The sequence below is a fragment of the Lysobacter capsici genome (assembly GCF_018732085.1).
Lineage (GTDB): Bacteria > Pseudomonadota > Gammaproteobacteria > Xanthomonadales > Xanthomonadaceae > Lysobacter > Lysobacter capsici_A.
The window spans coordinates 4,763,027-4,878,369 of the sequence record NZ_CP076103.1 but is presented as its reverse complement, the minus strand read 5'-3'; the positions used below and the strand labels follow the sequence as shown (position 1 = coordinate 4,878,369).

96 protein-coding genes, 1 other RNA gene, 1 pseudogene and 2 riboswitches (2 of these 100 running past the window's edge) are annotated in these 115,343 nt (G+C 66.9%); of the genes and pseudogenes, 66 read left to right on the top strand and 32 right to left on the bottom strand.

Features of this window, described 5'->3' with window-relative positions:
• The 9 genes from KME82_RS20300 to KME82_RS20260 all read left to right on the top strand — a co-directional run.
• On the top strand, nt 1-623 hold the 3' portion of the coding sequence (locus KME82_RS20300) for a hypothetical protein (protein ID WP_215495614.1). Its footprint begins 199 nt before the window's first position; only the last 623 of its 822 coding nucleotides appear in the window; its start codon lies off the left edge, out of view; its stop codon occupies nt 621-623.
• The gene (ribD, locus tag KME82_RS20295) at nt 620-1,720 is read left to right on the top strand and encodes a bifunctional diaminohydroxyphosphoribosylaminopyrimidine deaminase/5-amino-6-(5-phosphoribosylamino)uracil reductase RibD (RefSeq protein ID WP_215495613.1); all 1,101 of its coding nucleotides are present in this window, start codon (nt 620-622) and stop codon (nt 1,718-1,720) included. The genes KME82_RS20300 and ribD overlap by 4 nt, the downstream gene beginning before the upstream one ends.
• 210 nt (nt 1,721-1,930) lie before the next feature.
• Complete coding sequence (locus KME82_RS20290) at nt 1,931-2,707, top strand: class I SAM-dependent methyltransferase (RefSeq protein WP_215495612.1); 777 nt, start codon at nt 1,931-1,933, stop codon at nt 2,705-2,707.
• Nucleotides 2,708-3,392: 685 nt separating this feature from the next.
• A riboswitch (FMN riboswitch) is annotated at nt 3,393-3,564 on the top strand.
• Nucleotides 3,565-3,747: 183 nt separating this feature from the next.
• Complete coding sequence (locus tag KME82_RS20285) at nt 3,748-4,359, top strand: riboflavin synthase (protein ID WP_215495611.1); 612 nt, start codon at nt 3,748-3,750, stop codon at nt 4,357-4,359.
• The gene (gene ribB, locus KME82_RS20280; protein ID WP_215495610.1) at nt 4,356-5,558 is read left to right on the top strand and encodes a 3,4-dihydroxy-2-butanone-4-phosphate synthase; all 1,203 of its coding nucleotides are present in this window, start codon (nt 4,356-4,358) and stop codon (nt 5,556-5,558) included. The genes KME82_RS20285 and ribB overlap by 4 nt, the downstream gene beginning before the upstream one ends.
• A 642-nt stretch (nt 5,559-6,200) precedes the next feature.
• The gene (ribH, locus tag KME82_RS20275) at nt 6,201-6,668 is read left to right on the top strand and encodes a 6,7-dimethyl-8-ribityllumazine synthase (protein ID WP_215495609.1); all 468 of its coding nucleotides are present in this window, start codon (nt 6,201-6,203) and stop codon (nt 6,666-6,668) included.
• Entirely contained in the window at nt 6,665-7,126 is a 462-nt protein-coding gene (nusB, locus tag KME82_RS20270; protein WP_215495608.1) for a transcription antitermination factor NusB, read from the top strand. The genes ribH and nusB overlap by 4 nt, the downstream gene beginning before the upstream one ends.
• A 75-nt stretch (nt 7,127-7,201) precedes the next feature.
• Complete coding sequence (gene thiL / locus KME82_RS20265) at nt 7,202-8,209, top strand: thiamine-phosphate kinase (protein WP_215495607.1); 1,008 nt, start codon at nt 7,202-7,204, stop codon at nt 8,207-8,209.
• Between the two features lie 323 nt (nt 8,210-8,532).
• The gene (locus KME82_RS20260) at nt 8,533-9,711 is read left to right on the top strand and encodes a hypothetical protein (protein WP_215495606.1); all 1,179 of its coding nucleotides are present in this window, start codon (nt 8,533-8,535) and stop codon (nt 9,709-9,711) included.
• A gap of 345 nt (nt 9,712-10,056) precedes the next feature.
• Here KME82_RS20260 and KME82_RS20255 read toward each other — a convergent pair whose 3' ends face one another.
• The 5 genes from KME82_RS20255 to KME82_RS20240 form a co-directional block, all read right to left on the bottom strand.
• A complete protein-coding gene (locus KME82_RS20255) occupies nt 10,057-11,457 on the bottom strand; it encodes an FAD-binding oxidoreductase (protein ID WP_215495605.1) in 1,401 nt (466 codons plus the stop codon).
• Nucleotides 11,458-11,463: 6 nt separating this feature from the next.
• A complete protein-coding gene (locus tag KME82_RS20250) occupies nt 11,464-12,009 on the bottom strand; it encodes a metal-dependent hydrolase (protein WP_215495604.1) in 546 nt (181 codons plus the stop codon).
• Entirely contained in the window at nt 11,997-12,194 is a 198-nt protein-coding gene (locus KME82_RS27220) for a DUF6053 domain-containing protein (protein ID WP_430538745.1), read from the bottom strand. The genes KME82_RS20250 and KME82_RS27220 overlap by 13 nt, the downstream gene beginning before the upstream one ends.
• 156 nt (nt 12,195-12,350) lie before the next feature.
• Nucleotides 12,351-12,764, bottom strand: coding sequence for a YraN family protein (locus tag KME82_RS20245; RefSeq protein ID WP_215495603.1), 414 nt, complete (start codon nt 12,762-12,764; stop codon nt 12,351-12,353).
• On the bottom strand, nt 12,748-14,142 hold the full coding sequence (locus tag KME82_RS20240) for a penicillin-binding protein activator (protein WP_215495602.1): 1,395 nt from the start codon (nt 14,140-14,142) through the stop codon (nt 12,748-12,750). The genes KME82_RS20245 and KME82_RS20240 overlap by 17 nt, the downstream gene beginning before the upstream one ends.
• Nucleotides 14,143-14,217: 75 nt before the next feature.
• Between KME82_RS20240 and rsmI the strand changes: the two genes are divergently transcribed.
• Nucleotides 14,218-15,045, top strand: coding sequence for a 16S rRNA (cytidine(1402)-2'-O)-methyltransferase (rsmI, locus tag KME82_RS20235; protein WP_215495601.1), 828 nt, complete (start codon nt 14,218-14,220; stop codon nt 15,043-15,045).
• Here the strand turns inward: rsmI and KME82_RS20230 are convergent.
• Entirely contained in the window at nt 15,042-15,383 is a 342-nt protein-coding gene (locus tag KME82_RS20230; protein WP_215495600.1) for a hypothetical protein, read from the bottom strand. The two genes, rsmI and KME82_RS20230, sit on opposite strands and share 4 nt — an antisense overlap.
• A 98-nt stretch (nt 15,384-15,481) precedes the next feature.
• Here KME82_RS20230 and rnpB point away from each other — a divergent pair.
• Nucleotides 15,482-15,841, top strand: an RNA gene (gene rnpB, locus KME82_RS20225) — RNase P RNA component class A.
• Nucleotides 15,842-16,156: 315 nt separating this feature from the next.
• Here the strand turns inward: rnpB and KME82_RS20220 are convergent.
• Nucleotides 16,157-16,756: an ester cyclase gene (locus tag KME82_RS20220; protein ID WP_215495599.1), complete on the bottom strand. Its 600-nt coding sequence runs from the start codon at nt 16,754-16,756 to the stop codon at nt 16,157-16,159.
• 468 nt (nt 16,757-17,224) lie between these two features.
• Between KME82_RS20220 and mraZ the strand changes: the two genes are divergently transcribed.
• The 15 genes and pseudogenes from mraZ (at nt 17,225) to lpxC (ending at nt 34,606) form a co-directional block, all read left to right on the top strand.
• On the top strand, nt 17,225-17,671 hold the full coding sequence (gene mraZ, locus KME82_RS20215) for a division/cell wall cluster transcriptional repressor MraZ (RefSeq protein ID WP_036104630.1): 447 nt from the start codon (nt 17,225-17,227) through the stop codon (nt 17,669-17,671).
• An 11-nt stretch (nt 17,672-17,682) separates the two neighbouring features.
• Nucleotides 17,683-18,753 (top strand): 16S rRNA (cytosine(1402)-N(4))-methyltransferase RsmH, encoded by a 1,071-nt coding sequence (gene rsmH / locus KME82_RS20210; RefSeq protein ID WP_252255440.1) that lies wholly within the window; start codon nt 17,683-17,685, stop codon nt 18,751-18,753.
• Nucleotides 18,750-19,013, top strand: coding sequence for a cell division protein FtsL (gene ftsL / locus KME82_RS20205; RefSeq protein WP_031371593.1), 264 nt, complete (start codon nt 18,750-18,752; stop codon nt 19,011-19,013). Before rsmH ends, ftsL begins: the two co-directional genes overlap by 4 nt.
• Nucleotides 19,010-20,995 carry a peptidoglycan D,D-transpeptidase FtsI family protein gene (locus KME82_RS20200; RefSeq protein WP_215495597.1) on the top strand — a complete coding sequence of 662 codons (1,986 nt, stop codon included), beginning with the start codon at nt 19,010-19,012 and terminating at the stop codon, nt 20,993-20,995. The genes ftsL and KME82_RS20200 overlap by 4 nt, the downstream gene beginning before the upstream one ends.
• 8 nt (nt 20,996-21,003) lie before the next feature.
• Entirely contained in the window at nt 21,004-22,464 is a 1,461-nt protein-coding gene (locus KME82_RS20195; protein WP_215499149.1) for a UDP-N-acetylmuramoyl-L-alanyl-D-glutamate--2,6-diaminopimelate ligase, read from the top strand.
• Nucleotides 22,461-23,855: a UDP-N-acetylmuramoyl-tripeptide--D-alanyl-D-alanine ligase gene (locus KME82_RS20190; protein WP_215495596.1), complete on the top strand. Its 1,395-nt coding sequence runs from the start codon at nt 22,461-22,463 to the stop codon at nt 23,853-23,855. The genes KME82_RS20195 and KME82_RS20190 overlap by 4 nt, the downstream gene beginning before the upstream one ends.
• Nucleotides 23,845-24,933 (top strand): phospho-N-acetylmuramoyl-pentapeptide-transferase, encoded by a 1,089-nt coding sequence (gene mraY / locus KME82_RS20185; RefSeq protein ID WP_036104620.1) that lies wholly within the window; start codon nt 23,845-23,847, stop codon nt 24,931-24,933. Before KME82_RS20190 ends, mraY begins: the two co-directional genes overlap by 11 nt.
• Nucleotides 24,933-26,255 carry a putative lipid II flippase FtsW gene (ftsW, locus tag KME82_RS20180; protein WP_215495595.1) on the top strand — a complete coding sequence of 441 codons (1,323 nt, stop codon included), beginning with the start codon at nt 24,933-24,935 and terminating at the stop codon, nt 26,253-26,255. Before mraY ends, ftsW begins: the two co-directional genes overlap by 1 nt.
• Nucleotides 26,252-27,343, top strand: a complete 1,092-nt coding sequence (murG, locus tag KME82_RS20175) for an undecaprenyldiphospho-muramoylpentapeptide beta-N-acetylglucosaminyltransferase (RefSeq protein WP_252255438.1) — start codon at nt 26,252-26,254, stop codon at nt 27,341-27,343. Before ftsW ends, murG begins: the two co-directional genes overlap by 4 nt.
• Before the next feature lie 151 nt (nt 27,344-27,494).
• Complete coding sequence (murC, locus tag KME82_RS20170) at nt 27,495-28,940, top strand: UDP-N-acetylmuramate--L-alanine ligase (protein WP_215495594.1); 1,446 nt, start codon at nt 27,495-27,497, stop codon at nt 28,938-28,940.
• Nucleotides 28,937-29,914: a D-alanine--D-alanine ligase gene (locus tag KME82_RS20165; RefSeq protein WP_215495593.1), complete on the top strand. Its 978-nt coding sequence runs from the start codon at nt 28,937-28,939 to the stop codon at nt 29,912-29,914. The genes murC and KME82_RS20165 overlap by 4 nt, the downstream gene beginning before the upstream one ends.
• A pseudogene (locus KME82_RS20160) lies at nt 29,911-30,591 on the top strand (cell division protein FtsQ/DivIB); the annotation flags it as partial. The gene KME82_RS20165 and the pseudogene KME82_RS20160, both read left to right, overlap by 4 nt.
• 56 nt (nt 30,592-30,647) lie before the next feature.
• A complete protein-coding gene (gene ftsA, locus KME82_RS20155; protein ID WP_215495591.1) occupies nt 30,648-31,883 on the top strand; it encodes a cell division protein FtsA in 1,236 nt (411 codons plus the stop codon).
• 213 nt (nt 31,884-32,096) lie between these two features.
• Nucleotides 32,097-33,317 (top strand): cell division protein FtsZ, encoded by a 1,221-nt coding sequence (gene ftsZ / locus KME82_RS20150; RefSeq protein ID WP_036104606.1) that lies wholly within the window; start codon nt 32,097-32,099, stop codon nt 33,315-33,317.
• A gap of 380 nt (nt 33,318-33,697) precedes the next feature.
• On the top strand, nt 33,698-34,606 hold the full coding sequence (gene lpxC / locus KME82_RS20145; RefSeq protein ID WP_215495590.1) for a UDP-3-O-acyl-N-acetylglucosamine deacetylase: 909 nt from the start codon (nt 33,698-33,700) through the stop codon (nt 34,604-34,606).
• A 284-nt stretch (nt 34,607-34,890) separates the two neighbouring features.
• On the opposite strand, the gene KME82_RS20140 is transcribed toward lpxC, so the two are convergent.
• Complete coding sequence (locus KME82_RS20140; protein WP_096415560.1) at nt 34,891-35,346, bottom strand: DUF721 domain-containing protein; 456 nt, start codon at nt 35,344-35,346, stop codon at nt 34,891-34,893.
• Between the two features lie 7 nt (nt 35,347-35,353).
• On the opposite strand from KME82_RS20140, the gene KME82_RS20135 reads away from it, so the two are divergent.
• The 3 genes from KME82_RS20135 (at nt 35,354) to KME82_RS20125 (ending at nt 40,611) form a co-directional block, all read left to right on the top strand.
• Complete coding sequence (locus KME82_RS20135) at nt 35,354-36,265, top strand: M23 family metallopeptidase (protein WP_215495589.1); 912 nt, start codon at nt 35,354-35,356, stop codon at nt 36,263-36,265.
• Between the two features lie 541 nt (nt 36,266-36,806).
• Nucleotides 36,807-39,527 (top strand): preprotein translocase subunit SecA, encoded by a 2,721-nt coding sequence (gene secA, locus KME82_RS20130; RefSeq protein WP_215495588.1) that lies wholly within the window; start codon nt 36,807-36,809, stop codon nt 39,525-39,527.
• Nucleotides 39,528-39,627: 100 nt separating this feature from the next.
• Nucleotides 39,628-40,611: a Nudix family hydrolase gene (locus KME82_RS20125; RefSeq protein WP_252255846.1), complete on the top strand. Its 984-nt coding sequence runs from the start codon at nt 39,628-39,630 to the stop codon at nt 40,609-40,611.
• A gap of 101 nt (nt 40,612-40,712) precedes the next feature.
• On the opposite strand, the gene coaE is transcribed toward KME82_RS20125, so the two are convergent.
• Genes coaE through pilB form a run of 4 tightly spaced genes read right to left on the bottom strand, consistent with a single transcriptional unit; the run spans nt 40,713 to nt 45,233 of the window.
• The gene (coaE, locus tag KME82_RS20120) at nt 40,713-41,333 is read right to left on the bottom strand and encodes a dephospho-CoA kinase (RefSeq protein ID WP_215495587.1); all 621 of its coding nucleotides are present in this window, start codon (nt 41,331-41,333) and stop codon (nt 40,713-40,715) included.
• 3 nt (nt 41,334-41,336) lie between these two features.
• A complete protein-coding gene (locus KME82_RS20115; protein ID WP_215495586.1) occupies nt 41,337-42,224 on the bottom strand; it encodes a prepilin peptidase in 888 nt (295 codons plus the stop codon).
• 21 nt (nt 42,225-42,245) lie between these two features.
• On the bottom strand, nt 42,246-43,502 hold the full coding sequence (locus KME82_RS20110; RefSeq protein ID WP_215495585.1) for a type II secretion system F family protein: 1,257 nt from the start codon (nt 43,500-43,502) through the stop codon (nt 42,246-42,248).
• A 3-nt stretch (nt 43,503-43,505) separates the two neighbouring features.
• Nucleotides 43,506-45,233: a type IV-A pilus assembly ATPase PilB gene (gene pilB / locus KME82_RS20105; protein WP_215495584.1), complete on the bottom strand. Its 1,728-nt coding sequence runs from the start codon at nt 45,231-45,233 to the stop codon at nt 43,506-43,508.
• A 135-nt stretch (nt 45,234-45,368) separates the two neighbouring features.
• Between pilB and KME82_RS20100 the strand changes: the two genes are divergently transcribed.
• From KME82_RS20100 to KME82_RS20075, 6 genes are all read left to right on the top strand, one after another.
• Nucleotides 45,369-46,220, top strand: a complete 852-nt coding sequence (locus KME82_RS20100) for a glycosyltransferase family 2 protein (RefSeq protein ID WP_215495583.1) — start codon at nt 45,369-45,371, stop codon at nt 46,218-46,220.
• Nucleotides 46,221-46,272: 52 nt separating this feature from the next.
• Nucleotides 46,273-47,325 (top strand): UDP-N-acetylglucosamine 2-epimerase, encoded by a 1,053-nt coding sequence (locus KME82_RS20095; RefSeq protein ID WP_215495582.1) that lies wholly within the window; start codon nt 46,273-46,275, stop codon nt 47,323-47,325.
• The gene (locus tag KME82_RS20090; protein WP_215495581.1) at nt 47,322-48,167 is read left to right on the top strand and encodes a hypothetical protein; all 846 of its coding nucleotides are present in this window, start codon (nt 47,322-47,324) and stop codon (nt 48,165-48,167) included. The genes KME82_RS20095 and KME82_RS20090 overlap by 4 nt, the downstream gene beginning before the upstream one ends.
• Nucleotides 48,164-48,844: a class I SAM-dependent methyltransferase gene (locus tag KME82_RS20085; RefSeq protein ID WP_215495580.1), complete on the top strand. Its 681-nt coding sequence runs from the start codon at nt 48,164-48,166 to the stop codon at nt 48,842-48,844. The genes KME82_RS20090 and KME82_RS20085 overlap by 4 nt, the downstream gene beginning before the upstream one ends.
• Before the next feature lie 176 nt (nt 48,845-49,020).
• Nucleotides 49,021-49,911: a hypothetical protein gene (locus KME82_RS20080; RefSeq protein ID WP_215495579.1), complete on the top strand. Its 891-nt coding sequence runs from the start codon at nt 49,021-49,023 to the stop codon at nt 49,909-49,911.
• Nucleotides 49,904-50,830, top strand: coding sequence for a lysylphosphatidylglycerol synthase transmembrane domain-containing protein (locus tag KME82_RS20075; RefSeq protein WP_215495578.1), 927 nt, complete (start codon nt 49,904-49,906; stop codon nt 50,828-50,830). The genes KME82_RS20080 and KME82_RS20075 overlap by 8 nt, the downstream gene beginning before the upstream one ends.
• A 155-nt stretch (nt 50,831-50,985) precedes the next feature.
• On the opposite strand, the gene KME82_RS20070 is transcribed toward KME82_RS20075, so the two are convergent.
• The 5 genes from KME82_RS20070 to KME82_RS20050 form a co-directional block, all read right to left on the bottom strand.
• Nucleotides 50,986-52,878, bottom strand: coding sequence for a hypothetical protein (locus KME82_RS20070; RefSeq protein WP_215495577.1), 1,893 nt, complete (start codon nt 52,876-52,878; stop codon nt 50,986-50,988).
• 109 nt (nt 52,879-52,987) lie between these two features.
• A complete protein-coding gene (locus tag KME82_RS20065) occupies nt 52,988-53,401 on the bottom strand; it encodes a pilin (RefSeq protein WP_215495576.1) in 414 nt (137 codons plus the stop codon).
• Nucleotides 53,402-53,970: 569 nt separating this feature from the next.
• Nucleotides 53,971-54,402, bottom strand: a complete 432-nt coding sequence (locus KME82_RS20060; RefSeq protein ID WP_215495575.1) for a pilin — start codon at nt 54,400-54,402, stop codon at nt 53,971-53,973.
• 547 nt (nt 54,403-54,949) lie between these two features.
• Nucleotides 54,950-56,359: a sigma-54-dependent transcriptional regulator gene (locus tag KME82_RS20055; protein ID WP_215495574.1), complete on the bottom strand. Its 1,410-nt coding sequence runs from the start codon at nt 56,357-56,359 to the stop codon at nt 54,950-54,952.
• Nucleotides 56,360-56,444: 85 nt separating this feature from the next.
• Nucleotides 56,445-58,070 (bottom strand): sensor histidine kinase, encoded by a 1,626-nt coding sequence (locus KME82_RS20050; protein ID WP_215495573.1) that lies wholly within the window; start codon nt 58,068-58,070, stop codon nt 56,445-56,447.
• A 320-nt stretch (nt 58,071-58,390) separates the two neighbouring features.
• Between KME82_RS20050 and sucC the strand changes: the two genes are divergently transcribed.
• The 5 genes from sucC to KME82_RS20025 all read left to right on the top strand — a co-directional run bounded on the left by sucC (nt 58,391) and on the right by KME82_RS20025 (nt 62,850).
• Entirely contained in the window at nt 58,391-59,557 is a 1,167-nt protein-coding gene (sucC, locus tag KME82_RS20045; RefSeq protein ID WP_036104548.1) for an ADP-forming succinate--CoA ligase subunit beta, read from the top strand.
• Nucleotides 59,558-59,569: 12 nt separating this feature from the next.
• Nucleotides 59,570-60,445 carry a succinate--CoA ligase subunit alpha gene (gene sucD, locus KME82_RS20040; protein WP_036104545.1) on the top strand — a complete coding sequence of 292 codons (876 nt, stop codon included), beginning with the start codon at nt 59,570-59,572 and terminating at the stop codon, nt 60,443-60,445.
• Between the two features lie 141 nt (nt 60,446-60,586).
• Nucleotides 60,587-60,877 carry a ribbon-helix-helix domain-containing protein gene (locus tag KME82_RS20035; RefSeq protein ID WP_215495572.1) on the top strand — a complete coding sequence of 97 codons (291 nt, stop codon included), beginning with the start codon at nt 60,587-60,589 and terminating at the stop codon, nt 60,875-60,877.
• Nucleotides 60,874-61,170, top strand: coding sequence for a type II toxin-antitoxin system RelE/ParE family toxin (locus KME82_RS20030; protein ID WP_215495571.1), 297 nt, complete (start codon nt 60,874-60,876; stop codon nt 61,168-61,170). Before KME82_RS20035 ends, KME82_RS20030 begins: the two co-directional genes overlap by 4 nt.
• Before the next feature lie 24 nt (nt 61,171-61,194).
• Complete coding sequence (locus tag KME82_RS20025) at nt 61,195-62,850, top strand: NAD+ synthase (RefSeq protein ID WP_215495570.1); 1,656 nt, start codon at nt 61,195-61,197, stop codon at nt 62,848-62,850.
• Nucleotides 62,851-63,068: 218 nt separating this feature from the next.
• Here the strand turns inward: KME82_RS20025 and KME82_RS20020 are convergent, their stop codons facing one another.
• Nucleotides 63,069-63,974 carry an outer membrane protein assembly factor BamD gene (locus tag KME82_RS20020; RefSeq protein ID WP_215495569.1) on the bottom strand — a complete coding sequence of 302 codons (906 nt, stop codon included), beginning with the start codon at nt 63,972-63,974 and terminating at the stop codon, nt 63,069-63,071.
• A 179-nt stretch (nt 63,975-64,153) separates the two neighbouring features.
• On the opposite strand from KME82_RS20020, the gene rluD reads away from it, so the two are divergent.
• The 6 genes from rluD to gloA all read left to right on the top strand — a co-directional run bounded on the left by rluD (nt 64,154) and on the right by gloA (nt 70,190).
• Nucleotides 64,154-65,128 carry a 23S rRNA pseudouridine(1911/1915/1917) synthase RluD gene (gene rluD / locus KME82_RS20015; RefSeq protein ID WP_215495568.1) on the top strand — a complete coding sequence of 325 codons (975 nt, stop codon included), beginning with the start codon at nt 64,154-64,156 and terminating at the stop codon, nt 65,126-65,128.
• A complete protein-coding gene (gene pgeF / locus KME82_RS20010) occupies nt 65,125-65,910 on the top strand; it encodes a peptidoglycan editing factor PgeF (RefSeq protein WP_215495567.1) in 786 nt (261 codons plus the stop codon). The genes rluD and pgeF overlap by 4 nt, the downstream gene beginning before the upstream one ends.
• A complete protein-coding gene (locus tag KME82_RS20005) occupies nt 65,910-66,767 on the top strand; it encodes a hypothetical protein (protein ID WP_215495566.1) in 858 nt (285 codons plus the stop codon). The genes pgeF and KME82_RS20005 overlap by 1 nt, the downstream gene beginning before the upstream one ends.
• A 12-nt stretch (nt 66,768-66,779) precedes the next feature.
• Nucleotides 66,780-67,358 carry a DUF4166 domain-containing protein gene (locus KME82_RS20000; RefSeq protein ID WP_215495565.1) on the top strand — a complete coding sequence of 193 codons (579 nt, stop codon included), beginning with the start codon at nt 66,780-66,782 and terminating at the stop codon, nt 67,356-67,358.
• Nucleotides 67,359-67,996: 638 nt separating this feature from the next.
• Complete coding sequence (locus KME82_RS19995) at nt 67,997-69,604, top strand: hypothetical protein (protein WP_215495564.1); 1,608 nt, start codon at nt 67,997-67,999, stop codon at nt 69,602-69,604.
• 55 nt (nt 69,605-69,659) lie between these two features.
• Complete coding sequence (gene gloA / locus KME82_RS19990; RefSeq protein ID WP_215495563.1) at nt 69,660-70,190, top strand: lactoylglutathione lyase; 531 nt, start codon at nt 69,660-69,662, stop codon at nt 70,188-70,190.
• 106 nt (nt 70,191-70,296) lie between these two features.
• Here the strand turns inward: gloA and KME82_RS19985 are convergent, their stop codons facing one another.
• Entirely contained in the window at nt 70,297-71,643 is a 1,347-nt protein-coding gene (locus KME82_RS19985; protein ID WP_215495562.1) for an OmpA family protein, read from the bottom strand.
• Nucleotides 71,644-72,075: 432 nt separating this feature from the next.
• On the opposite strand from KME82_RS19985, the gene clpB reads away from it, so the two are divergent.
• Nucleotides 72,076-74,661, top strand: a complete 2,586-nt coding sequence (gene clpB / locus KME82_RS19980) for an ATP-dependent chaperone ClpB (protein ID WP_215495561.1) — start codon at nt 72,076-72,078, stop codon at nt 74,659-74,661.
• 90 nt (nt 74,662-74,751) lie between these two features.
• Here the strand turns inward: clpB and KME82_RS19975 are convergent, their stop codons facing one another.
• From KME82_RS19975 to KME82_RS19960, 4 genes are all read right to left on the bottom strand, one after another.
• Nucleotides 74,752-75,159, bottom strand: a complete 408-nt coding sequence (locus KME82_RS19975; protein WP_215495560.1) for a hypothetical protein — start codon at nt 75,157-75,159, stop codon at nt 74,752-74,754.
• 82 nt (nt 75,160-75,241) lie between these two features.
• Nucleotides 75,242-77,284 (bottom strand): amidohydrolase family protein, encoded by a 2,043-nt coding sequence (locus KME82_RS19970; RefSeq protein ID WP_215495559.1) that lies wholly within the window; start codon nt 77,282-77,284, stop codon nt 75,242-75,244.
• A 171-nt stretch (nt 77,285-77,455) separates the two neighbouring features.
• The gene (locus KME82_RS19965) at nt 77,456-79,837 is read right to left on the bottom strand and encodes a TonB-dependent receptor plug domain-containing protein (RefSeq protein WP_215495558.1); all 2,382 of its coding nucleotides are present in this window, start codon (nt 79,835-79,837) and stop codon (nt 77,456-77,458) included.
• A gap of 711 nt (nt 79,838-80,548) precedes the next feature.
• Complete coding sequence (locus KME82_RS19960) at nt 80,549-81,304, bottom strand: SDR family oxidoreductase (RefSeq protein ID WP_215495557.1); 756 nt, start codon at nt 81,302-81,304, stop codon at nt 80,549-80,551.
• A gap of 143 nt (nt 81,305-81,447) precedes the next feature.
• A riboswitch (cobalamin riboswitch) is annotated at nt 81,448-81,708 on the top strand.
• Nucleotides 81,709-81,860: 152 nt separating this feature from the next.
• On the opposite strand from KME82_RS19960, the gene btuB reads away from it, so the two are divergent.
• The 13 genes from btuB to KME82_RS19895 all read left to right on the top strand — a co-directional run bounded on the left by btuB (nt 81,861) and on the right by KME82_RS19895 (nt 94,923).
• Nucleotides 81,861-83,750, top strand: coding sequence for a TonB-dependent vitamin B12 receptor (gene btuB, locus KME82_RS19955; RefSeq protein WP_215499146.1), 1,890 nt, complete (start codon nt 81,861-81,863; stop codon nt 83,748-83,750).
• Between the two features lie 56 nt (nt 83,751-83,806).
• The gene (locus KME82_RS19950; protein WP_215495556.1) at nt 83,807-84,397 is read left to right on the top strand and encodes a hypothetical protein; all 591 of its coding nucleotides are present in this window, start codon (nt 83,807-83,809) and stop codon (nt 84,395-84,397) included.
• Nucleotides 84,398-84,467: 70 nt separating this feature from the next.
• Nucleotides 84,468-85,076, top strand: a complete 609-nt coding sequence (locus KME82_RS19945; protein ID WP_430538744.1) for a hypothetical protein — start codon at nt 84,468-84,470, stop codon at nt 85,074-85,076.
• The gene (gene cobO / locus KME82_RS19940) at nt 85,073-85,714 is read left to right on the top strand and encodes a cob(I)yrinic acid a,c-diamide adenosyltransferase (RefSeq protein ID WP_215495554.1); all 642 of its coding nucleotides are present in this window, start codon (nt 85,073-85,075) and stop codon (nt 85,712-85,714) included. Before KME82_RS19945 ends, cobO begins: the two co-directional genes overlap by 4 nt.
• Nucleotides 85,715-85,785: 71 nt before the next feature.
• Nucleotides 85,786-87,105 carry a cobyrinate a,c-diamide synthase gene (locus KME82_RS19935; RefSeq protein ID WP_430538857.1) on the top strand — a complete coding sequence of 440 codons (1,320 nt, stop codon included), beginning with the start codon at nt 85,786-85,788 and terminating at the stop codon, nt 87,103-87,105.
• The gene (gene cbiB, locus KME82_RS19930; protein ID WP_215495552.1) at nt 87,102-88,040 is read left to right on the top strand and encodes an adenosylcobinamide-phosphate synthase CbiB; all 939 of its coding nucleotides are present in this window, start codon (nt 87,102-87,104) and stop codon (nt 88,038-88,040) included. Before KME82_RS19935 ends, cbiB begins: the two co-directional genes overlap by 4 nt.
• Nucleotides 88,041-88,231: 191 nt before the next feature.
• Complete coding sequence (gene cobD, locus KME82_RS19925; protein ID WP_215495551.1) at nt 88,232-89,230, top strand: threonine-phosphate decarboxylase CobD; 999 nt, start codon at nt 88,232-88,234, stop codon at nt 89,228-89,230.
• Nucleotides 89,227-90,714 carry a cobyric acid synthase gene (locus KME82_RS19920; RefSeq protein WP_215495550.1) on the top strand — a complete coding sequence of 496 codons (1,488 nt, stop codon included), beginning with the start codon at nt 89,227-89,229 and terminating at the stop codon, nt 90,712-90,714. Before cobD ends, KME82_RS19920 begins: the two co-directional genes overlap by 4 nt.
• Nucleotides 90,702-91,220, top strand: a complete 519-nt coding sequence (gene cobU, locus KME82_RS19915) for a bifunctional adenosylcobinamide kinase/adenosylcobinamide-phosphate guanylyltransferase (RefSeq protein ID WP_215495549.1) — start codon at nt 90,702-90,704, stop codon at nt 91,218-91,220. The genes KME82_RS19920 and cobU overlap by 13 nt, the downstream gene beginning before the upstream one ends.
• A 35-nt stretch (nt 91,221-91,255) precedes the next feature.
• Nucleotides 91,256-92,350: a nicotinate-nucleotide--dimethylbenzimidazole phosphoribosyltransferase gene (gene cobT / locus KME82_RS19910; protein ID WP_430538743.1), complete on the top strand. Its 1,095-nt coding sequence runs from the start codon at nt 91,256-91,258 to the stop codon at nt 92,348-92,350.
• 60 nt (nt 92,351-92,410) lie between these two features.
• Entirely contained in the window at nt 92,411-93,052 is a 642-nt protein-coding gene (locus KME82_RS19905) for a histidine phosphatase family protein (RefSeq protein ID WP_215495548.1), read from the top strand.
• On the top strand, nt 93,049-93,792 hold the full coding sequence (locus KME82_RS19900; RefSeq protein WP_215499144.1) for an adenosylcobinamide-GDP ribazoletransferase: 744 nt from the start codon (nt 93,049-93,051) through the stop codon (nt 93,790-93,792). Before KME82_RS19905 ends, KME82_RS19900 begins: the two co-directional genes overlap by 4 nt.
• Before the next feature lie 117 nt (nt 93,793-93,909).
• Nucleotides 93,910-94,923, top strand: a complete 1,014-nt coding sequence (locus KME82_RS19895) for an AraC family transcriptional regulator (protein WP_215495547.1) — start codon at nt 93,910-93,912, stop codon at nt 94,921-94,923.
• Nucleotides 94,924-95,456: 533 nt separating this feature from the next.
• Here the strand turns inward: KME82_RS19895 and KME82_RS19890 are convergent.
• The 5 genes from KME82_RS19890 to KME82_RS19870 all read right to left on the bottom strand — a co-directional run bounded on the left by KME82_RS19890 (nt 95,457) and on the right by KME82_RS19870 (nt 102,045).
• A complete protein-coding gene (locus KME82_RS19890; protein ID WP_215495546.1) occupies nt 95,457-96,167 on the bottom strand; it encodes a YceH family protein in 711 nt (236 codons plus the stop codon).
• A 71-nt stretch (nt 96,168-96,238) separates the two neighbouring features.
• Nucleotides 96,239-97,930, bottom strand: coding sequence for a YbaL family putative K(+) efflux transporter (gene ybaL / locus KME82_RS19885; RefSeq protein ID WP_215495545.1), 1,692 nt, complete (start codon nt 97,928-97,930; stop codon nt 96,239-96,241).
• 194 nt (nt 97,931-98,124) lie between these two features.
• Complete coding sequence (locus tag KME82_RS19880; RefSeq protein ID WP_215495544.1) at nt 98,125-98,331, bottom strand: hypothetical protein; 207 nt, start codon at nt 98,329-98,331, stop codon at nt 98,125-98,127.
• A 57-nt stretch (nt 98,332-98,388) separates the two neighbouring features.
• Complete coding sequence (locus tag KME82_RS19875) at nt 98,389-99,063, bottom strand: DUF5565 family protein (RefSeq protein ID WP_215495543.1); 675 nt, start codon at nt 99,061-99,063, stop codon at nt 98,389-98,391.
• A gap of 576 nt (nt 99,064-99,639) precedes the next feature.
• Nucleotides 99,640-102,045, bottom strand: a complete 2,406-nt coding sequence (locus KME82_RS19870; RefSeq protein WP_215495542.1) for a TonB-dependent receptor plug domain-containing protein — start codon at nt 102,043-102,045, stop codon at nt 99,640-99,642.
• A gap of 204 nt (nt 102,046-102,249) precedes the next feature.
• On the opposite strand from KME82_RS19870, the gene KME82_RS19865 reads away from it, so the two are divergent.
• The 5 genes from KME82_RS19865 to KME82_RS19845 all read left to right on the top strand — a co-directional run bounded on the left by KME82_RS19865 (nt 102,250) and on the right by KME82_RS19845 (nt 109,193).
• A complete protein-coding gene (locus KME82_RS19865; RefSeq protein ID WP_215495541.1) occupies nt 102,250-104,121 on the top strand; it encodes an ABC-F family ATP-binding cassette domain-containing protein in 1,872 nt (623 codons plus the stop codon).
• Nucleotides 104,122-104,361: 240 nt separating this feature from the next.
• Nucleotides 104,362-105,618: a cation:proton antiporter gene (locus KME82_RS19860; protein ID WP_215495540.1), complete on the top strand. Its 1,257-nt coding sequence runs from the start codon at nt 104,362-104,364 to the stop codon at nt 105,616-105,618.
• Nucleotides 105,619-105,898: 280 nt separating this feature from the next.
• A complete protein-coding gene (locus KME82_RS19855; protein WP_215495539.1) occupies nt 105,899-106,261 on the top strand; it encodes an FmdB family zinc ribbon protein in 363 nt (120 codons plus the stop codon).
• A gap of 461 nt (nt 106,262-106,722) precedes the next feature.
• Nucleotides 106,723-108,492 carry an aspartate--tRNA ligase gene (gene aspS / locus KME82_RS19850; RefSeq protein ID WP_215495538.1) on the top strand — a complete coding sequence of 590 codons (1,770 nt, stop codon included), beginning with the start codon at nt 106,723-106,725 and terminating at the stop codon, nt 108,490-108,492.
• A 164-nt stretch (nt 108,493-108,656) separates the two neighbouring features.
• The gene (locus tag KME82_RS19845) at nt 108,657-109,193 is read left to right on the top strand and encodes a GNAT family N-acetyltransferase (RefSeq protein WP_215499143.1); all 537 of its coding nucleotides are present in this window, start codon (nt 108,657-108,659) and stop codon (nt 109,191-109,193) included.
• 530 nt (nt 109,194-109,723) lie between these two features.
• On the opposite strand, the gene KME82_RS19840 is transcribed toward KME82_RS19845, so the two are convergent.
• The 4 genes from KME82_RS19840 to KME82_RS19825 all read right to left on the bottom strand — a co-directional run bounded on the left by KME82_RS19840 (nt 109,724) and on the right by KME82_RS19825 (nt 114,419).
• On the bottom strand, nt 109,724-110,020 hold the full coding sequence (locus KME82_RS19840) for a hypothetical protein (protein WP_215495537.1): 297 nt from the start codon (nt 110,018-110,020) through the stop codon (nt 109,724-109,726).
• Nucleotides 110,021-110,252: 232 nt separating this feature from the next.
• Nucleotides 110,253-110,732: a hypothetical protein gene (locus tag KME82_RS19835; RefSeq protein WP_215495536.1), complete on the bottom strand. Its 480-nt coding sequence runs from the start codon at nt 110,730-110,732 to the stop codon at nt 110,253-110,255.
• Between the two features lie 52 nt (nt 110,733-110,784).
• Nucleotides 110,785-111,981 (bottom strand): LamG domain-containing protein, encoded by a 1,197-nt coding sequence (locus tag KME82_RS19830; RefSeq protein WP_215495535.1) that lies wholly within the window; start codon nt 111,979-111,981, stop codon nt 110,785-110,787.
• A gap of 938 nt (nt 111,982-112,919) precedes the next feature.
• Nucleotides 112,920-114,419, bottom strand: a complete 1,500-nt coding sequence (locus KME82_RS19825; protein ID WP_215495534.1) for a DUF4832 domain-containing protein — start codon at nt 114,417-114,419, stop codon at nt 112,920-112,922.
• Between the two features lie 551 nt (nt 114,420-114,970).
• On the opposite strand from KME82_RS19825, the gene KME82_RS19820 reads away from it, so the two are divergent.
• Nucleotides 114,971-115,343: the 5' portion of an alpha/beta fold hydrolase gene (locus KME82_RS19820; protein WP_215495533.1), read on the top strand. Its footprint extends 254 nt past the window's final position; the window shows 373 of its 627 coding nt (coding positions 1-373); its start codon is at nt 114,971-114,973; its stop codon lies off the right edge, out of view.

Genomic DNA, 115,343 nt, shown 5'->3' with positions numbered 1-115,343 from the left:
GTTTTCGCCTGCTCGGCGTGCCGGCGCCGGGCGCGGACTTCAGCGGCTGCTGGCAGCGCATCGGCGATGCCGTGGCGCTGGTGGAGGGCTTGGCGATCGGCGGCGAAGGCATCAAGCGCGCGTTGCCCGAGCCGCTGACCCAGGCCGACCTGGACAAAGTGCGCGGCGACGGCATCGACACGATCAAGCAGGCGGTGGACGCGGGCTTGCTGCCGCTCGCGCGCGCCTGGGCGAACCAGCCGCGGCGGGCCGGCGAAACGTTGCGGGTCAGCGTGTACGAGCCGCGGGTCGGTCTGGCGGTCGGCGATGCCAGGGCGATGCTGCGTCTGGCCGACGGCCAGGTGATCGAACAAGGCCCGGTGCCGGGCGACGACGGCCAGTTCGAATTCGCGGGCTTGCCCAAGCGCGCGGTGGTCAAGGCCATCGGCGTGCGTTTCCCCGAGCAGCCCGATCGCATCCGCTGGTTGACGGTGGAAGATTCGACCAAGGTGCTGTACCTGATCGAATTCGATGCCCGCGCGCTGGGCGCGGCCGAGGGCGGCGGCATGACCCTCACCCGTCAGGCCGACGGCAGCCTGATCTCCGATTACCCCGACGCCACTCACTTCAAGCGCACGCCATGACCAGCCCCTTCAGCGCCACCGATCACGCCCACATGGCCCGCGCGCTGCGCCTGGCCGAGAAGGGCGCGTACACGACCAAGCCCAATCCGCTGGTCGGCTGCGTGATCGCGCACGGCGACGACATCGTCGGCGAAGGCTGGCACGAACGCGCCGGCGAGCCGCACGCGGAAGTGCATGCGCTGCGCGCGGCCGGCGATCGCGCGCGCGGCGCCACCGCGTACGTGACCCTGGAGCCGTGCGCGCACACCGGCCGCACCGGGCCGTGCAGCGATGCGCTGATCGCCGCCGGCGTGGCGCGCGTGGTCGCGGCGATGCGCGATCCGTTTGCGCAGGTCGACGGCGCCGGTTTCGCGAAATTGCAGGCGGCCGGCATCGTGGTCGAAAGCGGGTTGATGCAAGCGCAGGCGCGCGCGCTCAATCGCGGTTTCCTGTCGCGGGTCGAACGCGGACGGCCGTGGCTGCGGGTCAAGCTGGCCGCGAGCCTGGACGGGCGCAGCGCGCTGGCGAGCGGCGAATCCAAATGGATCAGCGGCGAAGCCTCGCGCCTGGACGTGCAGCACTGGCGCGCGCGCAGCAGCGCGATCGTGACCGGCGCGGGCACCGTGCTCGCCGACGATCCCTCGCTGACCGTGCGCCTGGGCGATGACACCGCGTTCGTCGCGCCGCTGCGGGTGGTGCTCGATCCGGGCCTGGCCACGGTCGCGCGCGGCCGCGTGCGCGAAGGCGACGCGCCGACCTTGTACCTGCATGCGCCCGACGCCAAGCCGCCGCGCGATTTCGCCGCCGCGCACATGGCGGTTCCGATGGCCGAGGGCCGCATGGATCTGGGCGCGGTGCTCGGGCTGCTGGCCGAACGCGGCGTCAACGAGATCCAGCTCGAAGCCGGCGCGACCCTGGCCGGCGCATTCCTGGCGCAGGGACTGGTCGACGAAGTGCTGCTCTATGTCGCGCCGGTGTTGCTCGGCGAAAACGCGCGGCCCTTGTTCGGCGGCCTGGGCATCGAGGCGATGACCAGCAAGCTGCAGCTGGATGTGATCGATGTGCGCCGGCTCGGCGAGGATACGCGGGTGTTGTTGCAGCCTCGGAAGCAGGAGTGAGTGCACAGGAGTGAGTGGGGCGGGCGACGCTCGCACCCCTTCACGCTTTCGCTCACTCTTTCCACTCACGCCTCGCGATGAGCCACAACGCCTTCGAGGAGTGAGTAGTCGGGAGCATTCGACGGTTGCCATGATCTACTTGGCAACCCTCACGGCGCCTTCGCCGCCGCTCTTGCTCACTCCTTGCTGCTGTCCACTCATTCTTCGCCTATGAGCCAGAACGCCTTCAAGGACCACTTCTCCGCGATCGCCGGCGCCTATGCCGCCGCGCGTCCGGAGTATCCCGACGCGCTGTTCGACGCGATCGCCGAGCAGGTGCCGGCCGATGCGACGGTGTGGGAGCCCGGTTGCGGCAGCGGCCAGGCCACGCGCGGGCTCGCGGCGCGGTTCGCGCGGGTGCATGCGAGCGATCCCAGCGTCAAACAGCTCGAACAGCACTGGGCGCATGAGGCCTCGCTGCGCGGCGAAGGCCGGGTCGCCCTGAGCGTCGCGCCGGGCGAACGCACCGACCTGGCCGATGCCAGCGTGCAACTGGTCGCGGTCGCGCAGGCCCTGCACTGGTTCGAACGCGAGCGATTTTTCGCCGAATGCGAGCGCGTGCTCGCGCCCGGCGGGGTGCTGGCGGTATGGGCCTATGGCGATTTCCTGCCGCCGCCGGGGATGGAGGTCGCGGTGGCCGATTTCCGCGCCCGCATCGATCCTTTCTGGCAGCGCGAGAACGCCGAAGTCCGCGCCGGATACCCCGATTACGCATGGCCGTTCGAAGCGCTGCCGGCGCCGTCGCTGTGGTTGATGGCGCAATGGGGGCTGGGGCGTTTCCTGGGTTATCTGAACAGTCTGTCCGCGACCGACCGCTGCCGCGCTGCGACCGGCGACGACCCGGTCGCGCTGAACCGCCCGGCGTTGTCGCAGGCCTGGGGCATGGCCGAGGACGTGCGGACGATTCAATGGCCGTTGACGCTGCATTTGCGGCGCAAGGCGGGTTGATGGACGGTTTTTGGCGGTGAGTTGGATCGCGACGGTCGCGCCACTTCGTTGCCAGTCCATCCAGCAGTCACCCGGGATGTCACCTCAAGGATGTCATCCCCGTAAGGAGGGCTCTGCTTTACTTCAGCGAAGCCGAACGTCCAGAACCTTCAGCGCCATCCCACCAGACCGTCATTCCCGCGAAGGCGGGAATCCAGAGCCTTCAGCGCCATCCCACCAGAACGTCATTCCCGCGAAAGCGGGAATCCAGAGCCTTTAGCGCCATCCCACCAGACCGTCATTCCCGCGAAAGCGGGAATCCAGAGCCTTCAGCGCCATCCCTCCAGGCCGTCATTCCCGCGAACGCGGGAATCCAGTGACTTTCGTGCGAGAGCGCTTGAAGTCACTGGATTCCCGCGTTCGCGGGAATGACGTCTTGTAGATTGACCAGCGCTCGTAGGTCCAACGTGTCCGATACATCGCCGCAACGGCCGAAAGGGTCGCAACGGCCGAAAGGACCGCAAGAGCCGCAAAAGCCGCAAAGGCCGCAAAGGCCGCAAAGGCCGCAACAGCCGAGCAGCCCCTTTGAGAAAGTCTCGACCCCCACTCCCCCCGCCCGCAGAACAAACCATCCACCGCACCCCGTCCCAAGACCCCGGCCCCCCGGGTGGTAAACTGCGCCCCGCCGGTTCGCCGGTACCACCAGTAACGTCTTCAGGGCGGGGCGAAACTCCCCACCGGCGGTAGGCGCGGCAACGCGCGAGCCCGCGAGCGCCTTGCGCGTGGCAGCCGGATTTCGGCCGCCACGCGCGCAAGGGTCAGCAGATCCGGTCCAATGCCGGAGCCGACGGTCACAGTCCGGATGAAAGAAGACGGCTACGCGCGAGCCCTCCGCGAGGACGGGCGAGACGACTCCCGCGGCCCGGCCGCGCGTCGTGCGTTGTCTTCCAAGCCTTGAGGCGTTTTTCGCTCACTTCTTGCGGGAAACGTTTCATGACCCAGTTCAATCGCAACACCGGCGCGGCCTCGCGCCGTCGCGGTCTCCGTCCGGAGGTCCGCTGATGTTCACCGGCATCATCGAAGGCGTCGGCCGCATCGCCGACAAGCACGATCTCGGCGGCGACGTGCGGTTGCGCATCGCCACCGGCAGCCTCGATTTCACCGACCCCAAGCTCGGCGAAAGCATCGCGGTCAACGGCGTGTGCCTGACCGTGATCGAATTCGGCTCCGGGTGGTTCGACGCCGACGCGTCCAACGAAACCCTGTCGCTGACCACGCTCGGCGCGCTGGGGCCCGCCGCGCGGGTCAACCTGGAACGCGCGATGCGGCCGAGCGACCGGCTCGGCGGGCACCTGGTCAGCGGCCATGTCGACGGCGTCGGCGCGGTGCTGTCGATCCACGACGACGCGCGCGCGCAGCGCTGGCGCTTCAAGGCGCCGGCGCCGCTGCTGCGCTACATCGCCAAGAAAGGCTCGATCTGCGTCGACGGGGTCAGCCTCACCGTCAACGAGGTCGACGCGGAGGGTTTCGAGGTCGCGCTGATTCCGCACACCGTGCAGAACACCGCGTTCGCGCAGACCGGCATCGGCGATGCGATCAATCTGGAAATCGACTTGGTGGCCCGTTACGTCGAGCGCCTGCTCGGCGAGCGTCAGCCCGGAGGTGCGGCATGAGTTTCGCGAGCGTTCCCGAATTGCTGGAAGAAATCCGCGCCGGCCGCATGGTGGTGATCGTCGACGACGAAGACCGCGAGAACGAAGGCGACCTGATCATGGCCGCCGAGCTGGTGCGTCCGGCCGACATCAACTTCATGGTCACCCACGCGCGCGGCCTGGTGTGCCTGTCGCTGATGCGCGAGCGTTGTTTCCAGCTCGGCCTGGGGCCGATGGTGCGCGACAACACCTCGCCGCACCACACCAACTTCACCGTCAGCATCGAAGCGGCCGAAGGCGTCACCACCGGCATCTCGGCCTACGACCGCGCCCACACCGTGCGCACCGCGGTGCGGCCCGACGCCAAGCCCTCGGACCTGGCCCAGCCCGGCCACATCTTCCCGCTGATGTCGCAGCCCGGCGGCGTGCTCAGCCGCGCCGGCCACACCGAGGCGGCGAGCGATCTGGCCTTGTTGGCCGGCCTGGAACCGGCCGGCGTGCTGGTCGAGATCCTCAACGCCGACGGCAGCATGGCGCGGCGTCCCGAACTGGAAGCGTTCGCGGCCGAGCACGGCCTGAAGATCGGTTCGATCGAGGAATTGATCCGTTACCGCCTGGCCACCGAGCACACGGTCGAGCGGGTCGACGAACGCGAGATCCAGACCGAGCACGGCCCGTTCCGCCTGCTGAGCTACCGCGACCGGTTGACCCACGGCCTGCATTTCGCCCTGGTCCGCGGCCAGGCCGATGTGCAGGCCCCGACGCTGGTGCGGGTCCACGTGCAGAACCCGCTGGCCGACGCGCTGCATTGGCGCCGGCCGGACTTCGGCCCGGCGGTCGGCGACGTGCTGGCCGCGATCGCCCGCGAAGGCCGCGGCGCGCTGGTGCTGCTGGCCGACCACGCCGACGCCGATGCGCTGCTGGCGCGGGTGCGCGAACAGCCGTCGGCGCATGCGGACGGGCAGGGCGGGGCTGACGACGAGGGTCATGGCTCGGGCGAGCGTGCCGGTGAATTGGCCGGCGAGTCGGCCGAACCGACCGCGCCGCCGAGCCGCGGCCATGCCCTGGCCGAATGGCGGCGCAACGGCGCCGGCGGCCAGATCCTGGCCGACCTGGGCCTGGGCAAACTGCGCGTGCTCGGCACCCCGCGCCGCCAGATCGGCCTGGCCGGATTCGGGCTGGAAGTGGTGGAGTACGTGGATATCGCCGCGTTGATGTGAGGCTGGTGGGGCGGGCGGACCACGGGTTGGCGGCTTGGGTCGTCCGCCCGTTTGTCGGGCGCTTGGGCGTCATGAGCCTTCAGCGTTGTCTGTGCAGGTCGTCATTGGTGCTAAGGCAGGAATCCAGAGCCTTCAGCGCCATCCATCCAGGCCGTCATTCCCGCGAAAGCGGGAATCCAGTGACTTTGTGCTCTAAAACTTCAAGCGTTCTCGCACGAAAGGCCCTGGATTCCCGCCTTCGCGGGAATGACGAGCAAAAGCAAAGCCGGACAACGGGGCGGGTTGCGACTGAAGGCGGGAACCCAGGGCCTTCAGCGCAATCCCATCAGGCTGTCATTCCCGCGAAGGCGGGAATCCAGAGCCTTTAGCGCCATCCTTCCAGAACGTCATTCCCGCGAAAGCGGGAATCCAGCGACTTTGTGCCCCGAGACTTCAAGCGTTCTCGCACGAAAGGCCCTGGATTCCCGCCTTCGCGGGAATGACGGTAGGTGAGTACGCTCTTCCCGACTCCCGACTCCCGACTCCCGACTCCCGACTCCCGACTCCCGACTCCCGACTCCCGAATCCCGAATCCCGAATCCAAAGGCACCCACCGCCCCCACCCGTTAAACTACCCCCCTTCACCTTCCAGCCGACCCCACCATGCCCCATTACGAAGGCGACCTGCGCAGCCCCGAGGGCGCGCGCTACGCCATCATCGCCAGCCGCTGGAATCCGCGCATCACCGACACCCTGGTGGCCGGCGCGCGCAAGACCTTCGCCGAACACGGCGTTGCCGAGGACGCCATCGACGTGATCCGCGTCCCCGGCGCCTGGGAACTGCCGATCGTCGCCCGCCGCCTGGCCCTGGCCGGCCGTCACGCGGCGGTGGTCGCGCTGGGCTGCGTCGTGCGCGGCGACACCCGCCATTACGAACAAGTCGCCGACGGCTGCTCCGACGGGCTGATGCGCGTCTCGCTCGACCACGGCCTAGCGATCGCCAACGGCGTGCTCGCGGTCGAACGCCACGAAGACGCTGAGGCCCGCGCCGGCGGCAGCCACGGCAACAAGGGCGAGGAAGCCGCGCAGGCCGCCTTGGAAATGAGCCATCTGCTGGGACAACTGCCATGACCCGTCGCCGTCAGGATGGAATCGACCCGGTCGCGCGTTCGCGCGCGCGCCGCCGCGCGCTGCAGGCGGTGTACGCCTGGCAGATGTCCGGCTCCAAGGTCAACGACGTGATCGGCCAGTTCGCCCACGAACAGGCCCACGAAGTCGCCGACCTGGAGTACTTCGAGGACCTCGTGCGCGGGGTCGACAAGCACCAGGAAGAACTCGATACCGCGCTCGCGCCGTTCTTGGATCGCGATATCGAGCAGGTCGATCCGATCGAGCGCGCGACCCTGCGCATCGCCGCCTACGAACTGCGCCTGCGGCCCGACGTGCCGTACCGCGTGGTGATCAACGAGGCGATCGAGACGGTCAAGCGCTTCGGCGCCGAACACGGCCACACTTACGTCAACGGCGTGCTCGACCATGCCGCGGCGGAGTGGCGCGCGGTCGAATTCGGCGCGTCGAAGAAGAAGTGATCGGTTCGCGTCGCGCGCGACGCGACGCGGTCGCCGCCTGTTCCGCCGACACCCGTCACCGATGATGCCGCCGCGATGAGCGCCGCCGAATTCGATCTGATCGCGCGCATCCGCGCGCGCGTGGGCAGCCGCGACGACGTGGCGCTCGGCATCGGCGACGATGCCGCGCTGCTGCAACCGCCGGCGGGCATGCAGCTCGTCGTCGCCACCGACACGCTCAACGGCGGCGTGCATTTCTTCGAAGACGCCGCGCCGGCCGACATCGGCTGGAAATCGCTGGCGGTGAACCTGTCCGATCTCGCCGCGATGGGCGCGTTGCCCGCGTGGACCACCTTGTCCTTGTCGCTGCCGGCGCAGCCGGGCGCGGCGATGCAGGGCTTCGTCGACGGCTTTCTCGACGGCTTTCTGGAATTGGCCGCGCAACACCGCGTCGCCCTGGTCGGCGGCGATACCACGCGCGGGCCGTTGTCGGTGTGCGTGACCGCGATGGGTTTCGTCGAGCCCGGCGCGGCGTTGCGCCGCGATGCCGCGCAAGTCGGCGACGAGGTCTGGGTCACCGGCACGCTCGGCGATGCCGCCGGCGCGCTTGCCCTGGCCGGCGTCGCGCCCTACCGCGATGCGCAGGTGCGTCGTTGCGCCGGCGATCGGCTCACCGATCACACGCGGCTGTTCGAACGCCTGCAACGGCCGACGCCGCGCGTTGCCGCCGGCCGCGCGCTGGGGCCGCTCGCGCATGCCTGCATCGACGTGTCCGATGGCTTGCTCGCCGATCTGGGCCATGTCTGCGCGGCATCGAAGCTCGGTGCGCATATCGACGCGGCCGCGCTGCCGGTGTCGCCCGCGCTCGCGGCCGCCTGCGAAGGCGAATCGCGCTGGTCGCTGCAACTGGGTGGCGGCGACGATTACGAACTGTGCTTCACCGCCGCGCCGTCGCGGCGCGAGGCGATCGCGTCGGCCTTGCGCGCGGTCGACACGCCGGCCTGCGTGATCGGCCGGATCGAGGCCGAGCCGGGTGTATCAGTGCGCCTGGCCGATGGTTCGCAGTGGACGCCGCCGCGGCGTGGGTATCAGCATTTCGGCTGAGCATCGTGGTTTCGAATGCCACCCACGCAGACCTCCGCCGACATGGCCGGCCACCTGCGAATGAGGCGGGTTCCTTCCCGACACCGACGCGTCGGTCACGCTCTACAGCGGATGTCGTGATCACGACGCATCCGGCCGCAATCGCCCTGGCTCGCGGCCACCGGCACAATCGCCACGACCGCACCCTGCCATCAGTTGGGTCCGACAGCCGCAAAAAATTCAGACCGCTTTCATTGCGCCGATGCGAGCCTGATCCGACTTTCCCGCCGCCCACCGCCATGCGCCCAGCCGCGTCGATCCCCGCTTGCTTCCATCGGCGCCGCATGAGCCGCGTGGCCATCGCTTGTGTTGTCGCCGTTGGATTGAGCGGCTGCGGGCCGATGCGCTCGCTGGTCGGGATCAACACCGTGCATCTGGGCGAGGCGCAGGTCAGCGCGATGCAGGTCGACATCGGTCCGGGCATCACCACGATCTGCCCGCGCCAGCCGGTGCAGATGCATGCGACGGTCACCGCGCAACTGCCGCGCGAAGCGGCGCCGTCGACGTATGAAACCTGGCGCGGCGGCAACGGCACGCGCCGCAACGGCATGCTGGATTTTCGCAATTTCGCCTTCGCCAGCGCGCAGGGGCAGTTCGACGAACTGGGCTGGTTCGCGCCCGATCCGGATGTGCTGGCGACCGTCGACAGCGGTTTTGCGATCAGCGCGCAACTGCTGCATCCGCGCGCGCAACTGGCGCAGACCCTGCATTACGACCCGGACTATCGCTGCATCGTCAGCGCTGGCGCGCCCGGCGGGCCGGGCGCGGACGGACCCGATGGCGCCAGCGGATACAGCGGCCACGATGGCCGCAACGGTTTCGACGGCCAGGACGGCGGCGACGGTGCGCGCGGCGGCGATGGCGCGCCGGGCGGCAACGGCTTCAACGGCCCGCATCTGCGCGTGTATGCCACGTATGCGAGCACGCGGCTGTATCCGAAATTGATCGTGGTGCGGGTGCTCGGCGATATCGAAGACCTCGTGCTCGCGCCGGCCGATCGTCCACTGACCTTGATCGCCAGCGGCGGTCGCGGTGGCGCGGGCGGCGATGGCGGAAGCGGCGGCAGTGGCGGCGACGGTGGTCGCGGCGACGGCGACAAGGATCGCGCGGGGCACGGCGGCGATGGCGGTCACGGTGGCGACGGCGGCTTCGGCGGGCCGGGTGGCATCGGCGGCGACGGCGGCGTGATCGAACTGGTCTACGACCGGCGCTATCCGGAACTCGCGCAATTGCTGCGGTTCGACGTATCGGGCGGCAGTGCGGGAGCGGGCGGCGACGGCGGCAGCGCCGGTTCCTACGGCGATGGCGGCAATGGCGGCGCGGGGTCGGGGCGCGACGGCTACTCGGGCCACTACGGCGAACCGGCGCCCGACGGCGGCTTCGGCCGGCCCGGCGATACGCGGATGACGGCGGGCGAGGTGTCGGTGTATTTCCGCGATCTGCCGGGTGTGCGGATGCTTTGAGTCGCGCGGCGCGGTGTGCGTCGCGCGCTGACTGTTCGAGCGCGGACAGCCGATGTCGACGTGCTTCCCCTCGTTTAAAAGGGGGAATCACACTATCGGAACGAAAAGCGTCGGGGTTGAAACCCCTCCCACAAAAGTGGGGCGGGGGAGCGACTCTTGCTGCGCAATGCGCTGCATCGACGAAGGCAAAGTCAAAGGCTCAAATCCCCCGCGTCTGCTGCGCAGACGTCGCCTCCTTTTCTAAAGTGGGCAAAAGCAGACGCGCCGCCTTGTGGGGACGCGCGCGCCGCGGTGAGTTACGGCAATACGCTCGTCCGGCGGCCGTTCACGACAACTCGCCCTACCTCACTCGTCCGGCAGCAACTTGCCCGGGTTGAGGATGCCGTCGGGATCGAACACCGTCTTCAACTGACGCATGACCGCCAAGGTCTGCGCACCCACCGCCTGCGGCATGAAATCGCGCTTGGCCAGGCCGATGCCGTGTTCGCCCGACAAGGTGCCGCCCAATGACAGCGCCAGTTCGAACACGTGGCCCATCGCGGCATGCGCGCGTTCGCTCTGCGACGCGTCGGCGGGATCGTAGAGCAGGTTGACGTGCAGGTTGCCGTTGCCGGCATGGCCGAAGCACACGATCGGCAGGGCAACAGCGCGCGACAGCGCCTGCACGCCGTCGACCAGTTCGGGGATGCGCGATACCGGCACCACCACGTCTTCGTTGATCTTGCCCGGCGCCAGCGTGCGTAGCGACGGCGACAGCGCCTTGCGCGCGGCCCAGAGTTTTTCCCGCGCGGCTTCGTCAGCGGCATCGTCGAGCGAGAGCAGGCCGTCGCCGGAGGCGGCGCGTTTCAAGGCCTCGATCGCATACGGCAAGGTCTGCGCATCGCCGTCGGCTTCGATCATCAGCAAGGCGCCGGCCTCGTGCGGCAGATCGGCGCCGCCGACATCGCGCGCCAGCCGCACCGCGTCGCCGTCCATGAATTCCAGCATCGACGGCGTCACCGGTTGCGCCATCAACCGCGCGACCGCGAGCGCGGCGGTGGAGACATCGCGATAGGTCGCGCGCAGCGCTGCGCGCGCCGGTGCGGTCGGGGTCAGGCGCAGGCTCGCTTCGACGATCAGCGCCAGCGTGCCTTCGCTGCCGACCAAAAGCCGATGCAGGTCGTAGCCGGTCGAGCCCTTGGTCGTGGCCGTACCGCACACGATCAATTCGCCCGCGCCGGTCACCGCCGTCAACGCGAGCACGTTGTCGCGACTGGCGCCGTATTTCACCGCGCGCGGGCCGCCGGCGTTGCAGGCCAGGTTGCCGCCGACCGTGCTGAACGCGGCGCTGGTCGGATCGGGCGGCCAGAACAGACCGTGCGCTTTGAGCGCGGTCTGCAGATCGCCGTTGAGCACGCCGGGTTCGACGATCGCGCAACGATCGCCGGGGCGGATCTCGACGATCCGGTTCATGCGTTCGAACGAGACCACCACGCCGCCGGCGATCGGCACCGACGCGCCGGTGGTGTTGGTGCCGCGCCCGCGCGCGACCAGCGGCACGCGGTGGTGCCGACACGCGCGCACCAGCGCGAGCACCTGCTCGCGCGACTGCGGCAGCGCGACCGCGTCGGGCAGCGATTGCCGGCGCGAGTTGTCGTAGGCATAGGCGAGGCGTTCGCCCGGATCGGTCAGCCATCCGGCGCCGAACAGCGGCGCCATCGCCTGATCCAGCGCGGGCGGCAGGCCGACGGCGAACTCAGGGTGCATCGTGGCTCACCGCGCGCGCTCCGCGTCGCGCGTGCTCATGCGGCGCAGCAACGCGCCGACCGCGCCGAGCGCGAGCGCCGGCATCACCACCCAACGCGCCTCCGACAGCAGCACTTCGACTCCGCGCGCGCTGAAGAACCGCGCGCCGATCGGCGAGACCTCGATCGGCCGCCACGGCGCGAAGATGCGCGCGTCCGACCACGGCCAGTACAAGGCGACGCCGAGGCCGCCGTCGGTCAGGGCATCGAGCAAGGGATGCGAGGCGGCGCAGACGAACAGCCACAACGCCGCGCGCCACGGCGGCACGCGCAGCCAACGCGAACACACCGCGCCGAACATCGCGAGCACCGCGGCGAATACGAACGAATGGCTGGCGCCGCGATGGCCGAAGTCGTCGGCATAGGCGATGCCGAGCTTGAAGGCGACCACGTCGGCATCGGGCAGCATCGCGGCGAGCGCGCCGGCCACGAGCAGGCGCGGCGGAATCGTGCGCGATCCGAGCGCCCATCCCAGGGCGAGCGGAACCACGGCATGGGTCATTACGGTAGGCATGCGGCCATGGTATCGCTGTGGGCTGTCGGCCGCGCGTCGTGCTTGTGTGGGAGGAGCTTGAGCACGACGCTTTTCGGCGCTTTTGTGGGAGGGGCTTGAGCCCCGACGCTTTTCGATCCGATCGCCTGACTCGACGACAACACAGCGATCTGAGCGAAGAGCATCGGGGCTGAAGCCCCTCCCACAAGAGCGAACGTGGCTCGCCTCAATCGGGATGAGTGCGCTAGATTTCGATCCGATCGCCTGACTCGACGACAACACAGCGATCTGAGCGAAGAGCGTCGGGGCTCAAGCCCCTCCCACAAAAGCCAACGCGGCTCGCCGCAATCGGGATGAGCGCGCTAGACATCGTCGGCGCGAAACGCATCGCGCAACCAATTCAAGTCCGGCTGCTCCGGATCGCCATCGGCTTCGATCACATCGAAACGGCAGGGGCTGTCGGCATGACGCGGATGAGCGAGCAGAAAAGCCTGCGCGGCGAGCACCAGCTTGCGCCGCTTGCGCAGATCGACCGAAGCCGCGCCGCCGCCGAAGCGGTCGCTGCGCCGGTAGCGCACTTCGACGAAGACGACGGTCGCGCCGTCGCGCATCACCAGATCGAGTTCGCCGAAGCGGTAGCTGGCATTCGCGGCGATGCCGCGCAGGCCGTGTTCGAGCAGGTACGCGCGCGCGGCGGCTTCCACCGCCGCGCCGCGGCTGCGGCGGTCCGGCGCGCGCGGCGCCGGACCGGTGCGCGGATCAGCGTCGCGCGGCATCCGCCAGCGGCACCGGCACGCCGCTGCTGAAGGTCGACCACGCCGGGGTGCGCAGCACCGAGCCGCCGCCGTCGATGCGCAGCACGCCGGTGGCGCCGTTGATGAACGCGTCCGGGCGCGTGGCCAGGCGTTCCAGATAGGCCGACAGCTGCCAGGCGTCGTAGCCGAACGCGAACAGGCGCGCCGCGCCCGGGCCGCGCGCGGTCGGCAGGGTCTGGGCGACGCCGACCGCCGGCGGCAGGCCGCGAATGCCGCCGCTGGTCCACGATTCCGACGGGAACGCGAGGCCGTCGAGCACGCGGTCCTGCTCCGGCTTGCCGGTGCCCGACAGCAGTTGCGAGGTCGCCACCCGCGGCTTGTCGGACAGGCCGACGATCGCGAGCTTGGGAATCAGGGTGCGCGCCGCGCTGCCCTTGACCGCCAGGAACACCGCGTCGACGCCGCCGGGCTTGGCCACGAACGGGCCGAGGTCGGCGGTGCCTTCGCCGATGGTGTCGCTGATCTGCGCGCCGCGTCCGGCCAGGCGCTCCTTGAGCGCGGCGATCGCGCGGCGCTGGCCGTCGTCGCTGCCGCCGATCGCGAGCACGCGCTTGGCGCCGCGTTCGAGCAGGTAGTCGGCCGCGGCGATGCCTTCGTCCTCGGGCGTCAGCGAGAAGCTGACGTTGCCGCTGGGCGGGGCGACGTTGCCGCGGTTGAGCGCGAGCACCGGTACCGGCAGGGTGCCCTTGGCGAACACCGCGCTGACTTCGTCGCGGCCGAGCGGGCCGATCACGAAGTCGTTGCCGTCGGCGACCGCCTTGTCGTACGCGGCCACGGCGCCGGCGGCGTTGCTGCCGGTGTCGTAGAACAAAATGTCCGGGCGGCGGCGGCTTTCGCCGTAGTAGGCCGTGCTCAGGCCGTCGCGCACCGAGGCGCCGGCGACCGCGGAGGCGCCGGTGGCCGGCAGCAGCACCGCCAGCTTCATCGGCGGACGGTAGCCGTCGGCTTCGGCCGGCGGACGCTGGCCGGCGTTGAAATTCCAGTCGGAGGTGCGGTCGAACGGACGCGGCAGCGGCAGGCCGCGCTGCATCATCACCTTGCCGATGAAGTTGTAGAGCGGATCGCCGACCGGCAGCGCGGCGGCTTCGCGGCTCAGGCCGGCGTCGTCGAGCTGGCCGAGCAGGCGGTTGATCTGTTGTTCGTTGTCGCTGCGCGCCGCGCCGGACAGGCCGGCGTGTTCGCGCGCGAGGTGCCCGGCCTGGGCGATCAGCGGATTGGAGGCGTTGGTCGCCGCGGTCGGGCGGGTTTCGACGCTGGCGCAGCCGCCGAGCACCGCGGTCGCCGCCAACAGGCCGATGAACGTCCATGTCAAAGCGGGCCGGTTTTTCTTATGAGTCATCGGCTTGCATTCGCCGCGCAGCGGCGTTCCTGTGGGACCGGTTAGGATTCTACCCGGCCTTGAACCCTGAGCACGATGCAGACCTTCGGCACCCTTCATATTGTCGCCACCCCGATCGGCAACCTCGGCGACCTCTCGCCGCGCGCGCTGGAGACCTTGCGCACGGTCGCGGCGATCTGCGCCGAGGACACCCGGCATACCCGCCAGTTGCTGTCGCATTTCGGGCTGGAACGCCCGCTGTTGGCGCTGCATCAGCACAACGAGGAGCAGCAGGCGGCGCAGTTGGTGGCGCGTCTGCACGGCGGCGATTCGCTCGCATTGGTGTCCGATGCCGGCACGCCCTTGGTCAGCGATCCGGGCTATCGCTTGGTCCGCGCCGCGCGCGCGGCCGGCATCCGGGTCTCGCCGGTGCCCGGCGCCTGCGCCGCGATCGCCGCGCTCAGCGTCGCCGGGTTGGCCTCGGATCGGTTCAGTTTCGAAGGTTTCCTGCCGGCCAAGAGCTCGGCCCGGCGCGAACGCCTGACCCGGCTCGCGGCCGAGCCGCAGACCTTGTTGTTCTACGAGTCCTCGCACCGGATCGAGGAAACCCTCGACGACATGATCGGCGCGTTCGGCCCGTCGCGCCGCGCGGTACTTGCGCGCGAGCTGACCAAGCTGTTCGAAACCGTGCTCGACGGGTCGCTCGAAGCATTGGCGGCGCAGGTCAAGGCCGATCCGAATCAGCGCAAGGGCGAGTTCGTGGTCGTGGTCGAAGGCGCCGGCGACGATGCCGACGCCAAGGTGATCGAAGGCAAGCGCCTGTACGCCAAGCTCAGCGAACACCTGCCGCCGTCGACCGCGGCGAAGCTGGCGGCGGAGTTGAGCGGGGCGCCGCGCAAGGCCTTGTACGGCAGCGGCGACTAATCCGCCGGCGCCGCGCGTAGTTGTTCAAGCGCGGCGACCAGGCGATCCATCAGTTCCGCGCCCGCCATGACCTCGAAGTTCCAGCAGTCTTCGGACACGAAAATCGGCTGGCCGTTGAGGCGCATGACTTTCTCGCCGCCGTCGATGCCGACCGAGCGTTCCAGCTCGGTTTCGCTTTCGCGGATCGACGCGTAGGCATGCCAGAAGGCGTCGCGCAGTTGTTGTTCGCTCCAGTCGGGCAGGCGTTGGGCCAGATCCTGCGCGCCGACCAGGCCGTGACGGCGCAGCATTCCCAGTGGATACAGCGGGTAGTGATCTTCGGGGTCGTCGCTTGGCATGGCTTGGCCGGTGGTTGGCGCGGTTTGCGGCGCGTGGCGCGGATCAATTTAACCGCGCGGCGGCGGTTCGGGCCGCGCGCATGCGACAATGCCTGCGCGAAGTAGGCCAGGCAGTCGCGTCATCGGGTCGCAAGATCCGGTGCCGAGGAAAGTCCGGGCTCCACAGGGCACGGTGCCAGGTAACGCCTGGGCGGCGCGAGCCGACGGAAAGTGCAACAGAGAGCAGACCGCCGAACGGCCCGCAAGGGTGCGTGGTAAGGGTGAAACGGTGCGGTAAGAGCGCACCGCGAGTCTGGCAACAGACCGGCACGGCAAACCCCACCGGGAGCAAAACCAAATAGGGAGACTATGTCGCGGCCCGCGATGTCTCCGGGTAGGTTGCTTGAGCGTAACGGTGACGTTGCGCCTAGAGGAATGACTGTCCACGACAGAACCCGGCTTATCGGCCCACTTCGCGCTTTTTCTGGCTGCGCCAGAAAAAGCCCCAAAATTTGCGTTGCAAATTTCGGGCCCCGCTATGCGCTTCCAAAACCCCGCCCCTTCGGGGCGCCCCCTTTACTAAAGGGGGCTCTCGTACTGGTGGGGCGCGCTGGCGGGTGGTGGCGCAGCTTTATGCCTTTGCCTTGGCTTTAGCCCTCTCCCGCTTGCGGGAGAGGGTTGGGTGAGGGCACGCGACGCCGCTAAGGCCGACATGAGTCTGACCTCGCCCTCATCCGGCCCTTCGGGCCGCCTTCTCCCGCTTGCGGGAGAAGGGGCGATGCCTGCCTGCGCGCTTACGGCGTCGCGCCGATCTGCTTCATGAAGGCCTGGTTGTCCCAGAACAGCCACTCCTCGACCATCACCCCGTCCTTCCAGCGGCCGATCGTGGTCATCTCGAGCCTGAACGGTTTGTGGGTCGGGGCCAGGGTCTTGCCGTCGGCCAGCGGCATCGGCTGGCTGAAGGTGCCTTCCATCACCCCCATCACCGCGGTCAGGTCGCCCTGGGCGATCTTGATCGGGTGCTGGCGGATCTTGGTGTCGGGGGCGAACGCGAACTGCGGCTTGAGCTCGGCGATGTGCGCGTCCAGGCCGGTGCTGGTGTGGCCGTCGGGGTAGTGGACGACGATGTTCGGGGCATGGCTCTTGTGGAAGTCCTGCCACTGCTGGCCGCTGTAGTGGACGAAATCGAGTTCGTCGAAGGTCTGCAGGTTCTGGTCTTCGCGGGCCTGCTCGGTCTGCCAGCGCTTGAGCAGGTCGGCGTCGGCCGCCGCCGCGGTCAGGGGCGGCCGGTCGGGCTCGCCGCGGCCGCAACCGGCCAGCAGGGCGGCCGCCAGCAGGACCGACGGCAGGCCGGCGCGCAGGGCGGGGCGGCCGGGAAGGGCGGGTGGGGACATCAGTGGCTCCAGGGCGCAGGAAAACTTCACGCTAGGCGCGTCGGCGTGAACCGGGTGTCGGAATGCGTCGCGCGGGGCCGTGCCCGCTTCTTCCCATGGATATCGGCGATCGCGCCGTCTATTGCGATCTTCTGCGCGGATCGGCGATCCATGCTGCCGCGCAGCAATGGCGCGGCAACTGTGACGGAGTTCGCGCGAAGGTCACTTTGTGACGTTCAGAGTCTCAAAATATGAGACGAAACAAAGGCTAGTGGATAAGTCTTGAATAAGACTCTGAAGTTCGCCGCAAGCCATTGATGTGCCTAGCGAAATTTACCCCGGAAAGTTGTTGACAACCCTGAGCACCCTGCTAATGTGGGCTTCCGAGGGAAAACCTGGGTTTTTGTGGGTTTTCGAAGGACTACCGCCCAGCCGGGTGAACGAACGAGGTGACCCGTCCGGTAGAGACGGGAACCCCAAAGGTGCGCAATGTTCCAGGGCGAAACCGCCATCACGATCGACGACAAGGGACGGCTGGCGGTACCCACCGCTTACCGCGATCTTGTCGCGCGCGAATGCGACAACCGCCTGGTCATCACCTACAACCCGTTCGAGTCGGGCTCCCTTTACCTGTATCCGCTGTCGATCTGGGAACGCGTCCGCGACCAGGTCAACAAGCTGCCCAAGGTCAAGCAGGTCAATCGCAACATGCAGCTCAAGCTGGTCGGCGCGGCCGCGTTCGTCGAACTCGACGGCAACGGCCGCATCACCGTGCCGGCCAGCCACCGCGCCGCGGTGGGCATCGAGAAGAAGGCGGTGTTGCTGGGCATGGGCGACAAATTCGAACTTTGGAGCGAGCAGGCGCACCACGCGCAGATCCGTCAGACCATTTCCGACGACGATCTGAGCGACGAACTGCTCGACCTGCAGCTATGACGGGCGGTGGCATGGAACGCACGCTGACGCGCTCCGGCCACCTTCCCGTGATGTATCGGCAGGTGCTCGACGGCCTGCGGGTACACGGGAACGGAGCCTATCTGGACGGAACGTTCGGACGCGGCGGGCATGCCCGCGGCGTGCTCTCGCAATTGCAGGCTGGAGGCCGCTTGCTGGTGATGGACAAGGACCCTGAAGCGATCGCCGTGGCCGAACGCGAGTTCGGCGACGACGCGCGCGTGTCCATCTACCGCGGCAGCTTCGCCGACATGGCCCATTGGGACGCGGCCGCCGCCGGCCTGGACGGCGTGCTGCTCGATCTGGGCGTGTCCTCGCCGCAGCTCGACGTGGCCGAGCGCGGCTTCAGCTTCGGCAAGGACGGCCCGCTGGACATGCGCATGGACCCCGACAGCGGCCACAGCGCGGCGCAGTGGCTGGCGAGCGCCGGCGAGAAAGAAATCGCCGACGTGCTGTGGACCTACGGCGAAGAACGCCAGAGCCGCAAGATCGCCCGCGCCATCGTGGCCCGCCGCGACGCCCAGCCGCTGACCCGCACCGCCCAGCTCGCCGACCTGATCGCCTCGGTGATGCCGCGTGGCGACCAGAAGATCCATCCGGCGACCCGCAGCTTCCAGGCCATCCGCATCTTCATCAACCGCGAACTGGCCGATCTGGAACTCGGCCTGGACGCGGCGCTCGCGCGGCTCAAGCCCGGCGGCCGGCTGGCGGTGATCAGCTTCCATTCGCTGGAAGACCGCATCGTCAAGCAGTTCATCCTGCGTCACGCCAAGGCCCCGCCGGCCAACCGGCGCATGCCGGTCGAGGTCGCGTTCACCCCCGATCTGTTGATGATCGGCGGCGCGCAGAAGGCGCAGTGGGAAGAAACCTCCGAGAACCCGCGCGCGCGCAGCGCGGTGTTGCGGGTGGCTGAGAAGCTGGGAGAGCCGGGAGTCGGGAATCGGGAATTGGGAATCGCAACGGCAACAGCCGACGACGACCACGACCTGCCCGCGAACCTGCTTTCCCGATTCCCCATTCCCGATTCCCGATTCCCGGCGCCACCGCAAGGAGGCGCCCGGTGATGCGCCTGCTGCTGGCCCTGCTGATCGTCGCCAACGTCGTCTCGGCGCTGCTGGTGGTGTTCGCGCGCCATGAGCATCGGCAGTTGTTCGTGCAGCTCAACAAGCTGCAGCGCGAGCGCGACGAGCTCAATATCGAATTCGGCCGGTTGCAGCTGGAACAGGCGACCTGGGCCGAGAGCAACCGCATCGATCAGGTCGCCCGCGAGCGCATCGGGATGAAGTTCCCCGAGGGCGCCGAAACCGTGGTGATCCGGCCATGAGCGGGCGCAAGACCAAGCGGCCCGGCCGCAGCGGTCCGCTCGATCGCGTGCTCGGCGAGCGCGGCCAGCGCGGCGGCGGCTTCGATCGCCTGGTCGAAAACCTCGGCGAAGGCTTCGCGCGCCTGCGCGAGGACCGCGCGCGCGCCGGCAACAAGCCGCGCGGCCGCAGCGCCCAGTTCAACCTGCGCAACCGGCTGATCCTAGTCGGCGGCACGCTGGGCCTGTGCGCGGTCGCGCTGCTCGGCCGCGCGCTCGATCTGCAGGTGATCCATAACGATTTCTATCGCCAGCAGGGCGACGCGCGTTCGCTGCGCGAAATCCCGATCCCGACCTCGCGCGGCATGATCACCGACCGCAACGGCGAACCGCTGGCGGTGTCCACGCCGGTCGAATCGATCTGGGGCAACCCGAAGGAACTGGCCAAGAGCCCCGAGCGCCTGCCCGAGCTGGCCAAGGCCCTGGGCGTGGCGCCGGACGAACTGACCCGCAAGCTGTCGCAGCGGTCGGGCAAGGAGTTCATGTACCTCAAGCGCCGGATCAATCCGGACGAGGCCAAGCGGATCCTCGCCTACAAGATTCCCGGCGTGTTCTCGCAGCGCGAATTCCGTCGCTTCTACCCGCAGGGCGAGGCGATGTCGCACGTGTTGGGCTTCACCAACATCGACGACCGCGGCCAGGAAGGCCTGGAGCTCGCGTTCGACCACGAACTGCGCGGCAAGCCCGGGGTCAAGCGGGTGATCCGCGACGGCGCCGGGCGCATCGTCGAGAACGTCGATCTGGTCCAGACCGCCGAGCCGGGCAAGGACCTCACCCTGACGTTGGACCGCCGCATCCAGTACCTTACCTACCGCGAGCTGCGCCGCGCGCTGATCGACACCGGCGCGAGCAGCGCCTCGGCGGTGGTGCTCGACATCGAGACCGGCGAAGTGCTGGCGATGGCCAACCTGCCGACCTACAACCCGAACCTGCTCGGCGCCGGCAATCGCGACACCCACCGCAACCGCGCGATCACCGACGTGGTCGAGCCGGGCTCGACGATGAAGCCGATCACCGTCGCCGCCGCGCTCAACGCCGGCACGGTCAAGCCGACCACCCTGGTGCATACCGAGCCGGGCTGGATGCCCAATGGCCGGTATCGCATCACCGACACGCATAACAACGGCACCCTGACCGTCACCGGCGTGATCACCAAGAGTTCCAACGTCGGCGCGGCCAAGCTCGCGTTGCCGTTGCCGAACGACTACTACTACAAGTTCATCCAGGGCTTCGGCTACGGCCGCAAGCCCAACAGCGGCTTCCCCGGCGAGTCCTCGGGCCTGCTCGCGCCGCCGTCGCGCTGGAGCGGCACGACCAAGGCGACCATGTCCTACGGCTACGGTCTGTCGGCCACGCCGATGCAGATCGCGATGGCCTACGCGGCGATGGCCAACGGCGGCAAGCTGATCCAGCCGACCTTCGTCAAGGGCCAGCGCAACGAGCCGCAGCAGGTGCTCGACCCGGTCGTGGCCGGCGAAATCATGCACATGATGCAGACCGTGACCGAGCCCGGCGGTACCGCCAAGCAGGCCGCGATCCTGGGCTACCACGTCGCCGGCAAGACCGGCACCACGCGCAAGTTCAGCGCGAGCGGCGGGTATTCGAAGAAGTACGTGTCGCTGTTCGCCGGCGTCGTGCCGGTGGAGAAGCCGCGCTTTTCGATGGTGGTGGTGGTCAGCGAACCCGATCCGACCAAGAAGGGCTATTACGGCGGTTCGGTGTCCGGCCCGGTGTTCCGCAACGTCATGGACGGCGCGCTGCGCCTGATGGACGTGGCGCCCGACGACATCGAAACCTGGCTCGCGGTGCAGGCCGCGGCCGAGGCCAAGCGGCTAAAGCAGAACGGCGGCAAGCCGAGCGGGCCGGTGCTGCCGGCGGCAACGCATGAGGCCGCGCCGCCGCCGCCGATCGCGGCCGGCGCGCTGGCCCCGGGAGGCGTGCGATGAGCCGCCTGATGCCGTTGGCCGACCTGCTGCCCGACATCGCCGGCATCCCCGGCGATCTGCGCATTTCCGGTCTGGTGATGGACAGCCGCGCGGTGCGTCCGGGCGATGCCTTCGTGGCGATCGCCGGGTTCGGCGCGCATGGGTTGAAATTCATCGAGCAGGCGCGTGCGCAGGGCGCGGTCGCGATCCTGTTCGAACCGCCCGCGCCCGACGACCTGCCGGCGCCGGCCGATGCGATCGCGGTGCCGAGATTGCGTTCGCGCCTGGGCGAAATGGGCGATGCCTTCCATGGCCGCGCGAGCGAGGCGATGACCGTGGTCGGCGTCACCGGCACCAACGGCAAGACCTCGACCGTGCAGCTGATCGCGCAGGCCTGGACCTTGCGCGGCATCCGCTGCGGCAGCGTCGGCACGCTCGGCGCGGGCCTGTACGGCGCGGTCGTGCCGAACGGCTTCACCACCCCGCTGGTGCTGCCGTTGCACGAATTGCTCGCCGACATGCGCGATGCCGGCGCGACCGCGGTGGCGATGGAAGTCAGCTCGCACGCGCTCGACCAGGGCCGCGTCGCCGGCGTGCATTTCGATGTCGGCGTGTTCACCAATCTGACCCGCGATCACCTCGATTACCACGGCGACATGGCGAGCTACGGCGCGGCGAAAGCGCGATTGTTCGACTGGCCCGGCCTGCAGGCGGCGGCGATCAATCTCGACGACGAATTCGGCCGCGAACTGATCGCGCAGCTGCCCAAGGGCGTACGCGCGATCGGCCTGAGTTCGCGTGGCCGCGACGGCGCCAGCTTGCGCGCCGAGGCGATGAGTTTCGACAGCCGCGGCATCGGCTTCGATCTGGTCGTCGCCGGCAAGTCGCATCCGGTCGCCTCCAAGCTGCTGGGTCGTTTCAATGTCGACAACCTGCTCGCGGTGGCCGGCGCGCTGTACGCGCTCGACGAAGCGCCGGCGCAGATCGCCCAGACCCTGTCGCAACTCGAACCGATCCACGGCCGCATGAACCGCCTCGGCGGCGACGGCGTGCTGCCGCTGGTGGTGATCGACTACGCGCACACGCCCGACGCGCTCGAGCAGGCGCTGGCCTCGCTGCGCGCGCACGCCAACGCGCGGCTGATCTGCGTGTTCGGCTGCGGCGGCGAACGCGACCGCGGCAAGCGTCCGCAGATGGCGGCGATCGCCGAACACGGCGCCGATCTGGTGATCGTCACCGACGACAACCCGCGCGGCGAGGATGGCGATGTCATCGTCGCCGACATTCTCGAAGGCCTGCGCGCGCCGCAGCGCGCGGTGGTGCTGCGCGACCGTCGCGCCGCGATCGAACATGCGATCGGCGAAGCCGGTCCCGACGACATCGTGCTGGTGGCCGGCAAGGGCCACGAGCCTTACCAGGAAATCCACGGCGTGCGCCATGCGTTCGACGACACCCTGATCGCGCAGGCGGCACTGGAGGCGCGAGCATGAGGCGTCTGCTGCTGTCCGAAATCGCGCGCATGACCGGCGGCCGCCTGCACGGCGAGGACGCCGCAATCGACCTGCTGACCACCGACAGCCGCGCGCTGCCGGCCAGCGGCGCGGCGCTGTTCGTCGCGCTCAAGGGCGAGCGCTTCGACGGCCACGATCATGTCGCCAAGCTGCTCGGCACCACCGTGGCCGGCGCGCTGGTTTCGCGCGAGATCGACGCGGCGATGCCGCAGGTGATCGTCGCCGACACCGAGCGCGCGCTGGCCGATCTGGCCACCACCGTGCAGTCGACCCGCGACACCCGGGTGATCGCGATCACCGGCAGCAACGGCAAGACCAGCGTCAAGGCGCTGACCACCGCGATCCTGGAACAGGCCGCGCCGGGCCGGACCTATTCGACGCCGGGCAACCGCAACAACGAGATCGGGCTGCCGCTGGCGGTGCTCGATGCGCCGGAAGACGCGTTGTTCGCGATCTACGAGATGGGCGCGGGCAAGCCCGGCGATATCGACTACCTCGTGCGGGTCGCGCGTCCGCAGGTCGCGGTCGTCAACAACATCGCCCCGGCCCATCTGGAGCGCATGGGCAGCCTGCTCGGCATCGCCGACACCAAGGGCGCGATCTACGACGCGCTGCCGTCCTACGGCGTGGCGGTGATCAATGCCGACGATGCGTTCGCGCCGTACTTCGACAATCGCGCCTCGGGCCGGCGGATCATCCGCTACGGCATCGACGCCAGCGCGGATGTGACCGCGAAGGACGTTCGCGTCGGGCCGGAGGGTTCCAGCTTCGTGCTGGTCACGCCGCAGGGCGAGGCGCAGGTCGCGCTGAAACTCAGCGGCCGTCATAACGTGCGCAATGCGCTGGCCGCCGCGGCACTGGCGCTCGGCGCCGACGTATCGCTGGCGGCGATCGCCGCCGGCCTCAACGCCGCGCTGCCGGTCGACGGCCGCCTGATCACCCATCGTCTCGACAACGGCGCGGTGCTGATCGACGACAGCTACAACGCCAATCCCGGTTCGACCGCGGCGGCGATCGACACCCTGGCCGAGATGGGCGGCGAAAACTGGCTGGTGCTCGGCGCGATGCGCGAGATCGGCCACGAGGAAATCGCCATGCACGCCGACATCGGCCGTCGCGCCAGGGCCGCCGGGCTGCGTCGTTTGTTCGCGCTCGGCGAACTGCCGACCGCCGCGGCCCAGGCCTTCGGCGACGGCGCGCAGGTGTTCGACAGCCACGACGCGCTGGCGCGCGCGCTCAGCGAGCAGTTGCGCGACGGCGTGCGGGTGTTGGTGAAAGGTTCGCACAGCAGTGCGATGGACAAGATCGTGACGGCGTTGCTGTCCGCGCATAAGCCCGCACAGGGGAAGGGGACCACGCATGCTGCTTGAACTCACTCGTTGGCTGGAGCAGTTGCAGAGCCTGTTCGGGCTGTTCGGCTATCTGACCTTCCGCGGCATCCTCAGCGCGTTGACCGCGCTCGCCCTGTCGTTGTGGTGGGGCCCGGCGGTGATCCGCAAGCTCGCCCAGTACAAGGGCGGCCAGCCGATCCGCCAGGACGGCCCGCAGACGCATTTCTCCAAGGCCGGCACGCCGACCATGGGCGGCGCGCTGATCCTGATGACGGTGCTGGCCTCGGTGCTGCTGTGGGGCGACCTGCGCAACAGGTATGTGTGGCTGGTGCTCGGGGTGATGCTGTGCTTCGGCGCGATCGGCTGGTACGACGACTGGATCAAGATCGTGCGCCGCGATCCCAATGGCCTCAAATCGCGCTGGAAGTACCTGCTGCAGTCGATCTTCGGCCTGGCCGCGGGCGCGTTCTTGTACTTCACCGCCGATCCGGCGGTGGTCGCGAGCACGACCTTCTACGTGCCGCTGATCAAGGCGATCGCGATTCCGCTCGGCGCCGGCCTGATCGTGGTCGCGTACTTCTGGATCGTCGGCTTCTCCAACGCGGTCAACCTGACCGACGGCCTCGACGGTCTGGCGATCATGCCGACCGTGTTGGTCGCCTGCGCGCTGGGCGTGTTCGCCTACGCCTCGGGCCATGCCGAGTTCTCCAAGTACCTGCAGATCCCGCAGGTGCCGGGCGCGGGCGAGCTGGTGATCATCTGCGCGGCGATCGCCGGTGCGGGCCTGGGCTTTTTGTGGTTCAACACCTACCCGGCGATGGTATTCATGGGCGACATCGGCGCGCTGGCGCTGGGCGCGGTGCTCGGCACCATCGCGGTGATCGTGCGCCAGGAACTGGTGCTGGTGATCATGGGCGGCGTGTTCGTGATCGAAACGCTCTCGGTGATGATCCAGGTCGCTTCGTTCAAGCTGACCGGCAAGCGCGTGTTCCGCATGGCGCCGATCCATCACCACTTCGAACTCAAGGGCTGGCCCGAGCCGCGCGTGATCGTGCGCTTCTGGATCATCTCGGTCGTGCTCGTGCTGGTCGGTCTGGCCACTCTCAAGGTCCGTTGATGGAAAACTCCGCGCGCCAGGCAACCCGACTCGACGCCATCCACGGTCGCTACGACCCGTGGCTGCTGTTCGTGTCCATCGCCCTGGCCTGCACCGGCGTGGTCATGGTCGGCTCGGCGTCGCTCGGCGTCGCGGCGACCCACAACGTCGACGCGTTCTACTTCCTGACCCGCCACCTGATCTTCCTCGCCGTCGGCCTGGGCATGGCGTTCTGGTTGATGCGCACCGAGCTCAAGACCATCGAACAGCACAACCAGTGGCTGCTGCTGGTGTGCATCGTGTTGCTGCTGCTGGTGTTCGTGCCGGTGATCGGCCGGCAGGTCAACGGCGCCAAGCGCTGGATCAATCTCGGCCCGGTCGGCTTCCAGGCGGTCGAGGCGGTCAAGCTGCTCTATATCGTGTGGCTGGCGAGCTACCTCAAGCGATTCAGCGAAGACATCTCGGCGACCTGGGGCGCGATGCTCAAGCCGATCGGCGTGGCGATCGTGCTGGTCGGCCTGTTGCTGATGCAGCCCGACTTCGGTTCCTCGTCGCTGCTGCTGGCGATCACCGCCGGCATGCTGGTGCTCGGCGGCGTCAACATGCCGCGCATGTTCGGCCCGGTGCTGATCGGCCTGCCGATCCTGGCGGTGATCGCCATCGCCGAGCCGTACCGGGTGATCCGCCTGACCTCCTTCATGAATCCGTGGAGCGATCCGTTCGGCACCGGCTACCAGTTGACCAATGCCTTGATGGCGGTCGGTCGCGGCGAATGGCTCGGGGTCGGCCTGGGCGCGTCGGTGCAGAAGCTGTCGTACCTGCCCGAGGCGCATACCGACTTCATCATGGCGGTGATCGCCGAGGAATTCGGGTTCGCCGGCGTGTGCGCGGTGGTCGGCATGTACGCGCTGCTGACCGGCCGCGCGCTGTGGATCGGGCTCAAGTGCGTGGAGATGCGTCGCCACTTCTCCGGCTATGTCGCGTTCGGCATCGCCTTGTGGATGGGGCTGCAGAGTTTCGTGTCGATCGGGGTCAACCTGGGGTTGTTGCCGACCAAGGGCCTGACCCTGCCGATGATTTCCTCCGGCGGTTCCAGCGTGCTGATGAGCTGCGCGGCGCTGGCGGTGTTGCTGCGCGTGTCCTACGAACTCGACCGCGCCCAGCGCCAAGTCGCGCGTCTGCGCGGCGAAGCGGCGCAGACGGCCGCGCCGGCCGCGAGCGGCGCGCCTTCGACCGCGACTGCGACGCCTGCGGCCGCCGGCGCCACTCGCAGCAGCGACGCCGCGCGCGGCACCAGCCGTCTGCGCGAACGCGTCGAGCCTTCGTTCGGGAGGTCGGCATGAGCGAGCTTCGTTCGAGCGAACGGCCGGTGATGATTCTCGCCGGCGGCACCGGCGGACATATCTTCCCGGGTCTGGCGGTGGCCAAGGCTTTGCTGGCGCGCAACGTGCCGGTCTCGTGGCTCGGCGCCGACGGCGGCATGGAAACGCGGCTGGTGCCGCAGCACGGCATCGAGATCGACACCATCGCGATCAGCGGCGTGCGCGGCAAAGGGCTGGCGACGCTGTTGCGCGCGCCGTTCCGGCTGGCCGCGTCGGTGCGCGCCGCGCAGCGCGTGTTGCGCGCGCGCGAGCCGCGCGCAGTGATCAGCTTCGGCGGCTATGCGGCCGGTCCCGGCGGCTTGGCCGCGCGTCTGGCCGGCGTGCCGCTGATCGTGCACGAACAAAATCGCGCCCCGGGGATGACCAACCGCGTGCTGTCGCGTTTCGCGCGCCGCGTGCTGACCGGATTTCCGGACACCTTCCCCGGTGGTCAGGAAGAAGTGGTCGGCAATCCGGTGCGCGCGGAGATCGCCGCGGTCGCGCCGCCCGCGCAGCGTTTCGCCGAACGCAGCGGCCCGTTGCGGCTGCTGGTGCTCGGCGGCAGCCAGGGCGCGCGCGCCTTGAACCAGGCGGTGCCCGCCGCGATCGCCGGTCTGCGCGGCCGCGTGCCCTGCGAAGTGCGGCATCAAAGCGGCGAGAAGCTGCGCGCCGACGCCGAACTCGCGTATGCGAACGCCGGCGTGATCGCCTCGGTCGAACCGTTCATCGCCGACATGGCCGCCGCGTACGCGTGGGCCGATCTGGTGGTATGCCGCTCCGGCGCGCTGACCCTGGCCGAGCTGTGCGCGGTCGGCGTCGGCAGCGTGCTGGTGCCGTTCCCGCAGGCGGTCGACGACCACCAGACCAAGAACGCGCGTTTCCTGGTCGATCGCGGCGCCGCGCAGTTGCTGCCGCAGGCCGGCGACGACCTGGGCGCGCGCCTGTCGGCGACCATCGAGATCCTAGCCGAGCGCGGCGTGCTGCTGCAGATGGCCGACGCGGCGCGAAGCCTCGCCAGACCCGACGCGGCCGACCGCGTCGCGCAGATTGTGTTGGAGGTGGCGCGATGAAGGCCGGGAATCGGGAATGGGGAATCGGGAATCGGCAAGAGCCGAGTACCCAGCTATCCGCGCGTCCTGTCACTGACGAATTTTCAAATCGCGACAAAACCCGCTCCTCCCGATTCCCGATTCCCCATTCCCGACTCCCGGATTTCAAAGCATGAGCACCGCACTCCGCCGCCGCCTGCAGCACACCGGCGACCTGGCCAAGGCGTTTCCGCGCGTGCATTTCGTCGGCATCGGCGGCACCGGCATGAGCGGCATCGCCGAAGTGATGTGCACGCTCGGCTATCAGGTGTCGGGCTCGGATACGGCCGACAACGCGGTGACCCGTCGCTTGACCGCGATGGGCGCGAACGTGCATCGCGGCCACGCCGCGGCCAACGTGCTCGGCGCCGACTGCGTGGTGGTGTCCAGCGCGATCAAGCGCGACAACCCGGAACTGATGGAAGCGCGCGCCCAGCGCATCCCGGTGGTGCCGCGCGCGGAGATGCTGGCCGAGCTGATGCGCTTTCGCCGCGGCATCGCGGTGGCCGGTACCCATGGCAAGACCACGACCACCTCGCTGGCCGCGAGCGTGCTGGCCGAAGGCGGCATCGATCCGACCTTCGTGATCGGCGGCAAGCTGCTCGCGGCCGGCGCCAACGCCGGCCTGGGCGGCGGACAGTGGCTGGTGGCTGAGGCCGACGAAAGCGACGGCAGCTTCCTGCGCCTGAATCCGCAGATCGCCATCGTCACCAACATCGACGCCGATCACCTGGAAAACTACGGCGGCGATTTCGCCAAGGTCCAGGCCGCGTTCGAGGAATTCCTGCACCGGTTGCCGTTCTACGGGCTGGCGGTGCTGTGCATCGACGATCCGAACGTCGCCAAGCTCGCCGCGGAAACCCCGCGCCATGTGATGACCTACGGCTTCGACGAAACCGCCGACGTGCGCGCCGAAGACGTCAGCCAAACCGGCGGCGCGATGCATTTCACCCTGTGCCTGCCCGATGCGACCCGCACCGCGGTGACGCTGGCCTTGCCGGGCCGGCACAACGTGCAGAACGCGTTGGCGGCATGCGCGGTCGCCTGGCAGCTGGGCGTGCAGCCCGATGCGATCGCGCGCGCGCTGGAAAAATTCGAAGGCATCGGCCGTCGCTTCAATCTGCTCGCCGAGTTGCACACCGACAAGGGCGCGACCGTGCAACTGGTCGACGACTACGGCCATCACCCGAAAGAACTCGAGGCCGTGTTCGCCGCCGCGCGTGGCGGCTGGCCGGACAAGCGGCTGGTGGTCGCGTTCCAGCCGCATCGCTACAGCCGCACCCGCGATCTGTTCGACGATTTCGCCGCGGTGCTGTCGTCGGTGGATGCGCTGGTGCTGACCGAGGTCTATCCGGCCGGCGAAGCGCCGATCGCCGGTGCCGATGCCAAGTCGCTGGCGCGCGCGATCCGCGCGCGCGGCCGCATCGACCCGGTGGTGGTCGGCGGCGCGGGCGATCTGGCCGGCGTGTTGCCGGATGTATTGAACGACGGCGATCTGCTGTTGCTGATGGGCGCCGGCGATATCGGCGCGGCGGCGCAGCAGTTGGCCAGCCAGGGTTTCCAGGGAGAATCGAAGTGAGTCTGCAGTTTGCCCCGCTCCGCGTCACCGATCCGGCCGTGTTCGGCCGCGTCGCCGTGCTGATGGGCGGCACCAGCGCCGAGCGCGAGGTGTCGCTGGATTCCGGCCGCGGCGTGCTCGAGGCGCTGCGCTCGCGCGGCGTGGACGCGTTCGCGATCGACGGTATTCCGGCGCTGATCGAAGCCATTCGCGTGGGCGGCGTCGATCGCGTGTTCAACATCCTGCACGGCAACAAGGGCGGCGGCGAAGACGGCGTGCTGCAGGGCGTGCTCGAAGCGCTCGGCGTGCCGTACACCGGTTCGGACGTGCTCGGTTCGGCGCTGGCGATGGACAAGATCCGCACCAAGCAGGTGTGGATGGCGGCCGGCCTGCCGACCCCGCGCTATCGCCGCATCGCCAAGGGCGACGACGTGCACGCCGCGGCCCAGGCGATCGGCCTGCCGGTCATCATCAAGCCGTCCAGCGAAGGCTCCAGCGTCGGCGTGTCGCGCGTGCTCAAGGACGCCGACATCGACGAAGCGGTCGAACTGGCCGCGCGCTATCCCGGCGAAATGCTGATGGAGCAGATGGTGATCGGCGACGAGCTCACCGTCGCGGTGCTGATCAACGGCGACGGCTACACCGCGCTGCCGTCGATCCGGATCGTGCCGAAGGGCGAGTGGTACGACTATCACGCCAAGTACATCGCCGAGGACACCCAATACCTGTGTCCCGGCCTGGAAGGCGTCGAGGAAGCCGAAATCCGCCGCATGGCGATGGAGGCCTTCGTCGCCGCCGGCTGCAAGGGCTGGGGCCGGGTCGACGTGATGCGCGACCGCGACAGCGGCCAGCTGTATCTGATCGAGGTCAACACCGCGCCGGGCATGACCAGCCATTCGCTGGTGCCCAAGGCCGCGCGTCAGGTCGGGATCGAATACGACGAGCTGTGCTGGCGCGTGCTCGAGGCAACCGTGCAAGGAGGTGCGACGGCGTGAACGCCATGCTCCGCCTCGTCGGATGGTTGCTTGCGCTGGCCTTGGTCGCGCTGCCGGTCGTCGCCGTGCTCAACGGCTGGATCGGCGCGAACCAGTGGCCGCTCAAGCGCCTGCGCGTGACCGGCGAGTTCGAGCGGGTGGATGCGGCGGCGCTGCGCAAGACCTTGCTGCCGTACGCGCAGCGCGGTTTCTTCGCGGTCGATCTGGCCTCGGCGCAGGTCGCGGTCGCCAAGCTGCCGTGGGTCGGTCATGCCGAAGTGCGCAAGCGCTGGCCCGACGTGCTGGAAGTGACCGTGATCGAGCACAAGCCGTTCGCGCGCTGGGGCCAGGATCGTTTGTTGTCGGAGCAGGGACGTTTGTTTCCGACCGCCAACATCCAGGTGCCGGCCAACCTGCCGCAGTTCGCAGGGCCCGAAAGCCGGATCAAGGACGTGGTGGCGCTCTACAACGAATCGCGCGAGTTGTTCGCGCCGGTGGGGTTGGACGTGCGTCAGGTCGAAGTCGATCAGCGCGGCAGCTGGACCCTCGGCCTGGCCAACGGCGCGCAGATCGTGGTCGGCCGCAACGAGGCGCGCGCGCGCCTGAGCCGCTTCGTCAAGCTGCTGCCGCAGTTGATGGCGCAGCGGGTGCAGGTGCTGGCGCGCGCCGACCTTCGTTACACCAATGGTTTTTCGCTGTCGTGGGCGCCCGTGCAGGCGCCCGCGGCCGCACCGAAACAGCAGCAAGGACAGTCATGAACCGCAAAGGCGACAAGTCGCTGATCGTTGGCCTCGACATCGGCACCTCCAAGGTGGTGGCGCTGGTGGGCGAGTATTCGCCTGGCAACCCCATCGAGGTGATCGGCATCGGCTCGCACGAATCGCGCGGGCTCAAGCGCGGTGTGGTCGTGGATATCGAATCGACCGTGCAGTCGATCCAGCGCGCGATCGAGGAAGCCGAGCTGATGGCCGGCTGCGAGATCCGCTCGGTCTACGCGTCGATTTCCGGCAATCACATCCAGTGCCGCAACTCGCAGGGCATCGCCCCGATCCGCGACGGCGAGGTCACCTACGGCGATCTCGACCGGGTGCTGGACGCGGCCAAGGCGGTGGCGATCCCGGCCGACCAGAAGATCCTGCATGCGATCCCGCGCGACTACGTGCTCGACGATTCGCAGGAAGGCATCCGCAACCCGGTCGGCATGACCGGCGTGCGCCTGGAGGTGCATGCGCATCTGGTCGTGTGCGCGCAGTCGGCCGCGGCCAACATCAGCAAGTGCGTGCAGCGCTGCGGGTTGCAGGTCGACGATTTGATTCTCGGCGTGCTGGCTTCGAGCAACGCGGTGCTGACCAGCGACGAGCGCGAGCTCGGCGTGGTGCTGGTCGATATCGGCGCGGGCACCACCGACATCTCGGTGTTCGTGCAGGGCGCGATCGCGCACAGCGCGTCGTTGCCGATCGCCGGCGACAAGGTCACCGAAGACATCGCCCACATGCTGCGCACGCCGACGCCGGAAGCCGAGCAGATCAAGGTGCGTTACGCCTGCGCGCTGGCGCAGATGGCGACCGCCGAGGAATCGATCCAGGTGCCCAGCGTCGGCGATCGACCGCCGCGGCGCATGCCGCGTCACTCGCTGGCGCAGGCGGTGCAGGCGCGCTACGAGGAAATCTTCGAAATGATCCAGGCCGAACTGCGCCGCTCGGGTTTCGAACATCACGTCCGCGCCGGCATGGTCCTGACCGGCGGCGCGGCCAAGATGGAAGGTGTGGTCGAACTGGCCGAGGAAATGCTGCAGATGCCGGTGCGCGTGGGCATTCCGCAGCACGTGACCGGCCTGGGCGAAGTGGTCGGCAACCCGGTTCACGCCACCGGCGTGGGTTTGTTGCTGATGGGCAGCCAGATCGAAAACCCGCGTCGCCCGGTGATCTCCACCGGCCGCGCCGGCAGTTTCTTCAACAAGATCAAGAACTGGTATCGCGGCGAATTTTGACGGCCGGGAATCGGGAATCGGGAATTGGGAATCGTAAGAGCAACAGCAACAGCAACAGCAACATGCAACAGCACTGGCAGGTTGTGGCAGCGGTAGAAGCAACTAAAACTAAAACCAAAAACGTCGTAGAGGACGGCATCGAATTGAGGACGGAGCGCTTTTCCGATTCCCCATTCCCGATTCCCGACTCCCGGCACATAAGAGGACGAGAACATGGCACATTTCGAATTGGTTGAAAAAATGGCCCCGAACGCGGTCATCAAGGTCGTTGGCGTGGGCGGTGGCGGCGGCAACGCCGTGGCGCACATGGTCAGCGGCAACGTCGACGGCGTGGAATTCATCACCGCCAACACCGACGCGCAGGCGATCAAGAACTGCGGCGCCAAACTGCAGCTGCAGCTCGGCAGCAACGTCACCAAGGGCCTGGGCGCCGGCGCGAATCCGGAAGTCGGCCGCCAGGCGGCGCTGGAAGATCGCGAACGCATCATGGACGCGCTGACCGGCGCCGACATGGTCTTCATCACCGCCGGCATGGGCGGCGGCACCGGCACCGGCGCGGCGCCGGTGGTGGCCCAGCTCGCCAAGGAGATGGGCATCCTGACCGTCGCGGTCGTCACCAAGCCGTTCCCGTTCGAAGGCCGCCGCCGCATGCAGGTCGCGCTCAAGGGCATCGAGGAGCTGTCGCACCACTGCGATTCGCTGATCACGATCCCCAACGAGAAGCTGATCACCGTGCTCGGCCGCAACGCGACCATGATCCAGGCCTTCCGCGCCGCCAACGACGTGCTGCTCGGCGCGGTGCAGGGCATCGCCGACCTGATCGTGCGTCCGGGCCTGATCAACGTCGACTTCGCCGACGTGCGCACGGTCATGAGCGAGATGGGTCTGGCGATGATGGGCACCGGTGCCGCACGCGGCGACGATCGCGCCCAGGCCGCGGCCGAGTCGGCGATCCAGAACCCGCTGCTCGACGACGTCAACCTGGCCGGCGCCAACGGCATCCTGGTCAACATCACCGCCGGCCCGGACTTCACCATGGCCGAGTTCGACGAAGTGGGCCGCACCATCGAGGGCTTCGCTTCCGAAGACGCGACCGTGGTCATCGGCACCGTGCTCGACCCGGACATGCAGGACGAGGTCCGCGTCACCGTGGTCGCCACCGGCCTCAACCGCGTCGCCACCAAGCAGTCGGTGCGCGGTTCGGGGTACGAGCGCGAATCGCAGCGCGCGCCGATCCAACTGGTGCGCAACGCGACCACCGGTCAGCCCGAGTTCGGCGCGATGGACGACGTCGGCCATGCGCCGATGCCGAGCTTCGGCGGCAGCCTGCGCGGCAGCTCGCGCCAGGAACCGACCGGCCCGGCCGTGGCCGATTTCGGCAGCGACAACAGCTACCTGGATATCCCGGCGTTCCTGCGCCGCCAGGCCGATTGAGGTCAGGAATGAGCGCAAGGCCGTGAGAAAAGAGTAGGGCTGTCGCGCCTGCTTACCTCTCGCTCTTGTGAACTCGCTCCTGCTTCACGCACCACCCAAGGGCCGGACTCGTCCCCGGCCCGAGGCATCTTGCCCCGGCGTTACGCGCGGGGCCTTGGGCCGGTCGGCCCGACCCCGCAAAGGCGGGCCGACCGGTCAGTTTGACGAGCGCTGTTGACAACGGCGGGACGCTGTGTCCTTTTCGTTCAGGTTCAGCAACCCCCGTGCTAATCTTGCGCGGTTTCGTGCCAGTCCCCATTAGCTATCCGTCCGCCCGGACCTGTTCGGCCGTCGGCCGGCCAGCCAGCAGAACCAGAACACTCGCGGAAGTCCCCACGACCATGCTGCGTCAGCGCACTCTCAAGAACGTGATCCGCGCCACCGGCGTGGGCCTGCACAGCGGCGACAAGGTTTTCCTCACCCTGCGCCCGGCCCCGGTGGACACCGGCATCGTGTTTCGCCGCACCGACCTCGACCCCGTGGTCGAGATGCCCGCGCGCGCCGATTTGGTCACCGAAACCACCCTATGCACCGGTCTGACCTACGGCGTCGGCAAGGTCATGACGGTCGAGCACCTGCTCTCGGCCATGGCAGGCCTGGGCGTCGACAATTGCATTGTCGAACTGTCCGCGCCGGAAGTGCCGATCATGGACGGGTCGGCCGGTCCGTTCGTGTTCCTGCTGCAGTCCGCCGGCATCGCCGAGCAGGACGCGCCCAAGCGTTTCATCCGCATCAAGCACCCGGTGGAAGTGCGCGAAGGCGACAAGGTCGCGCGTTTCGAGCCGTTCGAAGGCTTCCGCCTGGGCTTCACCGTGGTCTTCGACCATCCGGCGATCCCGGCCTCGCAGTCGCGCGCGGAAGTGCAGTTCTCCACCGAAAACTACATCCGCGAAGTCAGCCGCGCCCGCACCTTCGGGTTCATGCGCGACCTGGAATACATGCGCGAACGCAACCTCGGCCTGGGCGGCTCGATGGACAACGCGATCGTGCTCGACGAGTTCCGCGTGCTCAACGACGACGGCCTGCGTTACGCCGACGAATTCGTCCGTCACAAGATCCTCGATGCGGTCGGCGACCTGTACCTCGCCGGCCACGCCATCATCGGCGCCTACGAGGGCTACAAGTCCGGCCACGCGCTCAACAACAAGCTGGTGCGCGCCCTGCTGGCCGAGCGTTCGGCCTGGGAGCTGGTCAGCTACAGCGGCTCCGAGCCGGTTCCGGTCGCTTACGGCGAACCCGCGCTGGCTTAGGGCCAGCTAGAAAGAGTGCAGGGCACTCTTTTCTCCAGGCCGCCCGCGTTCGCCAACCTGAACGCGCACCCCAAGCGGCCTGTGACGCCTGTCCGGGAAAGTCAGGAACGTTAACTCGATCACACTCGTGAACGGTGCGTGACGGCTTAACTAATTTCTAACGAAACTTTTCCGGAAAGCTAGTGAAGGCTTAACAAAACCCCCGGGTTGGGCCAGTAGGATGCCCCGACCCCGACACTCGGACCCCCGTCGGTACGCATCCCACCATGCGGCCCTACCGAGTGTCAGCCGGCATCGCTGGACCCCGACGGATCGGGTTTCTTCAACGATGCCAGCGCGGCCTGCAGCGACATGAGCGTCGCGGCCGACATGGGTTTGGCCTTCCGTACCGGTGCTGCCACCGGGTTCGGGATCGTCGTCTTGACGACGAATTCGGCCGCGTCCAGTCCGATGGATCGGGCTGCGTCGAGCAGTTCCGGAGCCGCGAGCCGCAACTTGGCCCGCCACACCGGGGCATCGACGACAAACACGAGCCTGCCGCGTTCGAAGTTGGCCAGCCGCGCATGCGCGGCGAGCGAAGGCGGCAGGTAGGGGCGTAACCGACGGTCCAGTCCTTCGAGCCACAGCGCTCGTCGGATCGGGTTGTTGCCGGCGGGGTCTTCGAGCAATGCATCCATGGCGATGCGCGGTGTCGAGGACTTTCGCGGCGGCGACTTCGGCTTGGGCTTGTAATCAGACATCGGACACATGACCTATCAATCCATCGTAAACAACACGCGCGTCAGGCTGGACCATCTGTTCCAGCAGGCCGGCCGGATCGGCGCCCGCCGTCCCGCCCTCGCCATGGCGCTGCTGCTCGGCACCGGTGTCGCCGTCGGTGCCGGCGCCGGCCTCGCCGACAACCGCATGCTACGCGCCGAACTGGCCCAGCAGCACGCGCAGATCGCCGCCACCCGGCTCGACGCGCAACGCGAGATCAACGCCCTGGCCGCGCGCATGGGCGAACTGCAGGCCGAGGCCAACCGCCTCAATGCGCTCGGCGAACGCCTGACCCGCATCGGCCAGCTGCAGGACGGCGAATTCGATTTCGACAAGCCGGTCGGCGTCGGTGGCGCCGGCCCGGTCCGCGACATGGCCAAGCCCGAGCTCAACGCCGGCATGGACAAGCTCGCCAGCCAGTTCAAGGCCTCCGGCGAGCAGCTCTCGGTGCTCGAGTCGCTGCTGTTCAACCGCCAGATCGACATGAACGCGGTGCCTTCGCGCGCCCCGATCGCCAACAGCTACATCACCTCCGGCTTCGGCGGCCGCGCCGATCCGTTCAACGGCGGCGCCGCGTTCCACAAGGGCATCGATTTCGAAGCCGACGTCGGCGACCCGGTGCTGGCCGTGGCCGACGGCGTGGTCAGCTACTCGGGCGTGCGCTCGGGCTACGGCAACGTGGTCGAGATCGATCACGGCAACGGCTACGTGACCCGCTACGCGCACAACTCGCGCCTGCTGATGAAGGTCGGCGAGCTGGTGCGCGCGGGCCAGGAGATCGCCAAGGCCGGCTCCAGCGGCCGTTCCACCGGCGCCCATGTGCATTTCGAGGTCTGGGAAAGCGGCCGGGTGGTCAATCCCGTCAAGTTCCTCAACCAGCAGTCGCCGCTCAAAGGGTGAAGCGGGCTTGCTTGCGAGCCACTGGCTCGCAGCCCGCTGAACGACCGCCGCACTGCGGCGGGCCGGAAGCGCACTCCCAAGCTCGCCGGTCGGCCGGCGATCCGACGCACACACACGCCGCAAATGCAGCAGCGGGCTAGAACGCCCGCTGCCCGGCAGTGCGCCGCGGCCGCGATCCCAAGCTAATCAGCAGCCGGTGCCCTAATCCGTAGGCCGGCAAGCAAGCGACCCCAACGCCCCGCCATCCGGCACCCCCAATCCCGAAAGTGTGGAATCGGGCAAAGTCCCACATTCGATCGGCGCACATCCCCCTTGATACCGTTCAGCACGCCCCCCACGCTAGAATGCGTGTGGCCAAAGACCAGGCTCGATCCGATCGGGGGCGCACGGCGCCCCTGATTTCGTTTTGCTGATTTCGTTTTGGGGCGGCGAAGCGGACGGATCGACCCGGTTGTCTGGATTCCCTGGGAACTTGCCGGCGCCGACGCGCTCTTAAGCGTCCCGCCTGTGCAATCCCCGTTCGCTTTACACGGACCCGTTCATGCTCAACAGCTTGCTTACCCGCGTTTTCGGCAGCCGCAACGATCGCCTGCTGCGTCAACTGCAACGATCCGTCGTCAAGATCAATGCGCTCGAGCCGGAGATGGAAAAACTCTCCGACGCGCAGCTGCAGGCCAAGACGCCGGAGTTCCAGCAGCGCATCGCCGCCGGCGAGTCGCTCGACAAGCTGCTGCCGGAGGCGTTCGCGGTCTGCCGCGAAGCGTCCAAGCGCGTGCTCGGCATGCGTCACTACGACGTGCAGCTGATCGGCGGCATGGTCCTGCACCTGGGCAAGATCGCCGAGATGCGCACCGGCGAGGGCAAGACGCTCGTCGGTACGCTGCCGGTGTACCTCAACGCGCTCGAATCCAAGGGCGTCCACGTGGTCACGGTCAACGACTACCTGGCCCGCCGCGACTCGGCGTGGATGGGCAAGCTGTACAACTGGCTCGGCCTGAGCGTCGGCGTGGTCTACCCGGGCATGCAGCACAGCGACAAGCACGCCGCCTACGCCAGCGACATCACCTACGGCACCAACAACGAATTCGGCTTCGACTACCTGCGCGACAACATGGCGCTGTCGAAAGACGACCGGTTCCAGCGCGGCCTGCATTACGCGATCGTCGACGAAGTCGACTCGATCCTGATCGACGAAGCGCGCACCCCGTTGATCATTTCCGGCCCGGCCGACGAGTCGCCGGAGCTGTACATCAAGGTCAACCGCATCGTTCCCTCGCTGAGCCGCCAGGAAAAGGAAGACGGCGACGGCGATTACTGGGTCGACGAGAAGGGCAAGCAGGTCTACCTGTCGGAAGCCGGCCAGGAACACGCCGAGGAACTGCTGCGCAAGGCCGGCATCCTGTCGGAAGACGACGATTCGCTGTACGCCGGCCACAACATCTCGGTGGTCCACCACCTCAATGCGGCGCTGCGCGCGCATGCGATCTACCAGCGCGATGTCGACTACATCGTGCGCGACGGCGAAGTGGTGATCGTCGACGAATTCACCGGCCGCACCCTGCAGGGTCGCCGCTGGTCCGACGGCCTGCACCAGGCGGTCGAGGCGAAGGAAGGCGTGCCGGTCCAGCGCGAGAACCAGACGCTGGCCTCGATCACCTTCCAGAACCTGTTCCGCATGTACAAGAAGCTGTCCGGCATGACCGGTACGGCCGACACCGAAGCCTACGAATTCCAGAGCATCTACGGCCTGGAAGTGATCGTGATCCCGACCAACCGGCCGATGCAGCGCAAGGATCACTCCGATCAGGTGTTCCTCAACCGCCCGGGCAAGTACCGCGCGGTGTTGGGCGAGATCAAGGCCGCGCACGAACGCGGCCAGCCGGTGCTGGTCGGCACGACCTCGATCGAAGTGTCCGAGATGCTCAGCCAGCAGCTCACCGAGGCCGGCGTCGCGCACGAAGTGCTCAACGCCAAGCAGCACGAGCGCGAGGCGAACATCATCGCCCAGGCCGGCCGTCCGGGCGCGATCACCATCGCCACCAACATGGCCGGCCGCGGTACCGACATCGTGCTGGGCGGTTCGCTGGAAAGCGAACTGGCCGAACTGTCCGCGCAGAACAACGGCGAGCCGGTGGACGAAGTCACCCACAAGCGCTTGAAGGCGGCGTGGCAGGAGCGTCACGACGCGGTCAAGGCGTCCGGCGGCCTGCACATCGTCGGCACCGAGCGTCACGAATCGCGCCGCATCGACAATCAGCTGCGCGGCCGTGCCGGCCGTCAGGGCGACCCGGGTTCCTCGCGCTTCTACCTGTCGCTCGAAGACAACCTGATGCGCATCTTCGCTGCCGACTGGGTGCAGCGCGTGATGGCGCGCATGGGGCTGAAGGAAGACGACATCATCGAAAGCCCGCTGGTGACCAAGCAGATCGCCAACGCGCAGCGCAAGGTCGAAGCGCACAACTTCGACATCCGCAAGAACCTGCTCGACTTCGACGACGTCAACAACGATCAGCGCAAGGTGATCTACGGCCAGCGCGACGAGTTGCTGGAAGCCGAAAGCGTCAACGAGAACGTCGAGGGCATCCGCGGCGACGTGGTCGCCGATATCGTCCAGCGCCACGTGCCGGCCAATTCGGTCGACGAGCAGTGGGACCTGCCGGGCCTGGAAGCGACCATCGCCCAGGAGTTCAACGTGCAGGTGCCGTTGGTCGAGACGGCGAGCAAGGCCGCCGAACTCGACGCCGAGTCGATCGCCGCCAAGGTCCAGGACGCGGTCGCCGAGCATTTCGCCGCGCGCGAGGTCCAGCTCGGCAGCGAAACCATGCGCATGCTCGAAAAGCACATCATGCTCAACGTGCTCGACCAGAACTGGAAGGAGCATCTGGCGCGCATGGATTACCTGCGCCAGGGCATCCACCTGCGCGGCTATGCGCAAAAGCAGCCCAAGCAGGAATACAAGAAGGAAGCCTTCGAGCTGTTCTCGGAGATGCTCGACAAGGTCAAGCGCGAAGTCGTGACCCTGCTGGCGCGCGTGCGCATCCAGAGCGAAGAGGAAGTCGCCGCCCTGGAAGCGCAGGAACGCGCACAGGCCGAGGCGCAGTTGCAGCAGATGCAGTTCCAGCACGCGAGCGCGGGCGGTTTCGGCGCCGACGAGGAGGCCGCGGAAGTGTCCGAGGAAGCCTTCGCCAATGTCGGCCGCAACGACGCCTGCCCGTGCGGCAGCGGCAAGAAGTACAAGCATTGCCATGGGCAGTTGGGCTGAAAGCGGCGGGAATCGGGAATCGGGAATCGGGAGTGGGAAAGCGAAAGCCGAGCCGACTCCCACGTCTGACGCGGCTCAGGCCGTGGCCCTCGAATCCCGAATCCCGAATCCCCAATCCCGAATAGTGCATGTCGTCGCGGGCGTGATCCGCGACGCGCGCGGGCGCATCCTGCTCGCGCGCCGCACCGAAGGACGCGATCTGGCCGGGCTGTGGGAATTTCCCGGCGGCAAGCGCGAGCCCGGCGAAACGCCGCAAGCGGCGTTGTCGCGCGAACTGCATGAAGAACTCGGCATCGAGGCCGAAGTAGGCACGCCGCTCATCTGCGTGCCGCAGGCCTATCCCGACAAACGACTGATCCTGGACGTGCGCGAGATCCGCGCCTGGCGCGGCAGCGCGCGCGGCCTGGAAGGCCAGGCCCTGGCCTGGGTGCCGCCGCACAAGCTCGCCAGCTATGCGATGCCGCCGGCCGATCGGCCGGTGGTGGCCGCGTTAGGACAGCCCGAGCACTACCTGGTCACGCCCGAACCCGGCGAGGGCGACGATGCGTGGCTGGCGGCGCTGTCGCGTTCGCTGACGGCCGGTGTGCGACGCGTGCAGTTGCGCGCGCCGGGCTTGAGCGAAGGCGGCGGACGCGACGCGCAGGGGGCGGATCGCTGGCAGCGTCTGGCCGCCGCCGCGGTCAAGCGTTGCCGGGCCGCCAAGGCCGAGGTGCTGGTCAACGGCGACCTGGCATTGGCGCGGCATCTGGGGGTCGGCCTGCACCTGCGCGCCGCGCAGCTGCGCGACTTGCGCGAACGCCCGATCGCCGCCGAACTGCCGCTGGCCGCGTCCTGTCACGACGCCGACGAGTTGCGCGCGGCGCAGCAGCTGGGCTGCGATTTTGTCGTGGTCGGTTCGATCAAGCCCACGCCCAGCCATCCGAGCGTGCTGGGGATCGGCTGGGAGGCTTTCGCTGCGCTGCGCGAGTCGGTGTCGCTGCCGATCTATGCGATCGGCGGGCTGACGCCGCAGGATCTGGGCGAGGCGCGCCGGCATGGCGCGCAGGGCATCGCAGCGATTCGCAGTCTGTGGGTCGAGGCTTGAGTGGAGCGGCCTGGGTAAGGCGGCTTGGCTCATGCGGACTGATAAAACCGATTCGGCGACGCCGGATCGAAAGACGCTCCTGGCTCAGTTCGCCAGGCACATCAGTCCTGTAATTGCCGCGCCAGCGCGCGATACCGCCGATCCAGCGCTTCGACTTGCGCCTGCAGCGCTTCCAGCGGCCCGTCGTTGACGATCACGTCGTCGGCGATCGCCAGCCGCGCATCGCGCGTGGCCTGCGCGGCGATCATGCGTTGGGCCAGCTCGGCGTCGATTCCGTCGCGATCCATCACCCGCGCCTGCTGCACCGCCACCGGCACGTCGACCACCAGACAACGGTCCAGCCACGGATAAGCCTCGCGTCCGCCGCCCTCGGCCAGCAGCGGAATCGCCGCGATCGCGTACGCACCGGGCGCGGCCGCGCATTGTTCGCGCAGCATGGCGCGCACCAGCGGATGGACGATGGCTTCCAGGCGCTTGCGGGCGGCGGGATCGGCGAACACGGTCCGGCGCATCGCGGCGCGATCGAGCGCGCCGTGCGGGTCGAGGATGTCGTTGCCGAACGCCGCGACCACCTCGGTCAGGCCCCGGCTGCCAGGGGCGACCGCGGTCCGCGCGGCGAGATCGGCATCGGCGACGACGACGCCCAGCGTTTCGAAACGCCGAGTGACCTCGCTCTTGCCCGAGGCGACACCGCCGGTGACGCCGACGCAGAACCCCGCCATGGCTCAGCCGAGCCCGGAAAACCGCAGATAGGCCTGGAGCAGGGATTCGCCCCAGAAAAACACGATCCAGCCGGCGATGGCGAGGTAGGGACCGAACGGAATCGGGATGCCCATGTCGCGGCCCTTCACGGCCAGCCAGATCGAACCGATCACGGCGCCGACCAGGGACGACATCAGGATCGTCGGCAACACGCCTTTGAGGCCGACCCAGGCGCCGATCGCCGCGAGCAACTTGAAGTCGCCCTGGCCCATGCCTTCCTGCGGGTCCTTGACCCGCCGCACCACCACTTGGTACTGCTTGTAGATCCAGTTGACCAGCCACAGGCTCATGTACCCGGCGATCGCGCCGAGCACCGCCGGTTTGACCAGGAAATACAGGTTGTCGCTGGCGGCGATGATGCCCAGCCACATCAACGGCAAGGTCAGAGTGTCCGGCAACAACTGCGTGCGCAGGTCGATGCCCGACAGGATGATCAGGAAGCTGGTGAACACCATCGCGCCGAAGCCCTGCCAGCCGAAGCCGAACCGGGCCACGCAGGCCAGCATCAGCAGCATGGTCAGCAGTTCGACCGCCGGGTACTGGATCGAGATCGGCGCCTTGCAGTGGCGGCACTTGCCGCCCAGCACCAGATAGCTGAACACCGGGATGTTCTCGTACCACGACAGCTGGTGCTTGCAGTGCGGGCAGTGCGAGCGCTCGACCGCGATCCCGGGCGGCGGCGGATCGTAGATTTCCGGCAGATCCAGCGCCTCGCGCGCGTCCTTTTTCCACTCCCACTCCAGCCGCTTGGGCAGGCGCAGGATCACCACGTTGTAGAAGCTGCCGAGCAACAAGCCGAGACCGGCCGCGAGCGGATACCCGAGGCCGGGGTTCTGATCTAGAAATGCCATTGGATGAGGATACTTCGCCGATCAGATGGTCGCAGCAAGTTTGAAGATCGGCAGATACATGGCGATGACCATGCCGCCGACGATGACGCCGAGGATGACCATGATCAGCGGTTCCAGCAGGCTCGACAGCGCGTCGACCGCGTTGTTGACTTCCTGTTCGTAGAACTCGGCCACCTTGACCAGCATGGTGTCGAGCGCGCCGGCCTCTTCGCCGATCGCGGTCATCTGCACCACCATGTGCGGGAACAGGTTGACCTGCTTCATCGCCATGTTGACCTGGTAGCCGACCGAGACGTCGTCGCGGATGCGGTAGACCGCCTTTTCGTAGACCACGTTGCCGGTCGCGCCGGCCACGGTGTCGAGCGCTTCCACCAGCGGCACGCCGGCGCGGAAGGTCACCGCCAGGGTGCGCGCGAAGCGGGCGATCGCGGCGTTGTGCAGGATCTGGCCGACCACCGGGATCTTGAGCATCGCCCGATCGAGGAAGTGGGCGAAGGCGGGCGAGCGGTTCTTGGCCATGATGAAGCCGACCGCGGCACCGACGACCAGGATCAGCACGGCCCACCACCACTTGATCATGAAGTCGCTCATGCCGATCACCATCAAGGTGAAGGCCGGCAGGTCGGCGCCGAAGCTCTTGAAGGTGGCCTGGAACTGCGGGACCACGAAGATCAGCAGGATGGCGCTCACCAGGATCGCCACGGCCACGACCGTGGCGGGGTAGAACAGCGCCTTCTTGATCTTGCCCTTGAGGGTTTCGATGTTTTCCTTGTAGCTGGCGACCGTGTCGAGCACGGTCTCGAGCACACCGGCCGATTCGCCGGCCTTGACCAGGTTGCGGTAGAGCTCGTCGAACTGCACCGGGTGCTTGGACATGGCCTCGTGCAGCGACGAGCCGCTTTCCAGGTCGGCGCGAACGGTGTTCAGCAGCTTCTTCATGCGCGGGTTCTTGTGCCCTTCGCCGATAATCTCCAGCGAGGTCACGATCGGCACGCCCGATTTCATCATCGTCGCGATCTGGCGACTGAAGATGGCGATTTCGCCGGGGGTGATGCGCTTGCCGGCGGCGCCGAACAGCGGCTTGCCCTTGGGCTTGACCACGGTCGGGGTGATGCCCTGGCGACGCAGTTCGGCGCGCAGCAGGTTGGCGTTCTTCGCCGCCTGCTCGCCCTTCATCGTGATGCCGCGCTTGTCGGTGCCTTGCCAGACGAAGACGTCCAGGGGATTGGCGCGGCGTACCGGGGTGGGGGTCTTGGTGGCGGATCGAGTCGCGGACATGGGTTAGTCCTTGGTTACGCGGTTGATTTCGGCCAGGCCGGTGACGCCGTTCATCACCTTGACCAGCGCGGAGCGACGCAGATCGGGCACGCCCGATCGGATCGCCGCGGCGGCGATCTGCATCGCATTGCCGCCTTCGAGCACGATGGCCTGGATTTCGTCGGTCATGGGCATGACCTGATAGATGCCGGTACGTCCCTTGTAGCCTTCGGTGCAGTCCGGACATCCGACCGGCTCGTACAACTTGAATCCCGAGGCGATCTCGTCGTGGGTGAACCCCTCGGCGAGCAGCGCGTGTTCGGGCAGATGCACCTCGCGCTTGCAGTCGTGCAGACGGCGGGCGAGGCGCTGCGCGATCACCAGGGTGACCGACGAGGTGATGTTGTACGGTGCCACGCCCATGTTCATCAGGCGGGCGATGGTCTGCGGCGCGTCGTTGGTGTGCAGGGTCGACAGCACCATGTGGCCGGTCTGCGCGGCCTTGATCGCGATCTCGGCGGTTTCCAGGTCGCGGATTTCGCCGACCATGATCACGTCCGGGTCCTGGCGCAGGAAGCTGCGCAGCGCGGCGGCGAAGGTCATGCCGCGCTTGACGTTCATCTGCACCTGGTTGATGCCCGGCACGCGGATTTCGACCGGGTCCTCGACCGTGGAGATGTTGCGCTGTTCGTCGTTGAGGATGTTGAGCGCGGTGTACAGCGACACCGTCTTGCCCGAACCGGTCGGGCCGGTGACCAGCACCATGCCGTAGGGCTTGACCACCGCGTTGACGAACAATTCCTTCTGGTAGTCCTCGTAACCGAGCTTTTCGATGCCCAGCCGCGCCGCGCTGCCGTCGAGGATACGCAGCACGATCTTCTCGCCGAACAGGGTCGGCAAGGTGCTCATGCGGAAGTCGATCTGCTTGGTCTTGGACAGGTTGAGCTTGATGCGTCCGTCCTGCGGCACCCGCTTCTCGGCGATGTCGAGCTGCGCCATGACCTTCAGGCGCGCGGCGATGCGCGGGTGCAGCTTGTTCGGGACCTTGGCGACCTGCTTGAGCAGGCCGTCGATGCGCAGGCGCACCCGGTAGTCGGTTTCGTAGGGTTCGAAGTGGATGTCGGACGCGCCGCGACGGATCGCGTCGACCAGCACCTTGTTGATGAACTTGACCACCGGAGTGTCGTCGCCCTTGGCGTCGATGCCGGTGTCGCTGGTGGTGCTGAGGTCGTCGTCCTTGCCGATCTCCAGGTTGTCCAGACCCTCGCCGTCGCCGACCGCGTCGCCGAGGGCGTCGGAGGTTTCCAGCCAGCGGTCCAGGGTGCGGCGGATCAGTTCCTCATCGACCAAGATCGCCTCGACCGCGGCGTTGGTCTGGAACTTGATCTCGTCCAGCGCCTTGGTGTTGGTCGGGTCGGCCAGGCCGATAAACAATTTGTTGCCGCGCTTGAACAGCGGCAAGGCGTTGTGCTTGCGGATCAGCTCTTCGCTGATCGCCCGGATCGGGGCCTGGCCCGGGTCCATGGTGGTCGGGTCGAACAGCGGCACGCCGAACTCGATCGAGTTGGCGGCGGCGAGCTGGGCCGAGGTGGCCAGGCGGTGTTCGGCCAGGTAGGAGGCCAGCGGCTTGCGTTCGGCGCTGGCGGCGGTCATGGCTTCGCGCGCCTTGACCTCGTCCAGAGCCCCATCCATGACCAAACGCCGGGCAATGCCGGTGATTCCCACCAAGTTGGCGGTCGCGACAGTGGACATTACATCCCTCAGTTTTCCCCACCCTGACTTTACCTCAATCTCAGCTCTTGGCGAGCTGACCGTTGTCGCTATTCCGCGGATGGGCGGTGTCGACTCGCGGGAGGACAGGCTATTCTGCGCTCCCGGGGAGGTGGCATGCACGTATCAATAGTTTTACCGGCCAAAAACGAGTCGGAGGGGCTCCGGCGCACGTTGCCGGCATTGCGTCAGGCGTTTCCGTCTGCCGAGGTCATCGTGGTCGACGACGGTTCGACCGACGACACCGCGGCGATCGCGGCTGAACTGGGCGCACGCGTGCTCTCGTCGCCGTACTCGATGGGCAACGGCGCGGCGATCAAGCGCGGTGCCCGTGCGGCGTCGGGCGAGGTCATCGTGTTCATGGACGCCGACGGCCAGCACGATCCGGCGCATATTTCCTTGCTGCTGGAACGACTCGACCATGGTTACGACATGGCCGTGGGCGCCCGCAACGCGGGCGGCCAGGCGAGTGTCGGCCGCGGCGCGGCCAACGCGCTCTACAACCGGCTGGCCAGTTGGATGACCGGGCACAAGGTCCAGGACCTGACCTCGGGCTTCCGCGCCGTGCGCGCGGCCAAGTTCCGCGAGTTCCTGCATTTGTTGCCGAATGGTTTCAGCTACCCCACGACCAGCACGATGGCGTTCTTCCGCAGTGCCTATCCGGTGACCTACGTACCGATCGAAGTCGCGCGCAGGGTCGGTACCAACAGTCATATCCGGCCCCTGCGCGATGGCGTGCGTTTTTTGTTGATCATCTTCAAGATCGCCACCCTGTATTCGCCGCTCAAGCTGTTCGCGCCGACCGCGGTGGGTTTTTTCCTGATCGGTCTCGGCTATTACGCGTGGACCTATTTTACCCACGGCCGATTTACAAACATGTCGGCGCTGCTGTTGAGTGCCGCGGTGATAATTTTTCTGATCGGACTCGTTTCCGAGCAGATCACCAGCCTCACCTATCGTAAAGATTGAGGGCGTTGGCGTGTTGGTATATGTTGTTGGGACTAAAGCGCAATACATAAAGATGGCCCCTGTCATCAAGGAAACCATCCGGCAACACGTTCCTTATTCGCTGATATTGACCGGGCAGCATCGAGAAACATTCGATGAGCTCCAGCGGAATTTCGATCTGCCGTCCCCTGATCTGGTTCTGGTGCCCGAGGAGGAGGTGAAGGACAGGATTTCGTTGTTGACTTGGGCGATGAAAGCCTGGCGTCGCGCCGGAAGCCAGGAGTTGCGCAAGATCTGGGGCCGGTCCAGCGCGCTGGTGGTGCATGGTGACACTGCGTCCACTTTACTGGGGGCCTTGATCGGCAGGAGATTTTCCCTGCCGGTGGCTCATGTCGAGGCGGGCTTGAGGTCGTTCGACATCTTTCATCCGTTCCCCGAGGAGCTGATACGCATCGCCGTGTCGAAAGTGTCGGCATTGCACCTGTGTCCCGATCCAATTGCCGTAAACAATCTCAGGGGCGCCAAGGGCACCAAGCTGATGACGGAAGGCAATACGATGCTCGATGCATTGCGTATCGCGGTCGGCGAGATCGCGGACATTGATGCAACGCCCGCGCAACCTTATGCGGTGTTTTCCATGCATCGGCACGAAAATCTATTCAATCGCCAGCGACTTGATCGTGCGCTGTATATTTTGCGCGAACTTGCCGAAATACTGCCGGTGAAGTTCGTACTACACCCAGTGACCCACAGCCGGCTGACGAAGCTGACTTTACTCGCCGACATCGAACGGTGGCAGGGGGTGTCGCTCGTCGAGCGGATGGACTTCGTGTCATTCGGCCGTTTGATCCGGCAATCGCGTTTTGTGGTGACCGACGGTGGAAGCAATCAGGAAGAATGCGCGGTACTGGGCATTCCCTGTGTGTTGCTCAGGCAGGCCACAGAGCGCTCTGATGGATTGAACGAAGGGGTCCTGCTTGCCGATCTGGACATAGACAAAATCAGGCCGTTCGCGCAGCGCGCGCTCGGCCATCCTTATCGGGCCAAGTCCTTGCCTGCGAATTCGCCAAGCCAGGTGATCGTCTCGGCCCTGCGCGAATACGTGACGGAGCGCGGGCCGGGATGAATCTTACGGTTCGGTTCGATGTCGATACATGGTCTTGCGCGCATCGCGGCATACCATTTCTACTCGACTACGCCGGTCAGATCGGCGCGCGTTTCTATTTCATGGTCAACATGGGCAGGGCGGTGTCGCGCGTGATGTTCTTGCGAAATATAATGCGCGGTTCGAATGCCGCCGAGACGACCAGCAAAAGGATCGAAAAGCTCGGTTCGCTGCGTCGGTTGGGCGTTGATGGCTACCTTCACACTGCGGTTCTCAATCCGCAGGTGGGGCGCACTGCAGGGCATATCTTGCGGCAAGCACAGCGCACCGGGCATGTGCTCGGATTGCATGGTGGGCGTAATCATGGCGAGTGGCAATGGGGAGCTCATGGCTGGAGCGCCGCTCGGCTACGCGCCGAAATAGGTTGGGGTCTGGCTGCGTTCGAACAGGCCGGCCTAGAACGTCCTTCGGGATTTTCATCGCCTGGTTGGAATTCGCCTGCGCAGCTGCCTGATGTATTGATTGAACAAGGCTTTGAGGCTTTGTACGACAGTCATCGATCAGATGAGCTGCTTGATGCCTCGCTGCGCCTGCGGGGACTGCACGATATCAACACGGCTTTTGCCGGAGAGCCGGGAGGCGTCGGATATTTCGAAAACTGCCTCGTCCGGGGCATCGATGCTGCTGCTGCTGCCGAGCACATAGTGTCGATATTGCGGTCCAGGCCCAATGCACACGGCGTGGTTTACGACCATCCGGTATTTTGCGAGGGGGTGGGGCAAGAGTTGTTCCGCGCGACGCTTGATGCGGTGAAGTTGCGTGGAGTGAATTTGATGGCACCGATATTCGGATCAGTCGCATGAAGTCGCACCAGTGGGGTCAGCTGTTTGACGCGAACATTGAAACCTACCGAGGCGCTCGCCCCAAGCGAGCGGAGTATGTGTTGGATTTCATTCGTTCGAGCGGATGCGATGTTCATTCGATCTTGGAGATGGGTGCTTTCAGTGGCAAGGACATTCGTTATCTTGCCAAGCGATTGAAGGAGTCTTTGTGCTGCAGTCTCGACAGGGAGCAAGCCGTGTTCGATCGGGCCGCGAGGGATGCGACCTCGTGCGTGGTCGCCGATGCGTTTCGCATGCCTTTTTGTGATAAGGCTTTCGGCATTACCTTCCACAGTGGTTTGATAGTCGTTTTTGACGATCGCCAATCGCGTGCGATCATCGAGGAGCAACTGCGGGTTACGTCAGGCTACGCGATCGTGTTTGCGCATAACCGGTGGAATTTCATCGACATTATGGTGTCGGCGATAAGGCGGGCGCGGGGCAACTCACTTTTTCGCTATCGGCGCTTCAGCAAGGGCTTGCTGCGGCAGCTAGTGCCGGCTCATGTGGACATAGTCAGGATCGACTATGTGGACAATATGCTTGTCAACGTCACGAGACGTCGGGCGCCATGGCTTTTGAAGCCAGTTTCCAGGATCGCGGGCCTGATGGACATGTTGCTTTGCAATGAAGTTGTCGTGATCGTCAGGGCGTCATGATGCATATCGTGTTGGGGGGGCGGGCAAACGGCTTGGCGATAGCCAGGGGGTTGCGGCGCGAGGGACTTGAATGCGACGTGTTGGATTTCGATCCGCGTGTTGTATGTAGCGTTTCCAGAGCCGTTACTCGCTTTCATCGGTCTGAAGCTGACGACACGAGTATCACCGAATTGCTAATGACGCTGCTGAAGGGCAAAGGCCCTGGCGGCGTGGTGTATTCGACGGACGATCGTTGGAACGCCTATATCACCAGAAACCGATCGGGTTTGCGGGGCGCCGGAGCGTTGTTTCCATTCTCCAGCGCCACCGCCATCAATCTGGTGGCCGACAAACTGGCTCTTCCGTCATTGGCCGATGGGATCGTCGACGTTCCCGAAACGCGGTTGTATGAGCAAATGGCGGTGCCTGTCGACTCAATCGTCAAACCGCGCTTCCCCTTCAATGGACTCGTCATTCGAAAAAAGGGCGCCAGCGTAGGTGAAATCGTTGAGGAGTACGGTAGAGGCGAAGCATTCGTGATACAGAAGCGGATCCTTGCCCCGCTGCGTTCGCATTTCTCGCTGTGCGGCCTTCGCACAAACAAGATACTCGGAGCGCTGGTTTATGCGAAGGCACTGGAGTACCCACATCCCGGAGGCACTTCGACCCTGTCGGTGATCGTGGATGATGCGCAGTTGCATGATCAGTTGCTTGGTCTATCCGAACAACTTCTGGATCGGCTTCGCTATCAAGGGCCGTTCGAGATCGAATTCATCCGGTGCGAAGGCAGCGGGAACTTATTTCTGATCGATGTCAATCTTAGATTCTGGCTGCAGCACGAACTCGGTCGTTTGCTCGGGATTGATTACGCGGCGTTATATCGGCGCTGGTTGTCGGGTGAAAGTGTGAGTGATCCGATTCGTTTACCCGGGCGCGTAGCATGGGTACATGAGGGTTTTCCTCTTTCACTCGTGCTCGACTATGCGAGTGCCCGGGTTGCGGTGCGGGAAATGCTGGGCAGGCGATGTTTGTTGGCGCATCTTCGGCGCGATGATCCAAGGCCGTTCTGGAGGTTTTTGGGTGTCTAGTCGCCTCTGGCTCAGGCTGATTTTGCTCGTCGCCGCCATCATCGGGCTAACCTTGTATGTGGCCTTCAATCCCGAGGTCGTGCAGCGCTCGCTTGCATTCGGCTGGTTGAATGTCGCGGTGCTGGCCGTCAGTTATGTGGTGGCTCAGTATCTGAATGCATGGATATTGAAGGCGGGTCTCGAGCCGCCCTATCGGGGGATCGCGGTCAATGATGCCATCGGGATCAACATGGTCTCGTCTTTGGCGGGTTATCTGACTCCGCTCCGGCTTGGCGGCATGGGCTCGCGCTTGATGATCCTGCGCATGAAGTATGGAGTGGAGCCCGGGTTCGCGGTCGGTCAGTTTCTGCTGGTCACCTTGATGACCATCGGATTGAGTGCAGCATTCTTTGCGTTTTCGGTGCTCGTGCATGGAGGTGAAGTCTCGCTCCGCTACGGAGTGGCGGCTGCGTTCATGGCGGCGATCGCAGCCGGCATGGTCGTCCTATGCGCACTGCTGGCCGACAAGCGCAGCTACTCCCTGTTGAGTCCGCGGTTGCCTCGGCTTCTGGTTGGCGTGCATGAGGCCATTGCACGACCATGGAAGAGTCAAGTCAAAATCACTCTGCTGCTGGTGGTTTCATTCGGGTTGCAGGTCTTGCAGACACAATGGCTTCTGCACGCGGTGGGTATGCCGGGTGACGTTTTCTTTTCCACGCTGGTTTGCGCGCTGGCGAACTTGATGCTGGTGCTCACGCTTACCCCTGGCAATCTGGGGATCAAGGAGGGCTTGCTCGGATCGCTGGCCTTCGTCTTCCTGATAGACGAAAAGGCTTTCGTGGGCGCGTTGTTGGTGGATCGGTTTGTGCAACTAGGCGTGTTGATGGTTGGAAGTGTGCTTTATTCATCTTGGGGCGATGGCAGCAATCGAAAGTACTGAACTTTCGATTTGCCGGTGATCGCCTATAGGTTTCTTAATGGCATCGCGCAGGGCCTTAGGCTTTTTTGCTGGGATGGCATAGTCGATACGAGCGAGGAGTCGCGACAGCGATTCGGTAAAGCGAATAGGTTGGCCACGTTGGCCTGCGTGCTCGACTATTGCCGATCCAGCAAGGCCTGCGCCTTGGCGATTTCGGTTTGACCGGCCTTGTCGTAGGGCTTGATCCGTTGTCGTAGGATGGCCAGCAAGCGTTCGGCTTCGGGCTTTTTGCCCCGACCGGCGTAGATGTTCGCCAACAGCGCGCCGACAGGCAGGTCACCACTGGCGTTCCAAGCCAGCTCTGCCTGCTTCTGCGCTTCGTCAATACGTCCCGCGTGCAAATACATCTCCGCCGCGAGAAAGCGGGTGAGCCATTTGGCGCGCGAACGATCGGGTTGCTTGCCCGCCCGGTTGAGCATGAAAGCGATGCCCTCGGCAATATCTGCATTGGTGACCTCGCCACAGCCTTGTTCGCGAACCACGCGAGCCAACAGGCGCAGTGCGGGCACTTCGACCATGCTCAGGCTCGGTCGCGCGTAGGACATCGCGAGCTTCATGTCCTCTTTGCTGACCGGCTTGCCCGACATGCAATCCAACGTGATCCAGCTCACACGGCCCACTGCTTGGGTGCGCGGATTCTTGCTGGCCAGCAGATCGGCGAAGGCGTCATAAGAACCTTTCAGGTTGCCTTGGCGCAGTGCGATCGTGGCCCGCGTCAGCTGAGCGCGCAGCGAGCCTGGGTGATGCTTGAGGCCTTGTTCGAGAATCGTGTCCTCTGCTTGCCAGACATTGGCCCGTCCCGCCGTACCCATTGTGAACACGATCGCAAAGCCGCCCACGATCAGAAAACCGAGTTGCTTGGGGCTGAACAAGTTTAGTGGCAGGTCTTTGGGTAAAAGCGCGGTAAGACCCACCAGCGCCAGGATCAGGCCTATGCCCGGAAGGTAATTGCGGTGTTCGAAGTACAGCTCCAACGGCAGGATGCCGGATTCGACCGAGTGCGCGGCGAGGAAAAAGAACCAGCCGGCGAAGAAGGTTGGCGCTCGCTTGCGCAATTTGATCGCTGCGAAGCTGATCAAGGCCAAGGCGAGTATCGACATCGCCGTGGTTGCCGGCGAAAACAGGCCGGTCGAGGGGGTGAAGTCGTCGGTATACAGGCCCAACAGCGGGGTGCGTGGGATCAGAATGGTGACGATGTAGTCCATCAGGGCGCGCGACTGCGACATCAGGCGTTCGATCAGGGTGAAATCCCGTTCCGAGTAACTGCCCAACAATTTCGCCGGCGCTAACGCAAGCGTCGCGATGACCACGAGCGCCGGCAGAACCAGGAAGATCCCAAAAAACGCCTGGCGGACGCGTTTGTACTCGGTGCGGCCCAGAAAATACGCAAGCTCAACGACCAGGCAGAGCAGGGGGGCGACGGCCGCGTTTTCCTTGCTCATCAGCCCGGCCAAGAGCAAGGTCGGGAAAAGCAAGAAAAAGCCCGCCAGCGACAGTTTTAGCTGCCCAGCGATCAGTTGGCGCCTTGCCGTCAGGTAGGTCCATAGCGAGGCCAGAGCGAACAAGGTGCTCAGCTGAGCCATGCGCTGTACCGAGTACAGGACCGTGCTGACGTTGATCGGATGCAGCAGCCACAGGGCCATGACGATGCTGGCGAGCAAGTCCGCGCGGGGCGCCAGGCTTTCGTCTTCAGCGATCAGCCTGCGCAGTACCTGCCAGCCGAGCAGTCCGCAAAGCAGGTGGATGATCAGGTTGCCAAGCTTGTAGGCAAACGGGTTGTGGCCGCCGAACTCGGCGCTGAGCAGAAAGCTTCCTATCGAAACGGGTCTGCCCAGCAATCCCGATTCGTTGCCGAACATGACCGACTGCCAACTCATTTCGCCGTTGAGCCAGCTCTGAATTGGACTCAGGTTGGGTTGATCATCGAACAAAAACGGGCCGGACAAGCCCGTCCAGTATGCGAAGACGGTCAACATCATCGCAGCGAGCAATACGAGGCGAGGGAACATGGTCTGTCCAGGAAATAGCTGGTGCAGACTATACGTGCAGGGCGTCATCCTGCCGAGCGGCGTCCGCAATGAACTTACGGCCGTTAGAGCCGCTCAAGCCTGTGTGTGGTTAGCGGCACTCTGCCGGCACTACGGTCAGATCGGTGGTGTTCGGGACACTGCAATCCCACTCAAGCCTTCCCTGCGCTGACGCCGGGCTTAGCGTGAAGGTCACCGGAGCGGCGGCGCCGGGCGAGCTAATGGCGGTGATCACGCCATTGGCGCCGATCGTAATACTGGCGCAGTAGCTCGAAGCGGCGAAGCTGTAGCCGGTGTTGGTCGCGTTGACCATGCTCAGCGTGCCGCGATCCTGCGCTGTTTCGGCGACCGATAATTTGGCAGCGGCGGCGGCGTTGAGGCATTCGGCATTCTTGGAGCGAGTGATGTAGTCAAGGTAGCCGGGTAGCGCGATGGCGATCAGTATCCCCAGGATTGCAACGACGATCATCAACTCGATCAATGTAAAGCCTCTGTGCTGCTTCATAGCGGTATCCCCCTGGAGATATATGGTCTGGTGCGCGCCGACACCGGTTCTTTCAGAGGCAATCCCTCGCCGCACGCTTTAATCAACTACAAGCACAGGGCATGCCAACTTTTTCGGCGCCCCATAAAGTGTGATGCCCGGCCTATTTTCTAGCCTGTGCATCCACTTCGGGATTGGCAGGCCGGATGCTTTAGGCTCGAGCGCCCGGCGCATCCCAGCCCGCCCGGTGGTGACGGAGACGATGCCAGCGTGCCTTCTCGCTGAGACGAAGGCATTTCGTGGCGGGCAATCCAGGGACAATGGTGAATCTCGCCGCAGCGGTCGGCTTGTATATTCGCCTGATCGGGTTTGCGTTCGCCTGACGCGATGGCGAATGATTCCGGCCACGGTCATTTGTGCCCGGATTCGATAAGGGTTCGCGATTAGTGATTTTGTTGTGCCATCCAGAGTTCGTCTTGTACGCGTAACAGCGAGGTCCTCCGCCATATGGATACGGCCGGACTGATTCGAAGCAAAAAAAACCCCGGCATGCGCCGGGGTTTTTCTGAAACTATGTAGCTGTCAAGCAATTACTGACGGCATTCAGCCGGAATCTGCGACTGCTTGGTGTTGGCCGGAGCCGAGCAATCCCATTCGATGCGGCCAGCGGCCTGCGTCGGGGTCAGGGTGAACGCAACGGCCGGGCCGCCGGTGCCGGTCGGGCCGCCAACGGTGGTCGCGGTGATCACGCCGGTACCGGCAGTGATGGCGACGGTGGCGCAGTAGCTGCTGGCGACGAAGCTGTAGCCGGTGTTGGTCGCGGTGATCGCGGCCAAGGTGCCACGGTCCTGCGCGGTTTCCGACACGGCCAGCTTGGCCGCGGCGGCGACATTCAGGCACTCAACGTTCTTGGTGCGGATCGTGTAGTCCTGGTACGCCGGCAGAGCGATCGCGATCAGGATGCCGAGGATGGCGATGACGATCATCAATTCGATCAGGGTAAAGCCTTGCTGCTTCTTCATGGTGTATCCCCTAGGAGTGGTGATTGAGTTGCTTCACGTGCCAACAGGTCCGGATGTTCGATCCTTCGGCAGCCGTGCGTGCCGCACGTGCATGGAAGAGTACGCACAACCCATGCCAACTTCACTGCGGCTTGGGCTCGAGATCGAAACTGATAGCCGCATCACGTATCGGCGGGATTGCGTCCGCAGCCGTGTGACGCGGAAGGTCAGTCGCTGGATCGGGCGGGTGACCAAATGCGTCAGATTCGATTTTCCTGGGCGGAAAGTGCGATTTTCATCACGTAGTGCATGGCCGCTTCGGCGGGCTTGAGGCGTGGCCGAGCGGAAACCATCGGATTCCGGCGACGGACGGTCGCCGCGGTCGTTTCGATGGGCGCCAGGAGCGGATCGGGCTGGGTCCGCCGATGGACGGGGCGAAAGCTTCGGCCAGCGCGATATCTCCGCCGTCGGCGGATGCAGGCACTTATCCAGTGCGCTCTCTATATAAATAAGTCGCCGGGTTCGCTCAAACGGCAAGCGCCGGGTGGCCACGCGGCCACCCGCGACCTCAATCGATACCGAGCTTCTTGAGCTTGTAGCGCAGCGCGCGGAAGGTGATGCCCAGGGCCGCGGCGGTGCGGGTCTTGTTGTAGCGGTTTTCCTGCAGCGCCTGCTGGATCGCGGCGCGCTCGATTTCCTCGATGTACGAGGGCAGGGCGCTGGTCGCGGTGTCGCGCGGGTTGAGGGTGCGCGGGTCGACGGCGCCGGGTTGCGGCGATGCGCCGCCGGCGTGGGTCGCGTGGGCCGGCAGCGGCGGCGGCTGGGTCGACAGGCGCGGCAGGCGCAGGTCGCTGGCGTTGAGCACTTCGCCTTCGGCCAGGGCCAGGGCGCGTTCGAGGATGTTTTCCAGTTCGCGCACGTTGCCGGGGAAACCGTAGGCGCGCAGCGCGTCGAGCGCGTCCTCGCCTAGGCGCGGCACCGGCCGGCCCTGGTTGCCGGCGAGGCGGTGCAGGATCTTGCTGGCCAGGCCGGGCAAGTCGTCGAGCCGCTCGCGCAGCGGCGGCACGCGCAGCTCGATGACGTTGATGCGGTAGTAAAGGTCCTGGCGGAAGCGGCCGTCGGCGACCAGCGCGGCGAGGTCCTTGTGGGTCGCCGAGAGAATGCGCACGTCGACCACCAGTTCGGCTTGCGCGCCGACCGGCCGGATCGACTTTTCCTGGATCGCGCGCAGCAGCTTGACCTGCATCGGCAGCGGCAGCTCGGCGACTTCGTCGAGGAACAAGGTGCCGCCGTCGGCGGCCTGGAACAGGCCGGGCTTGTCGGCGTGCGCGCCGGTGAAGCTGCCTTTCTTGTGGCCGAAGAATTCGCTTTCCATCAGCTCGGCCGGGATCGCGCCGCAGTTGACCGGCACGAACGGGCCATCGGCGCGGCCGCCTTCGGAATGAATGGTGCGCGCGACCAGTTCCTTGCCGACGCCGGACTCGCCGGCGATGTACACCGGCGCCTGGCTGCGCGCGACCTTGCCGATGGTCTGGCGCAACTTGATCATCGCCGGCGATTCGCCGTACAGGCGCGAACCGACCGCTTCGCTGGCGCTGCGGCGGGTGTCGTTGAGTTCGAGCGCGTGCCGCACCAGATCGCGCAGCACCGCCAGGTCGACCGGTTTGGCGACGAAATCGAAGGCGCCGGCCTTGAGCGCGTCGACCGCGGCTTCGACGTTGCCGAAGGCGGTGATCATCGCCACCGGAGTGTTCGGATACTTCTGGCTGATCTCGGCGATCAGGTCCATGCCCGAGCCGTCGGGCAGGCGCATGTCGGTCAGGCACAAGTCGTAACTGTTGCGCAGCAGCTGGCTGCGAGCCTCGCCGAGGCCCGACGCGGTGTCGCAACGCAGGCCCATCCGACCCAAGGTCATGACGAGCAGCTCGCGAATATCGCGCTCGTCGTCGACTACCAATGCACTACGTGTTTCAGCCATTGCGCCCTCCATCGCCCACGATAGCTTAACGGCATGGTCGCGGCCAAGACGCTTGTGGCACAGATTCTGCTTGTCGGGCGACGATTCAAGCCGGCGACAACGCGCTTGCGCCGGCAAGGCGGATGCGGAAACAGCCGCCGCCGCCGGGCACGGACACGTAATCGAGCGAGGCCTGATTGGCGCGGCACAGCTCGCGCGCGATATACAGGCCAAGCCCGGTGCCGTGGCTGGAGGTGGTGAAGAACGGACGGAACAGGCGCTCGGCGACCGAGTCGGGAATGCCCGGGCCGCGGTCGAGCACGTCGATCGCCGGCAATCCCACTTCGTCGAAATACACATGCACGGTGACCCGCGCCGGTTCGCCGGGGATGCGGCCGTAGGTCAGCGCGTTGTGGACCAGCACGGTCAAGGCCTGGTGCAACTGGCGCGGATCGACCATCGCCGCGACCCGCGCCTCCGGGCCGGTCGCGCGCAAGGTGTCCTGTTCGAGCGGATGACTGACCCGGTACTCGTCGAGGAACTGGCGCACGAAGCCCATCAGTTCCAGATGCTCGGGCTTGGCCGGTTCGCGTCGCGCCATGCCGAGCACGTTCTCGACGATGCCGTTCATGCGCGAGCCCTGCTGGCGCACGATCTCGAGCAGGCGGCGGTCGGAGATGGCGATGTCGCGCGACTCTTCCAGCAACTGCACCGCGTAGTTGATCGCCGCCAGCGGATTGCGGATCTCGTGCGCCAGGCTGGCCGAGAAGCGGCCGAGCGCGGCGAGGGTGATCGATTCGGCGCGGCGCGACACCAATGAGGTGTCGTCGAGGAAGATCAGCGTCTGGTCGCTGCCGGCCAGTAGGCGGGTGAAGCGCGGCACCACTTCGGGCAGGTCGGGCGCGAGTTGCAGCGGGCTCTCATCAGGCCGGCCTTCGACCCGCCAGCGGCTCAGCCGTCGCGCGAGTTCGGGCGAAGCGATCGCGAGAATACGGTGGCCATGGCGCGAGCCGTCGTATTCGCCGCTGTCGCCGAGCAGCAGCATCGCCGCCTCGTTGGCCAGGCGCAGGCGGCCTTCGCCGTCGACCAGCAGCACGCCGGTGCGCATGCGGCGGATGATCAGTTCGTTGATTTCGGCGTAGTTCGCCGCTTCCGCGCCGCGGCGTTCGGCCAGTTCCTGGCTCTCGCGCATCTGCCGGCCGAGCATGTTGGTCAGCAGCGCGATCGACAGATAACCGACCGCGAACATGATCGGTTCGGCGATGGTGCGGCCGGCGCTTTCGCCGCCGAGCTCGTTCCAGGTCCATTCGCCGATCAGGCCGGCGCAGGCCAGTACCGCCGCGCCGATGCCGTAGCGCGCGCGCAGCAGCAAGGCCGCCGCGCCGACATTGAACATCAGCATCAAGGCGATGCCGGTGCCGGCGCCGGGTAATGCGTGGATCGCCAGGATGCCGAAGAACAGGTCGCAGGCGATCCCGGCCAGGGCCTGGCCGCGCAGTTCGCCGCGCCGGCCGAACACGAACAGCAAGGTCGCGATGAACAGATACGACAGCGACAGCGAGCGCGCGAACAGGTCGTGGCGCGGCGCGCCGATCAGGTTCTCGACCGGCCCGAACAGGAACAGCACCAGCAAGGACGCTTCAAGCAGGCGGTACAGGGTGAAGAAATACAGTTCGCGGCGCAGCGCGAGGTCGGCTTCGGCCGGACTGACGGGGGCGAGACCTGACGGCAAGCGGGTTTCCCTGCGCGGGCGGAGTATCGATCAGTATAGGGCGGCTGGCCGGTCCGAACCGGCGCCGCGCGCCGCGGGACGGCCGCCGGCGGGCGCCGAGGGGCCCGCGGACTTTGCCCGGATGGGCGGCATGCGCGGCGCAATCGCGGTAACCGGCCTGCGATCGTCCTGTAATGGGCCCGGCGGAAGCTGCGCGGGCTCCCCCGCAGGCCGGGTTTTGCTCGGCTCGCCGCGATCGGCGACAATGCGGCCCCCTCGCACGTCCGCCGGCCCTGGGCCGGTCCTACGCGCGGGACGTCTTTCACTCCCCTCGGTGACGCATGAATTTTCACGAATATCAGGCAAAGCAGCTGTTTGCCGACTACGGCATCGCAGTGCCGGCCGGGCGCGTTGCGCGCACTCCCGACGAAGCCGTCGCGGCCGCCAAGGCCATCCCCGGCGATCTTTGGGTGGTCAAGGCCCAGATCCACGCCGGTGGCCGCGGCAAGGCCGGCGGCGTCAAGCTGGCGAAGAACTTCGATGAAGTGAAGCAGTACGCCAAGGCCATGCTCGGCACCAAGATGGAGACCTACCAGTCGGCCGGCGTGGCGCTGCCGATCGATACGGTGCTGATCTCCGAAGGCACCGACATCGCCAAGGAACTGTACCTGTCGGTGCTGGTCGACCGTTCGACCAAGTCGGTCACCTTCATCGCCTCGGCCGAAGGCGGCGTGGAGATCGAGAAGGTCGCCGAGGAAACCCCGGACGCGATCAAGACCATCCACGTCAACTACGTGCAGGGCCTGCAGGCCTACCAGTGCCGCGAGCTCGCCTTCGACCTGGGCCTCAACGCCAAGCAGGCCGGCCAGCTGACCAAGATCATGCTGGGCCTGTACAAGCTGTTCAACGAGAAGGACCTGGCGCTGGTCGAGCTCAACCCGCTCGCCATCCTCACCAACGGCGACCTCGCGGTCCTCGACGGCAAGGTCAACAGCGACGACAACGCGACCTTCCGCCACGCCGATCTGGCCGCGATGCGCGACATCCGCCAGGAAGACGAGACCGAGGTGCTGGCCAGCCAGTACGACCTCAACTACGTCACCATGGACGGCAACATCGGCTGCATGGTCAACGGCGCCGGCCTGGCGATGGCGACCATGGACGTGATCCAGCTGGAAGGCGGCTCGCCGGCCAACTTCCTCGACGTCGGCGGCGGCGCCACCAAGGAGCGCGTGACCGAAGCGTTCAAGCTGATCCTCAGCTCGGACAAGGTCAAGGCGATCTTCGTCAACATCTTCGGCGGCATCGTCCGCTGCGACATGATCGCCGAGGGCATCATCGCCGCGGTCAAGGAAGTCGACGTCAAGGTGCCGGTGATCGTGCGCCTGGAAGGCACCAACGTGGAAGCCGGCAAGGAACTGCTGAAGAATTCGGGTCTGGCCATCACCCCGGCCGACAACATCAACGACGGCGCCAAGAAGGCGGTTGCTGCCGTCGCTGGCAAGTAAGGGGTTAATGACATGTCCGTATTGATCAACAAGAACACCAAAGTCATCGTCCAGGGCTTCACCGGCTCGCAGGGCTCCTTCCACGCCGAACAGATGCTCGACTACGGCACCAAGGTCGTCGGCGGCGTGACCCCGGGCAAGGGCGGCACCCAGCACCTCGGCCTGCCGGTGTTCAACACCGTGCGCGACGCGGTTGAGGAAACCGGCGCCGACGCGTCGGTGATCTACGTGCCGCCGCCGTTCGCGGCCGACGCGATCCTGGAAGCGGCCGACGCCGGCATCAAGGTCATCGTGTGCATCACCGAAGGCATTCCGGTGCTGGACATGCTGCGGGTCAAGAACACCCTCAACGGCTACGAGGACGTGGTCCTGGTCGGTCCGAACTGCCCCGGCGTGATCACGCCCGGCGAGTGCAAGATCGGCATCATGCCGGGTCACATCCACATGCCGGGCAAGATCGGTATCGTCTCGCGTTCGGGCACGCTGACCTATGAAGCGGTCAAGCAGACCACCGACGTGGGCCTGGGCCAGTCGACCTGCATCGGCATCGGCGGCGATCCGATCAACGGCACCAACTTCATCGACGCGCTGAAGTGGTTCCAGGACGATCCGCAGACCGAAGGCATCATCATGGTCGGCGAGATCGGCGGTTCGGCCGAGGAAGAAGCGGCCGAATTCATCAGCCAGTACGTGACCAAGCCCGTCGTCGGCTTCATCGCCGGCGCCTCGGCGCCGAAGGGCAAGCGCATGGGCCACGCCGGTGCGATCGCCTCGGGCGGCCAGGGCACGGCCGAAGGCAAGTTCGCGGCGATGGAGAAGGCCGGCGTCACCACGGTGAAGTCGCCGGGCGATCTGGGCGCGGCTATTGCGAAGCGGTTGGCGAAGTAAGCCGGCGCCAAGCGGCGCTATCGCGAAAAAGCCGCCTTCGGGCGGCTTTTTCGTTTGCCCGGCTGGTCGGCCTCGGGGCGGATGAATGTAGCACTTGTGTGCTACATTGATCGCGTCGCATCCAGACAGTCGAGGACGCTCATGTCCACCACCACGATCCGGCTCACCGAAGAGCTCAAAGCCCGCATCGCCCGCGTCGCCGAGCGCAACGGCACCACGCCGCATGGCTTCATCCTCGGCGCCCTGGAAGAAAAGGTCGACGAAGCCGAGCGCCGCCGCGGTTTTATCGACGAGGCCGAGCACCGTTGGCAAGGCTTCCTCAACGACGGGCAGGTGTACGCCTGGGAGGACATGCGTGACTATCTCGCTCGCCGAGCCCGGGGCGAAAGTCCGGCGCTGCCCGCCAAGAAGACCTTCGGACATGAGCCATGACGCGAGTCGTCCTGCTGCCGGGATTGGCGGAGGATTTGACGCGCATCGTCGACCACCTGGACCGGCACGAAGCCGCGCGGCGCCAGGAACGCGTCGACGGCATCCTCCACGCCATGGACGTGTTGGCCGATAATCCGATGATCGCACGCGCGCTCGCGGACGATCTGCGCGAGCTGATCGTCGGACGCGATGCGCGCGGATACGTGGCGCTGTATCGATATCTCAGCGAGTTCGGCACCGTTTTCGTCATCGCCATCCGCGCCCAACGCGAGGCCGGTTACACCCACGACTGAATAGTCGTTTTCGAGAATTACCGCATGTCGAAGCAGCTCCGCATCGCCCTGGCCCAGTTCGACTTCCCCGTCGGCGCGGTCGAAAAAAACGCCGAGCGGATCGCGGCGATGATCGTGCAGGCGCGCGACGAACACGGCGCCGACGTGGTGCTGTTTCCCGAGCTGGCGGTCAGCGGCTATCCGCCCGAGGACCTGCTGCTGCGGCCGAGCTTTCTCGCCGATTGCGAAGCCGCGCTGCTGCGCATCGCCGCAAGCGCGCGCGGCATCGTCGCGGTGGTCGGTTGGCCGCAGGCGGCCGGCGCGGTGGTCTACAACGCCGCCAGCGTGTTGCGCGACGGTCGGGTCGAAACCACCTACCGCAAGCGTGAACTGCCGAACTACGCGGTGTTCGACGAGCGCCGTTACTTCGACGTCGATTCCGACGGCGAGGCTTGCGTGTTCGAGGTCAAGGGCCGCGGGTCCGACGAAAGCGTCAGCGTCGGCGTGGTGATCTGCGAGGACCTGTGGTTCGCCGAGCCGCTGGCCGCGACCGCGAACGCCGGCGCGCGCCTGGTGCTGGTGCCCAACGCCTCGCCGTTCGAGCGCGACAAGCACGCCCAGCGCGACGCCCTGCTGGAAACGCGGGTGCGCGAGACGGGCGTCGCCCTGGCCTATCTCAACGTCGTCGGCGGCCAGGACGCGCTGGTGTTCGATGGCGCTTCGGTGCTCGCCGACGGCGACGGCAACGTGCATCCGGCCGCGACCGCGTTCGAGGATCACTGGCTGGTCGCCGACTACCACGACGACACCCGCAGCTTCACCCATGTGTCGTGGCCGAGCGAAGTGGACGAGGGCCGCGACGCGCTGGCGTGGCGCGCGATCGTGCGCGGCACCCGCGATTACTGCCGCAAGAACGGCTTCGAAAAAGTCTGGCTGGGCTTGTCGGGCGGCATCGACTCGTCCCTGGTCATGGCCGTCGCGGTCGATGCGCTCGGCCCGGACAACGTGATCGCGGTGCGCATGCCCTCGCGCTACACCGCCGACCTGTCCAACGACCTCGCCGCCGAGCAATGCGCGACCCAGGGCGTGCGATTGATCGCATTGCCGATCGAAAAACCGTTCCAGGGCTACCTCGACACCCTGGCCGAAGCCTTCGCCGGCAAGGCGGTCGACGTGACCGAGGAGAACCTGCAGTCGCGTACCCGCGGCGCGCTGCTGATGGCGATGAGCAACAAGTTCGGCGGCCTGCTGCTGACCACCGGCAACAAGAGCGAGTACGCGGTCGGCTACGCGACCATCTACGGCGACATGTGCGGCGGTTATGCGCCGATCAAGGACCTGTACAAGACCGAGGTGTTCGCGCTCGCGCGTTGGCGCAACGCGATCGCCGGCGCGCCGATCATTCCGTGGGCGGTGATCGAGCGGCCGCCGTCGGCGGAATTGCGCGACAACCAGAAGGACCAGGATTCGCTGCCGCCGTACGACGTGCTCGACGCGATCTTGTTGCGCCATGTCGATCAGGAGCAGTCGCGCGACGAAATCGTCGCCGCCGGTTTCGACCCGGCGACGGTGGACCGGGTGCTGCGGCTGGTGCGGATCAGCGAGTGGAAGCGGCACCAGGCCGCGCCGGGGCCGAAGGTGTCGCATCGCGCGTTCGGGCGCGAGCGGCGGTATCCGATCACCAACGGCTATTCGGCCTGACGTCCTGATCCGTATCGTCCTGTAGGAGCGGCGCGAGCCGCGACCGCGACATCACAGTTACGCCGCAAGCGCGATGTCGCGGTCGCGGCTTGTGACCGAAGGAAATCCCCGTGGGACGCCGCTCCTGCAGGGGGCGGCCGCATCTGCGTCGCGACCGGCAGCAATAAAAAACGCCGCCCTGGGGCGGCGTTTTTTGTTCTGCGATCCGAACCGGGCGCTTACTGCTGCTTGCGCTTGGCTTCTTCCTTGTCGCGGTTGTCCACCGCCGACTTCTCGCCCGCGAACGGGTTGAGCTTGCGCAGGTTGCTCGGGTAGTCCGGCCAGTCGTTGCCCGACAGCGCCGGATGACTGGGGTCGTTCTGCTGCAGCACGCGCTTGGCGTCGGCGGCCAGGGTGGCGTTGCCGAGGCCTTCGTAGGCCTTGAGCAGCACCGCGACCGCGTCGTTCTGGTAGCGGCTCTGCGGATAGGTTTCCAGCAGGTACTTGGCGCGGTCGGCGGCGGCCACGTTGGCGGTGCGGCGCAGGTAATACAGCGAGGCATCGAGCTCGTGGCGGGCGAAGGTGTCGCGCAGCACCAGCATGCGCTTGCGCGCGTCCTCGGCGTAGCGGCTGTTCGGGTAGCGCTCGACCACGATCAGGAAATCGTTGTACGCCTGCATCGGCGTGGCCAGATCGCGGCGGCTGACGTCCAGGCGCCAGACCTTCTGCAGGAACACCGTGTCGCGGCTGGAGTTCACCAACCCGCGCAGGTAGTACAGATAGGCGATGTTGCGGTGGGTCGGGTAGGTGCGGATGAAACGGTCGATGCTGCTGACCGCGTCGTCGTGCTTGCCCGACTTGTACTGGGCGTAGGCCGTCTCGATCAGCGACTGCTCGGTGTACGGGCCGTACGGGTACTGCGCCACCAGGCGCTTGAAGCTGGTCTCGGCCGAGGACCAGTTGCCGTTGGTCATGGCCTTGTGGGCCTTCTCGTAGATGGCCTCGACCGGCTGGCCTTCGTCCGCATCCTTGTCCTTCTTGAACATCTTGCCGACGCTTTTGCAGCCGGTAGTGGCGACGGCGGCGATCAGCAGCAGGCAAAACAGGCGAACGAAACGGCTGGACGGGGCGGAACGTACGGTCATGGCAGGCATCAACGGGCGCCGGAGGCACGAAGAGCCGATAATAGCAGTCCGCGGGTCGGCCCCCTTAACCGATCCCGTACTTCCTTGTGCCGGCCGCCGCGTTCGCGACCGGCCGCCGCGATCCCGCTCCCCCAGGCCCCAGGCCCGGCTCACGCCGAAGACCCAATCGACCCGACCCGATGACCTCACCCCGCCAGACCCTGATCGCCACCGTTCCCGACAGCGCCGCCGGGCGCCGTTTCGATGCGGTGCTCGCCGAGCTGTTCCCCGACTATTCGCGCTCGCGGCTGGCGGCCTGGATCAAATCCGGCGACGCCCGCCTGAACGGCCAGCAGGTGCGCCCGCGCGATCCGGTCCAGGGCGGCGAGGCGGTCGAACTCAACATCGTGCTCGACACCCAGACCCACGCGGTCGCCGAAGACATCGCCCTGGACATCCTGTACGAGGACAGCGAGGTGATCGTGCTCGACAAGCCGGCCGGCCTGGTCGTCCACCCCGGCGCCGGCAATCCGGCCGGCACCCTGGTCAATGCATTGCTGCACTACGACCCGGGCCTGTCGGCGCTGCCGCGCGCCGGCATCGTCCATCGCCTCGACAAGGACACCTCCGGCGCGATGGTGGTGGCGCGGACCCTGCCGGCGCATACCTCGCTGGTCGAACAACTGTCGGCGCGCGACGTGCATCGCCAGTACCTGGCGGTGGTGGTCGGCGCGCTGGTCTCCGGCGGCACCGCCAACGCCGCGATCGACCGCCACCCGCGCGACCGCCTGCGCATGGGCGTGCGCGAGGACGGCAAGGACGCGGTCACCCATTACCGGCTGCGCGAACGCTTCCGCGCCCACACCTTGCTGGAGTGCCGCCTGGAAACCGGCCGCACCCACCAGATCCGCGTCCACATGCAGCACCTCAAGCACCCGATCGTCGGCGACCCGCTGTACGGCGGCCCGCTCAAGCTGCCCAAGGGCGCGACCGAGGGCCTGGTCGAAACCTTGCGCGGCTTCAAGCGCCAGGCCCTGCACGCCGAAACCCTGGAATTCAAGCATCCCGCCAGCGGCGAGCCGATCCGCTGCACCGCGCCGGTCCCGGCCGATCTGCAGCAACTGATCGCCGAACTGCGCGCCGACACCCGCGCGGCGGTCGAGGCGGGGCGGTGACGGCAGGCGACACCGACGCGCCGTGGATCGCCGCGGCCTGGCCGCTGACCACCGTGCGCGGCTTCACCACCGTGCGCGGCGGGGCCGGCGTGTCGCAGCCGCCGTTCGACCGTTTCAACCTGGGCACGCGCTACGGCAGCGACCGCGACGATCCGCTCGCGGTCGCGCGCAATCGCGAACTGCTGATAGACCGAGCGCAGTTGCCGTCGCCCCCGCATTGGCTGCATCAGGTGCATGGCGCGGGCGTGTTGCGCTTCGACGCGCCGCGCACGAGCGCAACGACCCTCGCCGAGGAACCGCAGGCCGACGCCGCGGTGAGCTCGACCCGCGGCAGCGTGCTCGCGATCCTCACCGCCGATTGCCTGCCGGTGCTGTTCGCCGCCGCCGACGGCAGCGAAATCGGCGCCGCGCATGCGGGCTGGCGCGGGCTCGCCGACGGCGTGCTCGAGGTCACGGTCGCGGCGATGCGCACCGCGCCGGCGCGCGTGCATGCCTGGCTCGGTCCCGCCGCCGGGCCGCAACGCTACGAAATCGGCGCGGAGGTGCGCGATGCGTTCCTCGCTCGCGATGCCGAGGCCGACGCGGCCTTTGTCGCCACCCGCCCGGGGCATTGGCGGGTCGATCTGTACGCGCTGGCGCGCAGGCGTCTGGCGCAGGCCGGCCTGGCCGCCGATCATGTGCATGGCGGCGGCCTGTGCACGATCGGCGAGCCCGACCGCTTCTATTCCCACCGCCGCGACCGTCGAACCGGCCGCATGGCGACTCTCATATGGATGACCTGATGCGAAACCCAGCCCATCGGACGGCGCTGTCCGCGTTGTTGATCTGCACCTCACTGTTCTTTACGGCCGCGGCCGCGGCTGAAGATTGCCAGACGCGCATTCCGGCCTTGCTGCAAGCCGCGTATCCCGACGCCACCAGCGAAACCGGCGACGGCAGCGAGCTGCTGCGCCTGAGCGGCACGCCCACGCGCTGGATCAACCCCGATGAGGTGGTCTGCAAGGTCTGGCCGGCTTCGCCCGACAAGACCCTGCTCGCGGTGAAGTTGCAGCACGCCATCGACATGGACCAGGGTGTGGACGAGGCCGACCTCGATCTGTTGATCGCCGACAGCGCGCGCGATCGCATCGTGCAGCGCCATCGCCAGGACGGCGTGCTGTCCTCCGATGCGATCCGGGTGTCCTCGTTCGCGTTCGACACCGCGCGCTATCGCCTCGACGACAAGACCACCGCGTTCGGCCTGCGCATCCACCGCAGCGGCAACTCGCGGGCCAATCCTTATGAGGACGATACCCTGCGTCTGTACGTCAGCGACTCGACCGGCTTGCGGCCGGTGCTGCGCAATCTGGTCATGATGCGCAACCAGGGCGAGTGGGATACCCGATGCGCCGGCGAGTTCACCGACACCCGGCGCACGCTCGCGATGGACGCCAAGCGCGACAACGGCTATGCCGGGCTGTTGCTCAACACTGTGGCGCACACCACCCGCAACGTCGCCAAGGGCAGCGAGGATTGCGATGAAGTCGACGGCGGCACCGACAAATCCAGCGTGCGGCTGCGCTACGACGGTCGCGAATACGCAGTGCCCAAGGACCTGCGCGGCTTCGAAGACGACTACATCGGCAACAGCGGCGGCTGAGCGACGGCGCGGATGAGCGGTATCGCCCGCGCGCGTTCGCTATCGGAGCAGGCGTCCGGCGTCGACGCCCGCAGCTTGTACCAACGCATCCTCGGCGCCGATTTCGAGCGCCTGCCGGCGAGTCTGCGCGAGCTGCATGCCCGCGGCGGCGCGCAGCGGTATGCCGGCGAAGCCGAGGCCTCGCGCGGCACCGGCAGCCTGTCGCGGCTGTGCGGCTGGATCGCGGGCCTGCCGCCCGCGCATGCCGGCGCGATCGAAGTCGAGATCGATGCCGATCGCGACGGCGAAACCTGGATGCGCCGCTTCGGCCACGGCGCCATGCGTTCGCGCCTGCGCGAGCGCGGCGGCCTGATCCAGGAACGGCTCGGCCCGATGGCGTTCGCGTTCGCCCTGGAACCGGTCGACGACGGGCTGGTCTGGCGGCTGCGCAGCGTGCGCGCGCTGGGCGTGGCGCTGCCGTTGCGTTGGTTCGACGGCATGCACGCGCGCGAGTTCGAACACGATGGGCGCTATCGGTTCGACGTGCGCGCGGCCTTGCCGGGGATCGGTTTGCTGGTGCATTACCGCGGCTGGCTGGCGATCGGCGACTGAGGGGCGGGTGGCGTGGTCCGGGCCGACGCCGACCTGCGCGAATTTCGCGCCGCTGTGTTTCCGCGGACAGGGTGCGCGGCGGGCGCGTGGCGTTCTATGCTGCGGGCGTGGTCGGGCAGGGCGAAATCCCCGGATTTTCAGGGGAATCGCTGGGGCGAGACGGGTTGGTGCGCGGCGTGGATGAGGGTGGCGTGGTGAGTCGTGGTGTCGCGGTCGCGGCTTGCGCCGCTCCTACGGGGGGCAACGTAGCTTCGATCAGGCCCTGTAGGAGCGGCGCAAGCCGCGACCGCGACACCACAACTACGACCGACCTCGCTGCAACCGATCTTCCAACCCTGACCGCGCATTTCGATTCCGCACCGCACCCCCGCGTCCATTCGCAATCCGCCCCAAGCACCACCCTCCCGCAAACGGACCGCGGGTGCATCGGCAAGGAAGCGCCCATTCCGCATCGCGCATCCGAGTACCGCCCATGAGTGCCATCGGCTCGTTCCCTTCAGCGTTCAACCCCGGCATTGCGGCTGCGCTGCCGCCGGTTCGCTCGTTTCTTCGCAAGCCGTCGGCTGCTGGCGCGATGGTGGACGGGGGACGCGGCCGGTGAACGTCGATGCCATGATTCGTAACGGGGGACGCGGCTGGTGAACGTCGACACCAAGACTCTGCGGCGCTCGTGGTTCGTCTCTGGCGACCTCAATGGCTTCTTCGGCCTGGTCGTCGACAACCTGTCGATCCTGGGCTTCATCTCGGCCGCGTTGATCGGCATCTTCGGTTTCCCGGCCGAGGTGATCTACACGCGGATGTTCCCCGGCACCGCGTTCGGCGTGCTGGTCGGCAATCTGATCTACACGGTGATGGCGCGACGACTGGCCGCGAAAACCGGTCGCGACGATGTCACCGCGATGCCGCTGGGCCTGGACGCGCCGACCAGCATCGGCATGGCGCTGCTGGTGCTCGGCCCGGCCTTCGTCGGTTTCAAGCAGGCCGGCATGGACGAACAGGCCGCGGCGACCGCGACCTGGCAACTCGGCATGGCCTCGCTGATCGTGATGGGCCTGCTCAAGTTCGTGCTGTCGTTCGCCGGCGACACGGTGACCCGGCTGATTCCGCGCGCGGGCCTGCTCGGCTCGATCGCCGGCGTGGCGCTGGTGCTGATGGGCTTTCTGCCGCTGATCGAAACCCTGCGCTCGCCGATGGTCGGGTTCATGACCCTGGGGCTGTTGCTGTATGTGTTGATCGCGAAAGGCCGGCTGCCGATCAAGTTGCCGGGCGTGTTCGTCGCGTTCGTGTTCGGCACGGTGTTGTTCTACGGCTTCGGCGCACTCGGCCTGGGCGCGCCGGGTTTTACCTTTCCGGCCGCGCAACCGCTGCATTTCGTCCTGCCGCTGCCGACGCTCGGCTTCATTGATGGCCTGCCGTACACCGTGCCCTACCTGCCGCTGCTGCTGCCGTTCGGCCTGCTCATGGTGGTCGGCGGCATCAACGTCAGCGAAAGCGCGCGCGCGGCCGGCGACGATTACCGCACCCGCGACATTTTGCTGGCCGAGGCGTTCTCGACCTTGGTCGCCGGTTTCGTCGGCGGCGTCGCCCAGACCACGCCCTACATCGGCCAGCCCGCGTACAAGCACATGGGCGCGCGCAGCGGCTACACCTTGTTGACCGGTTTGTTCATCGGCCTGGGCGGCATGCTCGGCATCGTCTCGGGGCTGGTGCAGTGGCTGCCGCTGGCGGTGCTCGCGCCGATCATCGTCTACGTCGCGCTCGACATCACCACCCAGGCGTTCCAGGCCACGCCGAGCAAGCACGCCACCGCGATGGTGTTCGGCTTCTTGCCGTCGGTGGCGTACATGCTCGCGATCAAGACCGGCAACCCCGGCTGGATCGCGCCGGAGCATCATGCCCAGCTGATGAGCGCGCTCGACGGCCACGGCCTGCCGGAGTTGGCGGTGATCGTGACCCTGGGCAACGGCTTCATCATGACCTCGATGATCTGGACCTCGGCGGTCGCGGCGATGGTCGACGGCCGCCTGCGCCGCGCCGCGGCGTTCCTGCTCGCGGGCGCGGGCCTGAGCCTGTTCGGCATCATCCATTCGGTCGACCCGCGCGGCGGCGTGTATCTGCCGTGGGCGCTGGAAGGCCTGCAGCGGGTGATCGCCTGGCAGTTCATCGGCGCCTACGTCGGCCTGGCGGTGTTGCTGATCGTGCTGTCGTTGCAGCGCGATCCGGTCGCGCCGTCGGCTCAAGCTTGAGACGGCGGCCTTTCGACCCTAGATCGTGGATTCCCCTTTCGAACCGGCCCACGCCATGTCCCTGCAATCCGAACTCGACGCCGTGCCCGGCGTGACCGCGCAAACCGAAGCGGCGACCCGCGATTTCGTGTTCAACCACACCATGCTGCGGATCAAGGACCCGAAAGTCTCGCTGGATTTCTACACCCGCGTGCTCGGCTTCACCCTGGTGCGCAAGCGCGATTTCGCCGAGGCGAAATTCAGCCTGTACTTCCTGGTGCTGGTGAACGACCCCGCGCAGATTCCCGCCGAAGAACCCGCGCGCGGCGTGTGGCTGCTGAGCCAGCGCGGCGTGCTTGAACTGACCCACAACCACGGCACCGAAGACGACGCCGATTTCGCCTATCACCACGGCAACAGCGAACCGCGCGGCTTCGGCCACATCTGCGTATCGGTGCCTGACGTCGAGGCGGCCTGCGCGCGCTTCGAACAACTCGGCGTCGCATTCCAGAAGAAGCTCACCGACGGGCGCATGAAGGACATCGCCTTCATCAAGGACCCGGATGGGTACTGGGTCGAGATTCTGCAGCCGACTTCGCGGGTTTGATCCGCGAGCAGGCTCCGTTATCGTGAAAGAGACAAGCCGGCGCAAGCCGGCTTGTCGGTTTGGGACGAGTGATTCGGCGTGCGGCCTCAAAGCCGCATAGGACGACTCACTTCAACACCGTGAAATGCATGCGCCGGTTCTTGGCCTTGCCCTCCTCGCTGGCGTTGTCGGCGATCGGCTGATCCTGGCCGTAGCCCTTGCCGACCAGTCCGTCGCGGGCGACGCCGAGTTCGGCGAGCCTGGCGATCACCGCGTCGGCGCGCTGCTGGCTCAAGGTGAGGTTGGCCGCGGCGTCGCCGGTGTTGTCGGTGTGGCCGCCGACCTCGATGCGGATGCCGGCCGGCGCGGCCTTGATCGCCTTGGCCGCGTGGTCGAGGGTCTCCAGGCTGTCGCGGGTGATGGTGGCCGAGCCGCTGTCGAAGTAGACGTTCATCAGGTTGAGCGCCCCGACCAGATCGTCGCCGCTGAAGCCGGGCTTCAACCCGCTCAGCGCCGCGGCGGCGCGATCCCACAGGCCGCTGATCTGGAAGCCGCCGAATGCCTTGCGCAACTGCTCGCTGACCGCGATGCGTTGATCCTCGGGCAGGCCGGAGGTGTCGATGCTGAGCGTGTCGCCGTCGAAACCGAACTTCAGGCCGCTGGCCTTGAGCTGCGGCAGCAAGCCGATCAGCTTGTCCATCCAGCCGGCCGGCAGCGTCGCGGGATCGACGCGGATGTCGCCGCCGAGATTGGCTTCGCCGAACGCAGCCTTGAGCGCGTCCCACAGCTTGAGCTTGTCGGCGTCGCTGGCGACCTGGCCGTTGACCGTGACCTTGCCGTCGACGTTGCTCAGATCGAAGCGCGCATTGGCTTGCGCGACCGGCGCGGCCGACGCCGCCGGCTCGCTGGGCGCGGTCATCGCCGGTGTCGGTGCCGGTGCGGTGGCGTCGTCCTTCCCGCAACTGCGCATCAGCACAAACCCGGCGAGCAACAGCAGCAGCGGAACCAGCCATAGCAGCCAGCCCGGGCGGCGTTCGGCCTTGCGCGCACTGGTCGGCGCGACGTGGTGCGCGCGCGGCGCGGGGGCGCCGTTGATCAGCGCCAGGACCTCGGCCGGCGCCGTCGACGGCTCGCCGTCGCGGGTCAGCAGGCCGATCAGCTTGGGCAACAAGGTGGCGCCGGCCAGGCTGATCGAGACCTTGGGCACGCCGAGCTTGGCGGCCATCGAGGCCAGGGCCTCGTCGCCGACCGCGGCGCTGAACTGGTCGGGTTGCAGAACGTTGTCGACGACATGCGCGCCGATCCAGGAGCGAAACAGATCGCCCAGGCCGGCCTGGGTGAAACGCGAACGCAGGCCGGAGAATCCGCCCTGGGCCGGATCGAAGATCAGGCCCAGCAACAGGCCGATGAAGCGTTCGGCCTTATCGCCCAGGTTGAATCGCTCCGCGGCGTCGCGGATGAGTGAATTAAACATTGAAACCCCCGTTTTTGTGCCTTGAAAGAGCCGTTTTGCACGAGCTTCCGGCCTGTGCGAATCCAGCAAAACACGCGGTTCGGGGCGGGTTGTTAATCAGCGGGTAACAAAATAATCGTGTCCGTATTGAATATGCCGGGACTGGGTAAATAGCGTGATAAATGGACACGCGGATTCGGCCTGGCGCGCGCATTCGCGGTGAGTTTCAACCTCGCCCCGCACAAGGCCTAGGCGACCGCCTCGTGGATCGCGGACGACGCTCGTCGCTGCTGGCCGGGCCAGCGCCGCCCGGATCGCGACGGCTGAAGCCATCCTCGTCTCCAGTCTCGCCAAGTCTTGAAACACCCGCCACAGCCCGCATTAACAGGTCATTCGCGGCCGTCGCGCGACACTCGCGACCGCCGGCCGCCACACCTTTTCGGAGAACCCTCCATGCGGATGGACAAGCTCACCTCGCGCTTCCAACAGGCCCTGTCGGACGCGCAATCGTTGGCGGTCGGGCGCGACCACAGCGTCATCGAACCGGCGCACCTGCTGACCGCCTTGCTCGACCAGGCCGGCGGCAGCACCAAGCCGCTGCTCAGCCAGGCCGGCGTCAACGTGCCGCTGCTGCGCGAGCGCCTGGGCGAAGCGCTGGAAAAGCTGCCCAAGGTCTCGGGCCAGGCCGGCAACATCTCGGTCGGCAACGATCTGGCGCGGCTGCTCAACGTCACCGACAAACTCGCCCAGCAACGCGGCGATGCCTTCATCGCCAGCGAATTGTTCCTGCTCGCCGCGCTCGATGACGGCGGCGACGCCGGCCGCGCGCTCAAGGCCGCCGGCGCGAGCAAGGCCAAGCTCGAACCGGCCATCGACAAACTGCGCGGAGGCGAGAGCGTGCAATCGGAAAACGCCGAGGAACAGCGGCAGGCGCTGGAAAAATACTGCATCGACCTGACCGCGCGCGCCGAGTCGGGCAAGCTCGACCCGGTGGTCGGCCGCGACGAGGAAATCCGCCGCACCATCCAGGTGCTGCAGCGCCGGACCAAGAACAACCCGGTGTTGATCGGCGAACCCGGCGTGGGCAAGACCGCGATCGTCGAAGGCCTGGCCCAGCGCATCATCAACAACGAAGTGCCCGAGGGCCTGCGCGGCAAGCGCGTGCTCTCGCTCGACATGGGCGCGCTGATCGCCGGCGCCAAGTTCCGCGGCGAGTTCGAGGAGCGCCTCAAGGCCGTGCTCAGCGACCTGTCCAAGAACGAAGGCCAGGTGATCTTGTTCATCGACGAACTGCACACCATGGTGGGCGCCGGCAAGGCCGAGGGCGCGATGGACGCCGGCAACATGCTCAAGCCCGCGCTCGCGCGCGGCGAGCTGCATTGCATCGGCGCGACCACGCTCGACGAGTACCGCAAGTACGTCGAAAAAGACGCCGCGCTGGAGCGCCGCTTCCAGAAGGTGTTCGTCGGCGAGCCGACGGTGGAGGACACCATTGCGATCCTGCGCGGCCTCAAGGAGCGCTACGCGGTGCATCACGGCGTGGAGATCACCGACCCGGCGATCGTCGCCGCGGCGACCTTATCGCATCGCTACATCGCCGATCGCCAACTGCCCGACAAGGCCATCGACCTGATGGACGAAGCGGCTTCGCGCATCCGCATGGAGATCGACTCCAAGCCGGAGGAACTCGACCGCAAGGAACGCCGCCTGATCCAGCTCAAGATCCAGCGCGAGGCGCTGAAGAAGGAGAAGGACGCCGAATCCAAACAGCGCCTGGCCGATCTGGAAGCCGAGATCGCCACGCTGGAGCGCGAGTTCAACGATCTGGAAGAAATCTGGAAGGCCGAGAAGGCGACCTTGCAGGGCGCGACCAAGATCAAGGAACAGATCGAACAGGCCAAGCTCGACCTGGAAGCCGCGCAGCGCACGCAGGATTTCGCGCGCATGAGCGAAATCCAGTACGGCCGACTGCCCGAACTGGAAAAGCAGCTCAAGGCCGCGCAGGAAGTCGAGACCAAGGGCTTCAAGCTGCTGCAGGACAAGGTCACTGCCGAGGAAATCGCCGAAGTGGTCGCGCGCTGGACCGGCATCCCGGTGTCGAAGATGCTCGAAGGCGAGCGCGACAAGTTGCTGAAGATGGAGCAGGCGCTGCACGCGCGCGTGGTCGGCCAGGACGAGGCGGTGCGGGTGGTGTCCGATGCGGTGCGGCGTTCGCGCGCGGGCCTGTCCGATCCCAATCGCCCGAGCGGCTCGTTCCTGTTCCTCGGCCCGACCGGCGTGGGCAAGACCGAACTGTGCAAGGCGCTGGCCGAATTCCTGTTCGACTCGGCCGACGCGATGATCCGCATCGACATGAGCGAGTTCATGGAGAAGCACGCGGTCAGCCGTCTGGTCGGCGCGCCTCCGGGTTATGTCGGTTACGAGGAAGGCGGTTATCTGACCGAAGCGGTGCGTCGCCGTCCGTACAGCGTGATCCTGCTCGACGAAGTCGAGAAGGCGCATCCGGACGTGTTCAACATCCTGCTGCAGGTGCTCGACGACGGCCGCCTGACCGACGGGCAGGGCCGCACGGTCGATTTCCGCAACACCGTGATCGTGATGACCTCGAACCTGGGGTCACAGATGATCCAGGAATTGAATTCCGACGATACGCCCGAGAGCTACACCCAGATGAAGGCCGCGGTGATGGGCGTGGTGCAGGCGCACTTCCGCCCGGAGTTCATCAACCGCCTCGACGACATCGTGGTGTTCCATCCGCTCGACAAGAGCCAGATCCGCGAGATCGCCAAGATCCAGCTGCACGGTCTGGAGAAGCGTCTGGGCGAGCGCGGCCTGAAGCTGGCGTTGTCGGAGGCCGGTTTGAACCTGATCGGCAACGTCGGCTTCGACCCGGTCTACGGCGCGCGTCCGCTCAAGCGCGCGGTACAGCAGCAACTGGAAAATCCGCTGGCGCAGAAGATATTGTCCGGCGAATTCGTCAGCGGCGACACGATCCAGGTCGAGGCCGAAGCGGGGCATCTGGTGTTCCGCAAGGCCTGACCGTCGGGCACCGCGTATGCGATCGAACGGCCCGCCCTTGCGGGCCGTTCTGTTTTCCCGGCATCTCGTGCGTTCGCACCGCAGTGCGGCTCAAGTGGGGTGGGCGTCCGGCGACTGCGGCGGAAACCAGATCTGCGGGCAGTAGTCGGCGGTCACGTCGAAGAAGCCCACCCGGTGCTTGTCGGCGAGCGCACGCACCGTCGAATACGCCGCGTCGGCGACCGGCCAGCGGAAAGCGATGTAGAGGATCGAGTAGCCGAAGGCGTATTCCGCGATCCTCAAGTCGCCTTCGTCCAGACCGCTGGAATCGATCGCGCGCAGGTTCGGGAACTCATGCAGCATGTCGAAATACACTGCGGCCAGCGACGCACACGTCGTCGCCGGATCGCGGTAGTCGTGCGGTTCGGGCCATTGCACCTGGGCCCGGTACCAGCGCAGGAACTCCAGCCGGTCCCTGGGCGCGACGCCGGGATCGAAAACCATCAAGTCGTAGCTCATCGCGCCGTCCCGATCCGTCGTGGCTTGAATGCAGGATGTGCGATCGCGATCGCGATCGCGAACGAACTCGCGACCGCGCCGCTCAGTCGGCCGCCGCCTTGCGCGGCTCGATCCCCAGCGCCCTTTCGATCTGTCCCGGATCGTAGCGCTTGCCGCCCTTGAACACCGCGTCGACCTTGCGGATGTCCTCCATGTCGCGGATCGGGTCGCCGTCGATCAACACCAGGTCGGCGAGCTTGCCCGGCGCGATCACGCCGCGGTCCTTGTCCACGCCGAGCACCTGCGACGGCGTCAGCGTCGCCATGCGCAACACTTCGGCGTTGGGAATGCCGGCGCGCGAATAGATCGCCAGTTCCGAATGCAGCATGTACCCGGCCAGCGCGTCGGTGCCGGGCATGATGGTCACGCCGGCGTCGTACAGCGCCTTGAGCAGCCGCATCATCGCCGGGAACGATTGCGCGTAGGCATGCTCCTCGCCCTTGGGCGCCTTCAACGCGCCCCAGCTGAGGTTGCGCTGCGCCTGCGGCGGCAGGCGCGCGGCCACCGTCTTCAATCCGGGCGGAACTTTGTCGGCCGGGTTGCCGGCGAACAGATCCTCTCCAATGCCCATGGTCGGATCGAGCACGGTGTGGTGGCGCTTGAGGAATTCGATGAACTCGCGCACCTCGGGTTTTTCCGGCGGGAATTCGGCGGCGTGCGCGGCGACTTCGGTCAGCCGCTTCATGGTGTGAGTCTCTTGCACGCGCGGGTACATAAAGTTGAGTTCGACGAACAGCAGGTGCTGCAACTCGTCGGCGCCGCCTTCGATGAACTGCCGCGCCGACATGTAGGCCGGCACGTGGCCGCTGTAACGCAGGCCGCGCGCGTGGGCGCGGTCGGCGATCACCGGCACGAGTTCGGGTTTGAGCGAGGAATAGCTCTTGATCTGCATGTAGCCGTGGTCGGCGTACCAGTCCACCGCCTTGATCGCCTCGGCCGGCGTGGCGACCAGCATCTTGGTCGGGCCGGCGTAGGGGCCGGGGCCGTCGATGAAACCGGCATACAGCACGCGTGGGCCGATCTCGGTGCCGGCGTCGAAGCGCTTGACCTTCTCCAGGAACGCGTCGGTGTTGTTGGCCACGTCGCGCGCGCTGGTGATGCCGTTGGCGATGTCGAGCGCGCCGTCGGCGTCGGAGTAGTGCTTGTGCACGTCCCACAGGCCCGGCATCAGGAAACGGTTGCCGGCGTCGAACACTTCGGCATCGGCCGGGGCCTTGATCGCGCTGTCGGACGCCACCCGCACGATGCGTTCGTTCTCGATCAGCACGCTGGTGTTAGGCGTCACCGACAGGTCGCGCGGGTCGTACAGGCGCGCGTTGCGGATCAGCAGCGGGCCCTTGGGCGTGTGCGCGAGGTCGCGCGCGAGCTTGAGCGACCACTGCGCCGCGGCGCGTTCCTGGAATTCGATCAGCTTCGGCAAGGCATCCAGGTACTCCGGCGCGATCACTGAGACCCAGCCCGAGGCCATGATCAAGGCGGCGGTATTGCCCTGTGCATCCAGCCACACCGAGCCGGGGGTGTAGTCCAGGCCGCTGATGCGGTACAGCGACAAGGTCGCCGGGCCATTCTTGGTCGTGGCCTCGAAGGTGCCGGCGGCTTCCAGCCGCGCCTCGCCCGCCGGCAGCAGCGCCAGGGTATGGCCGGGCGCCTTGAGCAAGGCGCGCGCGAGCACGCCCTGCATTTCCGGCGGCGCGTTGAGCGGCAGGTAGAACGCCGGCGCGCTCAGGGTTTTCTCGCCGTTCTCGCTGTCGTTCTTCCAGCTCGCCTTGCCGTTCTTCAGGCTGAAACGCTCATGCACCGGCACCTGCAGATAATTGTTGCCTTCGGCATTGAATTCGACCGGCACGCCGGCCGCGTCCAGGCTCCAGCGGGTCTTGGTGTGATCGCCGCGGCCGCGGTCCTTGAACTGGTACTCGACCCGGGTGCTGCCGTCTGCGGCGGTGTCGACGGTCTGTCCGCCGGCCGGCTTGCCCTGCATCAGCACGGTCTGTTGTTGCTTGCCGGCGGGTGCGGCGATCGCATTGGAAATGCCCAGGGACAACAACAACGGGACGAGCGACAGCAACAGCGGGGCGGTCGGGCGCATGGAGACCTCGTGGCTTTGCCTGCGGATCGGAATGGGACGCGCGCGACGGGTGCCGCGCCGGTCCTCGTGTATAGCCGATCCGCGCCGCCGCGGGATGTGCCGGTGTGGACATAAGCAAACGGCCCGGGATCGCCGGGCCGTTTGTTCAAGCGCGAACGTTCGTTCGGTGGCTCACCACTTGTAGCCGATCTTGAAGTAGCCGAACGCGCCGTTGAAGCCGAACGGCGAGGCGGTGTTGTACGGCAGGTAGTTGCGGGTGCCGCGCACCAGCTTGGATTCGTCCGGGTATTCGTTGAGCACGTTGTCGCCGCCGAGGGTGAATTCCCAGTTGTTCAGGCGATAGCTCGCGGCCAGGTCGAGCGTCCACTTGGCGCTGAAGGTCTGGTCCTGCAGCGGGTCGGTCGCGTGCAGTTCGGTGAATTCGCCGTAGCGCGTCGCGGTGGCGTTGAAGCCCCAGTTGCCGGTCTTCCAGTCGCCGGCGAGGAAGAACTTGTCCTTCGGCGCGCCCTTGGTGATGCGGCCGATCTCGGTGCGGCCGATGCGCACCGCGTTGGGATCGATCGCCGCCAGTCGCGCCGGGTTCGGCGCGATCTTGTCGATCTCGGTCTTGGAATAGTTGTAGCCCAGGGTGAGGTTGAGCTTGCCCGAACTCAGGTCCCACGCCTGCGTCGCCACCACATCGATACCCTGCGTATCGGTATCCACGGCATTGGTGAAATAGCGCCCGCCGCCGATGCCCGGATAGCCGTTGGCCTGCAGGTAATTGCGCACCGCGGCGCTGGTCAGGTTTTCCGACAGCAAGATGCGGTCCTCGACTTCGATCTTGTACGCGTCGACGGTGATGTACAGGCCGTCGGCCGGCTGCAGCACCAGGCCGAGGCTGTAGTTGGTCGATTCCTCGGCCTTGAGCGCTTCCGAGCCCAACGCGACCGCGGCCGGGTTGTCGACCCGGAAGGTGCCGATTTCATACGGCACGCCGCTGATGAAGTTGGTCGCGATCGACTGGAAGAACTGCTGCTGCAGCGACGGCGCGCGGAAACCAGTGGAGGCGGTGGCGCGCAGCGCGACCTTGTCGGTGAAGGCGTAGCGCGCCGACAGCTTGCCCGAGGTGGTGTCGCCGAAATCGCTGTAGCTTTCGAAGCGCGCGGCCACGCCGGCGGAGAACTTCTCGGTCAGGTCGGCTTCGGCGTCGAGATACAGCGAATAGCTGTGGCGATCGAAGTCGCCGGCGTCGCTGGCGCGGAATCCGGAGAACACCTGCGCGCCCGGAATGATCTGGCCGTTGGATGCCGGCACGCCGCCGTTGGCGTACGACAGCGGCTCGCCGGCGCGTTCGGAGAACTCTTCGCCGCGCCACTCCGCGCCCCAGGCGAAGGTCACCGGGTATTGCCAGCCGAAGTCGACCGACTTGGTGAAGTCCAGGTTGAGCACGTGCTGGGTGACTTCCAGCGCGCCGGCGTAGAAGTTGGTCGGCGAGGTCGGGCCGAGGCTGCGGTTGAGGGTGTTTTCGATGTCGAAGGTCAGGCCGTTATGGCCGTAGTTGTAGCTCAGGTCGATCTGGGTGCCGCCGGCGGTTTCGCTGCGCAGGCCGACCACCGCGGCGCGGTCCTTGCTGATGTTGTGGATCTGCGGCAGGAAGCCGCCCGGATAGATCGACGGGATGTTGCGCGGGTCGGCGGCGAAGCGGAAATAGCCGTTGGAGAGCACGTCGCGTTTGCTGTAGCTGCCGAACGAGTAAAACGTGAGGTAATCGGTCGGGCGGTATTCGCCGTTGTACGAGATCGCGCCCTGGTCGATCTCGGGATCGCCGTAACGCTGTTCGACCACGCCCTGGAACGGACGCGCGCGGTTGGTCTGGTCCTGATGGCCGCCCTGCGCGGCCAGATGCAGCTTGCCGTTTTCGCCGAGCTTGAAACCGGCGTCGCCGGACAGCTGGTACTGCTCGCCGTCGCCGGCGCTGTACTGGCCGTAGCGCGCGGCGAGGCTGCCGCCCGAATCGCTGCCCTTGAGCACGATGTTGACCACGCCGGCGATCGCGTCGGAGCCGTACTGGGCCGAGGCGCCGTCGCGCAGCACTTCCACCCGTTCGATCGAGGCGATCGGGATCGCGTTGAGGTCGACCGGCGAGGAGCCGCGGCCCTGGCTGCCGTTGAGGTTGATCAGCGCGGTGGTGTGGCGGCGCTTGCCGTTGACCAGCACCAGCACCTGATCGGGCGCGAGGCCGCGCAGCTGCGCCGGACGCACCGCGTCGGTGCCGTCGGTGATCGCCGGGCGCGGGAAGTTCAGCGAGGGCAGGGCGCGGGCCAGCGCGCTGGCCAGTTCGACCGTGCCGGTGGCTTCCAGGGTTTCGGGCGTGATGATGTCGATCGGCGCGGTGGACTCGGCCACGGTGCGGTCCGACACGCGGGTGCCCGTGACGATGACCTGGTCGAGGGTCTTGGGATCGCTGCGCGGAGCGGGGTCCTGGGCCTGGACGACTGACGCGGACAGGGCGAGCAGCAGGCCGAGGGCCAGGGGGTGGCGCGGACCGGCTGGGGTACGGCGGACGGGCATGACGACTCCTTGCAGGGGGATGACAGCGATGTCATCGGGTTTAACACGGTTCTAACAAGTCGGTCAATAAAGCGGCCAGGATCCGGCTAACGCAAGTAGCCAAAAGGTGCTAGGCGTCTTGGAATCGGGAATCGGGAATCGGGAATCGGGAATCGGGAATCGGGAGTCGGGAGTCGGGAGTCGGGAGTCGTAAGAGCAAAAGCGATTGCGCTTCTGCTTTTGCTCGTCATTCCCGCGAACGCGGGAATCCAGTGACTTGAACGCAGGCCCGGGGCGCGACGTCGTAGCCGATGTTTCGTCAAAGTCACTGGATTCCCGCGTTCGCGGGAATGAGGGCAGGAGAGGATGCGGATATCTGGCCGATCATCGCGTCGTCGCCTTTACGACTCCCGACTCACGACCACCGACCATCGACCATCGATCTGCTTTTGCTCGTCATTCCCGCGAAGGCGGGGATCCAGTGACTTGAACGCAGGCCCGGGGTGCGACGTCGTAGCCGATGTCCCGTCAAAGTCACTGGATCCCCGCCTTCGCGGGAATGACGGTAGGAGAGGATGCGGATATCTGGCCGATCATCGCGTCGTCGCCTTTACGACTCCCGATTCCCAATTCCCGACTCCCAGCTCCCAGCTCCACAAATAAAAAACGCCGGGCCGCAAAACACGCGAACCCGGCGTCCGGAAGAAGGAGCGCGGCGCGCGGCCGCGACGGTCAGCTGATCAGCGCGCCGCCGTCGACATCGATCACCGTGCCGGTGACGAAGGCGTTGTCGATCGCGAACAGATAGGCCGAGGCGATTTCGTCGGCGCTGCCGACCCGGCCGACCGGCAGACGGTCGCCGACCCGCGCCAGCATCGCCATGCGCGCCATCGGCTCCAGGCCGTTGTAGCTGTCGCTGTCGGTCAGGCCGGGGCTGACCGCGTTGACCCGCAGCGGCGCCAGTTCGCGCGCCAGTACCTTGACGCTGGCTTCCAGCGCGGCGTTGATCAGGGTGCGGCCTAGCGCGCCCGGAGTGGCCTTGCGCGCGACGATGCCGGTGGTCAGGGTCACACTGCCGTGGCGGCTCAGATAGGGCAGGGCCAGCTGCACCGCCTGGATCGAGCCCCACAGCTTGCGTTCGAACGCAAGCCGCACCTCGTCCAGGTCCAGCTCGGCCAGGCGCAGGCCCGGCGAGGGCGCGCTGGCGGTGATGACGAGGTGGTCGATCTGGCCGGCGTGCTCGAACAGGCGGCGCAGGCTGTCGGTGTCTTCGAGCAGGGCCTGATGGGTCTCGATGGTCGACTTGGCCAGCGGCCGCAGGCTCTGCGCGGTGTCCTCCAGGCTCGGCAGGTGGCCGCAGGCGAGCATCAGCTCGCCGCGGCGGCGCGACAAACGTGCCGATACCGCACGGCCGATGTTCGACTGCGCACCGATCACGAGACTGCGGACGATCGGCGCGGGGCTCAGGCGGACATTGGCTGCGCTCATGGCGTGGCTCGGTTTACGGAGAATGTGCCTATCCTGCGCAACAGCCGGAACTGGATGAATCAGACGCGTCCGAAATGTGCCGGCAACTTCCCAAATGAACACGGCGGCGCCCATACCGTGGCGTTTGTGTGGGACGCCGCTGCTAAGATGCCCGCGCTCAAGGTGATCGCCGGCACGGTTCGGCGATTGAAACGGGAATCCGGTCGCGTCGCTGTCGTTCGTCAGCGCGTTCAAGCCGGAGCTGCCCCCGCAACGGTAGGCGAGTAGACGCAGCGCAATCGGCCACTGTGTTTCGACACGGGAAGGCGCGCTACGGAAGAGGCGGCATCGCTCGGTCCAGCAACGACCGCGCCGGCCGCGCTTCGCTCGCAAGCCCGGAGACCGGCCCGGAGCGCGAACCGACAGGCGGAGGGCCGGTCTCGGGCGTCGTGCGTCCGCGCGCGCCTGCGTTGCATCCCCCGCGTGTCACGACCCTGTCTGGACCGCGCGGGTGAGGCGCGGCCGTGGAGACCTGCCAGTGACTTTGCGTACCCGTTCCTTTTCGTGCCCGCGGCGTGTGCCGTCGCGGGCGTCCACGCTGCGTGCGCATATCTTGACCGCCAGCGTGCGCCTGACCCTGAGCGCCATCGCGCTGCCCGCATTCGCCGCGCCGGCCGCGGTCGATCTGGACCAGTTGGTGGTGACCGCCACCCGCACCGCGCAGACCCAGGACGCGACCCTGGCGGCGGTGACCGTGATCGATCGCGATGAGATCGAACGGCGCCAGCCGTCCTCGCTGCCCGAACTGCTGCGCGGCACCCCGGGCGCGTCGCTGGCCAACAACGGCGGCGCCGGCAAATCGACCTCGCTGTTCCTGCGCGGCACCGAATCGGACCACGTGCTGGTGCTGATCGACGGCATCAAGATCGGTTCGGCGACCAGCGGCGGCGCTTCGTTGCAGGACATTCCGGTCGAACAGATCGAGCGCATCGAAATCGTGCGCGGGCCGTTCTCCAGCCTGTACGGCTCCGAGGCGATCGGCGGGGTGATCCAGATTTTCACCCGTCGCCCGCAAGGCCCGTTCGCGCCGAGTTTCGGCGTATCGATCGGCAGCAACGCGACCCATCGCGCGAGCGCCGGCGTGGCCGGCAAGGGCGAGCGCGGCTGGTATTCGATCAACGCCGCGCACGAAGACACCGACGGCATCAATGCCTGCCGCGGCAAGCCCTCGCCGGGCGGCGCGGGCTGTTTCACCAACTCGCCCGATCGCGACGGCTATCGCAACAGCTCGTTGACCGCTCAGGGCGGTTATCGCTTCAACGACCAGTGGGACGCCGAGGCGCGCGTGTTCCGCGCCGAAGGCAACAACCACTACGACGGCAGCCAGAACAACGAGGCCGACAACGTCCAACAAGTGGCCGGCGCCAAGCTGCGCTACCAGCCCAGCGAGCGGATCACCCTGACCGCCAACGCCGGCCACAGCGCCGATCTGAGCGACACCTACAAGAACGGCAAGTATTCGAGCACCTTCGACACGCGTCGCCAATTGGGCTCGGTGCAGGGCGATTTCGGTATCGGCTCAGGACTGTTGAGCACGGGTTTCGATTGGCAGCGCGACGAAGTCGAAAGCAATACGGCGTATGCGCGCGACCATCGCATCCTGCGCGGCGCGTTCGCCCAATGGCAGCGCAGCTTCGGCGCGCACGCCGTGCAGGCCAGCCTGCGTCGCGACGACGACAGCCAGTTCGGCGGGAAAACCACCGGCAGCGCGCTGTGGGGCTGGGACCTGAGCGAATCGCTGCGGCTGACCGCGAGCTACGGCACCGCGTTCAAGGCGCCGACCTTCAACGAACTGTATTACCCCGGCTACGGCAATCCGCTGGTGCAACCGGAAACCTCGCGCAGCGTCGAAATCGGCCTGCGCGGTACTTACGGCGCGCAGCGCCAGCACGTGTGGTCGCTCAATGCGTTCCAGACCCGGATCGACGACCTGATCGCCTACGACGCCTCGATCGGCGCGCCGGGCAATGTCGATCGCGCGCGCATCCGCGGCCTGGAAGCGGTGCTCGATACCCGCCTGGCGCAGTGGGACCTGCGCGCCAGCGCGACCTGGCTGGACCCGCGCAACGACAGCCCCAACGCCTATCGCGACAACTACCTGCCGCGGCGCGCTCGGCAGAGCGCGCGCATCGACGCCGATCGCCGTTTCGAACTGGGCGCGGCCTCGTCCTGGTCGCTCGGCGCCAGCGTCTACGCCGCCGGCGAGCGTTACGACGAGTTGGCCAATACCCGCCGCCTGGGCGGCTACGCCTTGACCGATCTGCGCCTGGGCTATGCCTTCGACGCGGCCTGGAGCCTGCAACTGTCGGCCAACAACGTGTTCGATCGCCGTTATGAAACCGCGGCCTTCTACAATCAACCCGGTCGCAACTATCTGTTGAGTCTGCGTTACCGCCCCTCCCGCTGACGGATCAGCCCCCCGCCGGCCGCCCGCGCGGCCGGTTCGCAACGAGAGAGCCGCCGATGAATGTTTCGTCCCGACCCGCGCAATACGGCCTGTTCGCGGCCTTGCTGACGCTGATGCTCGCCACCCGTTTCCATCATTTCGGCGATGCGCTGCATCTGCCCGACGCCTCGATGGCGGTGTTCTTTCTCGGTGGCCTGTATTTGCGCCGGCACGCGGCGTTCGTCGCTTATCTGCTCGCGGCGGTGGCGATCGACTACATCGCGATCACCGGGCGCGGACTGAGCTTCTTCCAGCATTACTGCGTGACGCCGTCGTACGCGTTCCTGCTGCTGGCCTATGCGGTGCTGTGGTACGCGGGCCGGATGTATGCGCCGCACATGGCGGCGCGTCCGCGCGCCTTGCTCGGCGGGCTTGGGGTGGCCTTGCTGGCGGCCAGCGTGTCGTTCCTGATTTCCAACGGCGCGTTTTATTGGTGGGGTGGGCGCTACCCGCAGCCGCATTTCGCCGAGTACATCGAGCGGGTGTGGAAGTGGGGGCCGTTGTTCGTGCGCACCACGCTGGGTTATGTCGCCGCGGGCTTCCTTGCCCATGCGCTGATCGCGCGTTATGCGCGGCTTCGCGAGGCGCGGCCGCTCGCCGGGGCGTGATCGCGCCGGATGCATTCACCTCGTCGTTCGCGGCGTGGTTGTTCGAAACCGATCTTCACGGAGTCTCATGATGTCGACGATCGATCCCGTTGCTTCCACCGGATTGCCGCTGCGTTCGCGTCCGGTCCAGGCCGCCGCCGGCCTCGCCCTGGCGGTGCTGATGATCTGCACCCGCGGCCAGCATTTCGCCAGCGTCGATGCCTTGCCGAGCGCGTCGTGGGCGGTGTTCTTCCTGGCCGGCGCGCTGCTGCGGCCGGGCTGGACCTTTCCGGCCTTGTTCGTGCTGTCGTCGTTGCTGGACCTGGCGAGCCTGGCCTTGGGCCGGGTCACCGACTGGTGCCTGTCGCCGGCGTACTGGGCGCTGGCCTTCGCCTACGGCGCGCTGTGGCTGGGCGGACGCTATTACGCGCGGCTGCATCGCGATCACTGGAGCACCGTGCCGCGCCTGGTGTTGGTGCTGCTGGCGACGTCGGTGGTGGCCTACCTGATCTCGAAAGGCGGGTTCTACTTCCTGTCGGGCCGTTATCCCGACGCATCGTTGGCGGGTTTCATCGATCGCATTCCACAGTATTACCCGCGCACGCTCGGCACCCTGGCCGGTTACGTCGGCGCCGGTTTCCTGGTCTATGCGGCGTTCCGTTTCGCCTCTATCCGCCAACGCAGCGGAGCGGCCGCATGAGCGTCGGCAGCGAAGACACGAAAGATCGCGCAGGCTATGCCGCGACCAGCGACGAACGCCATCGCGAACGCATGCAGCGCAAGAAGGAACTGATCGATCGCAAGATCGCGCGCGCGACCATCGAGCGCGGCGTGCTGGTGGTCAACACCGGCAACGGCAAGGGCAAGAGTTCGTCCGGCTTCGGCATGCTCGCGCGCTCGTTGGGCCACGGCTTTCAGTGCGGCGTGGTGCAGTTCATCAAGGGCAGTTTCTCGACCGGCGAGGAAGCGTTCTTCCGCCGTTTCGAGGAACTGGACTATCACGTGATGGGCGAGGGCTTCACCTGGGAAACCCAGGACAAGGAGCGCGACATCCGCGCCGCGCAGGCGGCCTGGGCGATCGCCGCGCGCATGCTGGCCGATCCGGGCTACGACTTCGTCCTGCTCGACGAGTTGAACATCGCCCTGGCGCATCGCTACATCGCGCTGGACGACGTGCTCGCCGCGGTCGCGGCGCGGCCGCCGCAACAGCACGTGGTCATCACCGGACGCGGCGCGCCCGATGCGCTGATCGAAGCGGCCGATACCGTGACCGACATGCGCGTGGTCAAGCATGCGTTCAAGGCGGGGATCAAGGCGCAGAAGGGGATTGAGTTGTGATGGGGGCGGGAATCGGGAATGGGGAATCGGGAATCGTAAAAGCGGATACGTCGGAGCTTGTTGCTCCTGCGATTCCCCATTCCCCATTCCCGATTCCCGAGGGCAGCGCCAGCTGCCCGGCCCTGCTCGTGTCCGCTCCCGCCTCCGGCCAAGGCAAGACCAGCGTCACCGCGGCGGTCGCGCGCTGGCATGCGCGGCAGGGGCGGCGCGTGCGGGTGTTCAAGACCGGGCCGGACTTTCTCGATCCGATGGTGCTCGAACGCGCCAGCGGTCACGTCGTGCAGCAGCTCGATCTGTGGATGTGCGGCGAAGCCGACGTGCGCGCGCGCCTGCATACGGCGGCGCGCGAGGCCGATCTGATCCTGATCGAAGGGGTGATGGGCTTGTTCGATGGCAATCCCTCGAGCGCCGATCTGGCCCAGGCGCTGGGCGTGCCGGTGCTCGCGGTGATCGACGGGTCGGCGATGGCGCAGACCTTCGGCGCGCTCGCCACCGGCCTGGCGCGTTATCGCGAAGGCTTGACGGTCTACGGCGTCGCCGCCAATCGCATCGGCAGCGCGTATCACGCGCAGTTGCTGCGCGAGAGTCTGCCGGCCGATCTGCGTTGGCTCGGCGCGTTGCCGCGCGATCCGGCGCTGGCCTTGCCCGAGCGCCATCTGGGGCTGGTCGCTGCGGGCGAGTTGGGCGATATCGATGCGCGCCTGGATGCGCTCGCCGATGCCTGGGCCGCGCATGCCGATGCCGAATTGCCGCCGCCGGTGGAATTCACGGCGAGTGAGCCGGTCCACGTGCCGCCGCTGCTGCAGGGCCGGCGCATCGCGATCGCCCGCGATGCCGCGTTCTGTTTCGTCTACCCCGCCAATCTGCAACTGCTGATCGAGGCGGGCGCCGAGTGCATCGCGTTCTCGCCGCTGGCCGGCGACAGCCTGCCCGACTGCGACGCGGTCTGGTTGCCCGGCGGCTATCCCGAACTGCATCTGCCGGCGTTGTCGGCCAATGCGGCCTTGCGCGAGGCGCTGCATGTGCATCGCGATGCCGGCAAGCCGATCCTCGCCGAGTGCGGCGGCCTGTTGTACGCGCTCGATACGCTGAGCGACCGTGACGGCAACTCCGGCGCGATGGCCGGCCTGTTGCGCGGACATGCGCAGATCCAGCCGCGCATGGCCGCGCTGGGCCTGCAATCGGTGGAATTGCCCGAGGGCATCCTGCGCGGGCATACCTTCCACTATGCCCAGGCGCAGATTCAGGCCACGGCGATCGCGCAATCGAGCAATCCCAACGGCGGGCCCAGCCGCGAAGCGCTGTATCGCGACCGGCGCCTGAGCGCCAGCTTCGTCCACTTCTACTTTCCGTCGAACCCGCAGGCCGCCGCGCGCTTGCTCCTGCCATGAACACCGCGTCGCTGTCGGCCACGATGCTGTGCGGCGTGGTGTTGGACGCTTGGCTCGGCGAGCCGCGGCGGCTGCATCCGCTGGTCGGTTTCGGCCGTTTCGCGCGTGCGCTCGAAAGCGCCTTGCACGCCGACAGCCGCAGTCGCGGAGTGATGGCGTGGTTGCTCGCGGTGGTGCCGTTGAGCGCGGCCGCGTGGTGGCTGCAACGCAGCCTGTTCGAGTATTCGTTCTGGCTGGGCGCGGCATACGCTGCATTCGTTTTGTATCTGGCGATCGGCCTGCGCAGCCTGGACGAACACGCCGCGCCGGTGGCGACGGCGTTGCAGGCCGGCGATCTGGCCGGCGCGCGCGCGGCGGTTGGACGCATCGTCAGCCGCGATGTCGATGCGCTCGACGGCGAACGCGTCGCCGCGGCGGCGACCGAATCGGTGCTCGAAAACGGCAGCGACGCAGTGTTCGCCGCGTTGTTCTGGTTCGCCGTGCTAGGACCGGCCGGTGCGGTCGCGTATCGGCTCGCCAACACCCTGGACGCGATGTGGGGCTATCGCACGCCACGTTATGAACGTTTCGGCTGGGCCGCGGCGCGGATCGACGATGCGCTCAACCTGATTCCCGCGCGTTTGACTGCGCTGACCTATGCCGCGCTCGGCGACACCGCGACCGCGTGGCGTTGCTGGCGCACCCAGGCGCGGCACTGGGACAGCCCGAACGCAGGACCGGTGATGGCCGCCGGCGCGGGCGCACTGCGGGTCCGGCTGGGCGGCGCGGCGCCGTATCACGGCGTATGGGAACCGCGGCCGCTGCTCGGCGAGGGCGATGCGCCGAGCGCGGATTCGATTTGGCGTGCGTTGAGTCTGGTGAAGCGCGGTGTGGCGATCTGGGTGTTGGCGTTTCTTGCGGTGGCCTGGGCGGGGTGGGTGTATGCGCATGTATGAAACGCAGGCCGACGGGATGAGCGGGGCGATCGGACTCAGTGCATTTTTTCTGGCTGAAGCCGGAGGTCTTTTGTGGGAGGGTCTTTCAGGCCCGACGCTTTTCGGTCGGATCGCCGCGGCGCAGCGAACAGCGTCGGGGTTGAACCCCCTCCCACAAAAGACTTCGCGACATTCGCAGGGAACCTATCGCAATGCTTGAACACGGCGGCCGCCTGTTGCGCGCGGCACGGCAGTACGGCATCGCCGTGCAGGATTGGCTCGACCTGTCCACCGGCATCAACCCGGTGGCCTGGCCGGCGCCGGAGATTCCCGCGCGTGCCTGGCATCGCCTGCCGGAAGACGACGACGGATTGATCGAGATCGCCCGCGTCTACTACGGCGCCGCATCGTTGTGGCCGGTCGCCGGTTCGCAGGCGGCGATCCAGGCGCTGCCGGAACTCCGCGCGGCTTCGAGGGTCGGCGTGCTCGCGCCGGGGTATGCCGAACATGCGCAGGCGTGGCGGCGCTGCGGCCATCGCGTCGAGCTGCGCGGCGCCGCGGAGTTGTTCGCGCAGGCCGACGATTTCGACGTGATCGTGCTGATCCATCCCAACAACCCGGGCGGCGAACGCTTCGAACGCGCGGCCTTGCTCGACCTGCACGCGCGGCTGGCCGCGCGCGGCGGCTGGCTGCTGATCGACGAAGCCTTCATGGACGCCACACCCGAACGCAGCCTGTGCGGCGACAGCGCGCGCGACGGGTTGATCGTGTTGCGGTCGGTCGGCAAGTTCTTCGGCCTGGCCGGTGCGCGCGCCGGTTTCGTCTGCGCGAACGAGGTGTTGCTGCAGGCGCTGCGCGAACGGCTTGGCCCATGGACCGTGACCGGCCCGACCCGGCATGCGCTGCGGCACGCGCTGGCCGATCGCGACTGGCACGCCGCGATGCGCGCGCAATTGCTGACGAACGGCGAACGGCTGGCGTCATTGCTGACCGCGCATCGCCTGACTCCGAGCGGCGGTTGCGCGTTCTTCCAATGGCATCGCGACGACAAGGCGCTGGCGCTGCACGAAGCGCTGGCCCGCCGCGGCGTGTTCACTCGTTACTTCGATGAGCCGCGCAGCCTGCGTTTCGGCCTGCCGGGCGGAGAAGATCAATGGCAGCGACTCGACGCGGCCCTGGCCGAGGTCATGCACGAGAGGACGCAGTCATGACGGCGCGCGTGATGATGGTCCAGGGCTGCACCTCCGATGCCGGCAAGAGCGCGCTGGTCACCGCGCTGTGCCGCTGGCTGCATCGGCGCGGGGTCGCGGTGGCGCCGTTCAAGCCGCAGAACATGGCGCTCAATTCGGCGGTGACCGCCGACGGCGGCGAGATCGGCCGCGCCCAGGCGGTGCAGGCGCAGGCGGCCGGGCTGGCGCCGCATACCGATTTCAATCCGGTGTTGCTCAAGCCCAACAGCGACACCGGCGCGCAGGTGATCCTGCACGGCCGCGCGGTCGCCAACATGGACGCGCGCGGGTATCACGACTACAAGCGCGTGGCGATGGACGCGGTGCTGCAATCGCATCGGCGCTTGATCGAGGGCTTCGCTGCGGTCGTGGTCGAAGGCGCCGGCAGCCCGGCCGAGATCAACCTGCGCGCCAACGATATCGCCAACATGGGCTATGCCGAAGCGGTCGACTGCCCGGTGCTGTTGATCGCCGACATCGACCGCGGCGGCGTGTTCGCGCATCTGGTCGGAACGCTGGCCCTGCTGTCGGACAGCGAACGCGCGCGCGTCGCCGGTTTCGTCATCAATCGTTTTCGCGGCGATATCGCCCTGCTGCAACCGGGCCTGGACTGGCTGGAGCGCGAGACCGGCAAGCCGGTGATCGGGGTGTTGCCGTACCTGCACGGCCTGCATCTGGAGGCCGAGGACGCGTTGCCGCGCGAGCGTGCGGGCAACGCGAATGCCGCGGCGGGCGAACGCCTGCGGGTGGCGGTGCCGGCGCTGCCGCGGATCAGCAACCACAACGATTTCGATGCGCTGCGCGCGCATCCGCAGGTCGACTGCTGGTTCGTAGGTCCGGGCGAAACTCCGCCGCCGTGCGACCTGATCGTGCTGCCGGGGTCCAAGTCGACCCGCGCCGATCTGCAGTGGCTGCGGCGCAACGGCTGGGCGACGGCGATCGCGCGCCATCTGCGCTACGGCGGCAAGGTGATCGGGATCTGCGGCGGCCTGCAGATGCTCGGCCAACGCATCAGCGACCCGCTCGGCATCGAAGGCGAGCCCGGCAGCGACGACGGCCTGGGCTGGCTTGAGCTGGACACGGTGCTTGAGCCAGAAAAACAGCTGCGCAATGTGCGAGGTCGGCTGAACCTCGACAACGCTAGCGTGAGTGGCTACGAAATCCACTGCGGCGTCAGCACCGGCGCCGCGTTGCAACGGCCGTGCCTGCGTTTCGACGACGGCCGCGCCGACGGCGCGATCTCCGCCGACGGCCGCATCCTCGGCAGTTATGTGCATGGCCTGTTCGACGAACCCGAGGCCTTGGCGGCGTTGTTGCGCTGGGCCGGATTGACCCAGGCGCAGCCGCTGGATCTGCGCGGCCTGCGCGAGGCCGCGATCGATCGTCTCGCCGACGCGGTGCAGGCGCATCTGGATATCGCGCGGCTCGAAGCCCTGTTCGGATTGGAGGCGGTATGCACAGCTTGATTCTCGGCGGCGCGCGCTCGGGCAAGAGCGCCTTGGCCGAACGCCTGGCCGCGCCGTTCGCGGACGTGGTCTACATCGCCACCGCGCAGGCGCGCGATGCCGAGATGGGCGAGCGCATCGCCCATCATCGCGCGCGGCGGCCGGCTCACTGGGGCTGCATCGAGGAGCCGGTCGCGTTGGCTGCGACCTTGCGCGCGCATGCTGCGCCAGGACGCTGCGTGTTGGTGGATTGCTTGACCCTGTGGCTGAGTAATCTGCTGGGCGATCGGGATGGCGATGCATTCGAGCGCGAACGCGACGCCTTGCTCGCGACCTTGCCCGGATTGGACGGGACGGTGCTGCTCGTCAGCAACGAAGTCGGCCTCGGCGTGGTGCCGATGGGCGAATTGACCCGGCGCTATGTCGACGAAGCCGGGCGCCTGCATCAGGCGCTGGGCGCGATGTGCGAGCAGGTGGTGTTCGTCGCCGCGGGCTTGCCGCTGGTATTGAAAGGTCCTGCGCTGTGAGCGCGGGACGCAACGAATCGCACGGGAGCCAAGCAGTGAACGACACAGTATCGACCGATCCGGCCTCCACTGCGGACGCGTGGTGGCTGCGCCCGTGCAAGCGGCCCGATGCGCAGTTGCAAGCGCAGGCGCGCGCGCGTCAGGCGCAGCTGACCAAGCCGCCGGGATCGCTCGGCGTGCTGGAAGACCTCGCGGTGACCTTGGCCGGTCTGCAGCACACGCCCACGCCGACGATGGAACGGGTCTGGATCAGCGTGTTCGCCGCCGACCACGGCGTCGCGGCCGAAGGCGTGTCGGCGTTTCCGCAGGCGGTGACCGGCGAGATGCTGCGCAACTTCGCCGGCGGCGGCGCGGCGATCGCGGTGCTCGCGCGCGCGCTCGATGCGAGCCTGGACGTCGTCAACCTCGGCACGGTCAACGACCCCGGCGCGGTGGCCGGCGTGCATCGGGCGGTGATCGCGGCGAGTACGCGCAATTTCTGCGAAGGCCCGGCGATGAGCCAGGCGCAGTTGCACGCCGCGCTCGGCGCCGGCGCGGCCAGCGTGCGCGCCGCGCTCGATGCCGGCGCGCAGTTGTTCATCGGCGGCGAGATGGGCATCGCCAACACCACCTCGGCGGCGGCGCTGGCCAGTGCCTTGTTGCGGCGTTCGCCGTCGGATCTCACCGGGGCCGGCACCGGCCTGGACGCGGGCGGCATCGCCCACAAGATCGCGGTGATCGAACGCGCGTTGGCATTGCATGCGCAGGCCGACAGCGATTGGGAACGGCTGTGCCGGCTCGGCGGTTTCGAGATCGCGGCGTTGACCGGCGCGTACGTGGCCGCGGCCCAGGCCGGTTTGCCGATCTTGGTCGATGGTTTCATCGCCAGCGTCGCGGCGTTGGCCGCGCAGCGGCTCAATCCGGGCTGCGGCGAATGGCTGCTGTACGCGCATCGCTCGCACGAACGCGGCCATGCGGCGGTGCTGGAGGCCCTGCGGGCGCGGCCGTTGCTCGATCTGGGCATGCGCCTGGGCGAGGCCAGCGGCGCGGCGATGGCGGTGCCGCTGCTGCGCCTGGCCTGCGCGCTGCACAACGGCATGGCGACCTTCGCCCAGGCCGGCGTGTCCGAATCCGCCGCGCAACAGGCATGATGTGGCTCCCGCGATGACACCTCGCATCGCCATCGATCGCGCACAAGGAAAGGAGCTGCGATGAGTTCGTCCACCACCACCACCCAGATCGATCTGCTGCGGCACGGCGACACCGGCCATCGCAGCTACCGCGGCCAGCTCGACGACACCTTGCTCGAACTGGGCTGGCGGCAGATGCGCGACGCCGTGCTCGGGCGCGAGTGGGATGCGATCGTCAGCTCGCCGCTGCAGCGTTGCGCGGCGTTCGCGCAGGAACTCGCGCAGTCGCGCGGCCTGCCGCTCGCGCTGGAACCGGCGCTGCGCGAATACCATTTCGGCGATTGGCAAGGACGCACGGTCGACGCCATCGCCGCCAACGAAGGCGAAGCGCTGGCGCGGTTCTGGGCCGATCCGGTCGCGCATCCGCCGCCGGGCGCGGAGCGCTTCGTCGATTTCGCCACTCGCCTGACCGGCGCGGTCGGCGACTTGCTGCGCGATTACCCGGGGCGGCGCGTGCTGGTGGTGACCCACGGCGGCGTGATCCGCCTGCTGCGTTGTCTCGCCGCGGGCCGGCGCTACACCGACCTGCTCAACATCGATGTCGCGCATGCCTCGCTGCATGCCTTGCCGTGGCCGCCGAAACCGGCGCGCGACGCGGTCGATCCGGCGCGGGCCGGTGACGTCCGCCACGATCCGGCACGGGCCGATCCGGTCGACGGCTGATGCAGGCGTTGCTCGCCGCGATCGGTTTTCTGACCCGGATTCCGGTGCCGGCGCGGGTGTTCGAACAGCCGCGCGCGCAGTCGCGTTCGCTGGTCTGGTATCCCGCGGTCGGATTGCTGATCGGCGGCGTGCTGTGCGCGTTGGCGTGGTCGTTGCAGACGCGACCGCCGTTGATGTCGGCGGCGCTGCTGCTGACGGCGTGGGTCGCGCTGACCGGCGCCCTGCACCTGGACGGGCTGGCCGACAGCGCCGATGCCTGGGTCGGCGGCATGCGCGCCGATCCGGCCGCAAGCCGCGAACGCACGCTCGAGATCATGAAAGATCCGCGCAGCGGGCCGCTCGGCGTGGTCGCGGTGGTGTTGGCGCTGCTGCTGAAATTCGCGGCGTTGGCGAGCCTGCCCGCGCCGGCCTGGGCCGCGCTGCTGCTCGCGCCGTTGCTGGCGCGCACCGGTTTGACTCTGGCGTTCCTGATGCTGCCGTACGTGCGCAGCGGCGGTCTCGGCCAGGCGCTGGCGGATGCGCCGCGCGCGGCGTGCTGGGTCGCGGTCGCGATCGCAGTCGGCGGCTGCGCCTTGGCTGGTTGGCGCGGCGTGCTGGCGGTCGCGGTCGCGGCGGTGGTGTTCGCGGTCTGGCGCCGCGCCTGCTTGCGTCGTCTGCAGGGCATGACCGGCGATGCCTGCGGCGCGTTGACCGAACTGATCGAGGCGGCGGTGCTGGTCGCGCTGGCCTTGTCGTACTGAGGCCCCGGATCGGACGGGCGAGGGCGGATCGCGAAAGCGCAAGATAGGAACCGCCGCCGCGTCGGCGGTCTGCGAATCTGAGCCTCGACCCATCACTCACCCGCAAGGAACGAGCGCATGCCTCCCGTCAAGGATCATCCTGTTCGAGCCGCGGCGGCGGCCGTTGCCGCCGCCGGCGAAAGCGCCGCGCCTGCCGCCGATGATGGCGCCCACGAACTCGCGCCCGATCGCGCCGGCCCCGCGCTCAAGGCCGGCACCCGCGACGCGCATCAGCGCCGCATCGAACGCGCGGTGGCGCTGATTGAACAATCCATCGCGCGCGGCGAAGACCCGCCCGAACTCGCGCGCCTGGCCGAAGCGGCGTCGTTCTCGCCGTTCCATTTCCATCGCGTGTACCGCGCGATGACCGGCGAGACCACCGGCCAGACCGTGGCCCGGCTGCGTCTGCTGCAAGGCCTGCGCCTGCTCGCCAGCGCCGATCGCAGCGTCACCGACGCCGCATTGGCGGTCGGCTATCAGACCCCGCAGGCCTTCACCCGTGCGTTTCGCCAGGGCGTGGGCGGCACGCCGAGCGAGCTGCGCGCCGAACCCGAGCGTTTGTGGCGCGAGATAGATCGCCTGTCGCTGCCACCGGATTCGGGTATCGAGCCGTCGCCGCCGTTGCGGGTCGAAGTGGTCAGCGTCGATCCGTTCCAGGTGGTGACGCTGCGCGTGACCGGTGCGTATCCCGAGCAGAACCAGGGCTACGGTCGTCTGTTCGGCTGGGCCGCCGAACACGGTTTGCTGGATGCCTTGAACGGGCTGTACGGCGTGCCGGTCGACGATCGCCGCGACGTGCCGCCGCAGGCCTGCGTGTTCGACTGCATGCTCGCGCTGGGCCGGCCGTTCCGAATCGAACCGGACAGCGGCCTGGGCACGACGCGATTGGGCGGCGGCCGCTACGCGCGCATCCGCCATGTCGGCGCCTTCGACGGACTGGAGGCGTTGACCGACGCGCTGCTGGCGCACTGGTTGCCCGGCAGCGGCGAAACCCTGCGCGATGCGCCGCTGCACCACGAATACCTCGACGATCCCGATGAAGTGCCGGAGGCGCTGCTGCGCACCGACATCTATTTGCCGCTGCAAGGCTGAGCGTTCGCTGGCGTTGCCTTTGCTTTTGCCGTCGCCCGCGACGCGGCTCCGAAGTTTTTTGTGGGAGGGGCTTGAGCCCCGACGCTGTTCGCTCCGGCGCGGTGATCTGAAAGAAAAGCGTCGGGGTTGAAACCCCTCCCACAAAAAACCTCGCGGCAATGCGGTGAGCGGTCATTCCAGGTGCGTGCGCCGCACTCCGTTCCGCTCGAATTCCGCCAGGCAAGACGACCGCCGAGAGGTTTGTTGTGGGAGGGGTTTCAACCCCGACGCTTTTCTTTCAGATCACCGCGCCGGAGCGAACAGCGTCGGGGCTCAAGCCCCTCCCACAAAAGACCTCGATGCAGCGCAGTGAGCGGTTATTTCGGGTGCGAGTGCGAGCGATCCGCTCGATTCTCGATTGAGCTTCGCCGGACCAAATAGACAGCCGAGAGGTTTGTTGTGGGAGGGGCTTGCACCCCGACGCCGTTCGATCGGGCGCCGCACTCCCACCCGAAAGCATCGCGGTTCGCGGCCCCGGTGAGCCGCGAACGAACTCAGGCCCCGGCCGCTTCCAGCCGCGCTTCCAGTTCCGCGACCTTCGCTTCCAACGCCGCCAACCGCTCGGCCAGCGCCGACTGCGCCTGCGATCCGCCGCCCGAACCGCCATCGTCGCCGGACGAGGACACGCTGCCGTTCCACACCGGCTCGCCGCTGAGCAGATGGCCGTAGCGATCCTCGCGCTGCCCGGGCTGGCGCCCGAGCAGGCGCACCAGCGGCGGCTGATGCTGGGCCAGCCGCTCCAGCGCGTACTGCACGTCGCCGACCGAATCGAACTTGGCCATGCGTTCGCTGCGCGACAGCAGTTCGTTCACGGTCTGTGGACCGCGCAGCATCAGCAGCGCGATCACGATGGCCTGTGGCCGGGTCACGTCGAGCGCGGTGGTGGCGCGGTGCGCGTAACGCTCCGCGCGCGAGTGATGCTGCGACTTGATCCAGCCGCGTGGCTCCAGCCGGCGCAGCGCGTTGGCGACCTCGCCGGGCTCGAGCTGCATCATCGGTTCGCGCGAGGTCTTCTGATTGCAGGCGGTGACGATGGCGTTCAAGGTCAGCGGGTACACGTCGGGCGTGGTCGCTTCCTTTTCGATCAGGCAGCCGATGACCCGCGCCTCGACCGCATTGAGTTGCGGCGCGGTATTTTCAGGCGTGCTGTCGGGCGCGTCGTGGGAGCCGGACGGTTCGCTGCTGGACGGGTCGATGTCGCTCATGGTCGTTGGGTACTGAAGAAGGGCGGGCTCAGACTAACCGATCGCGTGGTCGGGCTCGGGACGGCGCCGGCTCACGCCAGCGCCGTCGACGGCGGCAGATTGCGCGCGCCGCGGTACACCGGCGCGGCCAGCACCATCTCGGCCAGGCTGTGCGCCAGCTCGCGCTCGGCCATGACCGCGCCGTCCGCGCCGTGCTGGAGCAGATGCTTGACCTCGTTGTCGCTGTGCGCGCGCGCGACGATGCTCAGGGCCGGATTGAGTTCGCGCAGCTTGGCGATGATCTCGCCGGCTTCCAGCGCCTGCGGAATCGCCAGCATCACCGTGGTCGCGCGCTCGGGCACCGCTTCGCGCAGCACCCGCTCGTTGACCGCGTTGCCCAGGATGGCCGGATGCCCGGCGGCGCGCGCCTTGTCGATCAGGCTGTCCTCGCCGTCGATGACTACCAGCGGCACGTGGTGATCGGTGAGCAACCGCGCCAGCTCGCTGCCGACCCGGCCGTAGCCGATCAGGATCACGTGACCGCTGATATCGGCCGGCACCGGCGGCACCGCCGCGTCGGCGCGTGCATCGGCTTCGGCCGCGTCGGCGCGCGCCTGTTTGCGGTCGAGCCAGCCGAACAGCAGCGGATTGACCACGATCGACAGCAGCGCGCCGGCCAGGATCAGGTCCTGCCCGTCCTTCGACAGGATGCCTTCGTCGATGCCGAGCTGGGCCAGGATGAAGGAGAACTCGCCGATCTGCGCCAGGCTGACCGAGATCATCAGCGCGGTCGAGTTCGGCTTGCCGAACGCGCGCACGATCGCGTACGCCGCCACCGACTTGCCGACCACGATGATGCCGAACACCGCCAGCACTTCCAGCGGCTTCTCCAACAGGATCATCGGGTTGAACAGCATGCCGACCGAGACGAAGAACAACACCGCGAACGCTTCGCGCAGCGGCAGGGTTTCGTTGGCGGCCTGATGGCTGAACTCGGATTCGTTGAGCATCATGCCGGCGAAGAACGCGCCCAGCGCGAACGACACGCCGAACAGTTCGGCCGAACCGAACGCCACGCCCAGCGCGATCGCGAGCACGCACAGGGTGAACAACTCGCGCGAACCGGTGCCGGCCACGCGTTCGAGAATCCATGGAATCACCCGCCGCCCGACGATCAGCATGAAGGCGATGAAGGCGCCGACCTTGGCCAGGGTGATGAACAACTTGCTCCACACTTCCGACGCGTCGCTGACTTCGCCCTTGAGCAGGCCCGACAGCGCCGGCAGCAGCACCAGCGCGAGCACCATCGCCAGATCCTCGACGATCAACCAGCCGATCGCGATGCGGCCCTTGCCGGTTTCCACCAGCCGCCGCTCCTCGAGCGCGCGCAACAGCACCACGGTACTGGCGACCGACAAGGCCAGGCCGAACACTAACCCCGCGCCATGCGACCAGCCGAGCAGCTCGGCCATGCCCCAACCCAATGCGGTGGCCACCGCGATCTGCACGACCGCGCCCGGCAAGGCGATGGCTTTGACTTCGAGCAGGTCGCCGAGCGAGAAATGCAGGCCGACGCCGAACATCAGCAGGATCACGCCGATTTCGGCCAATTGCGGCGCAAGGGTCTGGTCGCCGACGAAGCCGGGTGTGAAGGGGCCGGCGATGATGCCGGCGATGAGGTAGCCCACCAGCGGCGACAGCCGCAGGCGTTGCGCGATCATTCCGAAGATGAAGGCCAGGACGAAGCCGGCTACCAGAATCGCGATCAGGGACGTGTGGTGCATCGGCTCTCCTGGGGTCTGGTCCTTTTAAGAATGTGTGCTGAGCCGGTCGGATGCAAGCCTTTCTCGTTTGGCGTGTCGTCGCAAATGATTGTTTCTGCGACATTTTCCGCGGTTGGCCGACGGTCGGCGGGCAGGCCTCGGCGGTGTCGGCGTCCCGTCCCAGCGGGCTTGAGACCACGAGGGTCGGCGTTGGTTCACGCTGCTATTTTGACCTTCGCAAACAGCGAGGAATGCATGAACGGCGATTCAGTCGCGCGGTGGCTGATGACGCGTGTGACTTGGATTTGCGCGAAAGCGATGCGAACGATGGTGGCCTGGGCGACGCCCGAATGCGGATGCGGCGGGGTGCATTGCATGCTCGTCATGCTGCATGCATCGCCTCGCCAGACCATCATCGTCATGTGCGCAATCGCGGCCATAAAAAAACCACGCCTCCGAAGAGGCGTGGTGGGTGTTACTCAGGCATCGGAGCGACGTCTGGGTTTGCGTTGGTCTTCCTGCACCCAGAACAAGCCGTAGTCCTTACGACGCAGTTTGGCCATGCGACCGTCGGGGTGGTGGAACACCAGACCTTCGATCTCGCGCGAAGCCAGAAAATGGCCTAGTGCTTCGAACGAGCGATCCGGCAGATCAACGGTTTCCCGGCCATGGCGCCAGAGCGTATGTCGGGCCAGCGCATACGGATTCTTGGCCACGCTGGGACCCACCAACTCGTAGCTGCAGCCCTCGATCAACGGCTCATCGAGGTGCTTGAGCGCCTCGTTGTGCCAGCGATCCTCGGGCTGGTCGGCCGACACCGGCACCCAGCCGGGCCAATGGAAGGTCACCGGATCGGGCGCGTCCTCGCAAGGCTCGAAGCCCGGCGGCGGGGTCTTGAACAAGCTGTCGCGCGACGCGCCGTCGAGCAGCGGCCGCAGGTCTTCGCCGCGGTCGTGCCGACGTTGCGCCTGCTTGTCGAGTTTGCGGTCGTAGCGTTTCCACAGACGGCCGTCGTGCCAGCGGCAGGCCGAGCCGTCGAACTTCACGGTGGCTGTGCCTTCGCCTCGGATCACCCATTCCAGTCCGGGACGGACGTGCGGGGTCAGGGCGTCCTTCTCGTAGTCCATGACGAACACGGTCGGGATCTTTTTCATACATCACCTCATTGGTTGATTGACGAATTTCGAGTCCCGTCCATCAGCCATCGCCCGGGCCTGCGCCCGAACGAGCGCGCAGGATATAGCAGTGGCGGCGCGATGCCAGTGCGCGCCGACGAGCGGTGCTAGGTGAGGTGGTGCCGTATTTGTCGGGTCCAGCAGGATATGAGGCCGCGACAGGTCGATCATCGGCCGGGAGGTTTTTGGCCGAGAGGTCTTTTGTGGGAGGGGCTTCAGCCCCGATGCTTTTGTTTCAGTTCGCCGTGTCGGATCGGAAAGCGTCGGGGCTGAAGCCCCTCCCACAAAAGACCTCGTGGCTTCGTGGTTGGGTTGAGCTGCAGCGACATGTGTTACGCAAACGAATCAGGGCCGCTTTGGGCGGCCCTGATTCGATGCGGGTGCGATAACGATGCGACGTTCAGTCGCCCATAGCGCGAGGGTTCGGTCGCTTATCGCGCGATCGCAGGTGCTAGAGCCGGTAGGCTCGCATCACACGACACACGACACACGTCAAACATCAAACATCAAACATCACGCCGATGCTCCGACGCTTCCACGGCTGCGAAACCACCCTCACCACTTGTACCCGACCTTCGCATACGCGAACGCGCCGTTGAACCCGAACGGCGAGTTGCCGCTGTACGGCAATTGGCCGCTTTCGCTGTTGGCGTAGATCGATTCGTCCGGGTACTCGTTGAGCACGTTGTCGCCGCCGACGGTGAATTCCCATCCGTCGATGGCGTAGGTCGCGGCCAGGTCGAGGGTCCACTTCGCGCCGTAGGTCTGGTCGCGCACGCCGCTGGGATCGTCGTTGAAGCTGTGGAATTCGCCGTAGCGCGTGCCGGTCGCGTCGAAACGCCACGGGCCGGTGCTCCAGCTGCCGCCGAGGAAGAACTTGTCGCGCGGCGCGCCCTGGGTGATGCGGCCTTGCTCGACCCGGCCGATGCGCTGCAGGTTCAAGCCACCGGCGGTGAGCTCCGGCGGGTTGGCGGCGATGCGCTCCAGGGTGGTCTTGTTGTGGTTGTAACCGGCGGTCAGATCGAGCGCGCCGCTGCCGAGCGTCCACTTGTAGCTGCCGACGATGTCGATGCCGCGGGTGCGGGTGTCGACCGCGTTGGTGAAGTAGCGGCCGCCGGTGATGCCCGGATGGCCGCGCGCTTCCAGGAAGCTCGCCACCGCCGGGCCGCGCAGGTTTTCCGACAGGATGATGCGGTCGTCGATGTCGATCTGGTACGCGTCGACGGTGATGTACAGCGATTCGATCGGCTGCAGCACCAGGCCCAGGCCGATGTTGGTCGATTCCTCGGCCTTGAGCGGCTCGGCGCCGAGCGCGACCGCGGCCGGGTCGTCGACGGCGAAGGTGCGGACCTGGAATGGGGTCGGGTCGCCGAGCACGATCACGGTCTGGGTCGATTGGTAGAACTGCTGCTGCAGCGAAGGCGCGCGAAAACCGGTCGACACGGTGCCGCGCAGCGCGATCTTGTCGGTGAAGGCGTAACGCGCCGACAGCTTGCCCGAGGTGGTTTCGCCGAAGTCGCTGTAGCTTTCGTAACGCGCCGCCGCGCCGAGCGACAGCTTGTCGGTCACGTCGGTTTCCAGGTCGGCGTAGAACGAATGGCTGTTGCGGTTGCGGCGGCTGGCGTCGGACGGGGTGAAGCCGGGGAACACCTGCGCGCCCGGCGCGCCGGGTTCGGGACCGGCGACATACGACGCCAGTTCGCCGGCGCTCTGGTTGAACTTCTCGCCGCGCCATTCCGCGCCGAAGGCCACGGTCAGCGGGTACTTCAGCCAACCCACGTCGAAGGCCTTGTTGAAATCGGCGTTGAGCACGTTCTGGGTCACTTCCAGCGCGCCGATGTAGAAGTCGTGCGGCGAGGCGACGCCCAGGGTGCGGTTGAGGCTGTTGCGCACGTCGAAATCGAGCTGGTTCTGGCCGTAGTTGTAGCTCAGGTCGAGGTTCCAGCCGCCGGCGGTCTGGCCGCGCAGGCCGAGCACCAGCGCGCGGTCCTTGCTGACGTTGTCGATCTGCGGCAGGAAGCCGTCGGGATACACCGAGCGGATGTTGTTGGCGTTGCCGGGCGCGCGGAAATAGCCGTTGGAAATCGCGCGGCGGCGGCTGGCGGTGCCGAAGGAATAGAACTCCACGCCCTCGGCGGCCTGGTACTGCGCGTTGAAGGCGACCGCGGCCTGATCGATTTCCGGATCGCCGTAGCGATGCACGACCTTGCCCGGCGGGTTGCTGGTCGGCGTGACCGGGCCGAGGTAGGGCCGCGCGCGGTCGGTGTTGTCGCTGTGGCCGCCCTGCGCGGACAGATGCACGCTGCCGTTCTCGCCGAGCTTGAAGCCGGCATCGCCCGACAACTGGTATTGCTTGCCGTCGCCGGCGCTGAACTGGCCGTAGCGCGCGGCGATCGAGCCGCCTTCGCCGCTGCCCTTGAGCACGATGTTGATGACACCGGCGATCGCGTCGGAGCCGTACTGCGCCGAGGCGCCGTCGCGCAGCACTTCGACCCGTTCGATCGCGGCGATCGGAATCGCGTTGAGGTCCACCGGCGAGGAGCCGCGGCCGATGCTGTCGTTGAGGTTGATCAAGGACGTGGTGTGGCGGCGCTTGCCGTTGACCAGCACCAGCACCTGATCCGGCGCCAGCCCGCGCAGCTGCGCCGGACGCACCGCGTCGGTGGCGTCGGTGATCGCCGGGCGCGGGAAATTCAGCGAGGGCAGGGCGCGCGCCAGGGCGGTGGCCAGCTCGACCGTGCCGGTCGACTCCAGGGTCTGCGGGGAAATGATGTCGATCGGCGCGGTGGATTCGGCCACGGTGCGGTCGGCCACGCGGGTGCCGGTGACGATCAGGGTGTCGAGGTTGGTGGGGTTCGAGGCCGGGGCGGACTCGGCGGCGCCGGCGTCCTGGGCCCAGGCGGGCGAGGTGGACAGGGCGATCGAAACGGCGGTGCTGAGCAGGGAAATACGACGGGACATGGAGACTCCGGGCGGTCGATCGGGGGACGTCGGGACGAACGCCGCCGCCGCGGCCGGCGCGAGGGGCGCTTTGCCGCGGATGGCGAGCTCGTTGACGCGTGGGGGCGGTCTGAGGCCGACGTCCCGATTATTCGATGCCCGCCCCGGGCGCGGCCGAACATGTGCTCATGAGCAAATACCGATCAGTCATGCGACCATATCGGCATGATTTCTTTCCGTGATTTCGCCATGCGGCGCGGCGAACGCCTGCTGCTGTCCAACGTAGACCTGACCCTGCACGCCGGTTGGCGGGTGGGCGTGATCGGTCGTAACGGCACTGGTAAGTCGTCGCTGTTCGCGGCCATCCAGGGCGAGGTCGAGGCCGATCGCGGCGATATCGACGTGCCCAACCGCGTGCGCATCGCCAGCGTGGCCCAGGAAACCCCGGCCCTGGACGACCCCGCGCTGGACTTCGTCCTGTCCGGCGACTCCACCGTCTACAAGGTCCTCGTGGCCGAGCGCGAAGCGGTCGAGCGCGAGGATTGGGAAGCGGTCGCCGAGGCCCATCACCAACTCGAGGAACTCGGCGGCTACGACGCCACCGCGCGCGCCGGCAAGCTGCTGCACGGCCTGGGCTTCTCGCCCGACACCCACGAACGCGCGGTCAAGGAATTCTCCGGCGGCTGGCGGGTGCGCCTGAATCTGGCGCGCGCGCTGATGACCCCGTCGGACCTTTTGCTGCTCGACGAACCGACCAACCACCTCGACCTCGACGCGGTGCTGTGGCTGGAGCAATGGCTGCTCAAGTACCCGGGCACCTTGCTGCTGATCTCGCACGACCGCGAGTTCCTCGACGAAGTCACCACCCACACCCTGCACCTGCACGACGGCAAGGCCAAGCTGTACACCGGCGATTACACCGCCTTCGAGCGCCAGCGCGCCGAACACCTGCGCCTGCAGCAGATCACCCACGAAAAGCAGCAGGCCGAACGCGCCCACCTGCAGAGTTTCATCGACCGCTTCAGCGCCAGCGCGGCCAAGGCCAAGCAGGCGCAGTCGCGGGTCAAGCGCCTGGCCAAGATGGTCGGCACCGAGGCGGTGCGCATGGAACGCGCGATGCGGATCGAGTTCCCGGCTCCGGCCAAGCTGCCGCACGCCTTGCTGCGCGTGGTCCATGCCGATTGCGGTTACGGCGACCACGTCGTGCTCGATGATGTCAGTTTCATCCTCGAAGCCGGCGATCGCATCGCCTTGCTCGGCCCCAACGGCGCGGGTAAATCGACCCTGGTCAAAACGCTGGTGGGCGAGCTGGAATTGCTCGCCGGCGATCGCAGCGGCCATCCGGATCTGCGCATCGGCTACTTCGCCCAGCACACGGTCGAATCGCTGCACGAGGGCGTCAGCGCGATCGACCATCTGATCGAGATCGCGCCGGGCGTGGCGACCCAGCAATTGCGCGATTTTCTCGGCAAGTGGAATTTCCCCGGCGACCGCGCGTTCGAATCGGTCGACGGGTTCTCCGGCGGCGAACGCGCGCGTCTGGCTCTGGCGATGATCGCCTGGCGCAAACCGAACGTGCTGCTGCTAGACGAACCGACCAACCATCTGGACCTCGACGTACGCGAAGCCCTGGCCGAAGCGCTGTCGGATTTCGAAGGCGCGATCGTGCTGGTCTCGCACGACCGCCATCTGATCGGTCTGGTCTGCGAAACCTTCTGGCGCGTCGCCGATGGCGTGGCCCAGCCGTTCGACGGCGACCTCGACGCTTACGCGGTGTGGCTGCGCACGCGCGACAACAGCAACGACGGCAAGGGCGCGGCCGCGTCCAAGGCCGCGGCGGCTGCGGCCGCCGCGAGCGCCGCGGCACCGGCGGGGAAATCCTCGCGCAAGGCCAACCCGCTCAAGCTGGCCGAAGCCGAGAAGCGCATGGCCGAGCTGGAATCGAAACTGCACACGCTCGACATGGACCTCGCCGATCCGACCAAGTACGCCGGCGGTGGCGACAACGCCGCCGAGCTTGCGAAGCAGCGCGAGAAAGTCGCCGCCGAGCTGGTCAAGGCCGAGGCGGAGTGGATGGCGTTGTACGACGCGGCTTGAGTCGCGTCGTAGGTCGCGACGTTATCGATGCGTCGTAGTTGGGTGGTGGCGGCTCGCGCCACCTTCGCAGGTAGAAACGAACGTGCGCCGCTGCTTGCAGCGGCGGCGTGAGCCGCGACCGCGATCTGACAATCACTGCGCAACCACGAGGCCGCCGATGGTGTCCACGTGCGACTTGTCGTCGCCTCCACATGCGCCCGTCTATCGTCCCGCCACGTAATCGCTACGGGGGGACGGCCCATGAGCCGCGAACTGATTTATCTGCTGCTGATCTTCGGCCTGCTGGTCATCCCGCGCGCGTTGCAGCGCTTCAAGATTCCCGCGCCGTTGACCTGCCTGCTGTTCGGCATCGTGGCGATGCTGGCCTGGGGCGAGAAATCCCACGACACCGTGGTCGGCATGCTCGCTACCTTGGGCATTTCCTCGCTGTTCCTGTTCGCCGGGCTGGAAGTCGAACTCAAGGCCCTGCGCAAGGGCTTGTGGCCGCTGTTGACGCACCTGGTGATCCGCGGCGCGACCTTGGTCGGCGTGGGCTGGCTGGCGTGGCGCTACGCCGGCATGAGCTGGCAGGCGGCCGGCCTGCTCGCGCTGGCCTTGCTGACCCCGTCCACCGGCTTCATTCTCGACACGCTCTCGCGCCTGGGCTTGAACGAGGAGGAGCGTTTCTGGGTCACCAGCAAAGCCATCGCCGGAGAGTTGCTGGCGCTGGTGGCGTTGTTCGTGGTGCTTCAGGCCGGCGACCCGATGCGCATGGCGCTGTCGTCGGGCGCGTTGATCGCGATGCTGGTCGGCCTGCCGCTGGTGTTCGTCGCGCTCGGTCGTTGGGTGGTGCCGCATGCGCCGGGTTCGGAATTCTCGCTGTTGGTGATGGTCGGCATGATCGCCGCGTTCGCCACCGCCAAGCTCGGTGTGTACTACCTGGTCGGGGCGTTCGTCGCCGGTCTGATCGCGCGATTGCTGCGCGAGCGCATGCCGAGCCTGGCCTCGGACGAGAATCTACACGCGGTGCGGTTGTTCGCGTCGTTCTTCGTGCCGTTCTATTTCTTCAACGCCGGCACCAAGGTGCCCAGCGGCGCGCTGAGCTTCGAGGCGCTGGGCCTGGGCCTGTTGCTGACCGCGGTGGTGCTGCCGCTGCGCATCGGCATTGTCTGGTTGCAGCGGCGCGCGCTGTTCGGCGAGAACCACCGCGCCAGCCTGCGGGTCTCGGTGGCGCTGGCGCCGACGTTGATCTTCACCCTGGTCCTGGCCGCGATCCTGCGCGATCGCTTCGCCTTGTCCGATGTCTGGTTCGGCGCGTTGCTGCTGTATGCGACCTTGACCACGATCCTGCCGTCGCTGGTGTTCCGCTCTCCGTTCGATGTCGATCCGGTCGAGGAGCATCCGCTGGCGCCCGCGGACCCGGCCGGCGGCGAGCCCGAAGCGGCCGCGATGCCGCAAACGGTTTCCGAGCCCACCGCGATGCCGGCGGCGGCCGGCGTGCATCCGCCGGGCCATTGATCGTGCGCTGGCCGGTCGGTCGGTGGCCGCACCGGCCGCCATGAATGCCATGACCGCCGGTCCGGCGAACGGGTGGCGCGCGTGGAGGCGAGCGCGGTGTACCCGTGGTCGGATTGCGTGGTCACCCAGACCCGCCCGCAGTGCCGCAACGTCCGGTCGAACCGGCGTATTGAGCCGGGCGACCGGGCCGTAGGCCGCGTCGCGGCCACCACTGGCGCTTGCATCGGCGCGATCCGCCCCCACACTGCCAGTCCGTCGTTCCCGAACACAGCCCACCGCCATGCCCATCTACGCCTTCCAGTGCAGCGCCTGCGGACACAGCTTCGATCGCCTGCAGAAGCTGTCCGACGCCGACCCGACCGTGTGCCCCGAATGCGGCGCCGAAAAGGTCGGCCGCCAGTTGACCGCGCCGCAGTTCCGCCTGGCCGGCGGCGGCTGGTACGAGACCGATTTCAAGAAGGACGGCGACAAGAAGCGCAATCTGGCCGGCGAGGGCAGCTCCGGCGGTTCCGCGTCGGGCGGGGCGGGCTCCGGTGGCGGCGACAGCAAGCCGGCACAGAGCAAGCCTGCGGAAAGCAAGTCCGAAAAGAAGGCCGATCCGGCCCCGGCGAGCAAGCCGGCGAGTGGTGGTAGCGCGAGCTGACCGGTTCGCCGGCAGGGCGCTACGGCCCGTCGACACGGTCGATGCCGCTGCGATCCACACCGACCTGATGGGCGCCGCGAGGCGCCCTGTTTCGTTTAATTGGCTCGCCGTCCCGGCTTACCGTAGCGACGAGCCGCGCCGGTTCCAGCCGTCATCCCCGCGAAGGCGGGGATCCAGGGTTTCATCCAGGCATGACGCTGAAGTCTCTGGATCCCCGCCTTCGCGGGGATGACGGTCGTGACATCTACGACTTCAGGGACGCGGGCATCAGCATCGCTTGAGCCTGCGGATAAGCTGGTTTGGCCCGGGGCATAAGGCGCATACGCCTTTGTCTAGTATTCTAGACAGCTCGGTCCCGGCCCCCGGCCGCTGAGCGATCGCCCCCGGCCACCCGCCGCGGCCGGTCCGGACCCGCCTGCTGTACCCCCCACGATCCACAGATCGACCAATTCGGAGTTTCCATGCGTACCCACTTCTGCGGCCTCGTCGACGAGGCGCTGATCGGCCAGACCGTCACCCTGTGCGGCTGGGTCAACACCAATCGCGTCCAGAGCCACGTGGTGTTCACCGATCTGCGCGATCACGAAGGCGTGGTCCAGATCGTGGTCGATTCGGACATGGCCGAGCTGTTCAAGACCGCCAGCGACCTGAGCGTGGAAAGCTGCGTGCGCGTCACCGGCACCGTGCGCGCGCGCGGCGCTGCCAACGACAAGATCCGCAGCGGCAAGGTCGAAGTGCTGCCGAGCTCGATCGAAGTGCTCAACAAGGCCGAGCCGCTGCCGTTCCACGCCCACGAGAACGCCGGCGAGGAAACCCGCCTGACCTATCGCTATCTCGACCTGCGCCGTCCGGAAATGCAGAAGATGATGCGCACGCGCATCCGTCTGGTGCAGTCGCTGCGCCGTTGGCTCGACGCGCGCAATTTCCAGGACATCGAAACCCCGATCCTGACCAAGGCCACGCCCGAGGGCGCGCGCGACTTCCTGGTCCCGGCGCGCATGCACCCGGGCGAGTTCTACGCGCTGCCGCAGTCGCCGCAGTTGTTCAAGCAAATCCTGATGGTGGCCGGCTTCGATCGCTATTACCAGATCGCGCGCTGCTTCCGCGACGAGGCGCTGCGCGCCGACCGCCAGCTCGAATTCACCCAGCTCGACATGGAGTTCGCCTGGGTGTCCGAGCGCGACGTGCAGGACACGGTCGAGGACATGATCCGGGTGGTGTTCAAGGAAACCATCGAGGTCGAACTCGACGCGCAGTTCCCGCGCATGACCTATGCCGAGGCGATGCGTCGCTACGGCTCGGACAAACCCGATCTGCGCATCGAGCTTGAATTCGTCGACATCGCCGAACTGGTCAAGAGCTGCGAGTTCAAGGTCTTCACCGACTGGGCCAACCACGAAGACGGCCGCGTGATCGCATTGCGCGCGCCGGGCGCCGCGGGCTGGTCGCGCAAGCAGATCGACGAGGCTGGCGCGCACGCCGCCAAGTACGGCGCCAAGGGCCTGGCGTGGATGAAGGTCGAGGACGCGAGCAAGGGGCGCGAAGGCATCAACTCGCCGATCGCCAAGTTCCTCGACGACGCGACGCTGGCGAAGATCGTCGAAGCCAGCGGCGCGCAGACCGGCGATGCGATCTTCTTCGGCGCGGCCGACTACAAGACCGCGAGCGATTTCATGGGCGCGCTGCGCCTGAAGCTCGGCAAGGACCTGGGCCTGATCCAGGACGGCTGGAAGCCGTTGTGGGTCACCGATTTCCCGATGTTCGAGTGGGACGAACAGGCGCAGCGCTACGTGGCCCTGCATCACCCCTTCACCGCGCCGGCGGTGGACGACATCGCCGACCTGCGCGCCAACGCCAAGACCGCGGTGTCGCGCGGCTACGACATGGTGCTCAACGGCAACGAGATCGGCGGCGGTTCGATCCGCATCCACCGTCCGCAGATGCAGTCGGCGGTGTTCGACCTGCTCGGCATCGGCGCGGAAGAGGCCGAGGGCAAGTTCGGCTTCCTGCTCGACGCGCTCAAGTACGGCGCGCCGCCGCACGGCGGCATCGCCTTCGGCATCGACCGCATCGCCGCGTTGATGGCCGGCACCGAATCGATCCGCGACGTGATCGCGTTCCCGAAGACCACCACCGCGCAATGCCTGATGACCGGCGCGCCGTCGCCGATCCCGGACGCGCAATTGGCCGAGGTGCATGTGATGGTGCGGCCGAAGAAGGATCCGGCCTGATCCGGCCGCGTCGGGCTTGATCCGGCGCTGATCGGCGCATCGATCCGGCGTCGCGCCGGGTCGGTGCTTCGATGCAATCGGGTTCGACGCGGCTCGACCTGATCCTGTTCGACCTGATCCTGTCCATGGCCGCGCCGACACACCGTCGTTCCACGCGAGGCGTTATGACCAGCGAAACCCCGCAGTTCTCGATCCGCCGCGCCGTCGTGGCCGACGCGGCCACCGTGGCCGACATCGCCGCGCGCACCTTCGTCGAAACCTTCGGCGACATGTATCCGCCGGAGGATCTGGCCTTCTTCCTCAAGGACAGCTACTCGGTCGAGAAGCAGGCCGTGATCCTGTCGCACCCGGACTACGCGATCTTCCTGCTCGAACGCGACTGCATCGTCGTCGGCCACGCCGCGGCTGGGCCGTGCGGTCTGCCGCATCCGCAGGTCGCGCCGGGCGACGGTGAGTTGAAGCGTTTGTACGTATTGCGCGAGGCGCAGAACGGCGGCTGGGGTGCGCGTCTGTTCGACACGGTGTTGGCTTGGCTCGAACGCGATGGTCCGCGGACTTTGTGGATCGGGGTGTGGTCGGAGAACTTTGGTGCGCAGCGGTTTTATGGGCGCTACGGGTTCGAGAAGGCGGGCGAGTACGAATTCGTCGTGGGAAGTACGCGCGATCATGAATTCATCTTGCGGCGCAACGCGGTGAGATGATGTTTGTGGGGTCGGTGCTTTGGTGCATCGACGCTCATTTGGCTTGAATCGTTATCCGCGAGGGGTGAGCCTTGCCTTGCCTTGCCTTGCCTTGCCTTGCCTTGCCTTGCCTTGCCTTGCCTTGCCTTGCCTTGCGCCTAGATTTTGCCTGCGGCTGCGGTCATGAACCGTCGCCTTTGCTTTTGCCTTGAGCCTGAAGTCGCGGCTCCCATCCAGCGCTGCGAGGCTTGTAACTCGCGTTAGCAACAGCACACCCGGAGGGCGACGCGCATGGATGCGCGTCGCGCGCCACCGGGACATGGATGTCCCGTGTGGCGCGTGCCTGCGTCGGCATCGCTCTTGCGGGCCTTTGATTCACAAAAAAGCGTTTTTCTTTGGTTACCTTTCTTTTGTCGCTTTTGACAAAAGAAAGTAACTCGGCCGCTTGCGGACGAAAGCTGTTGATCCTGCCTTTGGCTTCAAAGGCTCTACAGCTTCAAAGCTTTGAAGCTGCAAGCAGGATCAAAAGCTTCCGCCACTAAAGCGGCGGGTCACTTTCTTTTGTCTAAAGCGACAAAAGAAAGGTAACCAAAGAAAAACGCTTTTTTGTGGATCAAGAGCCCGCGCGTGCGGAGCAGACGCAGGCATGCGCCACACGAGACATCCTGTCTCGGTGGCGCACGGCGCACATCCATGTGCGCCGCCCTGCGGGTGTGCTGTTGTTCTCGCAAGTGCGTTGCCTCGCAGCGCTGGATGAACTGCAAGACTTCAGGCGAAAGCCGCATGGCCTCCCTGTAGGAGCGGCGCAAGCCGCGACCGCGCCATTGCGACGACGACGAAGGTTGCATCACCTCGAATTCCTCAAGCCGTCATTCCCGAAGGCGAGAATCCAGGGCCTAACCGCAGCATCCACATGAAATCGAGCGCACGCACGAACACCCCGACGCGCAAGCAACCGCAATAACACCCATCACCGCTCGCGGCCTCACAGCGGCAGCACGCAGCTGCAATCCCCAAAAACAAAACAGCCCTCCCTCGCCTGCGCGAGAGAGGGCCGCATAGCAAACGAAACCCCGGACCTCAGCGCCCGTCGAGCAACACGTTCAACGTCGTAACATCCAACGCACCCCGCTTCTGCCCAAGCTTGAGCAACATCGCCTCCAGGTCCCCGGCCGCTGCCGAGGTGCGCGTGGAGGCGGTCGCCGACTTCAACTCGGTTGCCGGTGCGGTATCGATACGAACCTGCCGACCCTTGATCACCAACGGCTGCGGCTTGGCCTTCGCACTGGAACCGCCGACGTGCTCGATCAGGATGCCGTTGTAGCCCAGCACCGGATCGGGCGCGGCGCCCGATTGCGCGGGCGCGGCCAGCGCATCGGCCAGGCGCGTTTCGATCGCGCGCAGCGAAGCCGCGTCGGTCACGGTGATGGTCGGGTCGGGGCGGCCGGAATAGACCAGGTAGGTGATCTTCACCCCGGGCGCGTCGGCGGCCAGGGCGAAGGCGGGCGCTGCCAGCAGCAACAGGCCGGCGAACAAGGTTTTGAGCGAGCGCTGGGACATGGATCCTCCGTGGGCCGCGAACTGGGATGAGGCGCGTGCAGCCGGTCGATGCTTAGTTGATCTGTTCATGGCCGCTGCCCTCGATGCTGTCGGACCACACGCGGAAGAATCCGCAGAAATCCGTGTAGGCGCCGCGATTGGCGGTGCGCGGGTCGGTGATCTCGTTGCCGGAATTGTCGCGGTTGGTTGCGGCGGTGCCGCCGGGTTTGTGGGTCCACTTGCCGTTGCTGTCGCGACGGTACCAGTGATAGTCGTAATTCGGTCCGACCACCAGCGCGGCGATGTTCTTGTAGCTGCTGGCGTTGATCAGCGTGTCGGCGACCGGTTCCAGGCCGTCGCGCACCGCCGCGGCATGCACCGCGGTGCAGGTCAGCGAGCTGTACATCGAACCGGCGGCGCGGCCGGGCTGGGCGAAGGTGTTGGTGGCGCGCGCGTTGGCGTAGTTGTAGCAGTTGTTGTTGCGCTGGCGGGTGCTGCCATCGTTCCAGTAGGTCGGCTGGAAGGTGGTGCGTCCCGGAGCCATGATGTCGCCCAAGCCGCCGCTGGCGTCGGCCGTCAATGCGCGGTTGTAGACCAGCACTTCGTCGGCGCGATCGTTGAAGCGGTAAGACGGGATATTCATGTGCCCGCCGATCTGGAACGGCAGCGCGGTGTTGTCGATGTTGGCCAGCATCGGCGAGGGCTGGGTGGTGGTGCGCTGGCCGTCGATGTAGAACGAGATCGTGTACGGCGCGCTGCTGCGATTGACCACCGCGGCGATGTGGTGCCAGCGGTTGGGCGACATCGCCAGGCTGCCGTCGGAGACGTAGTTGGCCCAGGTGGTGCCGTCGTTGAGCTGCAGCAACACGTTGCGGCCCTGGTCGACGCCGAACGCATAACCGCGACCGCTGCCGCCGCCGCGATTCTCGATCAGGGTCTTGACCCCGGAGGAGGTCGGCGCGGCCATGCGGATCCACGCGGCAAGGGTGAAGCTGCCGGTGCCGAAGTTCAGGTTCGACGAATTCGGCACTTCCACGTACTTGCCGCCGCTCAGGTCCGCCGCCGTGCCCAGCCAGCCCCACGACGACGCGGCGCCGCCGAGCACGGTGCCGTTGCGAGCGTTGCCGCTGGTGTCGTAGGCGGTGTTGCCCGACAGGTCCAGATGCCACTCGCCGACCAGGCCGCTGGTGACCCGTGGTGGCGCCGCGTAGGCGGCGAGCGAAGGCGCGAGCGCGAGGCTCAGCGCCAGGAACCATGACGATCGATTCATACCGACTCCCGGGTGATCGCCCACGTCGGGCGTGGCGGGAATCTAGAAGCCGGCCCCGGCCGCGACCGTGACTGCGCGCGCGGATCGCGGCGGTGTCATCGTTCGCGCTTATTGCGCTTCGCGCTTATGTGAGCGGCGGCGGCTTTGGAGCGGACCTTTGGGGTGAATGGTGGTGGGCGGGGCGGCGCGGTTCTGGGCGCGTCGAGGGTGTCCGGATTTTTCGGGGAATCGGGTGGTGGGCTGTTCGCCGTATGACTGCTTCATCGGAGACGAAAGCGTCGGGGCTGAAGCACCTCCCACAAGAGACTTCGGGATTCGCGGGCGGTTGGCCGGAGGCACGTGCGTTTGGTCGGCTTCGCGCATCTGTCGCGGTGAAGCCCTGGATCCCCGCCTTCGCGGGGATGACGGCTTGGGGTGGTGCGGTCTAATCGTAGTTTCGAAGCACGAGGTAACAGGCGAGAGCCGCGACCGCAGCCGCAGCCGCGAATTGTGAGCAGCAAGCCGCGACCGCAGGAATGCAGTTGCGTTGTAGCTTGCGAAGTTGCTGTATTGGCGCGGTCGCGGCTTGCGCCGCTCCTACAGGGAGGCCATGCAGTTTTTGCTCGGGCTTGAAGCCGCGCAGTTCATCCAGCGCTGCGAGGCCACTGACTCGCGTTAGCAAAAGGACACCCGAAGGGCGACGCGCATGGATGCGCGTCGCGCGCCACCGGGACATGGATGTCCCGTGTGGCGCGTGCCCGCGTCTGCACCGCACTTGCGGGCCCTTGATTCAAAGAAAAGCGTTTTTCTTTGGTTACCTTTCTTTTGTCGCTTTAGACAAAAGAAAGTGACCCGCCGCTTTAGTGGCGGAAGCTTTTGATCCTGCTTCAATCTTTCAAAGACTCAAATCACCAATGAAAAGCGGGCCGGCGTCCGAGGGATTACGCCGGCCCGCTCATTCAATGGTCGACCGCCGCCGCAGCGACAGTCACCGTCCCCAAGCTCAACCGTCCAGTGCCGTCGCGCCCCACATTCTGCGGCGCGATCCCCGGCCGCTCGCGCCAACTGTCCGCGATCGCCAGGCGCAACGAATAACTGCCCGGCGCCAGCGAAGCCGGCACCGTCGTGGCACTGACCTGCGTGCTCGGCGCGGCGCCCGGCAGCAGCGCATTCAACGGAAAATCGAATGCCGCGCGAGCGCGCGTCGCGCCGCTCGCGTCGACCCAGTGCAGCTCGGTCTGATAGACGTGATACAGCGGCGCCGAGCCGGTGTTCTCGACGCTGAGCGTGACCGAGATCGGCGCGCCGGCGCGCATCGCATCGGGCCACACCGCCTGGCGCACGGTGAATTCGTAACCGAGCGCGCGCTTGATCGTGCGCATCTTGGCCGGGAAACCGCTGCCGGTGACCTCGTGCTGGCCGGCCGGGCCGAGCCAGCTGAAGTGGTAGCGCTTGAGCAGATCGACGATGTCGGCGGTGCGCGAAGTCCAGGTCTTCTTCTGGTCGGCGTACGGGCTTTCGCCGCCGATCGGGTTGTGCTTCCAGTTCTCGCGCGCGGCCGGCACCTCGTTGCGAAAGCCCCATTCCAGGTTCCACCAGCCGGTGTCGTCGCAGCGCGGCAGCTTGGGGCTGTAGGCATTGCACATCGCGGTGAAGGAGGGGAAGAAGTCTTCGCTGATGCCGAAGTTCACCCCGTCCAGATCGCTGCTGCGCGCGTAACGGGTATGCACGGGCGTGAGCGTGAACGCCGCTGCGTAGGCGTTGCGCACCAGCGCGCGCGTGGTCGCGTCGGGCTCCCAGGCTTCGCAGCCGGAGGTATGCCATTCGCCCCAGAAACCGAGCAGGCCGACGTGGATCGCGGTGATGCGCGGATCGCCGTCGTAGCGGCGGCCGAAGGCCTGGACGAACTGCTGCAACTGCTGGCGCATCGCCGGCGAGTTGTACTCCGGCGCGCGCCCGGGGCCGTCGCCGCCGCAGCTGGTGTAGTCGTGCGCGACGATGTTGAACGGCGCGAGTTCCAGGAACTTGGGGTAGTCGCGTTCGAGCTGGCCTTCGGTCTTGTCGAAGTAGTAACTGATGTGGTTGGACACGCCGTCGGGGTAGTCGGCGACCGGGCGCAGGATGAAGGTCGCGTTCGGGTTTTCCTTGAGGATCGGCGCGAGATGGTGTTTTTCGAAACCGTCCCAGTCGTACTGTTCGTCGGCGGTTTCGATTTCGCGCCACGGCACGTAGATCTGGTACATCGACGCGCCGTAATGATTGTCGGGCAGGCCGCCGTCGGCGCCGACGGTGGTGCCCCACAACAGGAAACCGCGATGCGGGTTGGACAGGTCGTCGTTGCTTTGCGCGGGCCGCAGTTCGCCGCACTGCGCGGTTTGCATCGGCGACATCGAGGCCGCGGCGATCAACGCCGCGGCCAGGAGGTCGCTCAGGGGCGGGGCAGAGGATCGCAGGCGCATGTTCGGTCCGCGAAACAGGGGGGAGGTGGCGCGCATCCTGGAGCGCGATCGCAACATAGAGTTGGCGCGTGATCACATTCCGGCGTGCCGAATGTTTTTATGTTCGGCTTCGGCGATAGCGATCACTTTTTGCCTTGAATAAACATTTCCAAAGCGCTTGACTGGTTTCAGTTGCTACCAATTTGCGCGTTGCCCATTCGTGGTTCGCCGACTTCGCGCGATCCGCGCATGCACCCGCGCGATGCGATCGCGCACTCGCTGCATGCGGCCGTCGCGGGGTCGGCGACGCGGTGCGCGCGCAGCAACGCAGAAACATCGAAACGCCAAAGACCGCGGCGGATAGCGCCAGTCGCCGAACGTGTCGCGTTCGGGTTGGGGTAGCGATCCTCTGCGGCCACATGCGGACCCGCCATGGGCGCGCGGATACGGGAGCTGCGACGGCAACCTGACCGGTGCTTCAAGCGACCCCGCGCACCCGCGCCGGCGGCGCTTGGATCGCGCGCGCGGCGGCCCGATGTCTATGCTGGATCGAACGGACGCGAGAAACCCCGATGGCAAAACCGACCGCTACCCGCAAAGTGTTGATGCTGCACGGCATCTGGATGCCCGGCGTGTCGATGGCCTGGCTCGGCGCGCGGCTGGCCGCAGCCGGCTTCGAGCCGGAAGTGTTCGCCTACGCCGGGGCCGGCGGCGGCCCCGAGGCGACCCTGCCGCGGCTGGTCGAGCGGCTGCGGCGCGAACCGGTCCACGTGCTGGCCCACAGCCTGGGCGGTCTGATCACCCTGACCGCGCTGCGCGAACACGCCGATCTGCCGGTGCGGCGGGTGGTCTGCCTGGGGTCGCCGCTGTGCGGCAGCTCCGCCGCCGACGGCCTGGCCCGGCACGCCTGGAGCGCGCCGATGCTCGGCCGCGCCGCGCAACTGC

Bases quoted from the DNA above. Each gene is read 5' to 3' on its own strand.
- ribD (WP_215495613.1), top strand. From the start codon at position 620: ATGACCAGCCCCTTCAGCGCCACCGATCACGCCCACATGGCCCGCGCG.
- KME82_RS20290 (WP_215495612.1), top strand. From the start codon at position 1,931: ATGAGCCAGAACGCCTTCAAGGACCACTTCTCCGCGATCGCCGGCGCC.
- KME82_RS20285 (WP_215495611.1), top strand. From the start codon at position 3,748: ATGTTCACCGGCATCATCGAAGGCGTCGGCCGCATCGCCGACAAGCAC.
- ribB (WP_215495610.1), top strand. From the start codon at position 4,356: ATGAGTTTCGCGAGCGTTCCCGAATTGCTGGAAGAAATCCGCGCCGGC.
- ribH (WP_215495609.1), top strand. From the start codon at position 6,201: ATGCCCCATTACGAAGGCGACCTGCGCAGCCCCGAGGGCGCGCGCTAC.
- nusB (WP_215495608.1), top strand. From the start codon at position 6,665: ATGACCCGTCGCCGTCAGGATGGAATCGACCCGGTCGCGCGTTCGCGC.
- thiL (WP_215495607.1), top strand. From the start codon at position 7,202: ATGAGCGCCGCCGAATTCGATCTGATCGCGCGCATCCGCGCGCGCGTG.
- KME82_RS20260 (WP_215495606.1), top strand. From the start codon at position 8,533: ATGAGCCGCGTGGCCATCGCTTGTGTTGTCGCCGTTGGATTGAGCGGC.
- KME82_RS20255 (WP_215495605.1), bottom strand. From the start codon at position 11,457: ATGCACCCTGAGTTCGCCGTCGGCCTGCCGCCCGCGCTGGATCAGGCG.
- KME82_RS20250 (WP_215495604.1), bottom strand. From the start codon at position 12,009: ATGCCTACCGTAATGACCCATGCCGTGGTTCCGCTCGCCCTGGGATGG.
- KME82_RS20245 (WP_215495603.1), bottom strand. From the start codon at position 12,764: ATGCCGCGCGACGCTGATCCGCGCACCGGTCCGGCGCCGCGCGCGCCG.
- KME82_RS20240 (WP_215495602.1), bottom strand. From the start codon at position 14,142: ATGACTCATAAGAAAAACCGGCCCGCTTTGACATGGACGTTCATCGGC.
- rsmI (WP_215495601.1), top strand. From the start codon at position 14,218: ATGCAGACCTTCGGCACCCTTCATATTGTCGCCACCCCGATCGGCAAC.
- KME82_RS20230 (WP_215495600.1), bottom strand. From the start codon at position 15,383: ATGCCAAGCGACGACCCCGAAGATCACTACCCGCTGTATCCACTGGGA.
- KME82_RS20220 (WP_215495599.1), bottom strand. From the start codon at position 16,756: ATGTCCCCACCCGCCCTTCCCGGCCGCCCCGCCCTGCGCGCCGGCCTG.
- mraZ (WP_036104630.1), top strand. From the start codon at position 17,225: ATGTTCCAGGGCGAAACCGCCATCACGATCGACGACAAGGGACGGCTG.
- rsmH (WP_252255440.1), top strand. From the start codon at position 17,683: ATGGAACGCACGCTGACGCGCTCCGGCCACCTTCCCGTGATGTATCGG.
- KME82_RS20200 (WP_215495597.1), top strand. From the start codon at position 19,010: ATGAGCGGGCGCAAGACCAAGCGGCCCGGCCGCAGCGGTCCGCTCGAT.
- KME82_RS20195 (WP_215499149.1), top strand. From the start codon at position 21,004: ATGCCGTTGGCCGACCTGCTGCCCGACATCGCCGGCATCCCCGGCGAT.
- KME82_RS20190 (WP_215495596.1), top strand. From the start codon at position 22,461: ATGAGGCGTCTGCTGCTGTCCGAAATCGCGCGCATGACCGGCGGCCGC.
- mraY (WP_036104620.1), top strand. From the start codon at position 23,845: ATGCTGCTTGAACTCACTCGTTGGCTGGAGCAGTTGCAGAGCCTGTTC.
- ftsW (WP_215495595.1), top strand. From the start codon at position 24,933: ATGGAAAACTCCGCGCGCCAGGCAACCCGACTCGACGCCATCCACGGT.
- murG (WP_252255438.1), top strand. From the start codon at position 26,252: ATGAGCGAGCTTCGTTCGAGCGAACGGCCGGTGATGATTCTCGCCGGC.
- murC (WP_215495594.1), top strand. From the start codon at position 27,495: ATGAGCACCGCACTCCGCCGCCGCCTGCAGCACACCGGCGACCTGGCC.
- ftsA (WP_215495591.1), top strand. From the start codon at position 30,648: ATGAACCGCAAAGGCGACAAGTCGCTGATCGTTGGCCTCGACATCGGC.
- ftsZ (WP_036104606.1), top strand. From the start codon at position 32,097: ATGGCACATTTCGAATTGGTTGAAAAAATGGCCCCGAACGCGGTCATC.
- lpxC (WP_215495590.1), top strand. From the start codon at position 33,698: ATGCTGCGTCAGCGCACTCTCAAGAACGTGATCCGCGCCACCGGCGTG.
- KME82_RS20140 (WP_096415560.1), bottom strand. From the start codon at position 35,346: ATGTCTGATTACAAGCCCAAGCCGAAGTCGCCGCCGCGAAAGTCCTCG.
- KME82_RS20135 (WP_215495589.1), top strand. From the start codon at position 35,354: ATGACCTATCAATCCATCGTAAACAACACGCGCGTCAGGCTGGACCAT.
- secA (WP_215495588.1), top strand. From the start codon at position 36,807: ATGCTCAACAGCTTGCTTACCCGCGTTTTCGGCAGCCGCAACGATCGC.
- coaE (WP_215495587.1), bottom strand. From the start codon at position 41,333: ATGGCGGGGTTCTGCGTCGGCGTCACCGGCGGTGTCGCCTCGGGCAAG.
- KME82_RS20115 (WP_215495586.1), bottom strand. From the start codon at position 42,224: ATGGCATTTCTAGATCAGAACCCCGGCCTCGGGTATCCGCTCGCGGCC.
- KME82_RS20110 (WP_215495585.1), bottom strand. From the start codon at position 43,502: ATGTCCGCGACTCGATCCGCCACCAAGACCCCCACCCCGGTACGCCGC.
- pilB (WP_215495584.1), bottom strand. From the start codon at position 45,233: ATGTCCACTGTCGCGACCGCCAACTTGGTGGGAATCACCGGCATTGCC.
- KME82_RS20100 (WP_215495583.1), top strand. From the start codon at position 45,369: ATGCACGTATCAATAGTTTTACCGGCCAAAAACGAGTCGGAGGGGCTC.
- KME82_RS20095 (WP_215495582.1), top strand. From the start codon at position 46,273: ATGGCCCCTGTCATCAAGGAAACCATCCGGCAACACGTTCCTTATTCG.
- KME82_RS20090 (WP_215495581.1), top strand. From the start codon at position 47,322: ATGAATCTTACGGTTCGGTTCGATGTCGATACATGGTCTTGCGCGCAT.
- KME82_RS20085 (WP_215495580.1), top strand. From the start codon at position 48,164: ATGAAGTCGCACCAGTGGGGTCAGCTGTTTGACGCGAACATTGAAACC.
- KME82_RS20080 (WP_215495579.1), top strand. From the start codon at position 49,021: ATGACGCTGCTGAAGGGCAAAGGCCCTGGCGGCGTGGTGTATTCGACG.
- KME82_RS20070 (WP_215495577.1), bottom strand. From the start codon at position 52,878: ATGTTCCCTCGCCTCGTATTGCTCGCTGCGATGATGTTGACCGTCTTC.
- KME82_RS20065 (WP_215495576.1), bottom strand. From the start codon at position 53,401: ATGAAGCAGCACAGAGGCTTTACATTGATCGAGTTGATGATCGTCGTT.
- KME82_RS20060 (WP_215495575.1), bottom strand. From the start codon at position 54,402: ATGAAGAAGCAGCAAGGCTTTACCCTGATCGAATTGATGATCGTCATC.
- KME82_RS20055 (WP_215495574.1), bottom strand. From the start codon at position 56,359: ATGGCTGAAACACGTAGTGCATTGGTAGTCGACGACGAGCGCGATATT.
- sucC (WP_036104548.1), top strand. From the start codon at position 58,391: ATGAATTTTCACGAATATCAGGCAAAGCAGCTGTTTGCCGACTACGGC.
- sucD (WP_036104545.1), top strand. From the start codon at position 59,570: ATGTCCGTATTGATCAACAAGAACACCAAAGTCATCGTCCAGGGCTTC.
- KME82_RS20035 (WP_215495572.1), top strand. From the start codon at position 60,587: ATGTCCACCACCACGATCCGGCTCACCGAAGAGCTCAAAGCCCGCATC.
- KME82_RS20030 (WP_215495571.1), top strand. From the start codon at position 60,874: ATGACGCGAGTCGTCCTGCTGCCGGGATTGGCGGAGGATTTGACGCGC.
- KME82_RS20025 (WP_215495570.1), top strand. From the start codon at position 61,195: ATGTCGAAGCAGCTCCGCATCGCCCTGGCCCAGTTCGACTTCCCCGTC.
- KME82_RS20020 (WP_215495569.1), bottom strand. From the start codon at position 63,974: ATGACCGTACGTTCCGCCCCGTCCAGCCGTTTCGTTCGCCTGTTTTGC.
- rluD (WP_215495568.1), top strand. From the start codon at position 64,154: ATGACCTCACCCCGCCAGACCCTGATCGCCACCGTTCCCGACAGCGCC.
- KME82_RS20005 (WP_215495566.1), top strand. From the start codon at position 65,910: ATGCGAAACCCAGCCCATCGGACGGCGCTGTCCGCGTTGTTGATCTGC.
- KME82_RS20000 (WP_215495565.1), top strand. From the start codon at position 66,780: ATGAGCGGTATCGCCCGCGCGCGTTCGCTATCGGAGCAGGCGTCCGGC.
- gloA (WP_215495563.1), top strand. From the start codon at position 69,660: ATGTCCCTGCAATCCGAACTCGACGCCGTGCCCGGCGTGACCGCGCAA.
- KME82_RS19985 (WP_215495562.1), bottom strand. From the start codon at position 71,643: ATGTTTAATTCACTCATCCGCGACGCCGCGGAGCGATTCAACCTGGGC.
- clpB (WP_215495561.1), top strand. From the start codon at position 72,076: ATGCGGATGGACAAGCTCACCTCGCGCTTCCAACAGGCCCTGTCGGAC.
- KME82_RS19975 (WP_215495560.1), bottom strand. From the start codon at position 75,159: ATGAGCTACGACTTGATGGTTTTCGATCCCGGCGTCGCGCCCAGGGAC.
- KME82_RS19970 (WP_215495559.1), bottom strand. From the start codon at position 77,284: ATGCGCCCGACCGCCCCGCTGTTGCTGTCGCTCGTCCCGTTGTTGTTG.
- KME82_RS19965 (WP_215495558.1), bottom strand. From the start codon at position 79,837: ATGCCCGTCCGCCGTACCCCAGCCGGTCCGCGCCACCCCCTGGCCCTC.
- KME82_RS19960 (WP_215495557.1), bottom strand. From the start codon at position 81,304: ATGAGCGCAGCCAATGTCCGCCTGAGCCCCGCGCCGATCGTCCGCAGT.
- KME82_RS19950 (WP_215495556.1), top strand. From the start codon at position 83,807: ATGAATGTTTCGTCCCGACCCGCGCAATACGGCCTGTTCGCGGCCTTG.
- KME82_RS19945 (WP_430538744.1), top strand. From the start codon at position 84,468: ATGTCGACGATCGATCCCGTTGCTTCCACCGGATTGCCGCTGCGTTCG.
- cobO (WP_215495554.1), top strand. From the start codon at position 85,073: ATGAGCGTCGGCAGCGAAGACACGAAAGATCGCGCAGGCTATGCCGCG.
- cbiB (WP_215495552.1), top strand. From the start codon at position 87,102: ATGAACACCGCGTCGCTGTCGGCCACGATGCTGTGCGGCGTGGTGTTG.
- cobD (WP_215495551.1), top strand. From the start codon at position 88,232: ATGCTTGAACACGGCGGCCGCCTGTTGCGCGCGGCACGGCAGTACGGC.
- KME82_RS19920 (WP_215495550.1), top strand. From the start codon at position 89,227: ATGACGGCGCGCGTGATGATGGTCCAGGGCTGCACCTCCGATGCCGGC.
- cobU (WP_215495549.1), top strand. From the start codon at position 90,702: ATGCACAGCTTGATTCTCGGCGGCGCGCGCTCGGGCAAGAGCGCCTTG.
- KME82_RS19905 (WP_215495548.1), top strand. From the start codon at position 92,411: ATGAGTTCGTCCACCACCACCACCCAGATCGATCTGCTGCGGCACGGC.
- KME82_RS19895 (WP_215495547.1), top strand. From the start codon at position 93,910: ATGCCTCCCGTCAAGGATCATCCTGTTCGAGCCGCGGCGGCGGCCGTT.
- KME82_RS19890 (WP_215495546.1), bottom strand. From the start codon at position 96,167: ATGAGCGACATCGACCCGTCCAGCAGCGAACCGTCCGGCTCCCACGAC.
- ybaL (WP_215495545.1), bottom strand. From the start codon at position 97,930: ATGCACCACACGTCCCTGATCGCGATTCTGGTAGCCGGCTTCGTCCTG.
- KME82_RS19880 (WP_215495544.1), bottom strand. From the start codon at position 98,331: ATGACGATGATGGTCTGGCGAGGCGATGCATGCAGCATGACGAGCATG.
- KME82_RS19875 (WP_215495543.1), bottom strand. From the start codon at position 99,063: ATGAAAAAGATCCCGACCGTGTTCGTCATGGACTACGAGAAGGACGCC.
- KME82_RS19870 (WP_215495542.1), bottom strand. From the start codon at position 102,045: ATGTCCCGTCGTATTTCCCTGCTCAGCACCGCCGTTTCGATCGCCCTG.
- KME82_RS19865 (WP_215495541.1), top strand. From the start codon at position 102,250: ATGATTTCTTTCCGTGATTTCGCCATGCGGCGCGGCGAACGCCTGCTG.
- KME82_RS19860 (WP_215495540.1), top strand. From the start codon at position 104,362: ATGAGCCGCGAACTGATTTATCTGCTGCTGATCTTCGGCCTGCTGGTC.
- KME82_RS19855 (WP_215495539.1), top strand. From the start codon at position 105,899: ATGCCCATCTACGCCTTCCAGTGCAGCGCCTGCGGACACAGCTTCGAT.
- aspS (WP_215495538.1), top strand. From the start codon at position 106,723: ATGCGTACCCACTTCTGCGGCCTCGTCGACGAGGCGCTGATCGGCCAG.
- KME82_RS19845 (WP_215499143.1), top strand. From the start codon at position 108,657: ATGACCAGCGAAACCCCGCAGTTCTCGATCCGCCGCGCCGTCGTGGCC.
- KME82_RS19840 (WP_215495537.1), bottom strand. From the start codon at position 110,020: ATGCAACCTTCGTCGTCGTCGCAATGGCGCGGTCGCGGCTTGCGCCGC.
- KME82_RS19835 (WP_215495536.1), bottom strand. From the start codon at position 110,732: ATGTCCCAGCGCTCGCTCAAAACCTTGTTCGCCGGCCTGTTGCTGCTG.
- KME82_RS19830 (WP_215495535.1), bottom strand. From the start codon at position 111,981: ATGAATCGATCGTCATGGTTCCTGGCGCTGAGCCTCGCGCTCGCGCCT.
- KME82_RS19825 (WP_215495534.1), bottom strand. From the start codon at position 114,419: ATGCGCCTGCGATCCTCTGCCCCGCCCCTGAGCGACCTCCTGGCCGCG.